The organism is Euzebya rosea, from assembly GCF_003073135.1.
Taxonomy (GTDB): Bacteria; Actinomycetota; Nitriliruptoria; order Euzebyales; family Euzebyaceae; genus Euzebya; species Euzebya rosea.
Window position 1 is genome coordinate 1 of sequence record NZ_PGDQ01000018.1, and the last position, 115,343, is coordinate 115,343.

A 115,343-nucleotide genomic window follows, 5' to 3' on the forward strand; every position below is an offset into this window, starting at 1 on the left:
GCACGGGAAGCCTCCTGATGAACTTGCTGCTTTGGACAGCTGCAAGCCTCAGGGGGCTTCACCCATTCACCGTCGAACCTCCACCAGACCCCCCTTCACGACGAAGACCCGACAACACCCACATCGCGTGGTTGGACCACGACGGGCTCATCAACGCCGTCAACGCACTGGTCAGCCACGGTGTCTCCCTCCCCCAGGAGGGCCTGACCCGCACGGCCCTGCATGACGACACGACATGGGCGACCTGACCCTCACCCGGCTCCGCTGGCGTCAGTTGACCGCGGCCACACCCACCCCGACGTAGATGACCGCCCCACAAGTCAACAACGTGAGTAGACCGGCAGACGCCCTCGCAACCAATGCCCTTCGTGAGACTTCGCCAGCATCGGCGGAAGCCAACGCCCGTTGGCGGTCCTCCTCCGGCAGCAACGGATCCCGACGGATCCGTTCACGACGGCGTTCCAAGGCGTCCAACCCGTCGTCGATCCGCGACCAAGCCCCTATGAACATCGCTACCTCCACGGTCACGAGCACGATGACGACCACAGCGATCGCCCCGTCCGGGAACACCGTGGTGTTGCGCACGATCAACGACGCCGCCGCAACCACAGCACCAATGACCGCCCCTGCGCCCTTCAACGCCGAGCTGACCTCAGCGTCCACGGCCCGACGCGCATCCGTGAGCGCCGCCAGCGCCGTCTCATGGGAGGCGGCCGCCGCCGCAGCAACTGCGGCGGCGTTCTCCTGGGCCAACGCGATGCGATAGCGCTCGGCCAACTCACGCACCCCGTCGGCCGCCGGCAGTGACATCGACCCGGGCGAGCCGACGGTGACCTGCGTGAGAACGAAACGGAGCGCCTCCAAGCGGTTCGGGTCATCGGTGGCGATGACCCAGTCGGCCAACCTGCGGCCACCCGACACCGCCGCGTCGATGCCAAGCCGGATCGACGGGTCGGCATCACGACGCAAGGCCAGCAGCACGACGTCCCCATCGCGGCGCCGCGCCGCAGACACGTCCTGCCACCCCGCCGCATCGTCGATCATCCCCGCCAGTTCCCACAACCAGCCCTGCGGATCGCCGTCGTGACGTCGTACATCGGCCACGGCCACAGACTCTGACCCGCATGCCACAGACCCAACCGCTTTCACGTCCTCCAACACCTGCGCCGGTCGAGACACAACCGCGTCAATCAGCGCGTCACGGGTCCGAGCCCACCCCCGCCGCCTGACCGCAACCTCGATCTCAACCACCCGATCTGACACGACCCCGACAAGCTCTCGTCGAGACGCCGAACTCTCGGCCTCAGTCCTGTCCGACGCGACCGACAGCAACGCCAAGACAGCGTCCAGGTCATCGGCATCTGGTTCCCCGTCATCGATCTGCAACCGGCGAGGCAGACCGTCCAACGCCACGCTCACAACGAGACCGACCGCCTGCGCGTCCGCGACGTCATCGCTGTCGAACCCGTCGACCATCCACCGGACGACCGTTTCGCCCCACCCGTCGGTGAGCATCACCCCGTTGCGCGAAGCGATCTGCTCCAGAAGATCCAGCCCGTCAGGAACACCACTCACCGGGGCTTCTTCAATGGCAGTTCCGACTCGGTCAGGACAACATCATCGGGATAGCTGAGCACGATCCGGCCGTCCTCACGTACCAACTCCACACCCGGACCGGCCTCCACACGGATCCAAGGGTCCTTGCACTGCAACACCGTCCGGAACGGTTCGGGCTGCACGGTCGTGACCGGCCGGCGTGGGTTGCCGCGGTGCCGGGTCAACGTGCGCTCATCGACCTCCGGGACCTCCTCGCGAACCCGTTCGAACAGATCAACCGACTGGTCACCGGTCGACACCTCATGCAACACCTCCCGAACCCGTGGGCCAGAGACGCCGGCGTCACGCAGCGCAGCACCCAACGCGGGAATGTTCCCCTCAGTCTTCGGGACGGTCAGGTCCACTGCGTCAAGGAGGTAGATCGCAGCCATCCCACGCCCCGCACCTTCGTCGAACACACCCGAGTCCGCCTCACCCAACGGCTCGGGCGCGATGACGAACTTTGCGACCTTGTCCTTGGGCGGGGGGAGCAGCCGGTCGACCTCAGTCAACGACCACGTGCTTCCCGTCGCATTGGCGAACTGAAGCCGCTTGTCCATGTCGAGATCAACCTTGACGAGACCGTGGACCGGGCTGCCGTCCTCAAGCGTCCCGTAGAAGCCAAACAGAATGCCGAGGTTAGCCTTCTTCGAACCCATGGCTGCAACTACACGGGCCGCCGCGTCCGCCGTCGCCGCCTCACATGTCGACGGTGAGGCCAGCCGAGCAAAGAAGGGTGCCGCCGGGTAGGACGCACCGACGGCCGTCGACTTGCCGCGGTAGATCTCTGTGAGATACGGCGTCAGTACTCGGTCCGTGGCATGGACCGGTTCTACATGGCCGTGGACAGCGTATTTAGGTACGGGATCGCCCTCCGCGACAACCGGCGCACCATCCATGTCCCCATGAATGATCGCCATTGCGAAGCCCCCGCTGACCTGGCCGAATCCCATGATCGCGACCCTACCGTCCACCCGTGACACCTCCACACCTATGACGACCATGTTCGTGGGCTCGCAGGACCGCTGTGGCGCGTATGCCCGATGCAGGCCACGACCAACGACCACGGTCGATGCCACCATGACTGAGCCTTCTGACCCTCACAGCGATCTGCGGCCATTTGAGGACATTTCCGCAGGTCAGAGCCACTGTCAAGACAGACCCTCCACTGCCACGCGCTGCCAGACAGGCGTCGAAACACTGCCACGATCCCAAACGTTGACAGGGTTTGCCAGGGCGATGCCAAGTGTGGCATAGGCGGTCTGCTCGCCCGGGATCTCGTTCTTGTCGGCGATGGGGGTGTCGCGGAAGAACCCGACGAGGAGGTCGCGGATGTGATGGTCGACCATCGCGTCGACGTTCTCGACCAGCTCGACGCGGCCGCCGACATCTCCGGCATAGCCGGCAGCAGCGAGCACACGCTGGCAGAAGCCGTGGATGGTGGTGATCGATGCGGCGTCCAAGGACCGGACGGCGGCTTCTAGCCGGGCCGCGCGTTCCTGCAGCTCGGCGGCGGGCCCGGACGAAAGGTGGACGAGCAGCGGGTCCTTGGTCTCCGCGATGCCGCCCGCGCGGAGATGCCGGCCAACACCTTGGCGAGGCCGTCAACTCGAGCAGGGTCCATGGACTGCACTGGGTCATCGATAACGACGAAGCGGAACGGGCTCTCGGGCTGTGTGGCGCGTGGGATGAAGATGGCCAGCGCGAGGGCGTGAAGCTCGCCCTGGCTCATCACGCCGAGGGCGTTGGCGTCGGTGCCGTCCACGGCGACATCCAGCTCGACCCTGCGCTGTGTCCCGGTGCCGGCCAGCTCGATGTCTCGAACCTCGACGTTGGATGCCAGGCGAAGCTGATCCCACAGCTGGGCGGTCTGCCCCTTCACCGGTTCGAACCGTCCGGCCTTGATGGCGACCTGGCAGTCCTTGAGCCACTTCTCCGCCTTCTTCAGCTCCTTGGCGGCAGCAGTCGCCGTGGCAGCGGATCGGGCGTCGGCGATCCAGGCGAGGGCCTTGGCCGCGACAGGGCGCCACTCGGCGTGTCGCCTGGCCAGCTCGGCCTTCGCGGCTTCGGCGACGGCGGATTGTTCTGCGGCGAGGGCGGCATGCTCCTCACGAAGGTGGGCGGCAAGCTCGCTCGGATCCTCGGGGGCATCGACCCAGCTCCCCCACCGCTGTCCCAGCTGGTCGGTGTCGACGCCAGTATTGGAGCTCGGCGCGAGGTCAGCGGGAGGCGTGACGAGCAGCCGACGTGCGGCGCCGATTGCCTGCTTCAGCTGCGTCGTGGCGTTGTTGGCTTCCGCGGCCAAGCTGCTGAGACGGTCGATCTCCGCCTCCGTCGCGTTGCGCCATGCCTCGTCCAGCTGACCTGTCTTGCACACGGGACACGGTTCAGTCTCGCCGCTGTGCACAACGAGCGCTTGCCGGAGCAGGTCCGCGAGCCGGCCAGCCGACTCCGCGTCGCTGCCCTCGTGCTCGGCCGCCGCCAGCACGGCGGTCTCCAAGTCATCCGCTGCCTTCTCGACCTCCTCGCTGCCGATCGGGCGCAGGGACGCCAACCGCCGAAGCGCGGAGATGTCGGTCTGCTGGTCGTCCTCGTCGCCGAGCAGCAGCAGCTCGGCGGCGTCCAGGTCCGGCTTGCGACGGTCGAGAGCATCCAGAACCGTCCGAGCAGCTTCCTCTGGGCTGGCCTCGAGCGATTGCTTGACGCCACCCCAGGCGGACTTCAGGTCCTTGCCGGGCTGTTCTCGTTCCTTGCGGGCAGCGGCCAACGCGGTGATCGCCGCATCTAGGTCGCCCACGCCGAGGATGCCGGACAGCGCATCATGGAGCGCTGAGGGACGCCCTGCAGCATGGTGCCCAGCTCGTGGTAGCTGAGGATCGGCCGGTGCCGGCTGATGGCATCGCTCCAGCCAAGGACGTCCAACGGCTCCGGGTCGTTCCCCGCACGTCGGGCGGTCGTGTCGCCGGTGGTGAGATCCTCTGGATCCGACCACTGCCTCACCAGCCGGGTCGGCGTGGTGGCGGACTCTTCCAGGATCTCCAGATGCAGCGACGGCGTGCCCGCGTGGAGGTTGCGCCACCCCTCCGTCCAGGACTTCGACTGCGCGCTGTCCCAGCGGCTGGACGTCCCCGTGAGCACGACCTCGACGGCCTCGGCGAACGAGGACTTCCCCGAGCCGTTGCGGCCGACCACGACAGTCAGGCCGGGGCCCGGGTTCAAAGGCAGCGTTCGACGCGGGCCTATCCCTCGGAAGCCCTCGACGGTGATCTCCGACAGGTAGGCACCGACCGGGTCGGGCAGGTCGGCATGCTCAGGGATCGACCGGGAGACCATTGCGCCTCCCAGGACCTCGGCGAGCTGACCCTCGCAGGCCGCCATGACATAGCTGGCCAGCACCGGCGGAAGATCCGCGACGTCCAGGCGCTCATACACGTCTGCGAGCAGGCTCTCATCCATGCGGTTCGGTCCATTCGCCATCAAGGTGACCGTAAACCGGATCGTGATCGGCCGTGCGCTTGCGGAGCTCGTCGTCGAACGGCGTCCGAAGCGCCGCGTCGTACCGGAAGGTGACCCCGCGGACGCCGAAGAACCGCAGCCATGTCCAAAGCGCACGCTCGACGGTGGCGGTCGTCCACGCAGGGACGAGGTCCAGCCGCGGTTCCGTCGTTCCGCCAGCCCGATGCAGCTGGTCCAGATCCCCTGGTGGGGGCAGGGTGCGCGGTCTGGCAACCAGCTCGACTGGCTCATCGGCACCGTGCACGCGCCACACGGTCCGGTCCGGCGTCGCCGCGATCATCCATGGATTCACCGACGAGATGGCGAGGCCGTCCACCTCATGCCACGGCATCAGGTCCGGTTCACGGTCGCCCAGCACCGTCCAGAGCCAACCCATGCCGAGTTCCGCGGTCAGCGTTGGCATCGCTGCGACATCCACGCAGGAGATGTGAACAACTCCCGGTCCGCCATCACCGTCGTCGAGTGTCACGCCATCCTCGCCCCAACGAAGATGTCCTCGGCGTCTCACCGCATCGGCGACCGCCGTGACCCGTTCCCACCGCTCTGGTGGACAGGCCAACCGCATCGCCAAGCGATCCGCCCGCCCCATCAGCCATCACACTCCCATACCGACCCGCCGACACCCGTCCACCGGATGCTCGATCACGCTACGCGATCCGTGTGACATCGCGACCTCACGTCAGGAGTGCGCCCAGCGCCGGCGACACACGGGCACGGCGCTCGTAGGCCGGCGGCCCAAGGTGGCGATCCCTCGAGAGCACGGCTCAGGGCGTGAGCCTTCGGAGCAGCTGCCCGGCGTCGGCAGTGGTCTCGAGTACCGACACGACGTCTCCGGCGGCGTAGACGCGTTGTCGAGAGGCGGTGCGCTCGGTCCACACGTCGACGGGCAGCTCGCCGCGAGGAGCCGCAACTCCCACGTCGGACAGCAGCTTCTTCACCCGGACCTCGGACCACAACCACTGATCTCCTGCTGCGGGAGTCCGGACCCCCGTCAGGAGGACGGGTTCCCCTGTTGGCACGGGTGGGGCTGACCGAAGCAATCCGTGCGCGTGAGCGGCGGCCAGGACGTCGGCCACCGGGTGGATCCGTTCGCGTCCGTCCAACAGCGGAGCGGCGACCCGAAGGAATTCCATGGCGACGCGGCGGTTGATCCAGAAGGGCTGATCGCAGATGTGGTTCGTCGAGGTGGCGAGCACCGACTGCCCCGCCAGGGCCACAGGCAGCACCAGACGGTGCACGCGTGGGACCGCCGGAAGGGGTTGTGGACGCTTGTCCGCGTCGCGTGACCCGAGCGGCGTGCTGAGCAGTCGCACCACGCGCTCGGCGAGCGTCCGAGCCTCCTCGTCCGCGGGGTCGTGCTCACGCATCAAGGCGTCGGTGAGGCGAGCGATGCGCATGACGTGGCACCGGTTGTCCGCGGTTGCGCGCACCGCGGCCGGTGGGCTCGTGCCGCACACCCAGAGGAGGGTTCCGTCTGGGCCGATGGCGTCTCGGGCGGACATCTGCAGCCTGAGCTGGCGGACCAATCCGGCGGCCGGGTACCCAGGGCGCTTCAGCTCCATCCCGATGCGGCCTTGCCAGCGCCTGCCGTCTTCCTGGGTTGACTTGAGCGGTGTGAGCGCCTGGTGGCCGACAAGACCGTTGATCGCGTCTGCGATCGTGGTGGGCCGCAGCCTGCGGAGGAGTGCGACGAGCGCAAGGTGAGCCTGCCGTTCGATGCTGACTCCCGTGTCCCGTGCGTGCCACACCGGGGCCTCCACCTCGACGTGATGGCGAGTGGTCGGCTCGATGAGGACGTCGGTGGACCATGGCCGGCCGTTGTGGCCGGGTTCGTGGACGATGGTGAGTGGCGAGGACGTTGTGGGAGCGGCCATATGGACCTCCAAGGGATGTGTGGGGCGCCGATGGGACGACGCCCCGTCCGGTTGACTACCGGTACTTGCGCATGGCGATCCGGTCACGAGGCCGCGGCCGGTGGGGCAGCAGCTCGAGCGCCGGGGGGCGTATCGGTGCTGACCGCGACGCCCGAGTTCGCACGAGGGCGAGCAGTCGGTGGCGGGCGACGCCTGGGTGGAATGGGCCGCAGCTCTGGGGCCGATGCGTCTGGGTCTGGGCGGTGGGGCCGGTCATCGACGTACCGCCAGTGAGGAGGCGAGGACGGATACGACCAGTGCGACACCGAGGATCTGTTCGTTCGATGCGGTGACGCCGGTCAGCTTGGCGGCGACCCAGAGCACGATGGCCCAGAAGCCGACGCCAAGGAGGAAGGCGATGAGGACGATCGCCAGGAGGATGGCGATGTCGGCCTTCATCGAGGAACGAGGCGCAAGCCGTGGTCGGCGGAAGCGCCGTGACTGCTTTCGAGGGGTCATTGGAGACGGTCAACTCCTAGTCGTTATTAACGACATTTTGGGGATCGGAACGTCGGGGCTGCCCCGACGCCTCAGCACCGTATGAACCGTCGCCGACACGCCGTCCCCGGGGCCGGACTCGATCGAGTGTCTTCGCCGGGCTTGGAGGTGCCCGTAGGGCGGCGCTCTACGCGGAGTTCAGGATGCGCAGGTCTCCATCAACGCTCTCTGCGGCCAACTCGGCGACAGCAAGAAGCTGCACGAACGCCTGGCCTCTACCCGAGTTGACGGCGTCGATGAGCTGTTGTTTGGAGAGCCCGGGCTGCACGATCCCGATGGTTGGCACGAGCTGCGGGCGAGTCTGGGGCCAGCTGCCATCGGACGGATCCAGGCGCTGGCGGAGGAGCAGCTCGTCGCCGTGGATGATCGTTGCGTGAGGCGATTCGTGGCCGTCCAACCGGCGGAGCAGGGACTCCCATAGCCCAGGCGAACGGAAGTGCCAGCGTGATCTGGCGGCCTGGGACACGACGACCTGCAGGTCGGCGATCCTGAGCCCTGGAGAGGCTGCGCCGCTGGGTTTGGAGTGCCAGAGTCCGAGCCGCACCACGCCGTTCGCGTCCTCCTCGATCAGCAGGTGGTCGGCGATCTCCCCGCTGCCGTCGTTGCAGATGAGCCACCTGTGGATCCCAAGCATCGGCTGCGCGTCGGCCCATCGTTCGAACGCCGTGTGAACGCAGACCTCGGTCGATCTCTTTGGCAGGGACGCCGCAGTCTCCGTTGTGATCCTGGTGCCCGACCAGTCGTGAACGATCAGCTGCTCCGGATCGAAGGGTCGAGGGACATCCGGCGGCGGGTACAGGGTGTGGCCGACGACGGTCGTGCCGTCCACGAAGTAGGCGGTAGGTGGGAAGTTCGTCAGGAGGTCCGAGAACAAACCCGTCTGATGCCCATGCCGCACGTCGAGGTCATCACCGGTCACGGTGCCGTCGAGATGCATCTGCCCCGTCCAGATCGGCGGCTCGGGGCTGTCGGCGACGATCGCATCGATGGGCAACACGTCGTTCGTGTCAGCCACTTGCTGGAGGTCCCGAGGCACGAGTAGCACGTCCTCGATGGGGATCCCGACGCCCGATTCGAGGATCCACCCTTGCCCGAGGAGGCTCGGATCGACCTCGGCAGATATGACCGAGCTCTGTGGCCACGCTGTCAGCGTTCGGCCGCGCTCGACGGTCGGTAGGAGCGGCACCAATGCGGGGGCAACGTCGCGGAGTCCCTCGACCACGCTGGATACCCACTCGTCGTAGGCAGCGAGCGGCACGTACCGCGTCACCCAGATCTTGGCCTTCTCGAGTGCGGCGCCTCCGCTCGCCGATCGCCCGCCGTAGTCGTACTGGAGGTTGACGTGGCCGAGTGCAGCACCCGACACGTCAACCCGCCGGAGTCCTTGTTCGACACCGGATCCCAGGAAGTTCCTGTACGCGGTCCCGGCCTGACCGGCCAACCCCGTCGTCCGCACACCGACGGCGGAGACGGAGTGTCGTGGGAGCCGATCGAGGTAGGCATTCAAGCGTTGGTGGTCGACGAGCCGGCTGCCCTCCGGCATCTCCAGGAGCGCAACAAGGCCTCTCTGAGCCAGCCCCACGTTGGAGTTCAGCAGGAGGAGTGCAGGGTGGTCGCCCGAAGCCGGACGGTAGGCCAAGAGGTGGAGCTCGAAGCGCCGGGATGCCATCTCGGTGTCCGTGGACCACCGTGGCTGGTCCCGGTGTTCGGTGACGAGGACGAACAGTCGTGCCGTCTGATGGACTCCTTGGTAGACCACCAGTCCGCCGGCGAAAGGTTCACCGACAGACAGGCCCTGAGCGTGCTGCCCGTCGCCGACGAACCAGGGGGCCCATCCCTCATCGGCGATCTGAAACGCGATCAGGCGCATCAGTGGCGTCAGCGCGGCGGCGTTGACGGTGCCGGATCCCTCCGCGGCCACGCCTTGGATGAAGGCTCTGTTGCGCTGCTCCTGCTCCACATGGTCGTCGATGACCTGAGGCAAGACGGTGGCCCAATCCGCGTCCTCATGGTCGTAGAGCGCCCGCAGGGCTCCCTGAAGGTGCGGGTAGACGTCATGGTCCCGCACCGTCACCACGCTCGACGGCGAGAAATGCTCAGGGCTTGTTCGGGCCAGTCGGCCGATCATCTGGACCGTCGGTTCAAAGGACCGGTGCTTGTCGTGGTAGCCGACGATCCTCAAGCTCGGGAGGTCGTAGCCCTCGCCGAGCATCCCGTCGACGAACACGACACGCACGGCGCCGCTCGCCAGACCATCGAGCACGGTCTGTCTCTTGGCTGCGCCCATTCGGCTGTGGAGGAGCTCGCCATCAAGTCCCCGATCTGCATACAGCTTTCGGAGTTCACGGAGGCGTTCGATCCCCCTGCCACGGATCATCACGGTGGACGCGTGGTGGTTCGGGTCACCGGCAAGATCGACCACCTTGTCCGCAATCGCTGCGTCGGTGCGCACCGGATCAAAGGGCTGGGGTGCGTCCAGCAGGTGCGGAACGATCGGGTTGAACGAACCGTCCGCGAGCGCCTGCCTGAGGGGGTAGCGGTAGATCATGTCTCCCGGAACGGCCTTGCGGTCCCGCCGGGTGGGTGTGGCCGTCAGGAGGAGCGCTCGCTTCCAATGGAAGTGCTCGAGGACCGCGCGCCAGGTCTGGGCTGGCGCGTGATGGGCCTCATCGACCACGATCAGATCGAACAGATCGGGCGGCGGCGGCTCCCGGTCGACGTAGTGGCTCGGGCTGATGCTGTTGGGCAGGGCCACCACCACGTCATGGCGTCGGATGTCGTCCCAGTCCTCGGCCAGCCCCTTCATCGCCAGCACATCGGGGTTCGAGTCCTCGTGCAGCGCTCCGACCATGCGGAGGACGCGCTGGTCGGAGAACTGCGCTGCGATCTGGCCGCGGAGGGCTGCCGATGGGACCAAGACGAGCACGCGCGTCGGTGGAGCCTCCATCAGGTAGGGAGCCGCGATGGCGATGGCGGTCTTGCCCGTCCCCGTGGGCAGGCTGACCAGCGACGGCACGTCGTCGGTCCGCGACCAATGCGCGATGAGCGCCGCGATCGCACCCTTCTGCGGGCGCCGCCATCTGACACCCGGCGCCAGGAGGCTAGGGGTGTCGCAGCTGGCGTAGTGGTCGGACATCGCCCACCCGATGGTGCACCGCCCCGACCCCCCGACCCATGAGGCACGTCGTCCGGCAGAAGGTGCACCGACCCCGCCGGAAGCCCAGACCTCGGCGTGTTAGGCGGCCTCGGTGGACGCCCGTGCCTCGCGCTCCTCGATCCACTCCTTGATCCCCGCCGCGCGGTAGCGCACGGACCCGTTGGGGCCGCACCCCACCCTGAAGTGCGCGGGCGCTTCGCCCCGGTATCGCATCTTGCGAAGGGTCTCCCGCTCCACGCCCAGGTAGGCGGCGAGTTCGGGTTCGGTCAAGACCTCACCCCCACTGGCGTTATCGATCATCGCGGTTGGACTCCTGAGGACGGGGACGTCGTCAACCGACACTGTACACCATGATTCCTAGTAATTCTACCGGAATTGACCACACGTCAGATACGTAGTGCTACGATAGCTAGCATTCCGTCCGAGGTGGAGGTGTGGTCGTATGGTAAGGCCGGAGAGGCTCAAGGCCGAGCGGCGCCGCAAGGGGTGGACGCTGAAGGAGGCGGCCGCCAACGCTGGGGTGGCGTTGGACACGTGGGCCGGCGCGGAGCGGGGCCGCAAGTCTCCGCAGCGCGACAGTGCCGAACGGATGGCTGAAGCGCTGGGGATCGACGTCGAGGACCTGGACAGGCCCGCGATCTCCATCGCACCAGCGCCATGGTTGAACGATCGCCTCGCCACGAATCTGGACGTCGCGGCACCCCACGCCCCGAACATGACCGAGGACGTGGCAAGGGACGTGCTGGAGCACCCCTGGCGGTGGTGCTTGGTGTCTGCGGATGGCGAGCAGCACCCGACCTGGGACGTCGGGCCTGAGGACGACCGCTGGTGGCACGAACTCATGCTGCTTGCCCGCCAACTGTCTCCGGATCGACGAGAAGCCGCATTGGCCATGCTTCGAGGACTCACCGATGGCTAGCGTCTACAAGGACAAGTCCCGCAACAAGTGGCGCGCTCGATACGACGGACCGGACGGCAAGCGCCGCAGCAAGGACTTCCACCGCAAGGCGGTCGCTGAGAAGTGGCTCGCCAATCAACTGGCGGACATGGAGCGCGGCGACTGGATCGACCCGCAAGGTGGCCGCGTCACCTTCACCGAGTGGGCGGATGCGTGGCTCGCGGGCCTCCCCATCAAGGCCCAGACCAGAGAGAGCTACAGGCAGGCCGTCGAGGATGCGAAGGCCTCCTTCGGCGGACGCCGTCTCACGGGCCTCCGACGATCGATGATCGTGGCCTGGGTCGGCGACATGTCCCAGCGCCTCGGGCCGAGCACAACCACCAGCCGGTACCGGATCGTCGCGATGTGCCTGAAGGCTGCGGTCAGTGATCGCCTGATCCGACAGACCCCCTGCGAGAACGTGCCGCTTCCCCGGTCCACGAAGGGAAAGGTTGTCCCGCCCACCGACGAGGAGGTCTTGGCGGTGGCCGAGAGCATCTCGCCCCGGTTCCGGGCGGCCGTCCTGTTGATGGCGGGAACCGGCGCCCGTCAGGGCGAGGCGATGGGACTGACCGTCGACCGGGCCGGACTGGCACCCGCGATCGATCCGGTCATCACGATCGATCGTCAACTGCTGACACCATCGCGTCGTGGCCACCTCCCCTACATCGGGCCCGTCAAGCGCGAGTCCAGCGTCCGGACCGTTCCCCTACCCAATTCGGTACGTGAGGCCCTGGCAGCCCACCTCGCGGAGTTCGGCCCGCTGAACCTTGAGATCGAGATCGCCGACGACTCCGGCCGCCGCAGGACAGAGACCGTGGACCTGGTCTTCGGTTCGCGAACGGGTGGACCGGTCACGCGGTCCTCCATCGGCGATGCCGTGCGTCGGGCCGCGGAACGTGCCGGAGCGAAGGGCGTGACACCGCACATGCTGCGTCACTACTACGCGAGCACCCTCATCGCGGCCGGAGAGGACGTGGTAACCGTCCAGAACCGCCTCGGCCACAAGAACGCAAGCGAGACCCTCGACACGTACTCCCACCTGTTCCCGAACAAGGGCGGCGACAGGACCCGACGCGCGATCGACCACGCCCTCGGGGGTGCCTTGCGCGGGCGACAGGATCCGGACGCCAAAGCGACCGGCTAACTGTAGTTCCTGCGCGCACCCACAAACGGTTGACGTCCTCGGCGGAGGGCGAGGACTTGGGGTGAGGCGCCGGCGTTCACCGACCGTCTCAGCCCAGGCCAGCAACGGCCGCAGCGCCGTCCTTCTCGAACGCACGGGCGTCGTGCGGCAGGCCGACGCGCATGTAGAAGCGCGCGAACGCCTGAGCGAAGTGCTCCTTGTACGGCGATACAAGACGCGCTCGCGGTTCAGTCTCCTGGACGTGACGATCGAGGGTGCTTCTGCTCACGACGTGGAGTTCGCGGAAGTCCACGACCGACCACTGGACGGCCGGTTCGTCCTGCTGGTGGAGCAGCGACAATGGTGGGACATCGCCGCGCACGAGGCTTCGGCGGAACGAGCCGCCTTTGACGGCCGTGTTGCCGGCCCCGTACTGGGCTGCCGCGAAGTCCTCCCACGCGAGGACTCGGGCGACCAGGATGTTCTCGACCTTGCTGTTCTCGAGGTCGCAGGTCTGCGTGACGATGATTGCGTCCAGGTGCTCAACGCGTGTGCGGATCTGGGCCTGGTCGCCGTCGATGGTCAGGGACTCCACGGTCACGACGGGCAGGGAGCGTTGCAGGTCGCCCTGTTCGTGGTCCGCCCCCGTTGCGGTAACCCACCAGTCAGACAACGCTCGTGCCTGTCGACCAGTCCTCCAGCACGCCCGCGTCGTCGAGGACCCGGGCCGGCGCGGGTGAGACCTGGACGGTCTGCACCGTCACTCGACTGGACGCAGGTGGGACACGAACGAAAGGGACCGGGTCGGGAAGTTCCCACCCGCCAGCAGGTTCGCCGTCATCATCTCCGGTGATGGCCCTGACAGCCTCTTCGACGTCGAACCGTCGGTGACCGCCGGGTGTGGTGTCGAACGGCAGCTTGTTGGCCCGCGCGTACTTGCGGACCGTCGCGGGCTTGACGTGCAACGCCGCTGCGACTTGTTCGGTTGTGGAGGTGCGGGCCATTCGAACTCCGTTACGGTTTAATCGTTTATGACGTTTGTGACGGTTCTACCGTACCCGGTTTCAGTTTGTGCGCAAGGCGTCGTGCGAGTGACGGGCGTCAGCGGGGAGATGTCGCATGGGATGTTTCCGGCCATCCGACGTTTCGTGTCAACAACGTGGCGGGGCACGACCGCTAGCCCGCCAGCAGCCGATGCACGGCTTCGTCGGGCCAGGTCGCTGACGGGCTGCCCGCTCGGACCGGGGTCTGGGCCAGCTCCACGCTGAACCGCACTGCGGTGTCGCCGGTGATCGGGCCGGCGTCGTGACGCCACCAGTCCAGCATCTTCACGTACTCGTTCATGACGCCGACGACGCTGCGGTCGTTGGTCGGCTCGACCCGCGCATCGGTCGGGTCCACCCGATGCCGATCGACCGCGTCTGCGGGAACGCCGAGCTCGAGCAGCACGCGCTCCATCTGCTCGGCGAACCGCACGATCACTGTGCTGGCTGGTGCGAGGTCGACGAGGACGGGCAGGTAGGTCTCCCTGTGGACGAAGATCGCCAGATGCGGTCGCCACAGGCGCACGTTGGCGAACCACTCTCCCAATGCGCCCAACGCCTCGCCTCCGGCAGGCGACCTGTCGGGGACGCGCTTGCGGAACGCTGCGGTCCCACGGATGACCAGCGTCACAGCGACGAACCTTCAACTCCGGGGACAGTGGCGCGGTCGAGCTCGACCGTACTGGAGAGGACGACGTTCGGCTCACGAGACATGTGGGACCACGCGCCCTGGCCGGACCAGCACCGCCGCATGGTCAGCAACCGCCTCGTCCGGATCGATCGTGGCCTCACACCTCAACTGTGCCAGCTCCCAGTGGACTGAGTAGCCCTGTGTCAAGCCACGGCGGCTGCGAGCTGTTGGTGGCCACCGTGGAGGGCGGGGTTGTAGGCGGTGTGGTTCTGCCACATGCGCCAGATGACGCGGATCCAGGCGCGGGCGAGGATGCGCACGGCGTGGGGGTGTCTGCAGCCTCTGTCGCGGGCGCGGCGGTAGATGTGAGCAGCCCAGGGTGAGGCGTTGCGGCTGTCGTCGGCGAAGTTGATGACCGCGTCGCGGAGCTTCTTGTCACAGGCGTCGCGGAAGGTGACGGCGTGGAGCTTGCCGGATCGGCGGGTGGAGGGGGCGCAGTCGGCGAGGGCAGCCAGCGCGTCGTCGGTAGGGAACCGGCCGCGGGCGTCACCGATCTCTGCGAGGAGGGTGGCAGCTCGGACCATGCCGCCCTTGGGGAGGCTGGTGAAGATGTGCGCGTCGGGGTGCAGCTCGAGCGCTTCTCGGATGTCCCGCTCGAGGCTGGTGATCTGGCGGTTCAGCGACTCGATGCCCTCGACAAGCGCGAGGGTGATGGTGGCGCGTGCGTCGGCTTCGGCACCGCCGATGCCTCGGGGGGCAGCGGCCAGGTGGGCGCAGAACTGGGCGGCGGTCTTGTTGCCGCAGTAGCTGTTGGCCTTCAGCCAGGTGGCCATCCGGCGTTCAGAGAGCCAGTCGACGCGGGTCTGGGTGGGGAAGCGGCGGAGGAACGCGATCGCGATGGCCGAGTCGAGGCGGCTGAACAGCTTCACCGCGCCGGGCAGGACCAGCTGGAGGTTGGCCAGCAGCTGGTTGGTCAGCGCCACCCGGGCCTCGACGAGGTCCTTGCGTGCCCGGGTCAACGCCCGCAGCGCCCGGGTGGCGTCGCTGTCGCGCTGCAGCGGCACCAACCGGCGGGTGTCGGTGCGGAGCGTGTCGGCCAAGACGAAGGCGTCCAGGGCGTCGTCCTTGTTGCCCGCGTTGCCGTAGCGGCCCCGTAGGTTCTTCAGCTGCCGCGGATGGATCACGACCACCTCGAGGTCGGCGTCGAGCAGCGCCTCGACGACCGGCCCGTCAGGCCGTTCGATCGCGACCCTGCGCACACCCAAGGTGCGGAACCGGTCCACCATCCGGTCAAGCCCGACGCTGGAGTGATCGATAGAGGCGTCTGCGACGAGGTCGCCGGTGTGGTCGACGATGGCGAGGTGGTGGGCTTCGGTGGCCCAGTCGATCGCCCCGGTGGGTGCCGGGACGGTGCGGATGTCATGCTGCATGTCGGAGCCTTTCACTGGTACCAGCAGTGCAAGTGCTCCCGGTTCGGGACGCGAGCCGGAGGCTGACTGATCGGCGCTCGCAGCGCACAGCCCTGTCGCCGGTCCTTGCGTCCCGGACCACACCGACCCCGCAGAACTCAGTCTGACCCTCCACGGGTGAGGCAGCGTGGCGGTGATCGGGATGGACCAGGAACACAACCGGCATCATCCACCGGTCACCGATCAGGATGACCAGTCAGACAGCTTGGTGTTCCAGGCCACGTAGGACTGCAAGGTCGGCCCCGCGCGACCCGCATCGGAGATTCCTGACCCATATCTGACCCAAGGAGGCAGGAATGGGTGCGGCTGACCCGCGTTTCCGCAGGTCAGCCGCTTGCCAGAGGGGAGTCAGCCTATAAGCCGGATTCTGTCGGGGACGACCATCTGTCTGGGGCCGACGTCTCCGTCGACCTCGATGCGGCCTACCCGGTGCTCGGCGGGCCGCCTCATCGCACCTGCTTGGCCTTGCTCCGGACGGGGTATGCCTGGCCGCCGACGTTGCCGCCGACGCCGGTGCGCTCTTACCGCACCCTTTCACCCTTACCCGCACCACGGATCCTCTCGGACCTGCGGCCGCTGGCGGTCTGCTCTCTGCTGCACTTTCCACGCATCGCTGCGCCCGGGGGTTACCCGGCGTCCTGCCCTGTGGAGTCCGGACTTTCCTCGACGGGTTGCCCCGCCGCGGCCGTCCGGCCGACTCCCTCCTGACCGCCCCGCATCGTACGCGCCGCTGCACCAATCGGCCGTGCGGTCGACACGGCCACCCGTCGCTGGAGCACACTCGGTCGCCGGTGCGACTGATCGAGGACTATGGCCCCGCGCCGCTGGACGACCCGGCGGTGTACCCCGGCACGTGGCCCTCCGGCCCGGTGATGGTGTCGGCCGACGCGGTGGTGCCGGTCCCCCCGTCGATCAGCACGACCGACCGCATCGCCGTGCTGGCGATCGGGTCCAACGCCAACCCCGCGCAGATCCGCCGCAAGGGCATCGCCGGCGAGGTGCTCCTGCTCCCCACGACCCTGCAGAACCACCTGGTCGTGCACGCGGGACACATCACCACCTACGGGGCGGTACCGGCCACGGTCGTGCGATGGCCGCAGGCGAGCTGCCGGGTCTTCGTGGCATGGCTCACCGAGCGGCAGGTCGCCGACACGACCATCAGCGAGCACGGCAACTACGACCTGGTCGACCTGCCCACCGACGACGGGATCATCCCCGGGTACCGGGCCAGGTCCGGCGTGCTGACCGATCGCACCGGGTGGCCCATCCGGCTGGCCGCGATCGAGGCCCGTGGGCCGGGCCTGCCCACGGAGATGACGCAGGCACAGGCGCTGGCAGCGCATCCGGGACCGGTCCGCTGAGTTCGGCCGGAACGCGACCGGGCACCCGGGCGGTTCCTCATCCGCGGGTCGGGAACTCCACCGTGGGGGCCATCTCCGGCATGTCGGCGTGGTCGTCGGGGGAGCTGGCTGCCAACCGCCGGCTGTAGACGCCGACCAGCGGCACCGCGGACATGCCGTGGGCCACGATGCTGGCCAGCACCGTCCACAGCGCGACCGACACGATCCGGTCGCGGCCGGCCACCTCCACGCGCTCCACGACGAGGAGGGCGAACAGGACCGTCGCCAGCCCGCGGGGGCCGAACCAGCCGAGGAACGCCACGGTGTCCCGTCGGAGGCCCGCACCCGCCAGCGACAGGGCGATCGGCACCATCCGGACGACCGTCAGGCTGAGGACCACGTACAGGGCGGTGGACAGGTCGAGTGCCTGCAGCTGCTGCGGGACCAGCGCCGCGCCGAGCAGGGCGAAGACGAGGAGGGTCAGCAGCGTGCCCTCCTCCTCGGCCAGCTCCTGCACGCCGGCGCAGTGTTGCTGCGCGAGGGTCCCGAACGCCATCCCACCCACGAAGGCGGCGATGAAGCCGTTGCCACCGATCCCCTCGGCCCCGACCACACAGAGCACGGCGACCGCGAGCGCGGACAGCTGCTGGAAGCTGCCGGTCATCCATCCGCGCTGGCTGGCCCGGTCGATCATCCACGCCCCGAGGCTGCCGACGACCACGCCGACACCGACACCTCCGCCGACCTGGGCGCCGACGAACCCGGCGGCGCTGCCCACCGACGACACGCCCTCCTCCGCGCCGGCCAACCCGAGGAAGATCGTCACGAACGGCAGGACGATGCCGTCGTTCAGGCCGCTCTCCACGTTCAGGGTCTGACGGACCCGGGTGGGCAGCCGCTCGTCGGTCACGACCGCTTGGCCGAGGGCGGCGTCGGTCGGGGCCAGGACGGCCGCCAGGACCGCGGCCTCGAACAGGCTGAGGTCCGGGAGCAGCAGCGCCGCGGCGCCGGCGCCGAGGAGGATGACGAGCGGCAGGCTGCCGAGCATCCGCGCCGGCAGCGCCGCGTCGGCGCGCAACCGGCCGAGGTTGATGCGCGCCGCATCGCTGAACAGGACCAGCCCGAGCGTGGCCTCGGTCAGGATCGACACGACCTCGCCGTCGAGGTCGACCTCGATCAGCCCGGACCCCGTGGCGCCGAGCAGCAGTCCGGCCGCGGTGAACACCATCGGGGCGGTGAGGATGCTGCGTTCGATCGGCCGGCTGACCACGCCGAAGAGCAGCACCAGCAGCGCGAGGACGACGACTCCGGTTTCCATGACTCCCTTCCGCCTCGGCCGATCCCTGTACCCCCACCTCCCCTGCAGAATCCTTACAGAACGATGTCGGTTGTGTCCGCCGGGGGTCAAAGGTCCGCGGGGACAGTGGACACCGTTCATGGACGACGGATACTCGACGGCGTGACCACCGCAACGCTGGAGATCTACCGCACCGAGTCGGGGGCGGTCTACGAGGTCGTGGGCCACCGGGTCCGACGCACGAGCGCCACCGATGACGGGCCGATCGGCGACTGGCAGGACTACGTCGCGATCAACCGCCTGCCCGCCGCGCTGATGCGCCCCGGAAGCCAAGGCGAGGTGCTGGAGATCCTGCTGGTGGGCGGACGCCGGATCTACACCTCTCGACTGGTCGTCCCGACCGACTGACCACGCTCGTCCCGCCTACTCGCCGGGGGGTGGCAGGTCGGGTTCGTCCCAGTCCCATTCGGTGCCCTCGCGCGTGTCGCGCACTCGCACCCCGTCGGCGTCCATGTGCACCCGGATGTGGTCGGCAACCTCGAACGCCTTGCGGCTCCGGGCGTCGTCGCGGACATGCAGGAGCGTCTCGATGTGCGGCCGGACCAGCTCCCGGTGGTCGTGCATGGCCTCGCCGGCGAGCCGTCCCAGGCGGGTCAGCATGCCGCGAAGGGTCCGGACCGCCCGGTCGTGCTCGTCGGACTCCTGGGTGTCGGCGGCCCAGGCCCTGATGAGCTCCTCGAGGTCGAGGGCCGCCCGGGTCGCCCCGTCGGCGTCGTGCTCGTCCAGGGCGGTGTCGAACGCCCGGTCCAGCGCGGCGACCTGCTCGTCCATCGGTGTCGGGCCGGCTTCGACGCCGTCGACGCCGGGCGCGGGCAGGTCGTCCGGGGTGACGGTGCCGCTGGCGCTGCCGGAGCCCACCTGGTCCAGGGCGACCGTGTCGCCTGACATCCAGCTGGCCACCGGCTGCCCGTCGCGGCGCACGTGCACGCCGCCTCGACCCTCGACCCGCATCGTCCCCGCGTCGAGGTCGAGGATGGCCGCGGTGTGCTCGTCGATGCCGAGCACCCACTCGTCATCCTCCAGGTCGGCCTCCAGCAGCTCCAGCCGGCGCTGCCCGAGGTAGCAGTAGCGGGTGTCGTGGGTGCCGCCCTCGGCGTTGTCGAAGTGCGGGACGACCACGCAGCGCCAGCCGAGGACCTGCTCGACGACCCCGAGGCCGGGAGCCCACGACGGGACGACCCCCGCCTTGTAGATCTCGTAGACGGGGATGGTCCGGGTGCCGGTGGTGACGGCTGCGGCGCTGGCGAACACGACCGTGCCGCCGCCGTCGACGATCGCCGCGAAGGCGTCGGCGAACCCCGCCGTCGACCACTGGCCGATGGCGTAGGTGGGGCTGCCCGGTCCAGAGAACAGCCAGTCGGCCCGGCGCACCGTGTCGAGCGTCGACTCGACCGCGAGGGCGTCGGTCCGGTCGAGGCGACCGGCGCGGACCACCTTCACGTCACGGCCCACGTGGTGGGCGAAGTAGTGCTTGGCCTTGTCGCTGATCTCCGCGGCGTTCTCCTGGAAGCCGTACGGCGTGTCGAGCAGGACCGCGTCGACGCCACCGCCGCGTCGTTCGGCGGTGGTGGCGAAGATCTTCTGATGGGTGGTGACCATCGTCGGGGTGGTCTCCCCCGACCCCATCAGGACCAGCGTTCCGGATGTCATGCCCCAGAGACTGACCGGACTGGGTTCAGCTGACAACCACGATGCTGCCGCACTGCTGGCAGTAGGCCAGGCTGTCGGCGGCGGCTTCCTTGATGTCCTCCAGCTCGATCGCCGTCAGCTCCATGTAGCAGCCCTTGCAGGTCTTGCCCTCGAGCTTGGCGACGACGCGGCCCTTCCGCTTCGCGCGGAGCCCGTCGTAGACGGCGAGGACCTCGTCGTCGATGCCGCTGGCCTCCTCGGCACGCCGCGCCTCGAGCTTCTCGATCTCGGCGTCGATGTCGGTGGCTGCGTGGTCACGTCGGTTCTCGAGGTCGGCGATCTGCGCCTTGAGCTCACCACGCCGTGCGGTCAGCTCGTCGACCAGCGAGCTGCTCTCCTCAAGCTGCTCCATGATCTCCAGCAGCGAGTCCTCCAGGTCGGACTTGCGGTGCTGCAGGGAGCGGATCTCCTCGCGGAGTGCGCCGAGCTCCTTCTCGCTGGTGATCCGGCCCGAGTAGACGTTGGCCTCCGAGGACTTGCGGCGGGCGTCGACGGTCTCGATCTCGCGCTCGTGGCGGCTTGACTGGGCGGTCAGGTTGTCCTGCGTCTTCGTGGCCTCGACCAGCTCGTCGACGACCTTCACCAGGGTCTCCTCGTGCTGCTCGAGGACCTTCTGCTCCTCCAGGTTGGCGCGCTTGTGGCGCAGCAGGCGGATCTCCTCGTCGGTGTCGGCGAGGAGGAGCAGGTCGTGCTGCTGCTGGGGGGTGGCCTTCATGTGGTGCGGTTCCAGTCGGTCCAGGGGTCGGTGGCGCGCGTCGAGCGGTGCACGGGTGCCGTCAGCCCCATGGTCGCAGCCTGCGCACGCAGGTGGGTGGCAACGTCGTCCATCGCCGGGTTCTCGGTGGCGAAGTGGCCGGCGTCGATCAACGACAACCCCATGGTCAGGGCGTCGAGCGTCGGGTGGTGCTTGAGGTCCCCGGTGACGAACAGGTCGACGGTGGGGCGGCCGTCGGCACCGATGAGCGACCCGATGAGGCTGTCGCCGGCGCCGCCGCAGATGGCGACGTCCGTCACCTCGCGGTCGGGGTCGTCGTCGACGGCGGCGAGCCGCAGGTGCCGAGAGGGAAGTCCGTGGGCCAGCGCGGAGGCGATCTCGGCGAGCGAACGTGGTTCGGGCAACCGGCCGACCAGCCCGAGGCCGCGGGACGCCGTGGATGGACCCACGTCCAGCAGGGGCACGACGTCGACGGCGACCTCCTCGTAGGGATGGGCCTGTCGCAGCGCCGCGAGCACGTGGGGGACCCGGTCGCGAGGTGCCTCCATCTCGACGCGGTCCTCGCTGACGTGTTCGGTCTCGCCCGGCGTGCCGATGTGGGGGGTGGCGGCCTCACCGGGCCTGAACCGGCCCGAACCGGTCGTGGTGAACGCACAGCCGGTGTAGTCACCGATGTTCCCCGCCCCCGCGGCGGCCATCGCGTCGATGACGACGTCGGTGTGTGCTGCGGGGACGAACGTGATCACCTTCGCCCGTCCCGAGGTCGGCAGGGGCTGCAGCGGGCGGCGATCGACGAGGCCCAGGACCTCCGCCGCAGGGTGGGACGTGCCGTCGGCGGCCTTGTCGACGTTGGTGTGGGCGGCCAGGATCGCGCAGCCCTGTCGCGCCGCACGAAGGGCCAGCCGTCCTGATGCGGTCTCGGGCGTCAGGCGCCGAAGCGGGGAGAACAGCAGCGGGTGGTGGACGACCAGCAGGTCCGCGCCGAGCTCGTTGGCCTCGTCGAGCACCGCCTCGGTGACGTCGAGGGCCACGAGGACGCCGGTGACCGTGTCGCGGGTCGGGTCGCCGACGTGCAGGCCGACCTGGTCCCATCCCTCGGCGTCGGCGGGCGGGTACAGGGCCGAGAGTCCGCGCATCCATGCGCCCAACGGGTCCCCGGCGGTGCTGGCTGATCGGTCTGGCATGTCCGCGGGATCCTAGTGGACAACACCCGCTGGCGCTCCGCAGGACCGGCCTGCCCGTCGGATCCGGCGCGCTCGCCTACGCTGCCCGCAGGTGCTGTTCCCGACGATCGACTTCGCGGTCTTCTTCGTCGTCGTGCTGACCGGATCATGGCTCTTGATGCCCCGGCGCGGCGAGTGGAAGTCCTTCGTGCTGGTCGCGTCGTATGTCTTCTACGGCTGGTGGAACCCGCGCTTCTGCCTGCTGCTGGCGGGGGTGACGCTGGTCAACCACTTCGGGGCGACGGCGGTGTCCCGCCTGTCGGTCGGGCGGGCACGGTCGCTGGTGCTGGCCCTGACGGTGATCGCCGACCTCGGCGTGCTCGGGTTCTTCAAGTACTACGGCTTCTTCGTGACGTCGGTCACCAACTCGCTGGCCTCCATCGGCGTGACGGTCGCCCCTCCCCTGCTGCAGATCGTGCTGCCCGTCGGGGTGTCGTTCTTCACCTTCCAGGCCATCAGCTACGTGGTGGACGTGCACCGTGGCGACACCGACGCCGTGCCGCTGCTGGACTTCGCGATGTACCTGTCGTTCTTCCCGCAGCTGGTGGCCGGGCCGATCGTGCGTGCCAGCGAGCTGCTGCCGCAGATGCGCCAGCGGCAGGATCCGCGGTCGGTCGACGCCGCCCGTGCGTTCGGGCTGATCACGGCCGGGATGTTCAAGAAGGTCGTCGTCGCCAACCTGCTGGCCACCGAGCTGGTCGACCGGGTGTTCGCCAACCCCGAACGCTTCAACGCCCTGGAGGTGGGGCTGGCGATCTACGGCTACGCGGTGCAGATCTACGCCGACTTCTCCGGCTACACCGACATCGCCATCGGGGTGGCCCTGCTGATGGGCTTCCGGTTCCCCGACAACTTCGACCGGCCCTACATCGCGGTGACCCTGCAGGACTTCTGGCGGCGCTGGCACATGACGTTGTCCCGCTGGCTGCGCGACTACCTCTACATCCCGCTGGGGGGATCACGGGGGACCGAGCGGCGGACGAAGGTCAACCTGATGCTGACGATGCTGCTGGGCGGCCTGTGGCACGGGGCCGCCTGGAACTTCGTCATCTGGGGTGGCATCCACGGTGTGTGGCAGGCCGTGGAACGACAGGGCGTGCTCGTGGGCGGCCGGGACCCGCAGGGGTTCCGCACGCGCCTGCTGCGCGGCCTGATCACCTTCCACGTGGTGTGCCTGGCCTGGGTGTTCTTCCGGGCCGAGACGTTCACCGCGGCGGGAACCATCCTCGGGCGGCTGGTGACCGGCTGGACCACCCCGGCGGCGTTGGACCCGTCGGTGCCCTTCTGGTGGCTGCCGCTCGTGATCGCCGGCGCCCTGGCCGTGCAGTTCCTGCCCGAGGGCACAGGGGCCCGCCTGCAGGCCGTGTTCTCCCGCGTGCCGGCGGTCGCCCAGGGGGTCGCGCTTGCCGGCGCGCTGCTGGTGATCGAGACGCTCGGCCCGGTCGGCGTCGCCCCGTTCATCTACTTCCAGTTCTGAGCGGTCACGATCCGTTCCACCGGTACACCTCGGCGTACGCGTCGGGGTCGGCGTGGGGGTGGTGGCTGGCGATCTCGTCGAAGACCACGTCGCCATCGTCGGTCACGTCGAGGCCGATCGAGCAGTTGGACGCTCCGGGCTCGACTTCTCCCAGGTCCGCGCGCTCCATCTCACCCGTCGTGAGGGAGTAGCGGTACACCCCACATCCCGTCGCCCGATGGTTGACCAGGTCCTCGCTGCCTCGGAAGGCCACCCATGCCCCGTTGTCGGACATCCGGGGGTCACCGAACGACTGCTGATCCGTGACGGGCGAACCGTCCAGCCGTCGGCTGAGCAGGATCGTCGTCCCTTCCTGGCGGTCACGCAGGTACATCGCGTTCTCGCGGACCACCTCTCCCGGAATCAAGTCGGTGGAGTGGCTGGAGAAGGCCACCCATCGGCCGTCCCCGCTGATGCCGCGGATGTCCTCGCCGTTGGTGGCCGTCGTGTTGCCGGTGGTGCCATCTGGAGTGACGCTCACGACCTCCAGCGTCCCCGCGAGGGTGTCGAAGACGTAGGTGTCGTGGCCGGTGTTGTCGTCCTCGGGGAGGAGCGGCAGGTCATGGGTGAACGCCACCCACCTTCCGTCGGCCGAGATGGCGGGCGTGTCGCCGCCGTTGTTGCCCGGGACGGGACTGCCGTCGGCGTCGGCGACCCACGCGACCGTCCCGGTCGACAGGTCATGGACGAACATGAAGGAGTCGCGGACGTCACCGACCCAGCCGAAGCCCTCGTAGGTGACGACATCGCCGTCGTGGCTGATGTCCAGCCCCCGGGGACCGACCGGGTTTCCCCGCGTGTCCACGGCCGCCAGAACGGTGGTCCCGGCGTCGAGATCGCGGACGTAGCCGAACGGGCCGGACCCGCTGGCCGTGGGCTCGGACGTGGCCAACCCGCCGTCCCTCGACACGAACGCGACGTGTCTGCCGCCACCGGCAACGACCGGACCGTCGTGGAACTCGGTGGTGGCCGCGTCGCCCGGTGTCCCGTCCGGGGCGACGTCGACCAGCTGTGGCACACCATCCACGACCGCCCAGGTGTGCACGGGCCCCGACGGCACGGAGGGCAGGATCCCACCGTCGCTGACGAATGCGACCACTGATCCGTCGGCGCTGACGGAAGGCGAGTTCCCCCCGACGCCGTTCCCATCGGGATCGGTGGAGAGGAGCTCGATCCTGGCCGGGCCGGCGATCACGAAGCCCAACGAGTCCTCCCGAGTCGGTTCCCCCGGGGGTGTCCATCGCAGGTCGAAGGTGCACGGTCCCTCCGGGGTCCCGATCGTGGGCGAGAGGGTCACCCTCGATCCGTGAAGCGGCTGGACCGAGCTCGTCGCCTCTCCCATGCACGTGCCGGACACCCGCAACGAGGAGGGCTGGGCGCCGGGAATCGTCACGACGATGGGCTGCCCGGCGGCGACCTCGGAGCCGGCTGGGGGGTCGGCCAACAGGCCGGTGCTGGGCGGCAGGCCCAGCGCAAGGCGTGCCTCCTCGCACAACGACGGGACGGTGACGCAGGTCAGCCTGACCCCGGTCCCCTCCTGCGCCCACCGGGCGCCGTTGCTGCTGAGGAAGTCGATGGTCTCCTGCGGCAGGCTGTCGGTCGACGCCAGCACGATCGGGGCGTCGAACAGCGCCGAGTGTGCGGCGGCGGCGTACCCGCCGGCCCATGCGGTCTGCTCCTGGCCCTGCACGAGGATCACCTGCGCGGCGTCGTCGGCAGTGGCCGACCCCCGCTTGTCGGCGATGGCGACAGCGGTGGCCGCCCGGCTGGGACCGGCCAGCCGCTCCACGGTCATGCCCATCCCGACGAGCTCGTCCTCCACGGCCTGGCCGATGGCTGCGGTCCCACCGATGATCTCCACGCGGGTCGCACCGGAGGTGGCCAGGTAGTCGCGGGTCGGGGCGGTCAGGCGGTCGGTCTCGGTCAGCAGGACCGGCCAGCCCGAGTCCGCTGACATGCCGGCCGCGGCCAGGGTGTCGGCGAACGCCTGCGTCGGGTCGGTGGCCCCGGGCGCCGCGAAGGCCCTCGCCAGGATGATCGTGTCGGCGTCGGGGGCGTCCTGCGCGGCGATGGCGATGGCCGTCTCGAAGCGGGACCCGCCGGCGCGGCGTTCGGTGGCCAGGCCCATGGCGGCCAGCTCCGCCTCCACCTCGGGGGCGATCGCCGCGGTGCCGCCGAGCAGGATCGCCCGCTCCGGGGCCAGCCGATCGATCTCGGCCCGCAGGTCGTCGGGGACCGCCCCCTGGCCGGGGACGAGCAGCAGCGGCTTGTCGGCCTGCAGGACCCCGGAGGCCAACGAGTCGGCGAACTCGTCGTTGCGGCCCACGACGATGGTCCGGACGGCTGGCAGCGGCGTTGCCTGGCTCAGCGCGATGGCGATCTCGACGTTCGGTGGCGTCTCCTCGGTCTTGACGATGGCCAGCGTGTCCGCTGGGAAGCTCGCCTGACCCACCACGGGCGGTGCGCCCGCGAGCATCGCCCCGAGCAGCACCACCACAGAACCCACGACACGACCGCGCACGTGACCCTCCCTGGAACGGGCCGACGCGCCGACGCGCCGACTGCCTGCGCAGCCTAGTCCCGGATCAGCTCCCGCCGCGGGGCGAACGTGTCTTGTCACCCATCAGAACCCGAGGTCTCGGCTGATCAGCAGCTTCATGATCTCGTTGGAGCCGGCCCAGATGCGGGTGACGCGGGCGTCGGCCCACGCGCGGGCGGCGCGGTACTCGGCCATGAACCCGTAGCCGCCGTGCAGCTGGACGCAGGCGTCGAGGATCTCGTTCTGCACGTCGGCGGTCCACCACTTGGCCTTCGCCGCGTCGACCGACGTCAGCTGGCCCTCGGCGTGGGCGGCGATGCACTGGTCGACGAACGCCTGGGTCACCTCGGCCCTGGTGACCAGCTCGGCCAGCAGGAAGGCGTTGTGCTGGAACCGCCCGATCGGCTGGCCGAAGGCCTCGCGCTCCTTGGCGTAGGCGATGGTCTCCTCGAGGATCCAGCGGGCGTGGGACAGGTTCTGCACCGCCGCCCCGACCCGTTCCTGCGGCAGCCGCTCCATCATGTGCACGAAGCCGCGACCCTCCTCCCCGATCAGGTTGTCCACGGGGACCCGGCAGTCGCTGAACGACAGCTCGGCGGTGTCGGCCTCGTGCTGGCCGACCTTCTCCAGCATCCGGCCGGGCGCGAAGCCGGGGGTGTCCTTGGGGACCACGATCAGGCTGATCCCACGCGAGGACGAGGCGTCGGGGTCGGTGCGGCAGGCCACGATCACGAGGTCGGCGGTCCGCCCGTTGGTGATGAAGGTCTTCGACCCGTTGATGACCCACTCGTCGCCGTCGCGGACCGCGGTGGTCCGCAGCGCCGCGAGGTCGCTGCCGCCGCCGGGTTCGGTCATGGCGATGGCGGTGACCAGCTCGCCGGTGCAGAACCCCGGCAGCCAGCGGGCCTTCTGCTCCTCCGTGGTCAGCTCGACCAGGTACGGCGCGCAGATGTCGAAGTGGATCGACAGCATGGACGCGCAGGCGATGGAGGCCCGGGCCAGCTCCTCGCTGAGCACGGCGGCGAAGCGCCAGTCGTCGGCCCCTCCCCCGCCGAACCGTTCGGGGACCTCCAGGCCGAGGAGCCCCTGCTTGCCGGCCTCCAGCCACACGTCCCGCGCCAGCGCATGGTCGGCGGCGAACTCCTCCATCCGGTCCATGACGTGGCGGTCGACGAACGTCCGTGCCACGTCACGGAAGGCGTCGTGGTCCTCGGTGTAGACGGTGCGGCGCAGCATGGCGTCAGCCTAGGCCCGCGCGATCCGCGACGCCCATCGCCCTTTTCACGAGTGCACGAGCGGCGTACGGTTGACCCAGGAGCACACAACCGAAGAGGTGGTCGCCATGCCCAGGTATCTCGTCGTCGCGAACCTGACGCTGGGGGGTGAGCACCTGCTGGATGTCCTGCGCGAACGTGCGGAGGATCCCGAGGCACGGTTCCACGTCCTCGTGCCCACGTCCGCCGCACCTGACGGCTTCCACGTGCACGACGAGGAGGAGGCCACCATCGACGCCCACCGGCGGCTGAAGGAGTCCATGCGACGCTTCGGCGAGCTCGGCGTCAAGGAGGTCACCGGTGAGCTCGGGAGCTCCCGCCCCAACGACGCCATCGGCGACGTGATCCGGGCCAACAGCCACGACACGTTCGACGAGATCATCCTGTCGACGTTGCCGGCCGGCCCGTCGAAGTGGATCGCGATGGACCTGCCGCATCGCGTCGAACGTGCCCACGGCATCCCGCTGACCCACGTCGAGGCACCCAAGAGCTGATCGGCCAGCGGGCAGGAGAACGACCCGCCGACGGCGAACTCCCCGGACGACCCCCGTCGTCCCGAGGAGCTTGCCCTGATGTCGTCGTCCATCCGTCCTGCCGTCGCCGGCCTCGTGACCGTCGTGCTGGCGCTCGCCCTGGCCCTGGCCGGGTTGCAGCCCACGCCCGCGGCGGCTGCCGTCGCGGAGCCGGTGTGGACGCAGACCACGATCGAGACCCCCGACGGCATCACGCTGCTGACCGACGTGCTGCACCCGGCGGACATGCCGGCCGAGGCCGGTCCGCGGCCCGTCCTGCTGATCGTCAGCCCGTACCTGGGTGACGAGGGCGGCACCGACTGGTCCAAGCGGTTCACCGACTTCTACTACGGCACCTACGACGGCCAGGGGCTGTTCGCCAACGGCTGGTCGGTGGTGCAGGTCCACACCCGCGGCACGTCCGGCTCGACCGGCTGCCTGGACATCCTGGGCCTCGGCGAGCAGACCGACATCGTCACCGCGGTCGAGTGGGTCGACGACCAGCCGTGGGCCGACGGCATCGCGATGTACGGCAAGTCCTACGACGCCAACACCGGCGCCGCCGCGCTCGCCAACCGCCCGCGGGGCCTGGACGCCGTCATCGCCCAGGCGATCGGACCCGACCGGTACCGCGCCACCCACAACGACCGGGTCCGCCTGCTGCAGTCCCTCGCCTACCCCGCGACGTACCGGGTGAGCGGCGAGGCGAACATGTCGACCTCCAGCGACCCCGAGTACGCCCTCAACGCGCTGACCCACACCGCCTACTGCTCGCCGGACGAGGTCAACCACTTCCGCGACGACGAGACCATCCCGTTCTGGACGATCCGCGACTTCCCCGAGCGGGCGAAGGGCGCCACGATCCCGACGTTCATCACCGCTGGGTACCTCGACAACGCCACCAACATCGGCGGCGGGGCACTGGACCTGTTCAACGCGCTGGAGGGCCCCAAGCACCTGTGGATCGGGTGGTGGGACCACGTCCGCGGCAACGACACCATCGGCACCTGCGACCAGTACACCGAGGACTGCACGTTCGCGATGGGCCGCGACTCCTGGTTCGCCGAGACCACCGCGTTCCTGGAGCGCCACGTCAAGGGCACGCCGCTGGCCGAGCTGCCGGACTACCCCGACTACGCCGTGGCCGCCCAGACCTCCGACGGCACCTGGCGCAGCGAGGACAGCCTGCCGGCCGCCGACACGATCCGGACCGACATGGCCCTGCGCGGCGGCGTGTACGTCGACAACGGCACCGGCCGCGGCTCCAACGACTCCGGCCTGGGCGCCGGCGGTCTCGTGTCCACCGGGTCGCTGACCGATGGCGTCTGGACCTTCGGCCAGCCGGTCACCACCCGGACGCAGCTGGCCGGCATCCCCGTCGCCACGATGCTGATCGACCCGACGCTGCCCCGCGCCAACGTCGTGGTGAACCTCTACGACGTCGACGGCGCCGGCCGAGCCACGATGATCACCCGCGGCGCCGGCATGGTCGACACCGAGGGCGAGGAGGTCATCCGCATGTGGCCGACCGACTGGGTCCTCGAGCCCGGCCACCGGCTGGCTGTCCGGGTCTCCGACGCCAACACCGAGAACTACATCCACGTCCCCACCAACGCCGAGGTGCAGGTCGTCAGCGGCCGTGTCGAGCTGCCGATGCTGCCGGGCGCCAGGGTCAGCGACCTCGCAGGCGAGCCGGCACCCCGGCTGCTGTCCTACCAGCAGCGCGCCCCCTTCGACGTCTCGTCCCAGCTGGTGGCCCAGACGCTCTCGTCGTTCCTGCGCTGACCGGTCGGCTGGGGCCGTCCGGGCCGTCGGGCGCGGGCGGCCCGTCGCCGCTGCTTGGCGGTCGGCGGACAGGGCCGTACGGTCGGGGCCAACATGGCAGCCGGGACCACCGCCCAGCCCGGCCGGCAACGCCGGTCGCTCCCACGGCTGCCCCGCAGCTACGCGCGCGAGGTCGGTGACCCTGCGCGTCGGACGATGGCGGCCGGCCGTGCGCTGCTGGTCATCATCATCGCCCTCCTCCTCGGTGGGCTGCTGAACGTGACGGCGCTGACGGAGGCCGCCGACCGGCAGCCCCCGAGCCTCAAGCGCGACATCTCCCAGGTGCTGGTCTGGCCGTTCGAGCAGATCAGCGGCCTGCTGGGGCTGGACCAGCCCCGCCAGCTGCTGGCCGAGCGGCTGGGCCGCGACGCCGACGCGGGCACGGGCGGCGGCACCGGGACCTCCATCGCGGCCGCCGGTGCGCAGGCCGAGGCCCAGGCCGGGGACGCCCTGGGTGCGGCCGCCGCGCTGGCCGGTCGCGAGGCGATCGACACGGCGCTGGGGAACGCCGTCGCCATCCCCGAGGCCGGCGAGTCCCTGGAGGACCAGCCGACCCTGAGCGGCCGACTGGAGGGCCCGTTCACCGAGGCCGAGCCGCTGGTCGTCGGCGTGATCGGCGACTCGCTGACCGAGCAGATCGGTCCCACGCTGATCCAGCGGCTGGGACGGCCGGGGGTGCCCGGCGAGGCGTTCCACGACTTCACCTACTCCTCCGGCCTGTCCCGTCCGGACTTCTACGACTGGCCGGCCCGTGCGGCGCAGCTGATGGCGGAGGAGGACCCCGACATCTGGGTCGTCATGGTGGGCGCCAACGACGGCCAGGACGTGATCGACGACGACGGCCAGTTCCGGCAGCTCGGCACCGACGAGTGGGAAGCGATCTACCGGTCGCGCATCGGCGGGCTGATGGACCAGCTGACCGTCGACGGCCGGGCGGTCATCTGGATCGGCCAGCCGGTGATGCGCGACACCGAGTTCGACGAGCGCATGGAGTACCTGTCCGGCCTGTACCAGTCCGAGGCCGCCGAGCGGGCCTACGTGTCCTTCGTCGACGCGCGGCGGGTCTTCGCGGCGGAGGACGGGCGGTACGCCGACTACCTGCCGGCCGGTGACGGATCGCTCAGCCAGATGCGCCTGGGAGACGGCATCCACCTGACCCGCTCCGGCGCCGAGCGCCTGGTCAGCCAGATCCTGCCGTTGCTGCCGATCGAGACCGGCGGCTGACCAGCTGTCACCGGGCGGCGGGGGTCACGCGCCGAGGATGTGGCCGACCGCGAGCGCGAACCCGGGGGCCTTCCACGTGACGATGCCGGCGACCAGGGCCAGGCCGGCGAGCCTGAGGGTGCGCCTGGTCCCCTCCTGCAGCGGGATCACGCCGCGACGACGCAGGACGACCCCGAGTCCGCTGGCCGTCAGCAGCTCGGTCAGGAGCAGCAGGTCCGGCAGGACCAGCATCGCCAGCGGGACGTACGGCAGCCACGCCCGGACGGGTCGCATCGCCGGCAGGGGGACGGCCTGCGACAACCGCGCGTGCACGACGGCCAGGACGGCGCCCGAGATGACCGCGATGGCGACGAACAGGGCCACGGCGACCCCGGCATGTCCGACGGTCGCGAACACCGGGTTGTCGGGACGCAACGGGTCGACCAGCGGCCCGACGACGACGAGGACCGCAGCGCCGACCAGCGCGCCGCCCCGCCAGCCGTCGGGCAGCAGCCGACGGAGGAGGGCATGAACCAGGGCGAGCAGCAACCCGGCCACCAGCCCGCCGAACACGACGACGACCAGCGTGCCCTCGACGGTGATGGTCCCCATCTCGGTGCCGGTCTCGATGGGGCGACCGCTTCCGTCGGGCCCGGCCAGCACGGCCAGCGCCCGCATCACCAGCCGGGCCGCCGGGCCGATCAGGAGCAGCCCGACCAGCGCCCCGGCCAGGACCATCAGCGCCGCCTCGCGGAAGATCCGTCGGGCGATGGGGACGCCTGCCCGGAGCCGGCGGGCAGGCATGGGGGCGGCGTACCATCCAGCCCGGTACTCCACCGCGCGCCAGCGGACCCCCGCCGCCAGCGCCAGGAGGACGATGGCGCCGCATCCGCTCATCAGCACCATGGGTCGAGCATGCGCTCCTGCCCGCTCGGGGACAAGGACGCGCTCGGCTCCTCGGTGGGTCGGAGTCGGCCTACCGGGGCACGGAGTAGACGGTGGTGTACTCCTCGGTCACCGGCTGGCCACCGGGCGCGGTCAGGATGCGCTGGTTGGTGATCCGGAACGATCCGCCGCAGCCGCAGGGGCCCATGATCGTCTGCACGTCCCAGTAGGGCGTCGACCAGAACGTCACCGTGACCGACGTCTCGTTGCTGTCGGTGTCGATAAGGATGTCGTAGGGCGTGTCGTTGCGGATCTCGAGGTTGACGTTGGGGTAGTTGATCGTCGCCTCGCGCCCCGGGGGGTAGCGGGGGAAGTAGAAGCTGTGCGCCTTGAAGTCGACCAGCTCGACCCCGGCGAACCACGCGGCGTTGAAGAAGGTCGTCGCGAACTGGCTGACGCCGCCACCGATGTCGCTGACCAGCTCGCCGTCGAGGATCGCGCCGCCGACGGTGAACCCGTTGTCGACGGTGCGCCGGCCGACGAAGTGGTTGACCTCGAAGGACTCGCCAGCGGGCACGATGACGCCGTCGACGATCTCGGCGATTCGACGGATGTTCTGCACCCGCGACTGGCCGGCGGTGTAGTAGCTGGTGAAGGTCGAGACGGGTTCGACGATCCCCATGTCGGCAAGGCTGACCTCGGCGTCGGTGTCGCCGACGATCTCGACCTCGCCGCCGCCGGCGAGGGCGGCGTCGATGACCTGGGCGAGGGTGGCCTGCCGGTCGGGTTCGAAGCCGGGTTCGACCTCGTCGAGGACGAGGTCACCGGTGATGTCCGACAAGTCGGTCGGGTCCTCGTCGCGGGTCGGGGTCGGCGAACGGTTCTCGACGTGGGCGGTCACGTCGGGGGCCACGCGCGCCAGGTCCATCAGCGCGACGAGCCGGCCGGGGGTGCTGTCGGGGTCGGGCACGAGGCGCAGCCGTTCGCCCTCGGGGGCGTCGGCGTCGACCGCGACGTCGACGAGCTGGCGCAGCTCGCTGCGGCTGAGGGTGATGGACTGGGGACCGCGGCGTTCCTCGGCCGCGGCCTCGTCCTCGTCGGCCTCGGGGTCGGCGGGCAGGATGACCTCGCCCGTCACGACGACCTCGGCGGACTCCAGCCGGGCCACGACCTCGTCGACGGCGTCGATGTCGGCCTGGGTCACCGGCGGCGGCACGGCCGAGCCCGACACGGGGACCTCGAGGGTCTCGGGCCACGCCGCGGGGTCGGCGGTGTCGATGGTGTCCAGCGCCGCATCGAGTGCCTGCCGGACGTCCTCGCTGGTCACGTCGAGCCCATCGACGCCCGGGGTGGTGTCGATGCCGGAGGGGCGGACGTCGAGGTCGGCGTTGACCGGTTCGGTGCTCACCCCGGCGGCGACCTCGGTGAGGACCTCGCCGTCGTAGGGCTCCAGCTGCAGGGGTGCGGCCAGGGGGCCGGAGGGCAGCCGGCGCAGCCACGCGGAGATCGACGGGAGGCCCTGCTCGATGGGGCTGATCGTCCCGCGCACGTCGATGGTCAACCCGAGGTCACCGCCGGTTCGCACCAGCTCGGTTCCCGCCTCGGTGGAGAACCTGACGGGGAGGGTGGTCAGGGAGCCAGCGGCCTGCTGCAGCGCGGACGGGGCGTCGTCGACGGACGCCACCGACGTCCCGGCAAGGGTGGTCCCCCCGGGAAGGTTGATGGCCATCAGCACCCCAGCAACCGCGAGAACCGCTGTCGAGCCGACCAGTCCGAGCAGCCAGCCCCAACGCCTGCCGCCACCCTCCACCGTCATGGTGTCGTGCCAGTCGGCGCGGGACCTGCCCGTGCCACCGGCCTTGGCTGCCGTGCTGGAAGCTTGTCTGTCGATGTCCGGCGTCTCGGTCGAGGGTGTTCCCCCTGCCTCGTCGCTGGCGTGGGTGTCTGTCGTCACGTCACGCACGCGACCACGTTACCGCGTGATCGGGCCACAGCCGAACCACCACCCCCGCCGGTGACGTCCTCGGCGCGGGGCTGCACGATCGCCTGTCGGGACGCCGGCGGACGAGTCGCTGCCCGGCCTCACGGACCTGGAGGGCACGGGGGGAACCATCCAGCGGGGCCGGGCAGCACCGAGAGTGTAGAACGTGGCTCCGGTTCCGCCACAACCCGTCCGGTGGGTGCGACGAACTGGCCGATTGGCACAGAAGTGGCCGTCGGAGGCTGGGTGATCCTGTCCCCCATGAGCGACATCCCTCCTCCCTTGCGCAGCGCCGACCGCCGGTGGTCGCCGGCCGCGGATGGCCGTGGCGAACCGGCGTCGGACAGGGTCCGGGTGCGCCGCGACACCAACAAGCGTGGCCGGTACGACACCGAGTCGGTGCACGCCATCCTGGACGCCACGCCGTTCTGCCACATTGCCTACGTGCACGACGGCCACCCGATCGTCATCCCGAGCCTGCAGGCGCGGATCGACGACCACGTCTACGTGCACGCCTCGTCGGGCAGCCGACTGGGACTCAGCGCCGACACCCCCTGGCCCATCTCGTTGTCGGTCACGCTGATCGACGGGCTGGTCATGGCCCGGTCGGGCTTCCACCACTCCATCAACTACCGCAGCGTCGTCGTGGTCGGGGACGCGGTCCTGGTCACCGACCGGGAGGAGATGCTGGCCGCGCTGGACACGACGGTCGACCACGTGGCGCCCGGGCGCGCGGCCGAGCTGCGCCGGCCGACCGAGCGGGAGCTCTCGGCGACGGTGGTCGCGCGGCTGCCCCTGGCCGAGGCGTCGGTGAAGACCCGCAGCGGACCCCCCAACGACGAACCGGAGGACATGGACCTGCCGGTGTGGGCCGGGGTGGTGCCGATGTCCACCACGTTCGGCCCGCCGCTGCCCTCCCCCGACCTGGCTGACGGCATCCCGGTCTCGCCGTCGATACGCCGGCTGACCGGGTGAGCGCCGTCTAGCCTCGGCTGCATGCAACCCGAGACGCTGGCCGACCTGGCCAACCTCAGACGGGCCCGTGACTTCATGGACCGGGAGTACGACCGGCCGCTCGACGTGGCGGCGATCGCCCGGCGGGCGCTGATGTCGCCCGCCCACTTCTCCCGACGGTTCCGTGCGGTGTACGGCGAGACGCCCTACGCCTACCTGATGACCCGTCGGATCGAACGGGCCATGACGTTGCTGCGGGAGGGCATGTCGGTGACCGACGCCTGCATGGCCGTCGGCTGCTCGTCCCTGGGGTCGTTCAGCGCCCGTTTCACCGAGGTGGTGGGGATGCCACCCAGCGAGTACCGCTCCCTCGACCACGCGGCCGAGCGGGCCATGCCGTCCTGCGTGGCGAAGACCACCACGAGGCCGCCGCGGTCGGGCGGACGGAGGTCGAGCAGGATCGGAGAAGCGTCGGGCGTGCAGCCTCTCTAGGTTCCGCGTCATGAGCATCGCACTGCGCTACAGCCACCTGACCGTGACCGACCCCGAGGCCGCGCTGGCCTTCTACCGCGACGGGCTGGGCCTGGAGGTCCACAACGACGTCAGCTCCAACGGCCACCGCTGGATCACCCTCGGATCACCCGACCAGCCCGGTACCGAGGTCGTCCTGTCCGATCCCCACGGCGGACGGTCGGAAGCCGACGGCGACACCATCGCCGAGCTCGTCACCAAGGGGGTGCTCGGCATGGTGGTCTTCCGGACCGACGACCTCGACAAGGTGTTCGAGACCGTGGAGGCCACCGGCGCGGAGGTCCTGCAGGAGCCGGCCGACCAGCCGTGGGGACCCCGCGACTGCGCGTTCCGCGACCCCGCCGGCAACATGGTCCGCATCGAGCAGACGCCGTCGCCCGAACAGGCCTGACCCGTCGTGGGCACGATCCGTCCCCAGCGGGCGGGCGATCAGCCGGTGGCCACGGGAACGGCGAGGGTGACCCGACCGGTCGTGCCGTCGACCCGGACCCGCTGCCCCTCCACCAGCACCGAGGTCGCGTTGCGTGTGCCGACGACCGCCGGCAGGCCGTGCTCCCTCGCGGCGATCGAGACGTGCGACAGCACCCCTCCCCCGTCGGCGACGATCGCGCGCACCAGGGGGAAGAGGGGCACCCAGGCGGGGTTGGTGGTCTGGCAGACCAGCACGTCGCCCTCCTGCAGCCGATCCAGCCGGGTGTGGTCGGTGACGATGCGCACGGTGCCCTCCGCCGTGCCCGGGCTGCCCCCCACCCCGGCGACCAGCACGCCGGCGGACTGGGGGGCGGCGGGCAGGGCGTCGGTGGACTGCGTGTCGCCGGGGTACTCCAGCCCCACCGCCCAGAGGACCGCCTCGTTGACCCGTCGCAGGGCCGGCGGCAGGGCCGAGACGTCCGGTGGGGCGCCCTGTCGGCCGAGCACGAGCGGTCCGGGATGGGCTCGCACCCACGCCGCCTCTCCGCGCCGACGCACGACGAGGTCGAGGACCTCCGACGCCGACCGGTCGCCCCGAAGTGCCCCGACCAGCTCGTCCCGGTACAGGTAGGCGCCGTCGGCCACGGTGGGGAGCAGGCCCCGGGCGACCAGCCGCCCGGACACCTCGACCAGCCACCGGCGGAGCAGCCCGAGCGGGACGTCCCCGGCGAGCACCACCGTGTCCTCGCGCCAGGGAGAGCGGCGTCGGGCCGTGGCCAGCGCCCGGTCGAACGCCGCGCGGTCGGCAGCGGGCACCCGCTCCCGGACGGCGGCGGCTGCACGGACCGGCGCGTCGACGTCGGGCGCCGTGGGTTCCGCGAGCAGCAGGCGGGTCACCAGCAGGGGCCGTTCGGCGAGGACCGGCATGCCGGCGTCGTAGTCCAGCGCACGCCAGGCGTGATCCCGCAGCCATCCGCGGAGGGCCTGCGCCAGCTCGGCGTCCACCGCCTCGAGCGCCTCGACGGGGGTGGTCGGCGACGCCCCGAGGGCCTCCCTCGCGCCGGCCGTCCCGATGATCCGTCGGCGCAGCACCCGCATGTCCTCCTCGCTGGCCGACGTCGCGGGGGACGCACCGGCGAGCAGCGCAGTCGTGTCGGCGGGACCCCAACCGGGCACGTCCTCGAGCACCCGGTGCAGGTCGTGGATGGCCAGCATGTACGGGACGATGACCCGGAAGTGGAGGCGCCCACCGTCCTCGACGAGGTCGCCGAAGGCGTCGCCCCACGCGACGAGCTCATCGTCGTCGAACGCCGTCAGGTCGTCCGACAGGCGGTCGCGCATCAGGTCGATCCAGTCCTCGCGTTGCGCCACCCACTCCCTGATCCAGGCGTCGGCTCGTCCGGCCAGCAGCTGTCGTGCCGCGACGGCACGCCGACGCAACGCCGGGACGACCCTCGCCAGCGCCCCGAGGACGATCGCGGGCGGCGGCGCCCCTCCACCCGGCGCACCGAGGGCCGGCACGACCCGGCCGTAGCTCTCACCGCCGACCAGCACCTCCTCCAGTCCGTCGATCAGCAACCCGGCGTCGGCGAACACCTCTGGGACCGCCTCGGATGCCCGCTGCAGGGCCTCGAACCCGAAGGGCGTCAGCAGGTCGGAGTAGTGGGCCACGTCCTTCTCCCAGCCGTCACCGTCGGGCATGGTCGGGCGGACCGGGACGACCGTGACGGGTCGCGCCTGGAGGACGTGGACGGTGCCGTCGACGATTGCCCACTCGAGGTCCTGCGGACCGCCCAGCAACGTCTCGACCTCCGCGACGACAGCGGCGACCGCCCTGGCGGCGTCGGCCCCGAGCGTCCCGGTGTCGCCGTCGACCCGGTCCCCCCGGACGCGCATGTCCCACCCGACGACCTCGCCGCTCACGACGGGGGCACCGACACCCTCCACGGCGTTGATCCGCACCACGTCGCGGTCTCCGGTGGCGGGATCCAGGCCGAACGCGACCCCGGCGTGGTCGGGGGCCAGCATGGGCTGGACGAGGATCGCCAGCCCGGCCTCGCTGGAGGCGCCCCGCTCCGCCGCGGCCCGGTGGCACGCCTCGATCGCCTCGAGGACGGCGGCGGGGCCCTCGACGTCGAGCACGGTCACGCTCTGCCCGGCTGCCGCCGCGGTCGCGAGGTCCTCCCACCCGGCGCTGGAGCGAACGGCCAGCGGCCCCAGGTGGTGCGCCGTGACGGTGTCGGCGAACGCCGCCCACCGTGCCCTCGGGCATCCGACGGGCAGGACCCACCCGTCGGGCACCGCGAAGCCGGCCATCCGCAGGCGGCACAGCACCGCTGCCTTGCTGCCGGCCCGCTCGGGGGCCAGCGCGTCACCGTCGTCCAGGGTCAACCAACCGGTCACGGCGAGGCTCCTTCGGTGTCGGGCGGATCTCCCCCTCGGGCGGCATCCAGCAGCGCGGTGACGGCCCATCGGGTTGCCTCGACCGTGTCGTCGATCGACAGGCCGTAGTCGCGGGTCATCGAGTACCAGGTGCGCTGGCTGAACAGGTGGCGGACGAGCGTGCCGACCACCTCCTGCTGTGCCGGGGCGAGCTCGGGCAACGCACCGGCGACGAGCTCGACCATCCTGGCCGTTCGCCGACGATGCTCCTCGGCGGCAGGGGGCACGAGCGCGCTGACCTGGATCCAGGCCTCGGACAGCCCGCCAAGCTCCTCGAAGATGCGGAAGTTGGTGGCCGCTGCCTCCACGACCTGCTCGACGGAGTCGACGTCACCGATCAGGACGCCCTGGCGTTCGACCATGACCTCGCTGAAGTGGTCGTTCAGCCCGTCGAGCAGGTCCTCGCGGCTGGGGAAGTGGTTGTAGACGGTGCGCAACGACACGCCCGCCCGTTCTGCGACCTCCTGGACGGAGAAGTCGAGGTGCCGGGTCTCGGCGATCAGGTCGGCCAGCGCCTCGAGGATCGCTCGGCGGGCGAGGGCCTTCTGGCGAGTACGAAGGTCGGTCATTGCAGTCACCATAAAGTTGTTGCACGAATCATGCAAGCAGGTGTATGACGGATGTTGCACAGTTCGTGCAACGACTGCATGGAGGGATCACCAGATGAGCGCGCACGTCACCCACCCACCCCCCGACCTGCTCGAGGTCGAACCCACCCGCGACCGCATCGTCGATCGCCACAGCGGCATGTCAGTGGTGCGCTGGACCGCTGCGTCGCTGGTCGGCGCCTGCGTCGCCTTCGCCCTCGGGGCGGCCGTCCTGGTCTCCACCGGGGTGGACCTGGACGGCGCGGTCCAGGCCGGCACGGTCACCGAGGCCCTGCCCGCCATGGCCGATGCCGCACCCGCCCTGACCGTGACCTTCGTCGCCTGGATGGTCGGCGCGACGTTGTTCGCCCTTGCCGGCGCCGGCCTCGGCCGCCTCCACGGCGACCGACCCGCGGGTGTCGCGGCTGCCGGGCTGATGACGCTCGGGGCAGCCCTCGCGGTGCCGGCGTTCCTGGCCATGCTCGCGCTCGTGCACGTCGTCGCCGCGACACCCGACCCGTCAACGGCCCTGGTGGGCACCGTCGGCTGGCTCGCGTCGACCACCGACTGGGTCGCCACCATCCTCATCATCGGCCTGCCACCCCTGCTGGTGGCGCGCGCGGGACGCGACACCTGGGCTCCGGGATGGCTGGTGGGGCTCGCGACCGCCGCAGCGGTCACCTCCGGGCTCACCGCGGTGTCGCTGCTGACCGGGAGCGGGCTGACCACGTGGGGCTTCGCCCTCGTCCCGGTCGGCATGGCCGCCCAGATCTCCACGGGAGTCCTGCTGTGGCAGCGGGGCTGACCGCCACCGACGTCGGCGTGCGCGCCGGCCACCGGCCGTCCCCCGACCGCGGCGTGATCGGTGGCCTCCTGGCCGTCGCATCGCTCGCCGTGGTCCTGATGGTCCTGATCGGCGAGGTCATCCCGCCGGTCGTCGCCTTCGTCGCGGTGTTCGTCGCCCTGGCCGCGACCATCGGTCGCAGCGACGCGACCTGGCTGCGATGGACGGCCGCCACGGCCACGTTGCTGCTGCTCGTGGCCAACGCCCCGTTCGCGGTGTCGGACCTGTCCCACCCGGAGTCCCCCGGCGGCTTCGTCCCCACGCTGCTGCTGGTCATGGCGGCGGTGGCCACCACGGTCCTTGCGGTCGGCGCGGGCCTGCGTCGGCGCCTGCCCGTCGGCCGGGTGTGGGGCGGCACGATCGCCGTGATGGTCATCGGCGTGGCGCTGTCGCTCATCAGCGCGAGCGGGGTGGCCGAGGAGGCCCCCCTTCCCGGTGACGTCGCGGTGGAGGCCGCCGGCCTCGCCTACCCGGCGCGAGTCGAGGTCCCGCCCGGCGGCGCCCTCGCGATCACCAACGCCGATCCGATCCACCACACGTTCGTCCTCGAGGAGACCGGCGAGGTCGTCGAACTGCCCGCGGGGGCGACGAGGCGGCTGGAGGTCGACCTGCCGCCCGGTGAGTACCGCTACCTGTGCGACGTACCCGGGCACGAGGTCATGCGAGGCACGGTGGTCGTCAGCTGAACCTTCTCCAGGTCCAACACGGAAAGCTGCGAGGATGGCGGCGCCGGCACGATCGTGTCCGGCGCCCCACTCCCGATCGGTCGTCCGATGTTGGTCCGCTACGGCTACGAGATCGGGATCTCCTGCGAGGCGCCGACCCCGCTGATCTGCCTGCTGTCGGTGCACCCCGACCTCATGCGCGACCTGCGGGCCCCGGAGTCGTTCTTCACGACGCCGGACGTCGCCACCTCCACCCACCTGGACCTGCACGGCAACCGCGCCCGACGCCTCGTCGCGCCAGCCGGGACGTTCTCGATGTGGGGGGACGCCACGGTCTCCGTCGACGGCCTGTTCGACATGGCCTACCCCGCCGCGAACGAGGTCCCCGTTCCGGAGCTGCCGTCGGAGACGCTCGTCTACCTGCTCGGTAGCCGGTACTGCGAGACCGACCTGCTCAGCCAGACGGCATGGGACCTGTTCGGCCACCTCGCGCCGGGCTGGTCGCGGGTGCAGGCCATCTGCGACTTCGTGCACAACCACATCCGGTTCGACTACAGCGAGGCCCGCGTGACCCGGACGGCCAAGGAGACGTACGAGGAGGGAGTGGGCGTGTGCCGCGACTTCGCCCACCTCGCAGTCGCGTTCTGCCGAGCCCTCAACATCCCCACCCGGTACGTCAACGGCCACATCAGCGACATCGGCCTGCCGCCGGTGCTCGACCCGATGGACTTCAGCGCGTGGATCGAGGTGTACCTCGACCAGGGGTGGTGCACGTTCGACCCGCGCAACAACAGCCCACGGATCGGGCGGATCGTGGTGTCGCGCGGCCGTGACGCGGCGGACGTGGCCCTGATCTCCAGCTTCGGGCCGCACGAGCTGACCGGCTTCCGCGTGTGGACCTACGAGGTCGACGCCGCCTGAGGGTCGCCGACGAGCTGCGCCACTCGGTGGTCCAGGTGCTGTCGCGTCGGTCCCGGCGCCACCAGCTCGCGGGCCCGGTGCAGGGCGTCGAGCGCGCCGTCGCGGTCGCCCAGCCGCGCCCGCAGCTCGCCACGGGCGACGTGGAAGGGGTGGTAGCCATCCAGCCCGGCGATGGACTCGACAGCCGCCAGCGCATCACCCGGTCCGACGGCCTCGGCCAGGGCGACGGCACGGTTCAGCGCCACCACCGGGTTGGGATCGAGCACCAGCAGGTGGTCGTACAGGGCCACGACCTGCGCCCAGTCGGTGTCCTCAACGGATGGGGCGTCGGCGTGCACCGCGCTGATCGCGGCCTGCACCTGGTAGGGGCCCGGCTGGCTGCGTCGCAGGCAGGCGCGGACCAGCTGCTGGCCCTCGGCGATCAGGCGGCGGGACCAGCGCGACCGGTCCTGGTCGCGGAGGAGGACCAGCCGGCCGTCGTCGTCGACGCGCGCCGCGTGGCGGGCGTCGGTCAGCAGGAGGAGGGCGAGCAGGCCCACGACCTCGGGCTCGTCGGGCATCAGGTGCTGCAGGAGCCGCGCGAGGCGCACGGCCTCGCGACGCAACGACGGCAGGGCGGGGTCCTCCGGTGCGTGGGAGCCGGCGTTGTGGATGAGGTAGACGACCCCGAGCACCGCGTCGAGCCGGTCGGGCAGGTCGGCCTCGGCCGGCATCGCGAACGGGATGGTGGCTGCGGCGATCTTGCGCTTGGCGCGGACCAGCCGCTGGGCCATCGTCGGTTCGCTGACCAGCAGCGCCGCCGCGACCTCCGCCGTCGTCAGGCCACCCACCAGGCGAAGGGTCAGGGCGACCCGCGCATCGGGGGACAGGGACGGGTGACAGGTCATGAAGATCAGGCGGAGGCGCTCGTCCATGACCACCTCCTCTCCTCCCCCATCGGGGTGTCGCTCGTCAGCGCACACACCGTCGAGCTCGTCGTGCCGTGCTGGCTCGGCACGTCCGACGCCGGTGTCCGGGCCGCCGATCAGCCCCGCGGGATGCGCCTGCGCGATCAGCTCGGCGCCGCGTCGGTCACGACGCAGGATGTCGATGGCGCAGCGTCGTGCGGTGGTGGTGATCCATCCGCCGGGATTCGCCGGCAGCCCGTCGACCGGCCAGCGTGCCAGGGCCCTGGCGAACGCCTCCTGAACGGCATCCTCGGCCAGGTCGATGTCGCCGAACGCCGCGACCAGCGCAGCCAGCGAGCGTCCGGCTTCGTGTCGGAAGGTCCGGCCGATCCGTGCGACGTCGGGACTGGTCACTGCGAGCCGTGAGGCTCCTCGGCGAAGCCGGCGAACGGGCGCACCTCGATGGGCATGCCGACGGTGGCGCTGGTGCGGTCGGCCCACCCGAGGGCGTCGTCGAGGTCGTCTGCGGTGATCACGTAGAAGCCGCCGAGGTGTTCCTTGGTCTCGATGTAGGGCCCGTCGCTGACGACCCTCCTGCCGTCTCTATGGTGCACGACCGATGCAGACTCGGGACCGTGCATGCGGGCGGAGAACAGCCATGCGCCCTTGTCGAGCATGTCTGTCTCCAAGGCCTCCAGCGCGGTCATGTGCATCGCCATGTCCTCGTCGGTCATGGCGGGGCGCTCCTGGGTGGGGTCCATGTGGACGCTGAGCATGTAGTGGGGCATCGCTTCTCCTCGCGGGTCCGGCGGCGGGGTCGTTCCCGCCGCCCACCATCACCACGTACAGGATCCGCCACATCGACAGCCGGCGGCGGGACACCACGGAGAAAAGTTCAGTCGTGCAGCGCTGGCCGTACGGTGTACGGTTCCCGCATCACCGTTCGTACTAAGTAAGGACAGAGGGATGAGGGTCTGCATCATCGGGGCGTCCGGCAAGCTGGGCCGGTACATGATCGAGCACGCGCTGGAGCGCGGGTACGAGGTCGTCGGCGTCTGCCGGCCCGAGAGCGTCGACAAGCTGGCCGATGTGGCGGACCGCATCACGATCCTGCCGGGGCGGACCGACGACCGGGACGTGGTCGCCCGTGCGGTCACGGGCTGCGACGGCGTGCTGGTGGTGCTGGTGCCGTTCGGGGTGAAGGGGTACTCCACCGGGACCGCCCAGGCGGTGCTGGACCTCGCCGAACCCGATGCCCGGCTGGTGTTCTCGTGCGGCTGGCACATCACCAAGGACGGCAGGGACCACTACTCGCGGATGTTCAGGCTGATGGTGAGGGTCACCGGGGCCATCGGCCGGCTGATCCGCTTCGTCGACATCGATGACCAGGTGGAGGCGTGCCGGCGGATCTTCGCCAGCGACCGTCGCTGGACGGTGGTGCGGGGCAGCGACCTGGAGGAGGGCCCCAGCGAGGGGCTGCCCGTCTGGTCGCCGCACGTCGGCGATCCGGTCCTGGCCAGCAACCGGACCCGCCGGACGGACTTCGCGCTGTTCATGATCGAGGCGTTGACCGACGACACGCTGATCGGCGAGGCCCCCGCGATCGTCAGCCGGGCGAGCGAGTCCGCGATGGCCCATCCGGGTTCGCGCTGACCAGGTCGAGGATCCCCACGGACGGCCGGCTGAACAGCCGCAGGCGAGGGGCACCGGCCCGTTCGACGCCCACACCGGAGGACACGTAGAGCAGGTTGCCGCCGACATCGTGCAGGCCGCCGCGCGCGACGTGGCGCGGGACGTCGGTGAAGGTGACCGGTGGCCCGAACCCGGGGATGACGACCTGCCCGCCGTGGGTGTGCCCGGCGACGGTGAGGTCGACGGCGGAGCCCGGCGGCAGGTCGAGCACGGCGTCGGGCCGATGGGCCAGGAGGATCACGAGGTCGTCGTCGGGCGCCGAGGCCAGCTCGGCACGCATGGCCGCGGCGTCGGAGGTGTCCCAGCGGATCCGGTTGCCGCCGATCCGGACCCGCTGACCGTCGACGTCGACGACCACGACCTCGTCGTCGAGGCGCTGCAGGCCGGTCCCGTCGAGCAGCCACTCGAGGCGGTCGTAGCGGTCGACGTCGCCCTCGACCACGAAGGCACCGTGGGGAGCCCGGACCTCCCGGAGGAGGTCGCGGATCGCCGGTCCCTCGCGAGCGAACGCCTCGTCGTCGCCCTGGAACAGGTCGCCGGCGACGAGGACGATGTCGGGGTCGGCGTCGAGGACGGCCCGGACGGCATCTCGTTCGTGCGGGCCGGCCGCGTCGGTCTGGATGTCGGCCAGCACGCCGATCCTGACGGGGCGGTCGCCTGCCGTGGCGACGGGCACGTCGAGCTGATCGACGCGCAGCCAGAACGGCTCGACGTGGGTGCCGTAGGTGCCCAGGACGATCGCGGCGGCAGCCAGGCCGACGGCGGTCCGGGCCGATCGCGTGGCTCCCGCCCTCCGGTTGACCAGCCCCGTGACGAGCACCGCGGTCGGGCCCACCCCGAACAGGACCCGGCTGCCCAGCGCGGCGAGCCCGAAGAACCCCCCGACCCCCGTGACGGCCACCTCCACGAGGAGCACCGCCACCGCCGCCCCGACGGCCACGGCGGCGTCGCCGACGTTCAGCCGCCGAGCGTCGACCCCACGACGCCGACGACGCCACGTCGCCACCCCGGCCCCGACGAGGACCGCGGCGACGGACAGGAAGAACGAGGCGTCGATTTCCGGATCACACCACACGCGCACAGCAAGGGGTCAACTCCCCCACCCAACGGGCCGAACGCCTCAATCAGGTCGCCACACAACCCGAGCCGAGCCCTGACCTGCGTGGCCCGAACGCCCCGAGCGGAGCGGACGACGGCCCCTGACCTGCGTGGCCCGAACGCCCCGAGCGGAGCCCTTGGCCTGCGTGGCCCGAACGCCCCGAGCGGAGCGGGAAACACCTGGGCTTGCCCACGCGAGCACAGCGAGTGAGCCGCCAGGCGAAGGAGCTCACCGCCGAAGGCGGCTCGCGTGGGCGCTGAGGGGCTCGAACCCCCGACCTCCTCGGTGTAAACGAGGCGCTCTCGCCATCTGAGCTAAGCGCCCGAGAGCGTGCCGTCCGTGGACGGCGCGGAGCAACATGGTACGGGCTCGATGCGTGTTGTCTGCCTCGACCCCGGCAGCGGGCCCGAACGGTGAGGCCGTCGACCCCGACCGCGACGACAGGCCCGGCCGTCGGGGCGTCGGCAGGGTGTCACCGGTCCTGCGGCCGACGGCCTACGATGCGGGGCATGAGCGACACCGATCCGCAGCAGCCCCAGCCGCCCCAGCAGCCCCGCGTCAACATCAAGGTCGACGACGACGAGCGGTTCGGCACCTACGCCAACTTCCTCGTGGTCAGCCACTCGGCCCACGAGTTCACCCTCGACTTCTGCCAGATCATGCCTGGCGGCGAGCCGGGCAAGGTGCAGGCGGAAGTGGTCTCGCGTGTCAAGATCGCCCCGACGATGGTGGGCAAGGTCATCCGGGCGCTGAACACCAACATGACCGGCTACGAGGACAAGTTCGGCATGGTCGCCGAGATCGGCTGACCGTCACGCCTGCGACCGCCCCGGCGACCCGATTCGCCATCCACAGTCCCCCGAACGAGGAGCAACACCGATGACCGCCCCTGCGGCGCGTTCCGCCGACGACTGGATCCTGCTCGGACTCGAGCGCGGCCCAGCCGACGAGCTGCTGGCCAGGAGTCCCGAGCTGCTGGAGGCGGCCGGCCACGACGGCCGGCCCCGCATCCGCTGGTACGTCTCCACCGACGAGGCGATCGTGCTCGGCCGCGGCCAGCGCGACGCCAAGCCCGTCGCCGGCCACGGCCAGCTGCAACGCCACTCCGGCGGCGGGGCGGTCCTGATGGACCCTGAGCTGCTGTCCTGCGACGTGATCCTGCCCGCCGGCCACCCGTGGCTCGACCACGCCGACCTCGGCGCGGTGTTCGCCCCCATCGGCGAGGCCTGGATGGCCGCGCTTGCCGACCTCGGCGTGCACGACCTGGCCGTCCACACCGGTGCGGCCACCGCCAGCCGCCTGGGGCCCGAGCACCTGCGTCCCCTTGCGGAGGTCTGCTACGCCTCCCTCGGCAAGGGTGAGGTGACCGCCAGCGGTCGCAAGCTGATCGGCCTTTCGCAGCGTCGCCGCCAGTCCGGCGCGCTGATCCAGTGCGGGATCCACCGCACGTGGGAGCCCGGTCCGCTGATCGAGGCGCTCGACGTGGAGGTGGCCCGCGAGGCCATCGAGGCGGCAGCCGTCGGCATCGACGACCTGCTGACCCCGCCGGTCAGCGACGCGTCGATCGTCCGGGCCGTCCAGGGCCGGCTGCTGGCCGCCGATCGATGAGCACCGGCAGGCTGATCGTCGCGTCCAATCGCGGCCCGGTGTCGTGGTCGCAGGACGACGACGGGTCGTGGACGCCCTCCCGCGGTGCTGGCGGGCTGATCGTCGCCCTCGGCGGAGCCCTCCAGGAACGTCCGGGCACCTGGGTGTCGGTGGCGCTGGAGGACGGCGACCGTGAGATGTCGGCCGCCCATGACGGGCAGGCCTTCACCGCCGACACCGGCCAGGGACGGTTCACCCTTCGGCTGGTCGACGTGGGCGAGGTCTACGACGACTACTACAACAAGGTCGCCAACCGGCTGCTGTGGTTCACCCTCCACCAGCTGTGGGCCGAGCCCTACTACCCGCTCGGCGAGGGCTGGACGGACGCGTGGGCGGCCTACCAGGACGTCAACCGGCAGGTGGCCGAGGCGGTCGTGGCCGAGGCCGGGGACGACCCCTCACCGGAGATCCACCTGCAGGACTACCACCTGCTGACCGCGGCACCGCACATCCGTGCGGCGATCCCGGGGGCGCGGATCCTCCACTACATCCACACGCCGTGGGTGCACCCCACGTACTTCCGCAGGCTGCCCGATCCGATGATCACGGCGATCCTGGACGGGATGGTGGCCTGCGACGTCGTGGGGCTGTCCGCGACGGAGTGGACCGACACCCTGCGGTCCTGCCTGATGCGACTGGGCAGCTGCACGGCGGTGGAGCCGACGCCGGACGGGACGTGGATCGCGACGCCGCGTGGTCGGCTGCTGCTGAAGGACTTCACCCTCGGCATCGACGCCGAGAGCCTGGCCGCGGTCGCGGCTTCCGACGACGCGATCGCGGAGCGGGAGGCGCTGGCCGAGCAGGTCGGCGACCGGCAGCTGATCGTGCGGGCCGACCGCACCGACCTGTCCAAGAACATCCTCCGTGGCCTGGTCGCCTACGACCTGCTGCTGCAGCGTCGCCCCGACCTCGTCGACCGGGTGCACTTCCGTGCTCTGCTGAACCCCTCCCGCCAGGGTGTGCCCGAGTACCGCGAGTACCTGCAGCGATGCATCGACCTCGGGGAGGCGATCCGCGAGCGCCACGGCCAGGGGGTCCTGGAGGTCGACGTCGACAACAGCTTCCCGCGGGTCGTGGCGTGCATGCAGTCCTACGACGTGCTGCTGACCAACCCGGTGATCGACGGGACGAACCTCGTGGCGAAGGAGGGGCCGGCCCTGAACGAACGCGACGGCGTCCTGGTGCTGTCCCGAAACGCCGGGGCAGCCGACACGATGACCGACGCCGTGTTCGTCAACCCGTTCGACGTGGAGCAGACCGTCGACGCGCTCGAGCAGGCGCTGGAGATGCCGGCCGACGAACGCGCTCGCCGTGCCGCCGCCCTGAAGGACGCGGCGTCGTCGGGAACCCCGGCCGACTGGTTGGCCGCGCAGCGTCGCGCCCTGGACCTCGCGACCACCTGAGGACCCCGGGCGGGTCAGGCCCGGCGGGACGCCAGGTCGGCCAGCCAGGCGGCGAAGCCCTCGGTGCCGTCGACGACGAGGTCGGCGGCGGCGCGGACCCGGGGATCGGTCTCCTCGCCGTGGTCGACCGCGACGGCCAGGCCACCGCGGGACCGCACCTCGGCGAAGGCCGGCAGGTCACCGAGGTCGTCCCCGGCGAAGCAGACGTCGTCGAACCCGTCGGCGAGCAGCCCGACGGCGGTGCCCTTGTCGGCCTCGACGGGAGGGCGCAGCTCGACGACCATCTTGCCGTCCTCCACCGCCAGCTCGCCCGCGACCCGACGGGCGGTGGCGTCGAGGGCCGCCGCGGCACCTTCCCGATCCGCCGCCCGGCGCCAGTGGACGGCGAAGGCCCGCCCCTTGTCCTCCAGCTCCGCCCCCTCCCAGCGAGCGACCTCCTCCCCCATCGCGGCCTTGGCCCCTGCCAGCGCGTCCAGGTAGGGGGCGACGCGCGGGTCGGGTTCGACCGACCCGTCGACGACCCGCTCGAGCCCGTAGAGGCCGACCAGCTCGGCGCCGTCGACGCCGACGCGTTCGGCCAGGAACCCTGCGGGTCGTCCGGACACGATCGCCAGCCGGCCGACGCGGCCGACCAGCGAGGTCAGCACCGCCCGGGTCGACGACGGCATGGCCGACGTCGCCGGGTCCGACACGATCGGGGCGAGGGTGCCGTCGAAGTCCAGCACGAGGCAGGCACGGTCGAGGGGGCCCGGGGGCCATGGCGTCGCCACGGGTCGATCAGTCCTTTCGTGCGGCCAGCCGCTGCAGCAGCGGTATGGCCGCGATCTTGTCGTCGGTGAGCTCGTCCCACCGGATGCCGGCCGGGCGGGGACGGCGGCCGGTGACCTCGATCACCCGCGTCGGGGTGACGATCAGGTCCAGCGGCGCGTCGTGGTCGGTGACGGGGATCCGGCCGACGTCGAGGACCTGGCAGTCGTGCACGGTGGTCGCCACGATCGTGTCGTCGGTGATCATCCCGGCCTCCTGGGCGATCGCGAACTCGAGGTCGGCGAAGCCGCCGCCCTTGCCGAGCCGGCCGCCGGCCTCGTCGACGGCCACGCAGCCGGTGATGACCAGGTCCACCGGCTCGAGCGCCTCGACGGCGACGGGGATGCCGTGGACCGACGAGCCCTTGATGGAGGAGGCCTTGCGCGGCGTGACGGGGATGGCGTCGGGCCGCAACGCCACGAACGGATGCTCCTCGGCCAGCCGGGGCACGGCCATGAAGACGGTCTTGCCGTCCTCCAGCGCCCGCTGCCTGACGGGCCACTGGGGGCTGTCGGGGTTGGACTTCACCGTCACCGCGTCCGCCCACGCGGCGGTCCCCCGCAGCGCCTCGGCGGCGGCTTCGGCCCCCACGAAGTTGGGGATGCGGTGGAACGCCCCGGGGAAACGTGCGGCCTCGGCGTCGACGACGGCCTGCCACGCCTCCTCGCGAAGCTCGGCCTTCGCCGCCAGGACCTCGGGGTCCCCGCCGGCGTCGTGGGCGTGGTCCCTGGGCATCCGCGCCTGACCGGATCCCCGTCCGGGGCCTGCCATCAGTGGATGCGCGGCTGGTGGGGCAACGTGGCGATGACGGCGGCCTCCACCTCCGCGAGGTGGGACAGGCGGCCGGTGACGTCCTCGGTCGGGCACTCGGCCAGCGCCAGCTCGACGAAGACGCGGTAGTGGCCCGCCTCGGACCGGGCCAGCTCGTCGTAGAAGGCCGCCAGCCGCGGGTCGCCGGCGTCCTCCAGCGCCAGGGACAACAGGTTCAGCCGCTCCCACGACCGGGCCTCGATCAGCGCGGCGACCAGCAGCTTGTCGCACAGCTCGGCCTCGCCCGCCCCACCACGGCGTTCGGCGAGCAGGGCCTTGGCGAACCGGTCGGGCCGGTCGGCCATCAACGTCCAGCCCCGGGCCCGCATGTGGGTCAGGACCTGGTCGAGGTGGCGGATCTCCTCGCGGGCCAGCTTGGCCATCCGGTAGACGATGTCGTCGCGGTCGGGGTAGCGGTTCAGCATCGACAGCGCCGACAGCGCTGCCTTCTTCTCCGCGTGGGCGTGGTCGCTCATGGTCGAGCGCAGGTCGGCCAGGGCCACCTCCTCCCAGCCCGGCGGGGTGGCGATGCGCAGGGCGTCGACCCGCTCGTCGGGGATCAGGGGGTCGCGAACGGTCAGCACGCGGTCCTCGGAGCCGGTCACGGGGTCTCCTCCACGGGGCCGCCGTCGGTCCCCTCCGACCGGTCCCCTGCCGACCGGTCCCCTTCCGACCAGTCAACGCCCATGCGGCCGCCGTCGCGACCGTTCTCCGCCGCAACGATCTCCGCAACGATCGACAGGGCGATCTCCTCGGGGGTGCGACTGCCGATGTCCAGGCCGACCGGCGCACGGAGGCGGCCGATGTGGGCCTCGGGGGTGCCGGCGTCGCGCAACCGTCGCACCGCACCGGGGGCGTGGCGGCGCGACCCGAGCATGCCGACGAACCCGGCCTCGCTGGCCAGCGCCACCCGCAGGACCTCGTCGACGTACGGGGCGTCGTGGTCGCTGAGCAGGACCGCGTCGTTGGGGCCGGGAGGAGCGACGAGCAGGAAGCGTCCGGGGTCGTCGGCCTTGACCTCCACGGCGGGCGGCACGTCGGTGGTCCCCCCGGGGGTCACCACGGTGACGCGGCGGCCGATGAGGTCGGCCTGGCGGGCGACGGCGCAGCCCACGGGGTTGGCCCCGAAGACCAGCACGGCGGCCTCGGGTTCGTGGACCTCGGCGAACACCTCGATGCTGCGTTCCTCCTCGTCGTGGCCGCCGAACGCCACGCGGCGGCGGATCGGGCCGCCGACCCGGAGGGCCTCCGCGGCGAGCTCCACGCCGGCGGTGTCGAACTCCGAGCAGCCCAACGATCCGGCGACGGACCCGTCGGCGTCGGCGACCATCTTGGCGCCGGTGTGGGACGAGGCGTCCTCGCTGACGGAGAGGACCGTCAGCAGGACGACCCGGCGGCCACGGCCCCGGGCGTTGGCGAGTGCGTCGTAGACGTTCACGAGGTCGACTCCTGTTCGGCGGCCAGATGCACCTCGGCAGCGTGCCGCAGGTCGGTCACGGACTCGGTGACGAAGTCCGAGAGGCGGTCGATGTCGAAGAGGGTGTCCCGGTCGCCGAGCAGCCCGAAGTGCATCCGGCCGTCGTAGGAGGACACCGCCAGCGACAGCGCCGAGTCCCCGGCGAGGGGGATGAAGGGGTAGGACTCCTCGAGCAGGTGGCCGGCCAGGAACCTGGGGGTCTGCGGGCCCGGGGCGTTGGACAGCGCGATGTTGTACCGCTGCTCGCCGGAGACCACCCGGGCGGCCAGGGCATGCATCGCGGGTGGCGCGTAGCCGGCGACCCTGACCAGCTGGTCGGCGGCGACGGCCTGCCGGGACTCCTTCAGGCCGGCCAGCTCGCCCATGATGCGGTACAGCCGTGCGACGGGGTCCATCTCCATCACGGGCAGCGGCGCGAGGACGCCGACGACCCCGTCGCCGACGGTGAACGCCTCGCCCAGCCCGGGCTGGTGGGTGGCGCCCTCGTGCACCCGGACGGGGACCATGATCTTGAGGTCCAGGTCCTTGGTCTCGTGCCCGCGCCAGCGCAGCAGCCGGCCCACGGCGTCGCCCACGACGGTGACGACGATGTCGTTGATCGACCCGCCGAACGCCCGTCGGACGATGCGCAGGTCATCGAGCTGGCAGGTCGCCGTGGCGAACCGGCGGTGCGGGGACAGGCGACGGTTGAGCGGCGACGTCGGTGCACCCTGCACGAGGCGGCTGACCAGCCCGAAGGCGGACTCGGCCACCGCGCCGGCACGGGGCAGGCCCACCCGGGGGTCCAGCGACTCGACCGCCGCCAGCCCCACCTGGCGGACACGGGCGAGCCGCGACCCCATGGCGTCGGCCAGCACCGCCGAACGGGGCGGCGGGCGATCGGGGTGCCACGCCCGGTTGAAGCGGCCCACCTCGGGTTGCAGCTCGTTGCGGCTGTCGTCGAGCAGGACGCTGAACGGGTCACCCGCCTCGCCGTTGGCCATGGCGAGGTGGACCTTGCGGAACATGCCGACGCGGTCGCCCTCGAGCCCGTCGATGACGTAGATCTCCCACAGCGGCCGGTCGCGGTCCAGCGGGCGGCTCATCAGCCGGGACAGGAACTCGCCCAGCTGGTGGGTGTCGCCGGGCGCCGGCAGTGCCGCGTGGCGCACGTGGTAGGTCAGGTCGAAGTCGGGGTCGTCCACCCACAGCGGTCGGCCGGCGATGGTCGGCAGGGTCCGGACACGTCGGCGGGCGTTGGGGACCTGCTCGATCCGATCGCGGAGCACCCGGACGACATCGGCGTACCGAAGGCCGGGCTCGAAGATGCCCAGACCGCCCACGTGCATGTGGTGGTTGGGTGACTCCAGCTCCAGGAAGGAGGAGTCGAGGACGCTGAGCCGATCGACAGCCATACCCGACAGCGTAGGAGGACGAGGGCCCTGTCCCCCAACGCACCGGACGGGTTGTGCGCCGATGACGACCGAGTGCGGCAGCATCGAGGACCAGATGCGCCCATTCCCCACCTCACGGCTCGCCGTTGTTGCCCTGCTGGTCCCCTTCGTCGTGATCGGCGGGCTGGTCCCCGCACCCGCGGCGGACGTCGACCCGACCCCGACGACCGACGCCGGGACGGCCGTCGCGTCGGGGTCGACCGCGCCCGAGGGTGGCCCGGTGGACGACGGGTGGCTGCCGGGCCCCGACGGGGCTGCCTTCGCGACCTTCGAGGGAGAGCCCGCGCCCGGGGGCGGTCCGGTCTGGCCGGGGGTGCGGCTGGATGCCCGCCGGACGACCCTGGCCGACGGCAAGAACGTCGACGTCCAGATCCTCCACCTCGATCCCGGTGCCGACGTCAGCGTCCGACCGACCCTCGCGGGCGGTTCGGTCCGGGGCACCGCGACGGTGGCCGCGCAGAGCGGAGACCCGCTGGCCGGCGCGGTGGCCGCCACCAACGGCGGGTTCTGGCTGCGCGAGCCCTATGGCGAGCCCAACGGCTTCTTCGCGATCGACGGCCGTCTGGTCAGCGATGCCGAGAGCCAGGGCGTCGGGCCCCGCGGCACCGTCGGCTGGACCGCCGACGGTCGGGTCGTCATCGACCGGATCGACACCACGCAGACGCTGATCCTGGCCGACGGCGCCAACCTGGACGTGCAGGGCATCAACCGGGGGCATCGCGAGTACGACGAGCTGTTCGCCGACGGCATCGACTCGTTGCTGGCCTACACCCCCGACTACGGCGGTCCGGTCGTGGTGACCGAACCCCGGCAGCCACCGCCGCCGGAGCCGACCCCTGCGCCGACCGACCCCGACCAGCCGGCACCCCCTCCCCTTCCGGGTGCCGAGCCCCAGCAGCCGCCGGTGGACCTCGCCGTCCTGCGGATCGCCGCGGGGGCATGGCCGGCCGCCGGCGGGATCGGTGGCACGGTCATCGGCATCTCGCGCGACACCGCCGGGGCGTTCGAGCCCAGCGGCGGTGAGGTCATCGTCGTGGCCACCGGCGCCGACGCCGGGGCGCTGGACCGGGTCGAGGTCGGCGACCAGGTGGGGCTTGTCACCACCTCGACGGCGCTGGACCCGGCACGCGACCAGGCGTGGGCCCAGGTCCTCCACGGGCTGGCCGGCGGGCCGATGATCGTCAAGGACAGCCGACCGACCGACCCCGGGGACTGGGTGTCGGAGGGCTTCGAGCCGCAGATCCACTCCGACGTCCGTGCCCCTCGGACCGCCATCGGGGTGACCGCCGACGGACGGCTGCTGATGGTGACGGCCGACGGGCGCCGACCGGGCATCACCCACGGCTTCACCATCGGTGAGCTGGCGGAGTACATGATCTCCCTGGGCGCCGTGGAGGCGCTCAGCCTGGACGGCGGTGGATCCTCCCAGATGGTCGTCGACGGGGTCCTGCGCAACACGCCGTGCTGCGACAGCGCCATCCGGACCGTCGCCACGTCCCTCCAGGTCGTGCACGCCCACACCTTCACCGCCACCTCCCGGTTGCAGGGCGCAGGTCGCATCGACACGGCGGTCGCGATCGCCCGGGCGGCCCACCCGACCGGGTCCTCGACCGCGCTGCTGGCAGTCTCCTCCAGCTTCCCCGACGCCCTTGCCGGCGGACCGCTCGCGGCGGCGCTCGGTGGTCCGCTGCTGCTGACCGGGACGTCGTCGGTGCCGGCCCAGACCGTCCAGGCGCTGCGTGACCTCGGCGTCTCGTCGGTGCGCCTGCTCGGCGGCGAGGCGGTCATCGCGCCGGAGGTGGTCACCCAGCTGGAGGCCGCCGGATTCACCGTCAGCCGGCTGGCGGGCGACAGCCGATTCGACACCGCCGCGGTGATGGCCCGTGCGGTGCAGTCCGCCCGCGGCGGCGACGGTCCCAGGCGGGCGTTCCTCGTCCCTGCCTTCACCTTCCCCGATGCGCTGATCGCGGCCGGACCCGGCGGGCTGCTCGGCATGCCGGTCCTGCTGACCCAACCCGAGGAGCTGCACCCGGCGGCGGCCGCCGTGGTCCGCGGGGTCGACGAGGTGGTGGTCGTCGACAGCGACGGGCAGCTGGCACCCGCCGTGATCGACCAGCTGCGCGGCCTCGGGGTCACGGTGTCGCGGCTCGGCGGCAACGGTCGGTACGCCACGTCGGGGGCGGTCAACGACTGGCTGGCCCAGCAGGTGTCGCTGTCGGCGGAGGTGATCGTGGCCCGCGGCGACGACTTCCCCGATGCCCTGGCCGGAGGTCCGCTGGCGGCGTCGCGTCAGGGGCGGCTGATGCTGGTCCCGTCGATGACGCTGGACACCGACCCCGCGACGGCCGCGTGGTTCGCCGCCAACGCCGGCGGCATCGACGTGATGCGGATCCTGGGCGGCCCGGCCGCGGTGTCCAGCCACGTCCAGTGGCAGCTCGACCGGCTCGCCGCCGGCTGAGGAGGACGTCCGCCACGGCGTGCCGGAAGGGGGCGGCCGACCGTGTGGCCGACCGAGCGGCCAACCGCGTAGCCGACCAGGTGGCCGACCGCGTGGCCGACCAAGGTCTCGGGACGATTGGCGTCCGGCCACGATTGTGATGATGGGAGCACCCGTGCACCCCTCGCTACAACTGTCGCCGGAAGCCGATCACGTGGGGTCGCGGTGACGGTGGCCAACGACCCGGTACCGCGGTGACCCGGTGGTCAGCGGGTGCCGCCGTTGCCGTTGCCGGCCATGACCTCGACCTTGACGGCGATCCGGGCCAGCCGTTGCAGCTGGGTCAGCTCGCTGTCGAGGAAGCGCGGGCCCTCGGTCCGGCCGACCAGCAGGGCGGTGTTGCGCTGCGACAGCGGGGCGGCGACGACCTCGAGGTCGTGCTGCTCGCGCCACGCAGCCGGCATCCATGGCGCCCGGTTCAGCCGCCGCAGGTCCTCGATCGGCAGCCACGGCGTCTCGAGCTCGTCGATCCCGGGGACGTCCCCCGAGGCGTGCAGCACCTGCGGGCCGGTGATGCTGGCCGCGACGACCATCGCCCACGAGACCCACAGCGCATCGATCAGGCCGTTGACGAGCAGGGGCACCGCGCCCGACCCGGCAGCCACCATCTCCGTTGCCAGGCCCAGCGGGGCGGTCGGGTCACGGAAGGTGTCGGTCTCGCGGATGGCCTCCACGACCACCGACGGGACCTCCTCCACCGCACGTCGCAGGATGTCGGCCGGCACGTCGGACTGCACCGTCACGTCGTCGATGGCCATGCCGTCGGCGATGCCGACCACGTCCAGGGAGACGATGTTGGCGCCGGCGCGGCCGATGGCGCTCGCCACGGCGCTCAGCGCACCTCGTCGATCGGGGAGGGAGAGACGCAGGGCGAATCGCATGGGTCCATACCGTACTGATCCCGACGATCCTTCGGTTGGGTCCGTGACGTCGGGTGCTCTAGGTTCTGCGCAACGCGAGGTAGCGAGCCACAGGAGATGCGATGACCGACCAGTCCACCGAGTCGACCCCCACCGAGGTCGACCTGCTGATCATCGGGGCGGGTCCTGCCGGACTCTACGGCGCCTACTACGCCGGGTTCCGTGGGTTCTCCGTGGCCATCATGGACTCCCTGATCGAGCCGGGCGGGCAGGTCAGCGCGATGTACCCGGAGAAGGACATCCTCGACGTGGCGGGCTTCCCGCGCGTCAAGGGGCAGACGCTGGTCGACAACCTCGTCGAGCAGGCCAACCAGTTCGACCCGACGTACTACCTGGGCCACCGTGCCGAGGACATGGACCTGCAGGACGACTACGTCGACGTCACCTCCCACAAGGGCGTGAAGCTGCGCTGCAAGGCCGTCGTGATCACCGGTGGCATCGGCACGTTCACGCCGCGGCCGCTGCCGGACTCCGACAACTGGGAGGGACGCGGCCTGCAGTACTTCGTCCCCAAGCTCGACGTGATGCAGGACAAGGACGTCCTGATCGTGGGTGGCGGCGACAGCGCGTTCGACTGGGCGCTCAACCTGCGCGACATCGCCCGCTCCATCACCCTCATCCACCGTCGTGACCGGTTCCGTGCCCACGAGACCACCGTCGACGACGTGATGGCCGACGAACGCATCGACGTCCACACCTTCCACGAGGTGGCGCGGATCAACGGCAACGAGCGCATCGAGTCGGTGGACATCTTCGACAACCGCACCGACGAGAAGCGGACCATCAAGTGCCAGGCCGTCGTGGCGGCGCTCGGCTTCACCGCCGACCTCGGCCCGCTAAAGCGCTGGGGCCTGGAGCAGGACAAGCGGCAGGTCGTGGTGGACACCTCGATGCACACCAACCTCAACCGGGTGTTCGCCGCCGGGGACATCACGACCTACGACGGCAAGGTCAAGCTGATCAGCGTCGGCTTCGGCGAGGCCGCGACCGCCGTCAACAACGCCGCCCCCTACATCGACCCCGACAAGGGTGTCTTCCCGGGCCACTCCTCCGACAAGAGCAAGGACCAGTAGCCCGTCCGGACGGGTCTCGTGTGGTGCAGTCCAACGGGTTCGTGACAGGCCTGTGGACGGGGAAGGCCTCAAGTTCGCCGTGTCGTTACCGTTCATACGAGTAACGGCAACCACACCGAGGAGGCGACATGGTCAGGGCACCCCGCGTACCGCAGGGCAGCCTGACCGCACTGGCCGTGGGCGCCGTCGTCGCCGTCCCGAGCACCTTCGGGCTGCTGATCAGCCGGCAGGTCCGCCGCATCCGCGCACACGCGATGCTCCCCCGGCCCGACTACACCGTCGACATCACCGTGCAGCCGCCCTGGGTCCAGGGCGACCCGCTGCGGGTGACGTTCCTGGGCGACTCCCTCGTCGAGGGCGTCGGCGCTCCCCGGGCCAGCCAGTCGTTGCCGGCCCAAGCCGCCTACCGGCTGGCCGCCCACCTGGGTCGGCCGATCCGGATGCGCAGCTACGGCATCGCCTCGAGCAAGGTCGAGGACGTCATCCGTGACCAGGTCCCCCAGCTGGACCACGACACCGACCTGGTCATCGTGCTGATCGGGGCCAACGACGCCACCGGCGGGACCCCACCGTGGGAGTTCGCCCGTCGCATCGAGGCCCTGACCGTGCTGGCCCACGAGCGGACCGGCGGTGCCCCCGTGGTCTTCACCGGCCTGCCCCCCGTCGGCTCGGCCCCGCTGCTGACGATGCCGCTGCGCGAGCTCGCCTCGGCGATGGGCGACACGCTGCACACCATCCAGCGTCGGCTGGCCCAGCGGCTGCCCCAGGCCCGCTACATCGACATCCGGTGCGAGGTCGGCGACACCCTCCGTCGACGCGGCAAGGAGCTCTTCGCCGCCGACAACTACCACCCCAACCCCGCGGGTTACGCCCTGCTGGGCGAAGCGGTGGCCCGGTCGCTCACCGCGATGCTGCACGACGAGCGGCCGGTCCACGCCGCGACGTTCACCCAGGCCGAGCTGGACGCCATCCACCGGTCGGCATGGGAGGAGCTGGCCGCGCTGCCGGGCATCACGGCCGAGGACGTACCCCCGGCCCCGTCCGTGGCCGCAGCAGCCTAGGCGCCTCGGCCGGCCCCCCTACCGCGGGGGCGGAACGTGGGGCACGGCACCCGGGGGCGGCGTCGGCGGCTCTGGGCGTGTCGTCGGGGGCGGCGGGACGTCCCGCAACGCCGTGGCGCGGACGATCGCGTCCTCCAGCGCCTCCCGTCCCTGCTCTGCGGCGACCGCTGCGTCCTCCAGCCGGTGGGCGACCATCGACAGGTCGTGCAGCAGCTGCTCTGCGCGCTTGGCGGAGTCGCCCATCTGGGCGGCGACCTGCTGGGCCAGCGACGCGGCGACGTCCTGTTCCTCACGCAGGTTGCGGTTGGCCGCCGAGACCAGCTGGGCGGCGTCGCGGACGGTCTGCTCCATCCGCTCGACCTGCTCCTCCCGCTTCTGCAGCAGCTGGGTGCGCTCGCTGAGCGACCGCTCCACGGTCTCGGCGGTCTGGGCCAGCTTCTCGTGATGCCCGACTGATCGGTTGAGCTGCGCCGCCAGCGGGGTCACGGCGGCCTCGACGTGGTCGGTGAGGGTGGCCTGCAGCTGCCCGATGAGGTCCTTCAGCTCGGCACGGGCAGATGAGGACTCGGCCTCGACGCGGCTGGCGGTGGCGTCGGCAGCGTCCTGCAGGGTGACCATCTCGGCGGTGATCCCGCTGACGGCCTCCTCGACGGTGCGGGCTGCCCACGTGACGGCGGTGCTCAGCTGGTCGGTGTCGCGGGAGATCGCCGTCGTCGCCGTGCGGACGGCCTCGTCGACGGCGTCGGCCAGCTGGGCGGCGATGCGGTCCTGCTGCTCGACGCTGCGCTGGGTGGCGGCGTCGGCCTCGGCGGCCAGGCGTTCGGTGATGTCGTGCAGCCGGTCGGCGCTGCGGGCGGCCTGCGTACCGGCGTTGGCCGCGGCAGCTGCGGCGGACTCGATGCGCTCGCCCGTCTGGCCCAGCTCGCGGGTCCGGTCCTCGATCTGGGCGGCCAGCCGCTCGCCGGCGTCGGCGACGCGGGCCACATGGGCGGCGGCGTCGTCGGCGGCCCGCTGGCCGATCGTGGCGGCCCGGTCGCCCATGTCGGTGATGGCGGTGGCCGAGGCGGTCAGCAGCCGCTGGACGGCGGTCTCGGCCCCGTCGGTGACGCGGGTCGCGTGGGTGGTGACGGCGGCGGTCAGCCGCTCCTCCACGTGGTCGGCCGTCGCGGTCAGCCGGGTGGTGGACTCGCCGGTGCTGGTCTGCAGCCGCTGGACGAGCTCGCCGGCGTCGGCGATGACCCGTGACAGGGCCGCCTCGCCGGTGCGTTCGATCCGGGTGGCGGCGCCGCTGGTGGCCTGCTCGAGGCGGTCGGCGGCACCGGTCAGGCGGTCGTTGAGGTCGGCGGTCGCGACGCCGACGCTGCGGACCCCGTCCTCCACGCCGGTGCCGATCTGGTCGACCGCGGCCTGGACGGCCTCGGTCAGCCGGGCCAGCTGGCGGTCGGCGGTGTCGTTGAGCCGCTGCTCGGCGTTGGTGACCGCCGTCTCCGCGCGGCTGCCGATGGCGTCGACGACGCGTTCGACGACGGTGCTGGCCTCGCCGATGCGCTTGGCCGCCTCGACCCCGGCGCTGCTGACCCCCTCGACGGTCTGCCGGCCGGTGGCTGCGAGCTCCGACTGCGCCCGTTCCATCGCGGCATGCAGGTCCGTGGCCGCCCGGCCCGAGGCGTCCTCGTGGCGGCTCGTCACCGTGTCGATGCGGGTGACGGCGGAGCGGACCGCGTCGGTGATGGCCTGGACCTGCGCACCCGCGCCGCTGTTCATCGCCTCGACGGCGGCGTTGGCGGACACGTCGAAGCGGGTCAGCCCGTCGGCCAGCTCGCCGACGAGGCGATCGGTGGACTCGGTGATCGCGGCGACGCTCTTGGTCCCAGACTGCGCGATCCGGTTGGCGATGCTGCCGCCGGACTGGTCGGCCGCGGTCGTCGCGGCCTCCATGCGCTCCACGGCGGACCGCACGGCCAGGCTAAGGCGTTCGCTGGTCCGCTCGACCTCGCGGGTCATGGCGTCGCTGACGCCCTGCGCGGACGCCACGATCGCCTCGCCGGCGTCGGCGGCGGCACGGGCGGCCGCGTCCTTCAGCGACGCGGTGGCGACGTCGACCTGGCTGCCGGTCTCGGCCAGCGCATCGCGGAGCTGTCCGGTCGCGGCCGTCGACGCCTGCTCGGTGGCGCTGGTGGCCTGCTCCAGGCGCTGGACCGCTTCGACGATGGCGATGTCGAGGCGTTCGGTGGACGCTCCCACCTCGTCCGCCAGGCGTTCGGTCAACCCGTTCGCCTGCGCAGCGATGGTGTCGGCGGCCTCGCGGGCCGCCTGGGCGGTCACGCGGGCCAGCTCGTCGCGGGCGTTGGACAGGCTGCGGGCCGAGGACTCGGCTGCGGTGCTGACCAACCCCTCGATGCGGGCGGCCACCTCGGCGTTGTCTCGGGCGGCCACCTCGATGGCGCGGCTGGCGTCGGCCGCCGCGTCGTGCAGGGTGGAGGTCGACTCCTGCAGGGTGCTGACGGCCTCGGCGACGCTCCCCTGGATGCCGGCCGACGAGTCGTCGGTCGCGGTCCGGTAGACCTCGGCGGCGACCTCCAGGCGGTCGACGAGGTTCGCAGCTGCCTCGGCCAGCCGGTCGGCCACCTCGGTGGTCCGCGTGTGCAGCGTGCCGAGGTCCTCGGAGGCGAGGACCTGCAGCTGCTCGGCCACGCCGGCGACGGACATGTCGAGCTGGTCGGCGATGCCGCGGACGAGGGCGGTGGTGTCGGCGACCTGCTGGGCCAGGCGCTCCTCGACCTGCCGGACGACGTCGTCGCCGGTGTCCCTGACCGCCCCGGCGTGGGTGGCTGCCGCGGTCTGGACCGCGACCTCCAGCCGCTCCACGGCGGCACGGGTCGCGTCGTCGAGCCGCTGGACGGACCCGACGCCGGCAGCGCTGACCCGTTCGGCGGCGTCCTCGGCCTCGGTCAGCAGCGACTCGGTGACCGTCAGCAGCTGCTGGGTGGCGTCACGGTTGGCGTCCACGCCCTGCAGGATGGCGAGGACGGCTTCGCGGATGGGATCGTCGGAAGAGGAGGAGTCGGCCATCGTGGGGATCAGAGGTCTCCGCTGAAGGTGTCGCAGGCGTTCACGTCGCCGGTCTCGAAGCCGGTGTTGAACCAGCTGATCCGCTGCTCGGAGGATCCGTGGGTCCACGTCTCGGGGTTCACCGGTGCGCCGGCGCTCGACTGGATGGCGTCGTCGCCGACCGCGGCGGCGGCGCCGAGGCCCTCCTCGAGGTCACCGGGTGACAGCGCGTCGCGTCCGTAGGCGGAGTGGGCCCACACGCCGGACAGGCAGTCGGCCTGCAGCTCGAGCCGGATGGACAGGTCGTTGGCCTCCGCCTGTGAGGCGCCCTGCTGCTGGCTGCGGACCTGGTCGGAGATGCCGAGCACGTTCTGGACGTGGTGGGCGATCTCGTGGGCGATCACGTAGGCCTGCGCGAAGTCGCCGGGGGCGCCGAAGCGGGTGGCCAGGTCCTCGAAGAACGACAGGTCGATGTAGACCTTCTGGTCCGCCGGGCAGTAGAAGGGCCCGATGGCCGCCTGGCCGTAGCCGCACCCGGCGGTGTCGGTGCCGCGGGTGTAGAGGACGAGGGTGGAGCGGTCGTAGGTGCGGCCGGCATCGGCGAAGCTGGCCTCCCAGAAGTTCTGGACGTCGTCGAGCACGAAGGACACGAACTCGTCCTGCTCGCTGACGGTGTCGGGTGCCTGCGCCTGGACGTTCTCCTGCGGTGGTGCGGCCGGGGCGGCCACGTCGAGCTGCTCGAGGATCGCGCCGAGGTCGCCGCCGCCCCCACCGGTGAGCAGGCTGAAGATCAGGACGACGACGCCGATCAGCCCGCCACCACCGGCGATCGTGCCGGTCGAGACACGCTGTCCACGCCTGTCCTCGATATCGGACGACATCCCTCGCCCGCGTTGCCATCGCATGTTCGTCCACTCCCGGTTCGTTGACCTCGACACTGTAGTGGGCTGTCCCCGTATCGTGGCATCGGTGCGCCTCGACCCACACCCTGTCCGCCCCACCCGCCGACGCCTGCTGCAGCTGTTCGCTGCCGGCGTTGGCGTGAGCGTGTTCGGGACGCGTCCGGTCATGGCGGCCCAGCCGACGATCCGTCCCCGGTCGGCGTGGGGTGCCGACCTGCCGCCGCAGGGGCCGCTGGAGGCCGAGGCACCCGGGGACGTCCGCTTCCTGCTGGTGCACCACACGGCCTCCGGCAACCGCTACGACCCGGGTGACGTGGCGGGGATGATCCGGTCGTTCCACCGCACCCACACCGGTCCGGACAAGAGGTGGCCCGACGTGGCCTACAACTTCTTCGTCGATCGGTTCGGGACGATCTGGGAGGGGCGAGAGGGGTCGCTCGACCTGCCGATCAAGGGGTCGGCGACGGGCGGCAGCCAGGGGTTCGCCCAGCTGTGCTGCTTCATCGGCAACCACGAGGAGGAGCCCCCGACCGCCGAGGCGGAGGAGGCGATGATCGGCCTGCTGGCGTGGCTGGCCGGCCGGTACGGCATCGACCCGCAGGGCCGCACGGAGTTCGTGTCGCGGGGCTCCAACCGCCATCCGGCCGGGACCACGGTCGTGACCCCCACGATCGCTCCGCACCGTGAGATGAGCCAGACGGTCTGTCCGGGCCGCTTCGGGATCGAGCTCGTCAGCCGGCTGCCGGTCCTGGTGGCCGCGCGTGCTGCGGGGATCGGCCAGCAGCCAGCGCCGGTGGCGACCGTCGCACCGACGCCGCTGGCCGCGCCGTCGACCAGCGTCCCACCCACCGAGGAGGCCGTGGCCGAGAGTGCCCCGGTGGCCGTGCCCCCGACTGCGACCCCCGACGCGGCGGCGTTGTCCCTGCCTGCCGTACCGGCCGCTGCGCTGCACGGCAAGGCGGTGCTGGGTGCTGACGTGAAGGTGTACGGGGCGGCGGGTGCGGGCCAGCTGCGGCTGACCGCGGCCGGCCTGCTGGCTGCCGTCAGCACAGCCACGGCGGTGGTCATCCGTCGCCGTGGGCTGCGCTGACGGGTACCCGCTCATCCGCGCGGCGGCGCTTGGATCACGCGGCGTCCTCGGGGCCGCGACGCCGGCGCAGGACCAGGGTGATGCACCCGCCCATCATCCCGATGCCTGCGGTCATCATGGCCAGCGGCCACGCGATGGCGACCGGCACCCACTCGAGGATCGCCTGGGGGACGAAGACCAGCCCGGCGAACCCGGCCCAGACCCAGTGACGGGTCGTCGTCAGGGTGATGGCGGCGCCCACGAGGACGACAGCGGTCAGCAGGCCGAGCAGCGGACCGGCGGTGCTGGCGTCGGCGACGACGGCCTGCGCTGCTGAGCAGGCCGCCAGGGCCCCGAGCGACAGGGGGGCCAGCTCCCGCAGACGAGGCACGGCGATGCCAGCGGTGACCCAGACGATCCCGACGGTCCAGATGGCGGTGGCCCGTGCGGCGTCGCCGCCGCCGGCAAGGCCCACACCACCGAAGACGGCGACCAACCCACCGAGGAAGGCCAGGGCGCCGAAGAACCCGCGGTCGGTGCGTCGCCACAGGGCGGTGGCCGCGGCCGCCGCGGTCCCGCCGGCGGCCAGCAGGCCCGCGTCCGCCCCGAGCCCGGCGACCCGATCGAGCAGGATGTAGGAGGTCAGGGTCCCGGTCACCCCGGCCATCAGCCACAGGGTGGTCGAGAGGCGGGCGGCGATGCGGTCCGCTGCCCCGACGAACCCGGCGGCGGTCGACAGCGCGACGGTCGCCAGGGCGAGGAGGAGGGTCTGGGCGCCGCCGCCGAGGTCGGTCCACACGTCGCCGAGCTCGTAGAGCACCGCGAGGGTGGTCAGGATCCCGCCGCCGTAGCCGAGGGCCTCCGCCGCCGGGCTCAGCACGGACGGCTCCCGTGGTGTCGGGGCCGGCCCGGGGTGGGGGCCGTTGAGCGGGTACCCACCACCACCGGCGCGATCGGGGCCTGCGTCGCCCATGGCCGAGGGAGGCCCCGATCGTGCCGGTTGGGACCAGGCGGGATGACCGGACGGGCCGGGGCCCGGCGGGTAGGGGGACGGGCCCGGTCGAGCGGTCGTGGGGCCCTGCGGGGGTCCGGGAGGGGTGGGGGCGGTGGGGCGAGGTGTCGTCATGCACTCACCGTGGCCGGACGACCGTCCGACCGGATCGGGGTGGTCCCCCGTGTTCACCCCTGACCCACCCGGACCGGTCTCGGGGTCGACCCCCGGTCGGTTGGTCGCGGTCGACCCCTGTCCTGCGGCGTCCGCCTGCCGGTCAGCCGCCGGCCGCCCGCCGCTTGGTGTGTCGCGTGGGGGCGGCCGACAGCGGGTCCTCGGGCCACGGGTGCTTGGCGTAGCGGCCCCGCAGCTCGGCCCGGACCTCCGGGTAGCCCCGCTCCCAGAACCCGGCCAGGTCGTCGGTGACCTGCACGGGCCGCTGCGCCGGGGACAGCAGGTGCAGCAGCACCGGCTCGCCGGCGATCCGGGGGCCGTCAGTGGCGCCGAACATCTCCTGCAGCTTCACCGCCAGGACCGGTTGCTCGCCGCTGTAGTCGACGCGGATGCGCGAGCCGCTGGGAACCTCCAGGTGCGTCGGGGCGACGTCGTCGAGGCGGCCGTGCAGCTGGTAGGGCACCCGCGACATCAGCGCCGTGTGCAGGTCGACCCGCGCCAGGTCGCTGCGTCGCCGGGCCCTGGTCAGGAACGGCGCCAGCCACTCCTCCAGCTCGGCCAGCAACGTGTCGTCGTCCACGGCTGGCCACCCGTCGGCCGCGGCCCCGTGGTGGAGGTGGCGCAGCCGGTCACGGAGGTCAATCGCCGATCGGTTCCACCCGAGCGCCCGCAGCTCGGTGGCCCGGACCCCCTCCAGCAACGCGGTCAGCAACCGGTCGGGGTCGGGGTCGGCGAGCGGGCTCTCGGACATGACGAGGGCACCGAGCCGTCGTTGCCGCCGGGCCACGACGTCGCCGCCCTCCCACGCCACGTGGTCCACGACCCGCACCATCGGCTCGACCGCCCCCTCGTCGAGGCCGGCCGCCAGGTACACCCGCGCCTGGGTCGTCCCGCGGTCGACGTGGGCGATGGCCAGCAGCGCCTCACCGGCCAGCGGGTCGCGTTCGGGCAGCGTGGCGCCCCGCCCACCGGCCATCGTGAACACCCCCCGCTGCCCCCGGGATCGGGCGATCCGGTCGGGATAGGCCAGCGCCACCAGCGGCCCCACGTCGGTCAGCGGCGCCCCCGTCCCGCCACCGAGCCGGCGATGCAACCGGTCGGCGTCACGGCGCACCCGTTTCATCGTCGGGGCCCGGACGGCACCCACCCGGTCACCCCGCAGGGCCCGGACCCGGCGTTCGAGGTCGGCGTCACCGTCCAGCATCACGTCGCGTTCGCCGAGCAGGGCGGCCAGCTCGGCGGCCAACCGCTGCTGCGACGGCTGTGCCCGCAGCGCCATGTGGGCCAGCCGGGGATGCACGGGCAGGTCGGCCATCGCCCGGCCGTGGTCGGTCAGCCGCCGGTCCTCGCCAAGGGCGTCCAGGCCGAGCAGCAGCTCGCGGGCGGCGTCCCAGGTGGCGGCCGGCGGCTGGTCCAGCAACGACAGCTCCGCCACGTCGGTGCCCCACGCCGCGATTTCCAGCGCGGTCGGCGCCAGGTCCTCCTCGGCGATCGACGGCGGGGCATGACCGGCCAGCGCCTCGTGCTCGGGCCACAGCCGCACGCAGACGCCCGCGCCCTCGCGAGCGGCACGACCCCGTCGTTGGTCGGCGCTCGCCCGGCTGACCCGGACGGTGTGCAGGCGGGACATGCCCGAGGTCGGGTCGAACCGGGGCCGCCGTGCCCAGCCGGCGTCGACGACCACGCGCACGCCGGGCACCGTCAGCGACGACTCGGCGATGTCGGTGGACAGGACCACCCGTCGACGGCCGGCCACGGGCTGCAGCGCGCGGCGTTGCGCTGCGGCGGGCAGCGCGCCGTAGAGCTGCAGGACCTCGGCGTCGATCCCCGCGAGCGCCCCGGCGGCTCGCCTGATCTCCCGCTGGCCGGGGAGGAAGACCAACAGGTCGCCCTCGGTGACCGGCAGGGTCCGCCGGACGGCGGCCGCGGTCGCCTCGCCGATGTCGGCGTCGACGGGCACCGCTTCGTGGCGGGTCTCGACGTCGTACACCCGGCCCCGGCTGGTCACGACCGGCGCGTCGCCGAGCAGCGCGGCGACCCTCGACCCCTCCAGCGTCGCCGACATCACCAGCAGGCGCAGGTCGTCGCGGATGGCCCGACGGCACTCGAGGGAGAAGGCCAGGGCGAGGTCGGCCTCGATGGATCGTTCGTGGAACTCGTCGAGGACGACCGCGCCGATCCCCTCGGCGGTCGGGTCGCGCTGCAGCCGCCTGACCAGGACGCCTTCCGTGACGACCTCGACGACGGTGTCGGCGGAGGTGCGACGGTCCTCGCGGGTGGTGACGCCGACGGTGCGTCCGACGGGTTCGCCGAGCAGGTCGGCCATGCGTTCGGCGGCGGCGCGTGCCGCGATCCGGCGGGGTTCGAGCACCACGATCCGGCCCGTCAGCCACCCGGCGTCACGCATGGCCAGCGGGACGAGCGTCGTCTTGCCCGCCCCGGGTGGCGCCTCGAGGACGGCGACACCAGCCCGGCCGAGCGCGTCGACGACATCGCCGAGCACTTCCTGCACCGGCAGGGCAGGCAGGTCGGGTCGGGCGGTTGGACGCGCTGGTGACACAGGACGGTCGATCATGGCAGTCCGCTCGCAGCCCCGCCGCGCCCCACCGCCTACGCTCCGGGTGATGTTCTCACGCAAAGGGCAATCCGGCACCCGTGGCGGCGCCGAACAAGAGGTGATGCCCGATCCCAAGCGCCACCTGTCGTCGGTACCCGACGACCGCGTCGCAGAAACCCGTGATCCCGACGTGCTGCTCACCCGAGTCGCACGGGGCGATCGCGCGGCCTACGAGGCCCTCTACGACCAGGTGGTGCCCCAGGTCTACGGTGTCATCCGCCGGGTCCTCCGTGACCCCTCGCAGAGCGAGGAGGTCGCGCAGGACGTGATGGTGGAGGTGTGGAGAACCGCGACACGGTTCGATACCGACCGCGGGAGCGCCAAGTCGTGGATCCTCACGATGGCGCATCGGCGGGCGGTCGACCGGGTCCGCAGCGTGCAGTCCTCCCGGGACAGGGAGGAACGGGTGTCGCGGGAGAACCGTGAACGCCCGTTCGACAGCGTTGCCGACGCGGTGGAGACCAGGTTCGAGACACAGCAGGTCCGCGAGGCCCTGAAGACCCTGACCGACGTGCAACGAGAAGCGATAGAAATGGCGTACTACGGCGGCAACACCTATCGAGAGGTGGCCGCCCTGCTGGACACCCCGTTGGGGACCGTGAAGACCCGGATGCGAGATGGCCTGATCCGGCTGCGAGACGCGATGGAGGTGGAGACACGATGAGCAAGGACCTGCATGCCCTGACCGGCGCGTACGTCATGGACGCCCTGGACGACGACGAGCGCGATGCCTTCGAGGCCTACATGGCCACGTCTCCCGCCACGCAGGCCGAGGTCGCCTCCCTCCTCGAGGTCGGCGCGATGCTCGGCGGTGCCGCCGCGGAGACCCCGCCCGAGGGCCTGCGTCGAGCCGTCATGGCGGAGATCGACAACGTCCGCCAGGAACGTCCGGTCGTCACCGCCATCGACGATGCCCCCTCGGTCCGTCCGGCGGCGGTCCCGAGCACCAAGTCGTGGGTCACCCGCCTGTCGATGGTCGCCGCGGCTGCCGCGGTCGCCGTGTCGGTCGGCCTGGGCGTCCTCGTCTCGGACCTCTCCGACCGGCTGGATGCGCTGGAGACCACCAACACCGAGGTCGCCACGCTCGTCGCCGCGACCGACGCCGCCCGCTTCGACGCCGGCCTGCCCGACGGCGGGGTCGTGACCGCGGTGATCTCCGACGACCACAGCGCCGCCGTGACCGTCGCCGAGGGCCTGCCGGTCCTCGACGAGCAGCTGATGTACGTCCTGTGGGCCATCATCGACGGCACCCCCATCGCCGTCGGCGAGCTGCACAACGGCGTCCCCCTGACCACCCAGCACGCCGGCCTCGACGCCCTCGGCCTGACCGTCGAACCCCGCAACGCCCCCCTCGACGTGCCGACCGGCACGGTCCAGGTGCAGCTGGGCGCGTGAGAATCGAGCGCAGCGAGGATCGGAGCGCGCCCACCCGGGGGTCCGGGGGCGGAGCCCCTGGGTGAGCAGGGCGCGTGAAGATCGCGGCGGCCCGGCGGCACGCCCAGGGCGCCGCGAAATGTGCAGCTTGGCCAACCCGTTGACGAAGCTGCACAACAGCGGCGCGGACTGGTGCACTTCGGTGCCCATGTGGGCGGAAGTGCACAATTCGAGTGGGGGGAGGGGCGGCCGGGTGAGCGGCCGCAGGAGGGGTGGAAGGCGGGTCGGCTTGCGTGACCCCGGCCGTCCCCCGAGCATGGCCGACCACATGGGACGAACACCGCTTGCTGACGTCGTCGGGCCGGGCTGGGACGTGGCGCTGGAACCGGTCGCCGACGACATCGCCGCGATGGGCGACTTCCTCCGGGGCGAGCTGGCGGCCGGCCGGTCCTTCCTCCCCGCCCCCGACCGGGTGTTCGCGGCCTTCGCCGTCCCCTTCGAGGAGGTCAAGGTGCTGGTCCTCGGCCAGGACCCCTATCCCACGCCGGGGCACGCCGTCGGGCTGTCGTTCAGCGTCGCGCCGGGCGTCCGCCCCCTCCCCCGCTCGTTGCAGAACATCTTCACCGAGCTGTCGGAGGACCTCGGCGTGCCCACGCCTGCCGACGGCGACCTGTCCCCGTGGGTCGACCAGGGCGTCATGTTGCTCAACCGATGCCTGAGCGTGGCCCCGCGCGACCCGGGTTCGCACCGTGGCAAGGGCTGGGAGGCCATCACCGAGCAGGCCGTCCGAGCGCTGGCGATGCGCAGCGCCCCGCTGGTGGCGATCCTGTGGGGCCGCGACGCCCGCTCCACCAAGGAATGGCTGCTGGACGCCCCCGCCATCGAGTCCGCCCACCCCTCCCCCATGTCAGCGGCCCGCGGGTTCTTCGGCTCACGGCCGTTCAGCCGCACCAACGCCGCGCTGGAGGCACAGGGGGCCGAGCCGGTCGACTGGTCGCTGTCGTGATCAGCAGGGCGATCGGGTGACCGCCGGGCGACTGGTCGACCTGGTCGCGGCCTCCGACGCGCTGGCCGAGGAGTCCGGGCGCAACGAGAAGGTGCGCATCATCGTCGAGGCGCTGCTGGCCGCCGGGGACCGGGCCGACCTGGCCGCACGGTACCTGGCCGGGGACCCTCCGCAGGATCGCCTGGAGGTCGGCTGGGCCGCGATCCGGGACGCCGACACCCCGCCCGCCGACACCCCCTCCCTCGCCCTCGACGACGTCGACGCGGCGCTGGAGGTGCTGGCGACCGCCGGCGGGCCGGGGTCACGCGGTGCCCGGATGGCCGCCCTGACCGACCTGCTCGCCCGTGCGACCGCCGCCGAGCAATCGTTCCTGCGCCACCTGGTCATGGGTGAGATGCGGCACGGGGCGTCGGCCGGCATGGTCGCCAAGGCCGTCGCGAAGGCGGCGGACGTGCCCGAAACCGTCGTCCGGCGGGCCCTCATGCTCTCCGCCGACCTCGGCGAGGTGACCACCCTCGCGCTGACCGGCGGCCGTCCGGCGCTGGAGGCCGTCGGCCTGGTGGTCGGGCGTGGGGTGCAGCCGATGCTGGCCTCCACCGCCGAGTCCGTGACCGAGGTGGTGGAGGAGCTCGGCACCGCGGTGGTGGAGTGGAAGCTCGACGGCGCCCGGATCCAGGTCCATGTCGACGGCGACGACGTGGTGGTGTTCACCCGCAACCTCAACGACATCACCGGCCGGTCCACCGACGTGGTGGCCGCCGCCCGGGCCCTGCCGGTCCGGCAGGCGATCCTCGACGGGGAGGTGCTGGCCATGGGCGCCGACGGCCTGCCGTGGGCCTTCCAGGACACCATGAGCGCCTTCAGCCGGGACGAGGGCGAACGGCCAGCGCTGAGCCCGTTCTTCTTCGACCTGCTGCACGTCGACGGCGAGGACCTGATCGACCAGCCGCTGTCGGTCCGGCGCGAGCGCCTGACCGCGCTGGTCCCTGACCACCAGCGCATCCCGTCGGTCGTCGTCGACGATGCCGCCGCGGGCGAAGCGGTCGCCGTCGAGTCGCTGGACCGCGGCCACGAGGGGGTGATGGTCAAGGCGCTCGACGCGCCCTACGCCGCCGGTCGCCGCGGCAAGCAGTGGCGCAAGGTCAAGCCGGTCAGGACCCTCGACCTGGTCGTGCTGGCCGTGGAGTGGGGGTCGGGCCGACGGCAGGGCTGGCTGTCCAACATCCACCTCGGCGCCCGTGTCGAGGGTCCCGACGGCGACCCCGAGTTCGTCATGCTCGGCAAGACGTTCAAGGGCATGACCGACGCCATGCTCGAGTGGCAGACGGCCCGGTTCCTCGAGCTGGAGACCCACCGGGACCAGCGGGCCGTGTACGTCCGGCCCGAGCAGGTCGTCGAGATCGCCCTCGACGGGGTGCAGACCTCCCGCCGTTACCCGGGTGGTGTGGCGCTGCGGTTCGCGCGCGTCATCGGGTACCGCGACGACAAGTCGCCGGCCGAGGTCGACACGCTCGACACGGTCCGGGCGCTCGGGGGGCTGCCACCGCGCTGACGCCCCGGGTGGGCACGAGAGCCGTCAGATGACCATGCCGGGCGCGCCGTCGTCGGTGACGACGGGGTGACCCATGGCGCTCCACTCCTGCATGCCGCCCTCGATGTTGCGGACGTCGAAGCCGGCGTTGTTCATGTAGACCGTCACCTCGGCCGACCGCCGTCCGGACCGGCAGATCGCCACGATCGGCACGTCGGTGGGCAGGTCCCGCATCACCTGGGGGATGGTGGACATCGGCACGTGGCGGGCCTCGGGTGCATGTCCTGCCTGCCACTCGTCCATCTCGCGGACGTCCAGCAGGAGTGCACCCTTCTCCATCAGGTCGACGGCCTCGTCGGGGTTGACCTCGGGGAGGCGGGCGTTCATCACGGTCCTTCGATCGGGCATCCCACGGACCTCGTGGGCGATCAGGAAGGCTAGCGCGCGGACTCGGCAGGACGCGTACCCGGTGGAGGTGCATCCAGGGTGCAGTGCGTGCGTTCGTGGGGCGCGGGGCCGGGGCCACGACGTGGCGTTCGCAGCGTCGACGGCAACCCGAGGAAGGCGATGGCAGCCGAGGCCAGCGCCAGCCCGGCCGTCAGCAGCATGGCGCGCGAGAAGCCGGCCGCGAACAGGGCGGGGTCGTCGAAGGCATCCGGTCCGAGACCGGCAGCCGGCGGCAGGACCGCGACCGCCAGCAGTCCGGCGGTCCGGGCCACGGCGTTGTTGATGCCCGACGCCACGCCCGCCTTCGCGGAGTCGGCAGCGGCCAGCACCGTCGCGGTGACCGGTGCGACCAGCAGGACCAGCCCCGCACCGAAGACCAGCATGGCCGGCAGCACGTCACGGAGGTACGTCGACCCCTCCCCCAGAAGGCTGTAGCCGACCATGCCCGCCGCCAGCAGCAGCGGCCCGATGGTCAGCGGGACCCGGGGACCGATCCGGCTGGCCAGCCGTCCGGATCGCGCCGACAGCAGCAGCATCAGGGACGTGATCGGCAGGGTCGCCGCGCCGGCCTGCACCCCGCTGAACCCCAGGACCTCGCGGAGGAAGACCACGAGGAGGAAGAACACCCCGCCGAGCGCGGCGTACACGACGAACGTGATGCCGTTGGCGACCGAGAAGGTCCGGTTGGCGAACATGCCGAGCGGCACCAACGGCGCGGCGACCCGCCGCTCGACGACCACGAAGCCGGCGAGGACGACTGCACCGGCCACCGCGGTGCCGACCGAGAGCCCGGAGGCGCCCTCCCCGAGCTGGATCAGCCCGAACGTCAGGGCGCCGAGCCCAGCCGCGGCGGTGATCGTGCCGAGCCAGTCCAGCCGGCTGCCGACGGCGGACGGGTCCCTGCTCTCGGGCAGGTGGCGGATCGTCAGCACGACGGCGAGGGCGCAGACGGGCACGTTGAGGAGGAACAACGACCGCCAGCCCCCGACGTCGAGGAGCAGGCCGCCGAGCAGCGGGCCGACGGCGGCGGCGATCCCCCCGAGCCCCGACCACGCCCCGATGGCGGCCGACCGGTCCTCCTCCACGAATGAGGCCTCCAGGATGGCGAGGCTGCCGGGGGTCAGGAGTGCCCCGCCGATGCCCATCAGCACCCGGGCGGCCAGCAGCATCCCGACGGTCGGTGCCGCCGCAGCGGCCACGCTCGCCACCCCGAAGACGACGGTGCCGATCACGTAGACCCGCCGTCGCCCGAACGTGTCACCGAGCGCCCCGCCGATGAGGATCAGCGAGGCCAGCGCCAGCATGTAGCTGTTGAGGATCCACTGGACGCCGAGCGTGCCGGTGTCGAGGCCCTCGGCGATGTCGGGCAGCGCCACGTTGACGACGGTGCCGGCGACCATCGCCACGGCCGACCCGGCCACCGTCGCCGTCACGGCCCAGCGGCCGGCGGCGGTCCCCATGCGCAACGGCTCGTCGTCGGTCACGCCGGGAGCCTAACCGTCGCGCCGCCCGAGGCGCAGGGTGGTGTCGGCCCTGTGGATCAGGCGGCCGGGACCCCGTCGACGGACAGGCGGTCGATCAGCGCGGCCAGCAGGGTGACCCGCGGGACGATGGAGGCCGCGTCCAGCCACTCCGCGGGGGTGTGGTCGTCACCGCCGACCGGGGCCAGCCCGTCCAGCACCGGGATGCCGGCCGTGGCGACGATGTTGGCGTCACCCATGCCGCCGGTCGAGACGTGCCGCATGCCCTCGATGCCGAGCTCGGCGCCCAGGGCGCACGCCAGGTCACCCAGGGCCGTCACCGCGGGGGTGGCCTCCATCGGGGGCGAGGACGCTTCCAGGCGCGTGGCCACCCGGACCCCGTCGACATGCGGTGCCGACACCACCCGCTCGGCCTCGGCCAGCAGGGCGTCGTACTCCTCACGCGTCCAGGCGCGGAGGTCGATCCACATGGTGGCCTCGGCCGGGACGATGTTGGAGCGGCTGCCCGCGTGGGCCACCCCGACGTTGACGGTGGTTCCTCGCTCGAGGTCGTTGAGGGCCTGCAGCTCCACGATGGCGTGCGCCATGTGCAGGGCGGCGTTGATGCCCTTGTGGGGTTCGACCCCGGAGTGGGCCCCTCGGCCGGTCAGCTGGGCACGCAGGTTCGCACCGCCCTTGCGGGCGCTGACCAACGACCCGTCCTCACGGCCGGCCTCCAGGCACAGCGCGACGTCGGCCTCGGCGGCGAGGCGGGTGGTCACCGGGGCGGAGTAGGGCGAACCCAGCTCCTCGTCGGGGGTGAACACGACCATCAGGTCGGCGTCGCTGCCCACCTCGTCCAGCGCTTGCACGGCGATCAGCGCCGCGACGATGCCGCACTTGTCGTCGGCGACACCGGCGCCCCTGACGTGCCCGTCGACGATGGCGAAGGGGCGCTCGGCGGCGGTCCCACGGTCGTACACGGTGTCCATGTGGGCGTTGAGGAGGATGGTCGGTCCCGTGCCGGCGCGACGGCCGACGAGGACGTGCAGCGCACCGACCGGCACGTGCTCAACGACGAAGCGCTCGGCGATGAGGATGCCCTCGAGCACGTCGGTGATCCGGCGGACCCCCTCGTGATCCAACGACCCGGAGTCGATGGCGACGAGGTCGCGCAGCAGGTCGAGGTAGGCCTGTTCCCGTCGTGCCACCGCTGCCCTGATCGCGTCGAGTCGGGTGTCGGTCGGCCGGGCGGTCATCTCGAGGGTCCTTCGTCCTGGGGCCGAGTCGTCCGGCCGCGAAGGACTCAGGGTCGGTCGGCCGACCGCTTCCCGCAACCCCGCGAGTATCGTGGCGGCGTGTCGGGTCCCGGGCGAGCGCTGGCGGCGGCGGTGGTGGTCCTGCTGGTGGCGGGCACCGGCTGGCTGCTCGTGCGCGACGACCCCGACGGCACGCACGACCTGCCCGGCTCGACGGCCGTGGTCCCGCTGCAGGACCCGCCGGAGGTGGACCCGGGGGCGCGTGCCGTGTCCCGCCCGGGCCCCCCGGCGGGACGGCCTGCCCGGACGTCGACCTCGCCCGGCGAGAACCGGCACACCCCACCGCTCGTTCGGGTCGGATCGGACTGGGTCAGCGGCATCGTGATGGACGCGCCGGTGCTGATGGGCGACAACGCCCTGCCGTGGCGCTACCACCTGCACGACGACGTGGTCGCCCGGTTCGACGAGGCCGCGGTGCACGAGGGGGTTCGTGCCTGGGACGGCCACGCCGGCACCCGCTGGGCGTCGTGGTTCGAGGGGTACGTGACCGACGGCCGGGTGGTGGCCGACGGCCGCTCCACGGTCTTCCTCGAGCAGTCCTGCGAGGGCCTCACGAACGCCAACGCCTACCTGTTCACCGACGGCGGACTCGGCCTGCGTCGCTACGGGGCGCTCGGGACGCAGATCCTCGAAGCCGACATCGGTGTCTGCCCGCGGGTGGAGTCGCGGGACGACCTGGTCCGTGCGATCCGCCACGAGATGGGCCACGTCGTGGGCCTGGCCCACCTCTGCAACGCCGCGGACGACTGCTGGCGGGACGGCATGGGCAGCGACGACCTGCGCTGCCGGGTCATGTTCTGGCAGGCGTGGGCGTGCCAGACGGCGCTCGGCGACGGCGACCTCGCGGGGTTGCGCGCCATCTACCCGACGGTGCGTCCGCTGTTCGGTGCCGACCGGCTGGAGACCGTGGCGAGGACGTCGTTCGCGATGTCCCCCGACGACAGCAGGGACGTGGCTGTGGTGGTCGACGGCGCCGACCCCGCGGTCGCCGCCGCCTCCGCCGCGATGGCCGCCCGCGCCGACGCGGCGTGGCTGGCGGCCGAACCCGACGCCGACGCCTGCCTGGCCGGCCCCGCCCGGGCCGAGGTCAACCGGGTCCTGCGCCGCCGCGGCACGTTGGTGCTGGTCGGCAGCTGGCCAGCCAGCTGTCGCCGGATGGCCCACGACTGGGAGCTCGCCGTCCGCATGGTGGACGGGGATCCGATCACCGCTTCGGTCCGCCTTGCCGAGCTCGGGGGGCCGGCCTCCTCGTTCGGCGCGGTCATCAGCGCTGCCGATGCCGACGCGTCCACCCTGGTGGTTGCGGCCGCCCTCGCCGGGACGAGCGGGCTGCCGTTGCTGCTGCTGGACGGGACCGGCGTGCCCGCCGAGGTGATCAGCCTGCTCGAGGCCGACGGCGCGACGAGGGTGACCGTCGTCGGCACGGGCGAGGCGGTCGCCGACGGTTCCCTGGCGACGGTGGCGTCCCGCGGCATCGAGGTCGAACGCATCGACGCAGCCGACGCGACCTCGCTGTCGCTGGCCGCCGCGGATCGCACGGCCACCGGGTCAGCAGGCCCCGTCGTCGTCGCGCCGACCGACACGGTCCTCGACGGCCTGGCCGGCGCCGCTGCAGCCGGGCTGCTGGGCGCGCCGCTGCTGCTGGTCGGCCCGACCGCCGACCCGGCGGTCGCGGCGTTCCTCGAGGTCCACGGGTTCGACGAGGGGTGGGCGGTGGGCGGACCGACCCTCCTCCCCCCGGACCTGCTGGGCCACTACGGGACCCTGGTCGGCTGAGCTCCGGGTCGGCGGACGCGACACGGGCCGCCGGACGGTCGACGTCACCGGCCGTTGGCGCTGAAGTGCATCCAGTCGATCAGGCTGTTCCACCGGCCGCCCCACCCCCACCCGAGCGCGTCGAAGGCCTCGACCGCGACGTGGCCCTCGGCCAGCATGCCCGGCCGGACGTGGTCACGGTCGAGGTAGGCGCCGGCCAGCTCGGGGAGGATCCGCTCGCCCCGCTGGTAGGGGTTGACGAACGGGTTGATGTCGACCGCCAGCCCGTAGGCGTGCTGTGACCACGACGACGAGCCGCGGACGGGGCGGCAGACGAACGCCGTGGTGTCGTTGCCGTCCCCCGTCGGGGGTCCCTCCAGCTCGGCGGCCGAGACGATGCGCATCTCCTCGATCGGGTAGCGGATGGCGTGCAGCTGCCGGAAGACGTCGACGAGCTCCTCGGCCCAGCTGGCGTTGACGATCAGCTCGCCGGTGTGGTGGCGGTCGTCGAAGCCCCAGAAGGACACGGTGACGTAGCGCAGCTCGTCCAGCCCGACCGGGCACTCCTCGGTCCAGGTCGACCGTGCGACCACGTCCGCGGGCACCTCCTGCACGCTCGCGACGAAGTCGTCGTCAGGCGGCGGGGGCAGCAGGTCGATGGTGGGGATGCGTCGGTCGACCAGCTCCGCGGGGGTGTCCTGCGGCAGCGCCCACCCGTCCGGTCCGATCTCGAGTGGCCGGGTGTGCAGCCACTCGGGCCGGTGCACGCCGTCGGGAAGCGGACTGGCCGACGGTGCGGGCACGGCGGCGACGGCCGACGACGGGGACGGGGACGGCACCGGGGTGGGGACAACCGGCTCCGGTGCGGTCGGGATGGGCGGCACGGGCACGGTCGTCACCGACGGGGTGTCCCCGGCCAGCCCGTCGATGGGGTCCGACGCGCGCGAGGACGTGCAGGCAACGGCCACGAGCAGCAGCGTCCCCAGCAGCGCGGCACGGGCGCCGTGGGACGTCGAACGGGAGATACGCACCCGATCGACGGTACCGAGTGGCCGGCGAAATGGCGGCCGACTCGCCGGTATCGTCACTGAACGATGAGCCGTTTCTCCCTCGGCACCCGGCCTTCCGTGCCGGATCCACGGACCACCGCCGCCGTTCCCCCCATCGCCGCCTCCGTCACCGACCGCCCGTCCTCGTCGGCCGCTGCCGAACCGACCGTGCTGTCGGCGTGGCGCACCTCCCCCGCGCGACTGGCCCGGCTCGTCGTGGGCCTGTGGATCTTCGGCACGGGCGACGCCCTGATCGTGCGGTCGGACCTGGGCAACTCGCCGTGGACGGTCTTCGCCGAGGGCGTCAGCATCCACACACCGCTGTCGATCGGCGTGGCGAGCATCCTCATCGGCTTCGTCCTGCTGCTGATCTGGATCCCGCTGCGAACCCGGCTCGGGTTGGGCACGTTGCTCAACATCGTCGTGATCGGGATCGCGATCGACGCGACCTTGCTCCTGGTCCCCGAGGTCGCCCCCGTCGCCGGCCGCATCGGCCTGCTGCTGACGGGCCTTGCCCTGATCGGCCTGGGCAGCGGGCTGTACCTGGGCACCGCGCACGGTCCCGGGCCGCGCGACGGCCTGATGACCGGCCTGCACGCCCGCACCGGCCTGCCGGTCGGCGTGGTGCGTGGGGGCATCGAGCTGACCGCGCTGACCGTCGGCTGGTTCCTCGGCGGCACCTTCGGCGTGGGCACCGTCGCCTTCGCCCTCCTGATCGGCCCGGCCGTCCAGGTGGGCATCGCGCTGGACCGGCGGGTCCGCGAGCAGGGCCTGCGTCGACCCGAGCGGATCAGCGCCCCGTCGTGCTGACGTGCTGGTAGTCGCGGCTGTTCGTCCAGCGACCACCCCAGCCCCACCCGAGCGCGTCGAAGGCCGAGACGATCGGTCCACCCTCGACGAGCATGCCCGGGCGCACGTCGGTCCGGTCCAGCCACGCCTCTCCCGCCGGCGGTTCGACCTGCTGGCCGCGCACCCACGGGTTCCTCACCGGGTTGATGTCGATCGCCGTGCCCCAGGAGTGGGTTGACCAGGTCGACGTCCCGGACACCGTCCGGCAGTTGAACGCCGAGGTGTTGTCCGCGGCCATCGAGGCGTCGTCGTCACCGCCGTACTCCCGGACGGGCCTGACGCGGGTGAGGGGGAACCGGACGTCGAACGCCAGCGCCATGACCCCCAGGACGTCGGGCCCGACGTCCCGGTGCACGACCAGCTGACCGTCATCGACGACGTTGCCGTCGGCTCCCCAGTGGGCCATGTCGATGGCGACCAGGTCCTCCAGCGGCACCGGACAGCCCTCGTGCCAGCTGACGCCGGTCATGGCGGTGCGCTCCGCGTCGGTGAGCGGCCGGACGACCCCGACGAATCCGGGAGTGGGCTGGTCGGCCACCGCGGCTGCGGCCTGCCGGTCCACGAAGTTGCCCACGACCGCGGTGCCGCCGGCCACGACGACCGACATGGCTGGGCCATCGCGCAGGGCCGCGTCGACGCCGCCGGGCAGCTCGTCGTGGGGGGTCAGCAGCAGGCCGGCGGCACGGCGGGCCGTCCACGGGACCATGGCCAGCGCGTCGGCGAACCCGCCAGCGCTGGCCAGCACCACCTCGTCGGTGGCCGACCGCTGTGCCGCCAGGGCGGTGTCGACCCGCGTCGGGCCAGCCACACGTCGTACCTCGACGTCGAGGGTCCGGACGTCGTCGGCCACCTGCTCCGAGAGCGCAGCGGTGCCACCGACGAGCACGACCGTCGCCGGATCGTGGCGTCTGATCGCTGCGTCCGCCGCGGATGCCAGCGCGTCCGGCGCGGTCAGCAGCAGTCCGGCGGGTGCCAGGTTGGCCGCAGCGAGCGCATCGGCGAAGCTGGCTGCGCTCACCAGCACCACGGGCTGCCCGGGGCCGGGCGGGACGAGGTCGAGTGCGGCAGCCGCCAGCGCCGCCGGGTCGCCGGCGACCAGGCGCTGCACCGTCGTCGCCTCGGGCACGGCCACGTCGCCGACCGCAACCACGTCCTCGATCCCGAGCTGCTCGACCACCGCCAGCGTCTCGACGGGGACGGAGGGACCGGACACGAGGACGGGGACGTCCAGCCGGGCAGCCAGATGGGCCCCGACCAGCGCATCGGTCCAGACGGCGCCGTCGACGAGCACTGCCCGGTCAGTCGCCACCCACCCGTCGAGGGCGGCCATCGCGGCCGTCTCTGCCCGGTTGGCTCCCGCGAACCGCTGGACGAGCTCGTCGGGCCGATCGGCATCACCACTGGGCTGTACCGCGGCGGTCGCGCTGCCGCCGCCGAGGAGGCCGACCAGCAGCAGCCCGACCAGCAGGCGCGACACCGGCGGAGCCGTCGGCGGCATCAGGCCTCCGCCCCGGCCACCGCGTCGACCCGGTCGGGCACGGCGATGCGGTCGAGGTCAACCGCCGCGATCACGTCGTCGTGGTGTCGTCCGGCCTCGAGGCCGAACCCCGCGGTGTCGGGGTACCGCTGGGAGAAGTGGGTGACCACGAGCCGGCGCACGCCCGCGGCGGCGGCCAGCCGACCGGCCTGGTCGGCGGTCATGTGGCCGTACCGGGCGGCCAGCTCCTCATCGCCCAGGCGGAACGTGGCCTCCACCACGCCGAGGTCGACGTCGGCCAGCAGCTCGGCGGCGGCGTCGCACACCCGCGTGTCCATCACGAAGGCCATCGACTGGCCGATCACCTGCTCGCTGACGTCGTCGAGGTGGACGACCCGACCGTCGACGTGCACGCGACCCTCTGCCTGGAGCCGGCCGACGATGGGTCCCGACAACCCCGTACGTTCCAGCAGGGCAGGGACGAAGCGTGTGGTCGTGGGTTCCTGCACGCGATAGCCGATCGCCGGGACGCGATGGTCCAGCGGGGTGGCCACGAGGCTGCGACCGTCGCCCAGGCCCAGCACGGCCCCGTCGGTGGGGACCGCCACACGCAGGATGTCGGGACCGCCGTCGTACAACCCGACCCCGAGCAGCCGGTCGATGTACGGCCCGGCGGCCTCGGGGTGGACGAGCACGACGGGGTCGCGACGTTGCTCGAGGACCATCCGCTGCATCACGCCGGGCAGGCCCAGGCAGTGGTCGCCGTGCTCGTGGGTGATCAGGACGTGGCTGATCATCGATGTCCGCACGTCGGCCAGCAGCATCTGGCGCTGAGTGCCCTCACCCGGGTCGAACAACAGCCCGAGGTCGTCCCAGCGCAGCAGGTACCCGTTGTGGTTGCGGTCGCGGGTGGGTGCCTGGCTGGCCGTCCCGAGGACGACGAGTTCGCGGGTCATCCGCACAACCGTAGACGCACTGCGCCTGCGCCCGACCGACCGTCGTTCCTTACGAAGCGCCTCCGGTCGCGGCCCGGGTACCCGTCGAGGACGACGTGGCCTCTAGCCTGTGCTCGATGTCCGACACCAGCGTGCCCGGGTTCGACGACCTCGCCGAGATCGGTCGGGGTGGGTTCGGCGTGGTCTACCGAGCTCCGCAGCAGGGGTTCGGACGCGACGTCGCCATCAAGGTCCTGACGGGCGCGTCCAGCCGGCTCGACGATCGGGCGCGCCGTCGCTTCGAGCGCGAGACGGCCACGACCGGCCAGCTGTCCAGCCATCCACACATCGTCACGCTGCACCAGGCGGGCTTCACCGACGACAACCGGCCGTACCTCGTGATGGCCTTCCACGAACGAGGGTCCCTCGGCGACCGCCTGGAGCGGTCCGGACCCCTGCCGTGGCAGGACGTGGCCGACATCGGGGTCAGCCTCGCGGGGGCGCTGGCCACCGCCCACGCGGCGGGGATCGTCCACCGCGACGTCAAGCCCGACAACGTCCTGCTCGACGACTTCGGGTCACCGGTGCTGACCGACTTCGGCATCGCCTCGGTGACCGGCCCGGACACCGCCACGCTGACCAGCACCGGGCAGATGACGATGACGGTTGCCTTCTCGCCGCCTGAGGTGCTGGACGGGGCGCGTCCCGACGAACGAACCGACGTCTTCGCCCTCGGGGCCACCCTCTTCGCGCTGCTGACCGGCCACCCGCCGTTCGTGCGCCCGGGGGACGAGTCGGTGGCACAGGTCATCGCGCGCATGGTTCGCGAGGACCCGCCGGACCTGGCTGCCGAAGGCATCCCCCAGCCCCTCGCCGAGGCGATCGACCGGGCCCTCGCGAAGGACCCGACCCAGCGGACACCCAACGCGATCGCGTTCGGCCAGCAGCTGCAGGACGCCCAGCGCGCCACCGGGCTGCCGCCCACCCGGATGACCCTGCCCGAGGCGATCGACGCCGGACGGGCCGCCGAGCGCACCCTGGCGCTGCCCGGCGTGGTCCTGGGCACCCCGCTGCACACCGACGAACCCGTCGCGGATGTGACGGGCGCGGAGCAGGCGGACGCCGCCGCCCGACCGACGGCCCCGCTGGGGTCGGCGCCGGCGCTGACGCCAACAACGCCACTGGACCACGGGGGCTCGTCCGGGGGCCAGCGAACCCCAACGCAGTCGTGGCCGACCCACCCCGCAGCCAGTGGCCAGGCGACCCACTACCCCCAGGCCACGCCGGTCCACAGCCCCCCGCCGTCGCAGCCCGGACGCGGCCGGTCCACGACGGGGGCAGTCCTGATCGGCCTGCTGGTCGGCCTCGTCGTCCTGGCCGGCGGCGCGTTCGCCTGGCTGCAGCTGGGCGGCGACGACACCGAGGTCGCCGTGGCCGACCCGACGACCCCCACGGCCACGCCGGCGGTCGGCGCATCGGCGGCCGACCCCGATCCCACCATCGAGCCCGTGGCCACGCCGACGCCGACCATCCCGCCGGCACCTGCCCCACCGGGGGCGACGACCGAACCGACGTCCGACCCGACGGCCGCACCCACCATCCCACCGGCGCCACCGGCACCGCCCGCCCCCGATGTGATCCTGCTGGCCGACCACCCGCAGGGCCCGGCCGTCGCCTCGACGCTCCAGCAGTGGCACGACGGCATCAACGTCGGCGACTACGCGCTGGCCTTCGACGCCTACACGGTGGGCCTGCAGCAGCAGGTCGGGTTCACGCAGTTCAGCGATGGCAACCAGACCAGCACGATCCTCTCTCCGGTGGTCGAGGTCGTCACGGCGACCGGCGGCGGGCTGGACACGACGATCTCGTTCCGCTCGTTGCAGGCCGCGGAGTGGGGACCGGACGGGCAGACCTGCTCGGACTGGCGGCTCCGCTGGCGGATGGTCGAGGTCGACGGTCGCTGGTTGGTCGATGACGTCGATGCACTGGACGGCAGCCCGTATGGCTGCTGAACCGGGCGACGCCGTCCGACGTGAGGCGCTGCACCGTGTCCTGCGGCGCATCGAAGGCGAGCTGGGCCCGCTGGGCGGCGACATCAGGCCCATCGACGGCACGGCACCCGGGGTGCGCATGGTGGCCCATGTCGCCGGGGTCGGTCCGGTGTTCGTCAAGGCCGGAGACGGGTCCCCCGAGGCCGGCGAGGCCGTTGGCGCCGAGGTCGCGTTGCTGATGACGCTGGAGCATCGGTCGTTGCCGACGGTGCTGGCGGGCGATCCCACCGACGAGATCCCCTGGATGGTCCAGGCCCGCCTGTCCGACGCGGGCTGGACACCCCCGTGGCCCAAGCGGATGAAGCCCGTGTGGGCGGCGGTGGCGGCGCTGTCGGCGTTGCCGCCCCCACCCTGGTTGCCCGAGGTCGCCGACATCGACCCCTGGCAGGGCCTGATCACCACCGAGGACACCCGCGGCCACCACGACGCCCTGCAGGAGGCCGCCAGCCGCGTGTCGATCGCGGGGCACTCGCTGGTGCACGGCGACCTCGGCAGCGGCAACGTGCATGCCGAGGGTCGACGGGTCACGGTCGTGGACTGGTCCGACGCGTTCGTCGGCAACGCCGACGTCGACAGGCTGTCGATCGCCGTCGACCTGGCCCACACCGACGGACGACGGGAGGTCCCACCCGTCGACGACGTCGGGGGCTGGCTCGCCAAGACGGCTGGTCTGCTGCTCGCGGCGGCGGCGAGGCCCGCATGGCCGGGCCCCGGGGGTGCGACGGTCCGTGCCACGCAGGCTTCCCTCGCCCGGACCGCGCTGGACTGGGCGATCGACGAGCTCTGAGCGTTCGGGGGCGGCCGGACCCGAACCGACGGCCATCCGCGCGACGATCGGTGACGAACTGGTGGGGACATGCACCTCCTGACCCCACGCCGTTCCGCCGTCCTCTCCGGGTTGCTCGCCACCGTCGCGGCCCTTGCCGCCGGTGAGCTGGCAGCCGGGCTCGTCCCGGGCTGGACCTCGCCCGTCGAGGCGGTGGGCCTGTCGGTGATCGACCTCGTCCCGGGGCCGGTCGAGCGCTGGGCCATCGAGAACCTGGGCAGCAACGACAAACCGGCCCTCATCGGCGGCACCCTCGCGCTGGTCCTGCTCCTCGGGTGCGTGCTGGGTGCCGTCGCACGCACCCGGTTCCGCGTTGCCGCTGCCGGTGTCGTCGCGCTCGGCCTTGTCGGGGTGGCCGCAACCGCCTTCCAGACCACCGCCGTGGACGGGGTGCCCAGCGTGGTCACCGCCGTGGTCGGCGTCGCCGTCCTGGCGCTCCTGACCCGGCGCGCCGCAGCGGCAACCCCGGCGACGACGGCGTCTGCCGGTACCCCAGCCGACGACCGGATGACCGACGACACGGCACCCGACGGCACGGCTGCGGACCGCGTCGCCCCGGCCGTCGACCGATCCGCCGGCATGCGCGCCGGCGCTGCCGACCGGCGGGCGTTCCTCGGCCTGGCGGGTGGCATCGCCCTGGCCTCGGCCGCCGCTGCCGTCGGGGGCCGCACCCTCGCCGGCCGCCAGGGGCAGGCCGTCGAAGCCGCCCGTGCGTCCATCGCGAGCGAGATCGCCGGCGCCACCGGCGCCAGCCCCGACGCCGTCGGCAGCGCCACCGAACGGGCGCTCGGCCAGGTCGACAGCCCGCTGCCGCCGCTGCCCGACGGGGTCGACTTCGGCATCGACGGCCTCGCGCCCTTCGTCACCCCCGAGGAGGAGTTCTACCGGGTCGACGCCGCCCTCGTCGTCCCCCGCGTGGACCCCGACGGATGGTCCCTGCGGATCCACGGCATGGTCGACCGCGAGGTCGAGTACGGCTACGAGGAGCTGCTGCGCCGTCCCGACCTGATGGAGGCCGACATCACCCTCACCTGCGTGTCCAACGAGGTCGGCGGTGACCTGGTGTCCAGCGCCCGGTGGACCGGCGTGCCGCTGGCCAACCTGCTGGCAGAGGCGGGGGTGCAGTCGGGCGCCGACCAGGTCGTGGGCCGCTCGGTCGACGACTGGACCGGCGGGTTCCCCGTCGACGTGGCGACCGACGGACGCAACGCCATCGTGGCGCTGCTGATGAACGGCCAGCCCCTCCCGGCCGACCGTGGCTTCCCCGCCCGGCTCGTCGTGCCCGGCCTGTACGGCTACGTCTCGGCGACCAAGTGGCTGACCGAGATCGAGCTGACCACGTTCGACGACTTCGACATGTACTGGGTCCAGCGTGGCTGGGACGAACGGGCCCCGATCAAGACGCAGTCCCGTATCGACGTGCCCGCCCCGCTGGAGCGTGTCGCACCCGGCGAGGTCGTCGTCGCCGGTGTCGCCTGGGACCAGACCGTCGGCATCCAGAAGGTGGAGATCCGCGTCGACGACGGCGAGTGGAACGAGGCGGACCTGGCCGTGGAGGCCAACGCCGACACGTGGCGGCAGTGGCGCTGGGCCTGGCCCGACGCGACCCCCGGCTCGCATCGCCTGACGGTCCGCGCCACGAACGCCAACGGTGAGGTGCAGACCGAGGAGCGTCAGCCGCCGTTCCCCAACGGCGCGTCCGGCTGGATGACGTTGCTGGTCACCGTGGCCGAGGGGGCCTGACCCGACGGGGCGCCACGGCGGCCGGGCCGCGGACTTGTGCACCGGCGTCCGGGCGCCGACCATTCCCCTCTCCCCCGCGGCAGTCCCCGCGAGGCGCCCCCGACCCCCGAGCGCACATGTCCCCCACCCCCCACCCGCGTCTGCGACTGATCCTCCTGGTGGGGATGGTGCTCCTGGCGGCGTGCTCGTCGCCTGCCGAGACACCGCTGCAGCCCGCGGGAACCGCGGTGGTGGACAGCACGACGGTCTGCACCACCGAGGGGGTGGAGTCCGCCATCGCGCTGGCCGACGAGGACGGCAGCCGCGAGGCCATGGCGGAGGTACCCGTCATCACGGCAGCGATGGCCAACCCCGTCCTGTCCCGGGCCGTGGCCGCCGCCGCGACCGCCAAGCTGACCGACACGCTGGAGAACGCCGAGGCCGTGACGGTCTTCGCGCCGACCGACTGCGCGTTCGAGATGCTGGACCCCGAGCTGCGCGACGCCGCCCTGGCCGACCCCGCTGGCCTGCTGACCCAGATCCTCGGCGCCCACATCGTTCCGGGCGAACGGCTGGGATCCGCCGAGCTGACCGGCGGTGAGCTGACGACATTCACGGGGCGCACCATCCCCTACACCCGCGAGGGGGACCGGATCGTGCTGGCCGGCCAGGCCACGGTGCAGGTGGCTGACATCCAGACGGCCAACGCCACGATCCACCTGGTGGACCACGTCATCGTGCCCGACGGCGTCCAGGGCCCAGTGCAGGTCGAGGCCGTGGAGACCGGACCGCCGGACTCGACCACGGCCTGCGACACCGCGGCCCTGACCGCGGCGATCAACGCCGGGCCGGTCGACGGCACCATCGTGGGGATGGCCGACGACCCCGTGGCAGTGGCCGCGTCCAGCAACCCGGTGCTGACCACCCTGGTCGAGGCGATCGTGGGCGCCGACCTGGTCGACTCCCTCAACAGCGCCGACGCGCTGACGGTGTTCGCCCCAACCGACTGCGCGTTCGCCATGCTCGACCCCTCGACCCTTCAGGCGGCGATGGCCGACCCCGACGGCCTGCTGGCACGGATCCTGCAGTTCCACGTCGTGCCCGGCCGGCTGACGTTCGACCAGCTCGACGGCGGAGAGCTGCCCACGGCGGCGGGGCCACGGCTGCCCTACACCGTCGAGGACAACGTCGTCACCCTCAACGGACAGGCACGGATCGTCGTGCCGAACATCCAGACCGCCAACGCGACGGTCCACCTCATCGACCGCGTCCTGCTGCCTGCCGGCTGACCGGCGCCGCTGCGCAAGCCGGCCGTCGGGCGGACCGACGAGCGGCTACAGTTGGCTGTTCCCCCAGTGGAGACTCCTCGCTGACCTTCGGCCACATCTGGCTGTCTCGATCCTGTCGCCTCCGCGCTCTCGAGCCGAGGAGCCAGCGTGTCCACGTCCACACCCCTGCCCAGACCCACCGCCGTCGTCTACTGCGACCACCGTTTCGGTGACATCGACGGCAAGACCGCCAACGGCCTCGTCCGCCACAGCGAGACCTACGAGGTGCTGAGCGTCATCGACAGCCAGCAGGCCGGCGCCGACACCGGCACGGTGCTGGACGGCATCCCCAACGGCATCCCCGTCGTCGCCTCGTTGCAGGCGGCGCTGGACCAGGCGCAGGCTCGGACGGGGACACGTCCCGACGCGATGATCATCGGAGTCGCCCCCTCCAGCGGCCTGCTCGACGTCGCGAGCCGCACGGTGCTGCTGGCGGCCGTCGCCGCCGGGCTCGACCTGGTCAACGGCCTGCACGAGTTCCTCAACGACGACCCCGAGTTCGCGGGCGCCGCCATCGCCAACGAGGTTGAGATCCGTGACATTCGCCGGCCGCGGGCGACCAAGGACCTGCGGATGTTCACCGGCCGGATCAGGGAGGTCACCTGTCCGGTGATCGCGGTCCTCGGCACCGACGGGGCGATCGGCAAGCGGACCACGGCGACGATCCTGGTCGACGCCCTCCGCGCCGCAGGCATCAACGCGGTGATGGTCAGCACCGGTCAGACGGGCCTGATCCAGGGCGCCCGCTTCGGGATCGCGCTGGACGCCATCCCGGCTCAGTTCGGGATCGGGGAGATGGAGGGTGTCGTGCTGGACGCCTTCTCCTCCGCCGCCCCGGACGTGATCGTCGTCGAGGGGCAGGGGGCGCTGAGCCACCCGGCCTACATCAGCTCCACGATCGTCCTGCGTGGCAGCCGTCCGGACGGGGTGATCCTGCAGCACGCCCCGGGCCGCACGGTCCTCAGCGACTTCCCCGACGTCGACATGCCGACGCCGGCCAGCGAGATCGCGTTGATCCACGCGTTCGCCGACACCAGCGTGATCGGGGTGACCATCAATCACGAACACCTGTCGGAGGACGAGGTCAGCGCCGCGATCAGTGACCTCGAACACCAGCTCTCGGTGCCGGTCACCGATGCCCTGACGCGTCCGGTGGCAGACCTGGTCGCCATGGTCGTCACCGCCTTCCCGACCCTCCGACCACGGGTGCCAGCCGGGACCGGGTGAGGGCCCCGCGGCTGGAGATCGACCTGGCCCACATCGAGGACAACACCGCATCGCTGGCCGGTCGCCTCCAGGGTCGCGGCATCGGGGTGACTGCGGTGACGAAGGCCGTGCGAGGGAACCTGCCGATCGTGACGGCGATGCTGGCCGGCGGCGCACAGGGGGTCGGGGACTCCCGGATCGCCACGCTGGCGACGATGCGGATGGCCGGCGTGACCGCCCCCGCGACCCAGCTGCGCACCCCGATGATCAGCGAAGCCGCGCAGGTCGTGGCGTGGGCCGATCAGAGCTGCAACACCGAACCGGTGGTCCTGGCGTGTCTGTCGGAGGCGGCCGGACGTGCAGGACGACATCACGGGGTGATCCTCATGGTCGAGCTCGGCGACCTCCGGGAGGGGGTCATGCCCGAGGACCTGCCAGCGGTCCTCGGGCGGGTGATGTCGTTGCCGCACCTCGACGTGCGTGGCCTCGGCGCGAACCTCGCCTGCCGCAACGGGGTGGTTCCCGACGAGGTGAACATGGCGGTGCTCGACCGGCTGGTCGGCGACTGCGAGACCACCCTCGGACGGCCCCTGGCCGTCGTGTCCGGTGGCAACTCCGCCAACCTCTCCTGGGCCCTCCGGGCGCCTGATGTGGGACGGGTCAACGACCTGCGGCTCGGCGAGGCGCTCCTGCTCGGACGTGACCCGCTGGACCGGACCGCCATCGCCGGACTCCACCAGGACGCGTTCGTGCTGGTCGCCGAAGTCATCGAGTCGGGCACGAAGCCGTCGGCGCCGTGGGGACGACTGGGGGAGACGGCCAACGGTCCCGGCACGGCGCCGCTGGACCGAGGGCCGATCGCCCAGTCGATCCTCGCGATCGGTCGACAGGACATCGATCCGGAGGGGTTGGTCCCGCCCGACGGCGTGGCCATCATCGGCTGCAGCAGCGACCACCTGCTGGTGCAAACCGCCCGTCCCCTGGCAGTGGGACGCCAGCTGTCGTTCGGGCTCGGCTACGGCGCGCTGGTCCGAGCGATGACCTCGCCGTTCGTGGCCAGGTGCTTCGTCCGCCGATCCCTCCTCCGAGCGCAGTAGAAGAAATCCGGGGGCCGACCAATCCTCCCCCGGGCCGTGTCCGAACCAGTGGTGTCAGGCGCCGCCAGCGCAACGCCCTTCCCGGCTGCGCACCGCCTGCCGCCAGATCCCCGAACGGGCCGGCTCCTGCTGCGCCCTCACCCGATGAAAGGCAACGCAACATGCGTTCGATGCTCAAGCTCCGCACGCTGCTCCTGGTCATGGTCCTTGCCGTGGTCGCCGCAGCCTGTGCAGCAGACGACTCCGCCGACGAGACCGCCACCGGCGCATCCGAGACGGCCACCGAAGCGGCCATGGACGAGGAGATGACCGAGGAGGCCACCGCGGCCGACTCCTCCACGATCTGTGACGCCGACGGCCTGGTCGCCGCGGTCGAGAGTGGCCCCGAGGACGGGACGCTCGCCGGCATGGCCGACGACCCGGTCGGTACCGCCGCCTCCTCCAACCCGGTCCTGACCACCCTGGTCACCGCCGTCTCCGAGGCCGGCCTGGTGGACACCCTCAACTCCGCCGAGGCCCTCACGGTCTTCGCCCCCACCGACTGCGCCTTCGCCAACTTCGACCAGGCCACCCTCGAGGCCGCCCTGGCCGACCCGACCGGCCTGCTGACCACCGTCCTCGGCTTCCACGTCATCGCCGGCGAGCAGATCGCCTCCGCCGACCTGTCCGGTGAGTACGAGACCTTCACCGGCGAGACCATCACCATCGATGGCACCTCCGTCGCTGGCCAGGCCGAGATCGTCGTCCCCGACATCCAGACCGCCAACGCCACCGTGCACCTCATCGACACCGTCCTGGTGCCGCCGAGCGTCTCCGGCGCTGCTGGTGACGAGGCCATGACCGACGACGCCATGACCGACGAGGCCATGACCGAGGAGACCACCGACGCCGCTGCTGCGGACTCGACCACCGTCTGCGACACCGACGCCATCGTCGCCGCCGTCCAGGGCGGCCAGTCCGAGGGCACCCTCGAGGGCATGGCCGACGACCCCGTCGCCACCGCCGCATCCAACAACCCGGTCCTGACCACCCTGGTCACCGCCGTCGGTGCCGCTGGCCTGGGCGACACCCTCAACTCCGCCGAGGCCCTCACGGTCTTCGCCCCCACCGACTGCGCCTTCGCCGCGCTGGACGCCGACACCCTGCAGGCAGCGCTGGACGACCCGTCCGGTCTGCTGACCCAGGTCCTGGGCCTGCACGTCATCGTCGGCGAGCGCATCGCCTCCGCCGACCTGTCCGGTGAGTACGAGACCTTCACCGGCGAGACCATCACCATCGATGGCACGACCGTCGCTGGCCAGGCCGAGATCGTCGTCCCTGACATCCAGACCGCCAACGCCACCGTGCACCTGATCGACTCCGTGCTGCTGCCCAGCAGCTAGTCACCAGTCCTTCCAGGGAAACCGGGCCGGTCGTCCTCGTGGACGACCGGCCCTCCTGCGTTCCCGCCCGTGGTGTGGGCTGCCCTTCTCTCATCGAGAGGGCGATCCATCCGGACAGGCGCTGCGCATCGACTCCTCCACCCCCGTCGTGATCGTGTCGGTCCCGCCGACGAGGACGACCGCCGCACAGCGGGTGGCGGTTGCGGTGGCCGCCGGCAGGACGTCGTCGCCGACGAGGACCAGCGGCGCATCGCGGTCGGCCGCCAGTCCGGCAGCAGCCAGCCCGCGGGCCCAGCCGTCGGTGTCCCAGCCGTTGATCACGGTCGCGGCGGCGAACGGACTCGACAGGCCCCAGAGCCGCTCCCCCACCGCAACGGCCGTCGAGGTCCGGTCCGACCCCTCGACGCGTGTGGCACCGGGCAACCGGTCGTAGGCGTCGGACAGCGCTGCGGTGCCGCCCAGCAGGACGGGCGCCGCATCGTGCGCGGTCAGCCAGTCCACGACGGCTGGGTGCGGGTCGGCCGTGTGGCTCAGCAACACCGGCGTGGCGGTCCTGGCCCCGTGCGCCCCGCCGCTGACGGCGTCGGCCCAGGCGGCGGTGGGGTTGTCGGCGGGGCCGTCGGCGCGGGCAAGCATGACGCGGTCGGAGGTGCTGCCGCGGGCCCGCACCTCGTCGGCGACGGCGATGGCCGTCTCGACCCGCGTCGCACCCGCGAGCCTGACCGGCACGAAGCCGAGCGCGACGACCGCGGCCTCGACGTCCTCCGACAGGGCCCCGACGCCACCCAGGAGGTGGACGGTCGCGCCGGCCGGCAGGACCCGTCGCAGCTCCTCGCCCGTCTCCGTCGACAGGGTCGTGCCGTCGGTCAGCAGCAACGGCCCGTCGCCGCTCAGGGACGCGCCGGCCAGCGCGTCGGGGAAGGCATCGTCGCGGACGAGGACGGCATGGCGTGCGAGGCGGCGGTCACCGGCGGCCCGGCTCGTGTCGGCGTCGTCGGCGGCCCGGGTGGCGTCGGCGTCGTCGAAGCGGATCCGGGAGATGCGGGTCGCGGCCGCACCCGGGGACGGGTCGTCGAGCCGCTCGACGGTGCCCGTCGCGGTCGGTTCGGCGGGTGGCGCCGTCGGCGACTCGACGGGCTCCTCGGTGGGCTCGTCGGTGGGCTCCTCGACCGGGGTGGGTGCGGGGGGTGTCCCGCCGCCAGCGGGCGGGGGTGCCGGGGGCGGGGGTGCCGGGGGCGGTGGCGCGGGTGCCGGAGGGGGCGGGTCCGTGGTGGGCGGCGCCGAGGAGCCGGTCACCGTCCATCTGCACGACGCGGTCGTGGTCGACCCGACGCGGTCGCGTGCCTCGACCACGAGCTCGTGCGGCCCCGGCTCGTCGGTGGGCAGCACGCGCTCGCCGGACGGATCATCGTCCAGCCCGGATCCGACGTCGCTGGCCGTCACCATCACCGTGACGACGTCACCTGCCTCCACGTCGGTCGTGGGGCAGCCGACCACCTCCACCTGCGGCGCGGTTGCATCGACCGTCGCATCGGGGTCGGTGGTCGGCGAGGTGTTGCCCGCCCGGTCGGTGACCTGCACCGCCGCCACCGGACCGTGGGTGTCGAGGAGGACGTCCTGCGGGACGACGCCGCTGCCGGCGGACCCGTCGGGCGCGAGGCGGTCGGTGGCCTCCACGTGCATGGTCGTGCCCGCCGGGTACCAGGTGGTGCCGTCGACGGGGACGCCGGCGTGGTCGAAGTCGATCCGCGGGGCCAGCGGGGCGGTCCGGTCGATGACCACCGGGCTGGCCACCGGTGACAGCGCGGTCGCGCCCGTCGCCGCCAGCGTGCCGCGGACCCGCAGGGCCAGGCGTCCCTCGGGGAGGGCGGACAGGTCAGCGGTGGGTTCGGTCAGCCCCGTCGCGACGGGGGTCCAGGTGCTGCCGCCGACCGGCGCACGTTCGAGGTCGAACCGGTCGCCACCGCCCGGCTGCCACGTCACGATGTCGCTGGTCCCTCCGACGAACGACGGACCGGGGATGCCGGGTGCAGTGATGCGGCTGCCGTCGCAGCCGGCGATGCGGACGGACTCGGCCACGTCGAGCCGCCCGCCGGTCACCCAGGCACCGGCCTGATCCGCGACGGGTGCCACGCCGTCGAGGACGGCGCTGCGGATACCGGCCGGGTCGACCCCGCAGCCGGCGAGCAGCGCACCGGCGGCGGCGACGAGCGGGGCGGCCATCGACGTGCCGTTCAGCACCGTCGTCCCCCCACCGCGGGCGGTCGATCGGATGAGGGTGCCCGGGGCGCCGAGGTCGACGCTGACCGCACCGCGGTTGCTGAACGTCGACACGTCGTCGTGGCGGTCGGTCGCGCCGACGCAGATGACGTTGGCGGCGGCGTAGCCGCACGGATAGCTCGGGGTCGTGTCGTTGTCGACCGCCTCGTTCCCCGCGGCAGCCACCACGAGGATGCCGGCCGCCTCGGCGTCGGTGATGGCGCGGGCGAGGGCGGCGGAGTAGCCGTTGCCGCTCCACGAGGCGTTGATGACCCGCAGGTCCACCCCCGCCTCGACCAAGTCGATGGCGAGGGTGATCCCGGCCACCGCATCCGACGTCAGGCCGTTGCCGGCGGCGTCGAGGAAGCGAAGGTCGAGCAACCTCGCGTGCGGCGCAAGCCCTGCCGTGCCGACGGCATTGCCGACGGCGGCCGCCACGATCCCGGCCACGTGGGTGCCGTGGCCCTGCCCGTCGCCGTTGGCGGCCGGGGCGGCGCAGCCGTCGTCGATCCAGTCGTAGCCGACGCTGCCATCGGGACAGCCAGCCAGCTGCCCGGTCGAGCGCCACATCCGGTCGACGAGGTCGGGGTGGGACGCATCGACGCCGCTGTCGGAGATGGCGACGACCACGTCGTTGCCCAGCGGGCCGCTGCTGCCCTCGGGCACGAGCACGCCGGTGGTCAGCAGGTCCCAGGCCTCCAGCGCATCGACGTCGACCCCCGGGGTGCCGCCGTCCTGGCCGGTGTTGTGCAGCCCCCACTGGTCACCGAACCGCGGATCGTCGGGTGCGGGCACCGCAGCCAGCCGAACTGGCCAGTCGGGTTCGACCAGGGCGATGCCCTCCACCCCGGTCAGGTCGTCGATCGCGCGGGCCGGGTCGTCGACCTCGACCGCGAGGGTGTCCCGCGCGATGACGTCGATCTCCCCGTCGGCGTTGGCCACGACCTCGTCGACGCCGTCCATCGACCCGTCGAGGACCACGATCACGCCCTCGACCCCCTCCCCGGCCATCCCGTCCTCTGCACTTGCGGCGGCCGGCGCCACGAGGGCGGTGAGGAGGACCCAGGCCAGGGCGATGGAGGTGCGCGACACGAACCCATCATCGGCCACGCGCTCGGGCAGCGAAGTGATCTCTCCGAACGTCACGGATACCTCGCCGACAGTAGTTGGCTGGGCGTACCCCAGCGAAGGTGTGTGCCACCGGCACCGCATGGAAGACTGCGCTCGTCCTTCGTCCCCGACCCCGGTTCCCACATGTCCCTCACCTCCCCCTCCCCCGACAACCAGTCCGCGCCGGTGGACCTGATGGCGCGCAACGCCGACGCGCCGCCGCTGGACCCGACGCTGGTCGCCCCGCCGCGGCTGCGACTTGCGGTCCTGACCTGCATGGACACCCGCATCGTGCCCAACCAGGCGCTGGGGTTGGCCGCCGGCGACGCCCACGTCATCCGCAACGGCGGGGCGCGCGCCACCGACGACGCCGTGCGGTCGCTCGTGCTGTCCACTCGCCTGCTCGGTGTGCGACAGGTCGCGGTGATCCACCACACCGAGTGCGGCAACGCCGGGACCGACGAGGAGCTCCAGGACAAGCTGCGCGAGACCGGGATGGTCGACGTGCCCGAGGTCCTTCATGCCAACGGCCCGACATCGCTGGCCGACGACGTGGCGCGGCTCCGCACGCCGGGTCTCCTGGCCGACGGGACCACGGTCGAGGGCTACACCTACGACGTGAGGACCGGCCGGCTGATACCGCTCGAGGACGAGGGGTGAAGCAGGGGCTGACGGTCGCCAACCACGGCGAGAACGCCGACATCGGCTGGCTGGCCGACCTGGCCGTCGCGGCCGAGGAGTCCGGTTGGGACGGCGTGTTCGTCTGGGACCACATCGGTCGGACCGGCCAGCCCCCCATGGTCGACCCCTGGATCGCGCTGGCCACGATCGCCACGGTGACCGAACGGGTCCGGATCGGGCCGATGGTGACCCCCCTGGCCCGTCGCCGCCCGTGGAAGGTCGCTCGCGAGGTCGCCACCCTGGACCACCTGTCCGCAGGGCGGATGGTGCTGGGGGTTGGCCTCGGCGTGCACCCCGTGGAGTTCGACGCGCTCGGCGAGGAGGCGGACCCACGCACCCGCGCCGGCATGCTCGAGGAGTCCCTCGAGCTGCTGCGGGCGTTCTGGACCGGCGAGCCGGTGTCGTTCGAGGGACAGCACTACACCGTCGACGGGGTGGAGCAGCAGCCCACGCCGATGCAGGACCACGTCCCGATCTGGGTCGCCGGCGTGTGGCCCAACCGCAAGCCGATGCAGCGGGCCGCGCGGTTCGACGGGGCCTTCCCGATCACCGACGGGGGCATGACGCCGCAGGACTTCCGCGACGTCGCGGCCTTCGTCGCCGAGCACCGCGTGGACGACTCGCCTTTCGACATGGTCCACGAGGGCACGTCGGCGGCCGGAGAGGACCTGTCTGCCCACGCCGAGGCCGGGGTCACCTGGTGGCTGGAACGCTGCCGGCCGGAGCAGCGGACCCCGCAGGAGACATGGGACCGGGTCCTCGCCGGCCCCTGGCGGGGCTGAGGGCCGCGGGTCGGGCCAGCCGCGTCAGGGGCAGTCGTCGTAGCCGCTGCCCGGGTTCGGCTGGTTGGGGATGGAGGGGTCCACGACCTCGACGTGGGTGTGCGGCCACGACGGTTCGGCCGTCCACTCGTCGACCTGTGAAGCGAACGGCAGGACGTGGGCGTGGGCGGCGAGCGGGGTGACGCCCGCCTCGACCCGGTCGCCGACGGCGACGTGCAGCCCGACGACGTGCAGCACCTTGACCTCCCAGGAGGGCTGGGCGTCGGGGGCGATCACCGCGTACTCGTCGGTCAGGTCGCAGTAGAGGGTGTAGGAGCCGGCCCGGATGACCGTCCCGGTGACCGGTGACCGGATCTCTCCCGTCGGGTCGACGACGACGTCGGCGGCGCTGCGCTCGCCGCTCAGGCGGTCGCGGGACTCCAGCACCAGCGGTGCCGCGGCGGTCTCCAGGACGTCGAGGTCACGCGCGCCCTCGTGGTTGGACTGGTGCAGCCCGATCCGCTCCACGACGTCGGCTGGGTGGTGCAGGACGATGCCGGCCACCGACGCGAACGGGGAGAATCCGGTGACGAAGGCCTCGCGGGGCTGGGGGTCGGTCGCCGGCGCGAAGGTGCCCGGCTGCTCCTCGGGCTGGACGGGTGGAGTCGGGGGCTGAGTCGTCGTGCGGGGTGTCGGGGTGGCGGTCGGGGCAGACGCTGCCGGTGGAGTCGCCGCAGGCACCGGCGTGGGGCCGGCTGCGCTCGTCACCCCACCCCCGGTCGGCGCGATCGGGGCCTGCGTCGCGTCCTGACGATGATCGGCACGATCGTGGGTCCCGGCGAGGGCCACAACCGGTGCGGAGGGGGTGCGGGCCGCCGTCACCGCCGACCCGGTCACGAGCAGGCCGGCGACGGCCACGGCCAGCACCGTGCGGACGCGGTGGTCAGTCCCGCCACGCCACCGTCCGCTGCCTGCCCGCGCCACCGGCCGATCGCCCATCGCCTCGACGGTAGCACCGGGCCGACCTGCACGGTCCGACCGGTTCGACCCGTTCGACCCGCTACACCGCGCACCGTGCGATGCAGGGCTCGGCGCGGACGGGCCGTGCCGTGGTCCTCACCGTCCGATGACGACCGTTGACCCGCGCGCAGGGCGGGCGGAGACTCGGCCGACAGCCCACCACCTGACCAGAGGGGTCCCCGTGAAGGCCAGCGACCTGTTCCTGAAGTGCCTCGAGGCGGAAGGTGTGCGCTACATCTTCGGCGTGCCCGGCGAGGAGAACGCCGACGTGATGATCTCGTTGCTCGACAGCGACATCGAGTTCGTCATCTGCCGCCACGAGCAGGGCGCCGCGTTCATGGCCGACCTCTACGGCCGCATGACCGGCGAACCGGGTGTCTGCCTGGGCACCCTGGGGCCGGGTGCGACCAACCTGATGACCGGTGTGGCGAACGCCGACATGGACAACTCCCCCCTCGTCGTCATCACCGGGCAGGGGGCGACCACCCGGCTGCACAAGGACTCCCACCAGGCGATGGACGTCGTGCGGATGTTCGAGCCCGTCACCAAGTGGAGCCAGACCATCTGGGACGCCGAGAACATCACCGAGGTCACCCGGAAGGCGTTCAAGATCGCCCGGGCAGAGCATCCCGGCGCCACCCACATCGAGCTGCCCGAGGACGTCGCCAAGATCGACATCGACGACGAGCCGATCATCCCCGGCATGAAGGTCCGGCGACCTGCCGCAGAGGAGAAGGCGGTCGCCCGGGCGATGGAGGTCCTCGCCGAGGCCGAACGTCCGATCATCCTCGCGGGGCACGGCTGCGTGCGCACACGGGTGTCCACCCAGCTCAACCGGATGGTCGACGAGACGGGCATGTACGCCACGACGACGTTCATGGGGAAGGGTGCGATCTCCGACCGGCATCCCCAGTCGTTGTTCGCCGCTGGCCTCGGCGCCCGCGACCACGTCATCGACGCCTTCGAGGATGCCGACTGCGTCATCGCCATCGGCTACGACTTCACCGAGTGGCACCCCGAGAAGTGGAACGTCGGCCCCCAGAAGCACATCATCCACATCGACTTCCACCCCTCGGAGGTCGACGCGCACTACCGGCCGGAGGTCGAGGTCGTGGGCGACCTGGCCAACGCCCTGTGGCAGATGAACGAGGCCCTCACCGACGACCACCGCGACATGGGCTGGGATCGGCTCGAGCGGATGCGGCGGACCCTGGAGTTCGAGATCCTCGAGGAGTTCTCCCTCGACGGTGGGTTCCCCGTCAAGCCGCAGCGGGCCCTGCACGACATCCGGGCCGAGCTCGCCGACGACGACATCCTCATCTCCGACGTGGGGGCCCACAAGATGTGGACGGCGCGCCACTACCCCACCTACGAACCCAACACCTGCATCATCTCCAACGGGTTCTGCTCGATGGGCATCGCCCTGCCGGGGGCCATCGGCGCCAAGCTGGTGCACCCCGACAAGCGGGTCGTCGGGCTGATGGGCGACGGCGGCTTCATGATGAACATCCAGGAGCTCGACACGGCATACCAGTACGAGGTCGCGCCCACCTACGTCGTCTGGGACGACAGCTCCTACGGGCTGATCGCCTGGAAGCAGGAGGCCCACTTCGGCCGGACCAGCCACACCACCATGCGCCACAACGACCTCGTGGCCGTGGCGAAGGGCTTCGGCGCCCACGCCGTCCGCATCGAGTCCGCCGACGAGCTCCGGCCGGCGCTCAAGGAGGCGTTCGCGATCACCGACCGGCCGTCGGTGATCGTCGTGCCGATCGACTACAGCGAGAACATGAAGCTGACCAAGCGGCTCGGACAGCTGCTGCCCCACTGACGTCCCGACAGCGCAACGGGCCCGGCGCGATGTGCGCCGGGCCCGTCGTCGTCGGAGGGTGCCGCTACGCGGGGCAGCCCTCCCCGTTCAGGGTTGCGACGAAGTTCGCCACGACCGATGGGCTGACTGCGGCGTCTCCGCCGTAGACGTAGCCCTGCTCGAGCGTGTCGACGTTGGCGCAGATGTAGTCCTGCACCACCGATGCGAGCTCGGTGCTGGGTGTCAGGGTCACCGGACCACCCTTGAGCGCCGAGTGCACGCCACCGGCCAGGGCATCGGCGAAGTCGTCACCGCGGGCCAGCCCGATCCGGGTGGGTCCGTCGAAGAACTCCTCGGCCACCATGACCGCGGTGGCCTCACGGCCGGACCCCACGATCGGGGTGGCGTCGGGGAACGCCGTCGCAGCAGGTCCACCGATGGCGTAGGTGGGCGTGTCGGGCCGGTCGGCCAGGTAGGCGGTGACGCCCGGGTGGGCGACGCCGTCGGGCGTGATCAGGACGAGACCGTCGACCTCGCCGGCTGCGGCGCCCGCCGACAGGGCGTCGGGGAACCGCTCACCGGAGGCGATCAGGATCGCCTCGGGGTCGCCGATCTCCTCGGCCACGGCAAGGCCCGTCTCGAACCTGGTCGGGCCGGCCAGCCGGACGACCTCGTAGCCCGCTGCCGTCAGGGCCAGCTCGACGTCCTCGGACTGGGCGGCTGTGCCACCCATGAGGTACACGGTGCCACCGTCGGGCAGCACCCGGTCGATCTCGGTCATGGTCGCGGGATGCATCGACTCCTGCTGGGTCAGCAGCAGGGGGCCGTTGCGGCGGACCGCCAGCGGGGTGGCCGTCAGGGCGTCGAAGGGAACGTCGGCCCGGGTCAGCACGACCGCGTCGGCGCTGTCGTCCTCCGGGAAGGCGTCCATCGACACCGCGATGGCGGTCTCGATGCGGGTCTCCCCGGCGAGGACGACCCCCTCGATGGGACCAGGCGGTTCCTCACCCGAGGCGACCAGCGTGGCCGTCGGGCTCGTGCCCACGTCATAGGCATCGCCGTCGATGACGGTCACCTCGACCGTGGCGCCGTCGGTGGCGTCCTCGGCGAAGTCGACCGGGACCGACACGATGTCGGTTCCCGCGGGGATGGTGGTGGTGCCGGAGAGGGCCGTGTAGTCCTCACCCGGGATCGCGGTGCCACCGACGCTGTAGGCGACGGTGAGGGCGCCGAGGGACGACCCGCCCGTGTGGGTGAACACGAACGTGTCGTCCGCAGCGGCGACGCTGACGGCCGGGACACCACCCGGTGTCCCACCGCCGCCACCGCCGCCGGTGGAGCGGCCCGCGATGGTGACGGTGGCCGACGACGGGTCGCCGACCTCGTAGCCCGCGCCGGGCAGCAGGTCCATGACGACCGTCCTGGATCCGGTGGGTGTCGCGATCACGTCGACGTCGACGGTGGCAGTTGTTTCGCCCGTCTCGAACGTCACCGAGCCGGAGAGTGTGCTGTAGTCGGTCCCGGGGACGCCGGAACCGGACACGTCGTAGTCCACGGTCATGTCGAAGGCCGGGTCGTCACGCGTGATCGTGAACTCGCCGGGTGTCGTCGTCGTGGCGGGGGTCTGGGTCGCCTCGACCGTCACCGTCGTCGCGGGCGGGGTTCCGACGGTCACCGTGTCGCCGGTGATCGCGTTCGCGTCGCCCGGGTTGTCGGTGACGTGATCGACGATGTTGGTCAGGTTGGTGTCCGCAACACCGTCGTCGACGGTGACCTGGTAGGTGATCGAGATCGGATCGGCGCTCGGGCCGGCGTAGTCGTAGCAGACGATCGTGCCCGCGGTCAGGCCGGTCGCCGGTTCGTTGTTGTACAGGGCGTCACCGGCGGTACCGGCGGCGTTCTCCCAGCCTGCAGTGACCGGGTTGGTCAGGCTGTTGAGGTCGTCGAAGGCGACAACGATCTCCGGCCCCACCGGGCTTGCGGACCTCGAGACCCAGGCCTGCATCGTCACCGCGTCGGTGTAGTCGCCTGTTGGCGCGCCGAACGGCACGAGGTTGCGGTAGTCGATGATGGACACGTCACCCGGACCGGAGCCGGTCGCGGCAAGGGACACACCGGCGGTGTTGTCACCCTCGTACCGGATCTCGTAGTCATCCCAGAGCAGGGCGAGCACGTTGTTGGGGAAGGCCGGGTTCGGCACCGCCTGCGGGACCCAGGGAGACCCGCCGTAGTTGGTACCCGAGTCGAAGATCAGGAAGCCGTCGTCGGTGAACGACACCCCTGCGTACTCGTCACCGAGGTACTGGAACGGGGAGCCGGACGCTCCTGTCGTGAAGACGACCGTGTCCCCCGAGATACCGGCGTTGGCGGGGATCGACAGGTCCCTGAGGTCCAGGTAACCACCGGGGATCTGGGTGTCGCACGAGGGGTCGGTGCCGTTGGTGGTGATGGTGTAGCTGCCGGCCACGCCGAATCGGGTCGGCACGGTCGGGGTCCAGCGGATCTGGCCGTTGGCGTAGGACACGTCATCGAAGGACATGTCCGGGCCGGACAGGGAGTTCGGCACGTACGTCATGCCGTCGGGGATGGTGTCGACCAGCGTGTAGGCCAGGTCCTCCGGGGTGGTGTTGGCCTCCACCTGGAGCGTGTAGGTGACGACGTCACCAGGGCTGGCGGTGTCGACGTCGGCGGTCTTGCTCACGTCGTCGGCAGCCCGTTCGATCGTGACGGGGATCGACCCGATGTTCGTCGGCGTCTCCGGGGAGGTCCCCAGATCGACGATGCCGAACCAGCGGTCCCCCTCCTCCGCGTGGGGGAGGTCCCAGAACACGCGGATGTCGAAGGGCTCGATCGCCGGGTGGGTCGCCGGACCCTCCACGTGGGCGTTGCCGAGGTCCGTCTGGGGGACGACCGCGGTTCCGACAGTGGCCAGGCCCGGGTCACCGTCCCAGTGCTGGACCAGGACCCACCAGCTGCCGGCCTCGGGGGCGTCGATGGTCACCGACTCGAGGGCCGTACCGCTGGCCGACAACGCAACTTCCTCGCTGGGGTCGACGTCGTTCTCACCGTCGGCGTCGAACCCGACGAACAGGTCGAGGTCCTGCGGGACGGACTCGAAGATCTCGGCGATCAGGCGACGAGAACCTTCGGGGACATCGACCCAGACGACCTGGACCGTCCCGTCGTTGATGTTGTCGTAGGGGTCGCCGTTGGTGGGGTCGGGACTGAGGTCCATCTCGGTGAGGTCAGCCTCCACGAGACCGGACACCGAGGAGGTGAAGTCGGTGATCTCGAGGCCCTGCAGGTCCTCGACCGGCCACGAGCCGTGGTCACGGCGGGTCTCGATGGCGATCTCGTCGGGCAGCACACCGGTGGAGGGCACCACGGCGAGCGGCATCGTCACCGCGGGGACGGAGGCGTCACTGGGGACCAGCGTGATCCGGCCGAAGAGGGTCGACCCCTCGGTGGCGGCGGTCACGTCGGCCGACACGGCGATGTCCATCGTGTCGCCGGGCGACACCGTTGCCGGGGTGAGGGTCACGTCCAGCACGAGGCCGTCATCGCTGACGATCGACGGCGTCCAGGTGACGTCGGCTGGCACGTCGGCACCGGTCGGGACCGACGCGGTGCGAGCCCACTCGCAGATCAGCAGGCACTGGGAGTTGGCGAAGGAGGGGATGTTGATGGCCTTCGGATCGCCACCCTCGGCGGGGTTGGCGGCCTCGTAGTCGGCGATGCTCTCGTCGAACAGCAGACCGGCGTCGACCGCACGGTCGACCTGGGCCCGTCCGGCGCCCTGCTCGTAGGGGTTGGCGAGGTTGCCTTCGTGGGTCACGACCGTCGGGGTGGCGGTCGTCATGAGGGCGGACTGCACCTCGGCGGGGGTCCAGTCGGGCCGGACCTGGCGGATGAGCGCGGATGCGCCGGCCACGTGCGGGCTGGACATCGAGGTGCCCGAGATGAAGCCGTGGACGACGTCGTTGTAGTTGACCGGGCTCTCCGACGCGCCGTCACCGAGCGCGGCCAGGATGTCCACGCCCGGGGCGGTCACGTCGGGGACGATGACGTCGACGGCCTGGTTGGGACCACGGGAGGAGAAGCTCGCGAGCACGTCGCCGTACTCGTCGCCGACCTCGAAGTTCGTGCCCGAGATCGCGGCCTGGTGGTCGGTTGCGCCGTTGTCCAGCCACGCCTTCAGGGCCTGGCCGTCGGTCCACGAGATGAACACACCGGGGATGACGTACTCGTCGCCCAGGAGGGACGTGTCGTTCAGCTCGTCGTTGACCAGCACGAAGCCGTCGGCGCCGGCGTCGGCTGCAGCCTGGCTCTTGGACACACGGCCGGACACGCCGCGGTCACAGATGACGATCAGGCCGCTCAGGTCGGTCCCGGCTGGCCAACCGCCCTCGATGCAGAGCCCGTTGTCGTAGTCCTCGGCGTGCACGATCGGTCGCGAGCCGATGCCCGCCGCTGTGGCCTTGCCGGCGATGTCGGGCAGGTTCCCGTTCGCGCTGGTCAGCCCGGTCAGGGTGCTGGCGTTGTACCGGTTGTGGGTCGACGCACCGACGGAGGTGATCCACGGGGCGTCAGCCGGCGAACCCGTCGTGGTCAGCAGCGGGCCGGCGTTGCCGTTGGAGGTCACGACGCTGATGCCGGCGGCACGGGCGTTGAGGTAGCCGACGCTGTCGAAGTCGTCCCACAGCGCCGAGGGCGACGCGGAACCGATGGAGTAGTTGATGACGTCGACCCCGTCGGCGATGGCCTGGTCGATCGACGCGGTCAGCCCGCTGAGGCTGCAGCAGCCGGTGTAGGAGATGATGTTGGCGTGCGGCGCGACACCGGAGATGGTGACCGGCGGGGTGGTCAGGCCGGAGGGGGTGTCGACGCTGATGTCGTGCAGGACGTTGCCGCCCGAGGTGGAGGCGGTGTGGGAGCCGTGGCCGTCGTAGTCGAGGGCGTTGCCCGCGGCCCCCGGGTCGAGGAAGCCCCAGGCACCGATCAGCTTGTCGTTGCAGGGGAAGTCGGGGTCGTACTGCTCGGTGTTGGCCGGGTCGCAGACACCGTAGAACTGCCCGCGGGGGTTGGTGTGGTCGTACCCGTCGCCGCCGACGTCGGCGAAGGAGGGGTTGTTCGGGCTGATGCCGGTGTCGATCGTGCCGATGACGATGCCCTCACCGCAATAGCCGACGCAGGGTTCGGTCCCGGCGGGCGGGTTCTCGCCCCACACGTCGTCGGCGCCGAACCACGTGGGCCCCTGGTCGGTCTGAAGGATCCGCTCCTCGTCGAGCGAGATGCGGGCGACCTCGGGGTCGAGGGCCACGCGACGGGCCTCGGCAGGGGTCAGGATCGCGGCGAGGCCGTTCACGGCGTACTGGTAGGTGAAGGGCACCTCCACCTCGCGGTCGGTCGCGCGGTCCATGCGGTTGGCGAAGTCGACCTGCACCTCCTCGAGGTGGGCCTCGTAGGCGCGGACGGCCTGGCTCTCGGTGTCCAGCTGGCTCTCGCCGTTGGTCGAGGTGGCGGCCAGGCCGTCCTTCCCGCCCCGGTAGCTGGGGACGGCCGGGTCCTGCAGCTCGATCAGGTACACGCGCGGTTCGTCACCGCGACCGAGGTCTGCGTCGCTGGCCGGACGCGCCATGGAGTCGACGGCATCGACGGTCGCCGGGCGCAGGTCGGTACGGTCGAGCGCCCTCGACGATCCGCCTGCTGCACTCGCGGGCGGGGCCAGCAGCCCCGCAAACGCGATCGCGACGATCAGGGAGGCGACCCCAATCCAACGTGGAACGGACACGGAACGGGTCATTTTCAGCTCTCCCCTTGGCACGAAAAACGGCGACTGCCACCCGGAGGTGATCCGGGGCCCCGAGCCGCGGCGGGCAGATCGGAGCGGGGTGAACCTATACCGAACGGGCGATGACTGCGAGTCATTTCACGACACGCGTCGAACGAGCCGTCAACGGCCCGCCAAGCAGCCCACGACGCCGGCGTGCAGCACGCTCGCCCGTGACCCGACGGACCTATCGGATCGGCTGGACCTCACCGATCTCGGCCCGGTGCCGGCCACCGTCGCTGGGCAGCGGCGGGACGATCCAGATCGTCACCCATCCCACACCCTCGGCGCCCTCGAGGGTCACCTCCACGTCACCGCCGCCGTCGGCCGTGCCGACGAGGGTCGTGTCCTCCAGCGACGACGGCCGGTCGGCGGACACCCGGACCTCGGCGGTGATGCCGGGCGTGACCCCGAAGAGCCGGACCGCGGACAGGTCGGTGGGTTCGGCGAGCTGCAGGGTGACGCCGACGCCGGACTTGAGGTTGCCGAAGGACGCGGAGTTGTACCCCTCGGTCCGCCAGGTGGTGGCGGGGTCACCGTCGAGCAGCAGGGGCGCGTCCTCGTCGTACTCGCCGCCGTCGCCCTGCGGGTCGAAGCCCGTGGCGCTCGCGACGGCGACGGGAGTCTCCCCGCTCGAACCCGCGTCGGCATCGCCGACGCCGTCGTCGGAGGTGTCCTGGCCGCCCGCCAGGCCGATGGCCAGCAGCGCCGCGACCGCGACCAGCACGGCAGCTGCCACGACCGCGATCATGGACCGTCCACCGCGACGAGGCCTGCTGGGCCGCTCGGCGAACGCGGACTGGCTGCCCCCGACACCGTCAGCGGGTGGCTGTGCGGGAGTGCTCGACATCGCAGGCAGCGCTGCCGTCGACTGGTGGGCAGCGCTCGGCCGGGTGTCGTGAAGGGCCGGCGCGGGCTGGTCGAGGGAGGTCCGCAGCGCGTCGGCCATGGCCTCGGCGGTGGGGAACCGTCCCGCGGGCTCCGGTGCCATCGACCGGGCGATCACGGCGTCGAGGCCCGGGGGCACGGACGGATCGCGGTCCGACGGACGGATCTGCACGCCGATGCGGGCACCCGCGATCTGGACGGGGGTGGCACCGTCGAACGCGCGCTGGCCCGTCAGGCACTCGAACAGCACACACCCCAGGGCGTACTGGTCCGCGCGGCCGTCCAGCGCCTCTCCCGTCGCCTGCTCGGGCGCCAGGTAGGCGGCGGTGCCGATGATCATTCCGGTGGAGGTCAGGTCCCGGTCACCGTGCTCGACCTTGGCCACCCCGAAGTCGGTCAGCTTGGGCGTGCCGTCGCGGCCGTCCAGCAGGATGTTGCCGGGCTTGACGTCGCGATGGACGAGGCCCGCCGCATGGGCGTGCGACAGCGCGTCGAGCACCGCGGCGCCCAGGTCCACGACCTCCTCGGGGGTCAACCGTCCACGCCGGTCCAGCGCGTCGGCCAACGACTCGCCCTGCACCAGCTCCATGACGTGGAAGGCGGTACCGTCGGGTTCGAGCCCGGCGTCGAGCACGCTCACGATGCCGTGGTGCGTCAGCTTGGCGGTCATCCGCCCCTCGCGACGGAACCGTTCTGCCGCGTCGGAGTGGCCACGCCAGTCCGGGAGGAGCAGCTTGACGGCGACCAGCCGGTCGAGCTGGCGGTCCAGGCCCGTCCACACCTCCGCGGTGGCACCGACACCCAGGCGCTCACGCAGCTCGTACCGGTCGGCGATGACCAGGCCTGCGGTCACGGGCTGGTGGACGTGCGGCGCACGCGGCGCTTGGCGAACGGCCTCCTCGGTGAGCGCGCGCGCAGGATCGATCAGCGTCGGCTGTCGCTGGTCGTCGCTGTCGGGCTCGGGGCTCGTCATGTTCGGGGCTCGTCGGGGTCACGGGGTGGACTCGCGTGCATGGGGGCAGTCGCCGGGGCCGCGGCCACGGACTGCCTCCGGCCCACACTGCCCCAACGCGAGAGGCCACGAACCATATCGACCGACCGACGATGCCGGGGAGCAGCCCGCGCGGACGCTTCGATGACATCACGCGGCAGCCGTTCCCTCGCCCCTCCCCCGCTGGTAGAACCACACCATGACCAAGGTGACGCTGAGGGCAGGGTCGACCGGCGAGTTCCGCGAGGTGCGGTCGCCCTGGAGCGGCGAGGTGATCGCCGAGGTCGAGCAGGCCGATGCGGCCCTCGTGGACCGCGTGCTGGCACGGCAGACGGCCCTCTTCGCGGACCGTCCCGGCTGGCTGCCCCACCACGAACGAGCGGCGATCCTGCGACGGGCGGCGCGGCTGGCGGAGTCCCGGCTGGAGGACCTCGCCCTCCAGGTCGCCCGCGAGGGCGGCAAGCCGCTGACCGACGCCAGGGCAGAGGTGGCCCGCGGGGTGAACGGCCTCGAGCTCGCCGCGGAGGAGGGCACACGCATCGCCGGGCACGAGGTCCCGATGCGGGGGACGGCGGCCGCCGCGGGACGGCTGGCGTTCACCACCCGCGAACCGCGCGGGCTCGTGGCGGCGGTCAGCGCCTTCAACCACCCCTTCAACCTGGTCGTCCACCAGGTCGCACCGGCGGTTGCCGCCGGATGCCCCGTGGCGATCAAGCCCGCCAGCGCCACTCCCCTGTCCTGCCATGCGCTGGTCGACCTGCTGCTGGAGGCCGGGCTGCCCGAGGACTGGGCGGTCGTCCTGCCGATGCCGGGCCGGGTGGCCGAGTCACTGGTCACCGACCCCCGCATCGCCTTCTTCAGCTTCATCGGCTCGGGCGAGGTCGGCTGGGGCCTTCGCCGCAAGGTCGCCGACGGGGTGCGGTGTGCGATGGAGCACGGCGGGGCGGCACCGCTGATCGTCGACGAGGGGGCCGACCTCGAGGCGCTGGTGCCGAAGATCGTCAAGGGCGGGTACTACCACGCCGGCCAGGTCTGCGTGTCGGTCCAGCGGGTCTTCGCCCTGCGATCGATCGTCGACGAGCTGGTGGACCGGGTCAGGGCCGAGGTCGCCGGGCTCGTGACCGGCGACCCCACCGATCCCGACACGCAGGTCGGCCCGCTGATCGAGCAGGGCGAGGCGGACCGGGTCCACGAGTGGGTGCAGGAGGCGGTGTCGGCAGGTGCCCGGTTGGTCGAGGGTGGCCAGCCGATGGACCACCAGTGCCATGCGCCGACGCTGCTGGTCGACGCGCCCGCAGACACGAAGGTGCGAACGATGGAGGTGTTCGGTCCCGTGATGAACATCGCCGGCGTGGACACCCTCGACGAGGCGATCGCCGCCGCCAACGACGTGCCGTTCAGCTTCCAGGCGTCGATCTGCACCGCTGACGTGACCCGGGCGATGTACGCCGCCAGCCGCATCGACGCCAACGCCGTGATGATCAACGACCACACGGCCTTCCGCGTCGACTGGATGCCCTTCGGCGGCCGCAGGGTCTCGGGCCTGGGGCTCGGCGGTATCCCCCACACGCTGCATGAGATGACGGCCGAGAAGCTCATCGTCCTGCCCGCCCCCTGAGGCGTCAGCAGCCGTCTGCCTGCGTCAGCAGCCGTCTGCCTGCGTCAGCAGCTGCCGCTGCCGGGGTTGCCGACGTTCTCGATGGAGGGGTCGATGACCTCGACGTGGGTGTGGGGCCACGAGGGTTCGGCGGTCAGGTCGTCGACCTGTGACCGGAACGGGAAGCTGGTGGCGTGGTCCGCCAGCTGGGTCGAGCCGGCCAGCACCCGCGAGCCGACCTCGACGTGCAGGCCGCTGATGTGCAGCAGCTTCACCTCCCACTCGGGAGCGGCGTCGGGTGAGATGACCACGAAGCTGTCGTCGTGGGTGCAGTACAGCCGGTAGCCGCCCGCACGCACGACCGTGCCGGTCACCGGCGCGAGGATGGGTTCGTCGGGCGGGACGACGACGTCCGCGGCTGACCTGGGCCCGCTCAGGCGACCGCGTGAGGGCATCTCCGTCCACGGCACCGCGCTGTCCAGCGGTTGCTGCTCGCGGGCACCCTCGTGGTTGGACTGGTGCAGTCCGACGTGCTCGACCACCGCGGCCGGGTGGAGGACGCGCAACCGCGGCGTCTCGGCGAACGGCAACCCGTTGGTCATCCATACGGTCCGGCCGTCGGCGGCGACCGCCTGGTTCGGCTGGGTCGGGGGTGCCGACCAGCCGCGGTCCCACCCGGCCGACGCCGGCTGGGCCACCATCACCAAGGCGAGGAGGGCCACCGCCATCAGGACCGGGCCTGCCACGACTGCCTGACGTGCGTTCATGGGCGGAGCCTACGACGCGCCGGGACGGTACCGATGGCGCGTCGACGGGCAGGATGGTCGTCGTGTCGACCGTTTCGCTGCCCCGTCCCGTTCGCCTGGGCGCATGGTCGGCGGTCGTGGGACCGGTCGTCTACGTCGGCACCTGGGCGCTTGCCGGGGCGCTGCGCGACGGCTACTCCCCGACCCGGGACGCCATCAGCGAGCTCGGCGAGCTGGGCGCATCGACGGCGCCAGCCATGACCGCCGCGTTCGTGCTCTTCGGCCTGAGCGCACTGCCGTTCGCCCGGGTGGCCGACCGGCTGCCGGGTGCTGGCCGCGCGCTGCAGGTCGCCATCGTCGTGACCGGCCTTGCCACGGCCGGCGCCGGGGTGTTCCCCTGCTCCGCCGGGTGTCCCGGGCCCGGGTCGTCGTTCACCGACAACGGCCACGCGATCGTTGCCACGGTGGGCTACATCGCGCTGATGGCCTGTCCGCTGCTCAGCGGCCGCGCAGCGATCCGCGCGGGGGCTCGCTGGTTCGGCTGGGCCTCGGTGGTCCTCGGGACGATCGGCGTGATCGGCATGACCGCATGGGTGCTCGGGCTCGCAGGGGACGCCTACGGCGGCCTGCTCCAGCGTGGCTTCAACACCGTGGCCGACGTCTGGTGGGTGTCGGCCGGGGTGGTGCTGCTGGCCGGACCGGTCCCTGACCGATCGACCCTCGCCGGGAATGCCTCACCCGCTAGACTGGTTGAAGGCTCAACAACATTGTCGACCCCCTCGGAACAGCCATGACCATCCACATCCTTGCCCTGTCCGGCAGCCTTCGTGCAGCCTCGACCAACACGGCGGTCCTGCGCACCGCGATCGAGCTGGCGCCCGACGACGTCGAAATGTCCATCCACGACCTGCGTGACCTGCCGTTCTACGACGGTGACCTCGAGGAGGCCGGGGCCCCCGAGTCCGTCGAGGCACTGCGCACGGCGCTGGAACGGGCCGACGCGCTGCTCATCGCGACGCCCGAGTACAACTGGTCGGTCCCGGCCGTGCTGAAGAACGCGATCGACTGGGCGTCGCGCGGGCCCGACTCGCCGCTGGAACAGCTCCCCACCGCGGTGATCAGCGCTGCCGGCGGCAGCGGTGGCCGGCGGGTGCAGGCCCACCTGCGAGAGGTGTTCGCCCACAACGACGTCGACCTGCTCGACGAACAGGTCATGATCCCCCGCGCGCGCGTCCACATCGAGGACGGGCGCCTGGTCGGCGAGCCACACCGCACCGAGGTCCGGTCGCTGGTCGCGGCCCTGGCCGAGCACGCCGAGTCGATGGCGTCCCGCTCGGCCGCCTGAGCCGCCCCGCGCGGGCCCGTCGTCAGCAGGGCTGGGCGTCGGCCAGCGGTTCGTGGTCGTGCAGCTGGTAGCCCTCGCCGGCCGGGATCAACGTGTCCTCGTACAGCCACAGGAGGCACCCCGCGACGTCGGCTCCCGGCAGGAACCCCTCGGTCTCGTACTCGATGCTGACGAACAACCGTCCGTCGTCGGCGCGTTCGACCTCCTCGATCGCGAGGTAGGGGATGCCCAGGCGCGCCCACTCCTCGGCAAGGTCGTCGACCGTCGTGTCGCTTCGGAACGCTGGCGTGTAGAGGTCGTGCAGGGCGGTGTAGTCCTCGGTGTTGATCGCGGCGGCCCATTCGCCGTAGAGGGCTTGCAGCGTCGGCCCCTCGGGGTCCTCGACGACGAGCACCACGTCGTCGGCGGTGACGATGAGCGGGACCTCGATGACCAGCGCCGCCTGGACCTCCGAGCTGTCCTCGTCGACGTCCTCACCGTCGGCCGCCTCCGATGCAGGGGGCGGGGGCGGCGGATCGTCCGGCAGCCACCACCACAGGGCGGCTGCGCTGACCAGCATGCCGAGCACCACCCCGCCACCCACCAGCGCGGCACGTGCGCGACGACGGCCACGGCGCCGGGGGCCCGTCGGCTCGTCGGCTTCCGCCTGGGCTGGCGGCGTCACGTCGTCCGGATCGGCCGCCAGCGCCGCGGGCGACGCGGGGACGGCCGGGGCGTCCGGAACGGCGGGGGCACCCGGGAAGGACGTCACGATCGTCGGTGCGGACCGGTCGGGTCCGAGCTCGGCCCGCAGGGTCGGGGCCACGGGGTCAGCGGGGAACGGTGCCGTCGAGGGGGGCAGGCCCAGCGCCTCCTGCGCCCGGCGGAGCGCCTGGGCCATCTCGACGGCGTCCCGGTAGCGGGCCTCGGGCTGCTTCTCCAGCGCCGTGTCGAGGATGTCCACGACGACCGACGGGATCCCCTCCTCCCGCAGGTCGGGGTGCGCCTCCTCCACGGTGCGGCTGAGGGCGGGCAACAACCCGGCGTCGTCGGCCCGGCGGAAGGGGGACCGACCGGCCAGCAGCGTGTACAGGGTGCAGCCCAGGGAGAAGATGTCGCTCGCGACCGACGGCTGTCCGCCGCTGATGATCTCCGGCGCCGTGAACCCGGCCGACAGCGCCTGGCCGCTGACGGAGGCCTCGTGGTCGACCAGCCGGGCCACCCCGAAGTCGGTGAGCAGCGGTTCGCCGTAGTCGCTGAGCAGGACGTTGCCCGGCTTGAGGTCACGGTGGAGGATGCCCCGGGCATGGGCGGTGGCGACGGCCGAGGCCAGCTTGACGCCCAGGTCGAGGACGCGCTCGACGGGCATCGGCCCCTCCCCCGCATCGCGGCGTCGGACCAGGTCGCCCTGCAGCGAGCCGGACTCCAGCAGCTCCATCACCAGGTAGGGCAGCCCGTCAGCGGTGTGGCCGGCATCGAGGATCGTCACGATGTGCGGGTGGCCCCGCAGCGCCCCCATGGCCTGGCTCTCCCGTTCGAACCGCAGCAGCGTGTCGGCGTCGGTGTCGGCGACGTTGATGACCTTGATGGCCACCCGCCCAGCGACCGCACCCTGTTCGGCCGCCCACACCGACGCGAAGCCACCCCGGCCGACCAGGCCCGTCACGGTGTACCCCTCGATCACGGGGGCCCCGGCCAACGGCGCGATGTCGGGAGAGTCGTCCGGTCCGGCCACGGGCCGAGCGTACCGGCCCGGACCCCCGCGGAGGGGACGGCTCGACGGGTCCGTCGGCAACGCCTCACCGGCGACGCCCGACCGACAACTGTCGCATGAACCACCGTCGGTTCGGGCATGGTCGCAGCCATGTCTGCCGATGTCGCCGCCCGCCTGTACGACCTGCTCATCGACGACGACGCCACGGGGAGCGACGACGTCGAACCCGAGGTCGCCGAAGCCGCGCCCGGCAACACCCTCCGGATCGTGTCGGCCCTCACCCTGCAGAAGATCGGGGACCGGATCGCCGATCCGAAGTCCGTGCTGGCGTGGCTGCTCGCGACCGTCGGCGCGCCCGCTGGCCTGACCGGCCTGCTGGTCCCGATCCGCGAGTCGGGGTCGTTGTTGCCGCAGGCGGCGATGCTGCCGAGGATCCGCACCGTCCACCGACGGTCCCGTGTGTGGGTCGCCGGCGCGGTGGGACAGGCGCTCGCCGTCGCCGCGATCGCCGCCACGGCCGTCGCCCTGCGCGGGGTCGCCGCCGGGGTGGCCGTCCTGGCCGCCCTCGCGGCGTTCGCCGTCAGCCGGGCCATGTCGTCGATCGCCTACAAGGACGTGCTGGGCCGGACCATCCCCAAGGGCCAGCGCGGGCAGGTGTCGGGGCTGGCCTCGGTGACCTCCGGGGTGGTGACGATCGCCCTCGGCCTGGGCCTGCGCCTGGTCGGCCAGGACTCCGGCGCGGTGGTGCTCGCCGGGCTGCTGGCGGCCGGCGCGGCGATGTGGGCCATCGCCGCGGTGGTGTTCGCGACCGTCCGGGAACCCACCGAGGTGGAGGCATCGGCCGCCGACGACCGGGAGGACGTGTCGACCCTGGCCACCCTGCGCCACGACGCCCCGTTCCGGCGCTTCGTCACCGCCAGGGCGCTGCTGCTGGTCTCGGCGTTGTCCCCGCCGTTCGTGGTGGCCCTGTCCAACGACGAGGGTGATGCGGCGCTGGCACAGCTCGGCCTGTTCGTCGTCGCACAGGGGCTGGCCTCGATGCTCGGCGGTCGGATGTGGGGACGCTTCGCCGACCGCTCGAGCCGCCGGACGATGATGGCGGCGGCGGGGGCGGCCTCCGCGGTCGTCGTCGCCTTCCTGGTCGTCGGCACGGGGGTCGACGCCGCATGGCTCTTCCCCGCGGCCTACTTCCTGCTGGCGCTGGCCCACGAGGGCGCCCGCCTGGGCCGCAAGACCTACGTGACCGACATGGCGGAGGGCGACCAACGAACCACCTACGTCGCGGCGTCCAACACGGCGATGGGTGTCGTGCTGCTCGGTGCCGGGGCGATCAGCAGCGGGCTCGCGCTGGCCGGTCCGCGCCTGGCGCTGGGGTTCCTCGCCGCGGCCGGGCTGGCCGGTGTCGTGGTCGGCCGGTCGCTGCCGGAGGTCTCGGGGCCCTCTCCCGACTGAGGACCCGGGCCGGGCCGGACGTCGTGGACAGCGGTCGGAACCATCCGGGCATCGTGTACCTCCAACACGGGTACTGGGGGCCAGAGGGGTCTCCGCAAACCCATCGAGGAGTGTTCACCGTGTTCGCCCGCCGTCTGCCGCTCGCCGGCCTGTTCGTCGTCCTGTTGTTGTTGACCGCCGCCTGCGCAGACAGCGCAGGGTCGGCCGTTGGTTCCGGGTCGACCGCTGATCCCGATGCCACCGCCGAACCCGCCGACCCTGGCACCAACGCCGACGACACCGTCTCGTCACCGCCGAACGGGATCTGCGACCCGGAGGTGACCGAGGGCTGCGACGACGCCCCGGTCGATCCCGACGCCGGCGACTGTCCGCCCGAGGGCTGCACTGCCTGGCAGGAAACCGCGATCGTCGACACCGAGGGCACCCCTCGGGCCCGTGGGTTCGAGTCCTTCGAGGCCGTCGACGACACCCTCGTGGTGCGCTGGTGGTCGGGCGTCGAACCCTGCACGGCGCTGGCCGACGTGAAGGTGGAGGAGACCGACACGACCGTCACGGTGACGGTGTTCGAGGCCAGCATCCATCCCGACGAGGCCGACGTGGCCTGCATCGAGATCGCGCAGGCCAAGCAGCACACCATCACCCTCGCCGCCCCCGTGGGTGACCGCGAGGTCATCGACGGCGGCGCCGGACAGTAGCCCTCACCCACCGGGTCGACGGGAGGTGGACGTGTCTTCCCCTGGACACCTCCCGTCGACCGTCCGGGTCGAACCGTCCGGGTCGAACCGTCCCGTCGACCCCCCGGTCGAGCAGGGCCCGGTCAGTCCCGGGAGCCGCCCGCCCGGTCCATGCGACCGGCGACCGCACGGAACACCGGCGGGGCGACGTGGCGCAGCGTCACGAGCGGGGCGTACCAGCGGGGCACGGTCTTCTCGCTCTTGCCCGAGCGGATGACCTCCTCCACGGCCTCGGCGACCATCTCGGGTTGGCCCACAAAGCGGCCGATGGGGCTGCGCTTGACCTGGGTCTGCGGGAAGCCCTCGGTCTCGATGAAGCCCGGGTTCAGCGAGCAGACCGAGATGCCGCGCGACGCCCAGGCGTAGGACAACGACTCGCTGAGGCCGACGACACCGAACTTGCTGGCCGCGTAGGCCGCCGGGCCGATGCCGACCTTGCCGGCCACCGAGGCGATGTTGACCACGCGGGCCGGCGCGCTGCCCTCCAGCAGGTCGGCGAAGGCCAGCATGCAGCGGATGACCCCCTGCAGGTTGATGTCGATGGTGCGCAGGGCGTCGTCGAGGTCGTCGCGGGACCGCAGCGCCCCACCGCCGACGCCGGCGTTGTTGACCAGGACGTGGCAGGCGCCGTACTCATCGGCGACCCACGTGACGAGGGCGTCGACGGAGGCGGTGTCGGCCACGTCTGCGGCCCGGGGGACGATCCCGGCGTGCGCGGCCGCGAGGGCCTCGAGGCGATCCTCTCGACGGGCGACCGCGACGACGGTCATGCCGAGGCCCGCGAGGCGGATGGCGGTTGCCTCGCCCAGGCCGGAGGAGGCGCCGGTGACGACGGCGATCTTGCCGGTGAAGTCGTAGCTCATGCCCCCACGCTACGCAGGGGCAGGGGGCGGGGGCGAACCCGGATGTTCGTGGTCAGGCGGTGGCGAGGGCGCGGGCGACCGCCGGCCAGGCATCCACGACCGCGGGGACCATCGGCCGCCATCCCGTCGCCTCGACGAAACGCGCGTTGGACACCCGCTGGGACCGCGCCACGAACGCCATGACCGGCAGCAGCGCCGCTGCCCTGGGCACCATCCGGACCCGGCGACCGACGACGGCCTCGAGCGCCGCGAGGTGTGCCGCACGGGTGGCCGGACGGTCCTCGCAGACGTTGTAGGTGCCGGCTGGCGCGTCGAGGGCGGCCACGACGCCCGTCGCCGCGTCGCCCACGTCGACCATGGTCTGGTAGGCGCCGGGTCGACCGACCAGGGGCGCCCGTCCCTTCGCGGCGCCGTCCAGCAACGCCTGCGTCATCGGCGACTCGGGCTGGACGAACTGGCCGAACCGAAGGACGACGCCCACCCCTCCCCCGGCGGTGAACCGTGCCGTGCTGGCTTCGGCATCGACCATGGCGGCGTTGAGCGACAGCGGTTCGAGGGGGGCGTCCTCGATGATCCACGCATCGCCGTGGTCGGCGTGGGCGAAGCAGATCGACTCCTGCACGTAGCGGCCGGCTCCGCTGGACAGCGCCGCGTCGACGAGGATGCGCGAACCGTCCCGACGCAGCCGTTCGTTCTCGGCCCAGCCCTTCTTCGTGGCGGCCGAGGCGTCGGTTGGGATGCGGGTGGCGAGGTTCATCACCACGTCGTGGCCGGCGACGGCCGAGGTGACCGCGTCGGCGTCGAACAGGTCGATCCGTGCGGGGGTGGCGCCGAGGCCCTCGAGCACCGCTGCGCTGCGATCGCTGCGGGCGATGCCCGTCACGTCGTGACCGGCCGCAACCAGCCTCGTGGTGGCCAGGCGGCCCACCCCTCCGGTAGCTCCTGCGACGAACACCTTCATGTCCCTGTCCTCTCCTCCGGGTGCCGCCGTGCGCGGCGTCGGTCGTGTCACCACCTCCGACGGATGAGGTCGCGGCCGTGTGACCGATCGCCGGGAAATCGTTCGCGCACGGGATCGTCCGGGAGTAGCGTGCGCCGTCGTGGGAGGTCACGGCCGGTGACGGTCTTCCGACTGGCAGTCGCCGCGCTGGTGATGGGGCTGGTGATCGCCGTGTTCGCGTGGCTGGCCGTTCCCACCGTGCAGGTGGCCGCGCTGCCGTTCTTCTGCGGCACCGATGCCCGCATCGTGCGGGTCACGACCCGGACGACCGCCGTCGACATCGACGGGGCACCCGTGTCGACGTCCAGCGACCTCGGCGGGATGTGGTGCATCGGCGGGCCACGGGAACGGACCCGCCCCAACCAGGCGCTGGTCGTCCTGGTGCTGGGCGCGGAGGCGGGCGTCGTCCTGCTGGGCGGGATGCTGGTACGTGGTCGTTTGCGTCGACCGGTACCCGAGCCACCGCTGGGCGCCGGGCCACCGCTCACCGACGGGACGCCGGCATGAGCCGGCGACGGTCCGTCGTCGTGGCGCTGATCGGCGCGCTGCTGCTGCTCGGGGGGTGTGGCGTCGAGACGGTGACCGACGAGCGGTTCGCCGCCAGGCCGGACCTGTACGGCGGCTACTTCTCCTTCACCGAGGCCGGCATCAGCGAGGTCCGTGATCTCGTCGGCGGTGACACCGTGCCGGTTCGGTTCCTGAGCCTGCTCGACAACAGCGAGGCGCAGGTGCAGGCGGTCCCCGCTGGGGATCCCGGCGAGCTGGACCTCTGGGTCATCGATGACGGGCGGGTGACCCGGCGCCCGGTGGTCGATCCCAACGTCGGGTCGACGTTCCCGA

Annotated in this window: 96 protein-coding genes, 1 tRNA gene and 1 other RNA gene (1 of these 98 running past the window's edge); 45 read left to right on the forward strand and 53 right to left on the reverse strand. The window is 71.8% G+C overall.

The features are described 5' to 3' along the window. Positions 1-270: 270 nt before the first annotated feature. The 10 genes from CUC05_RS20395 to CUC05_RS20435 form a co-directional block, all read right to left on the reverse strand. The gene (locus tag CUC05_RS20395; protein WP_108667984.1) at positions 271-1,575 is read right to left on the reverse strand and encodes a hypothetical protein; all 1,305 of its coding nucleotides are present in this window, start codon (positions 1,573-1,575) and stop codon (positions 271-273) included. Next, entirely contained in the window at positions 1,572-2,549 is a 978-nt protein-coding gene (locus CUC05_RS20400) for a hypothetical protein (protein ID WP_157965820.1), read from the reverse strand. Before CUC05_RS20400 ends, CUC05_RS20395 begins: the two co-directional genes overlap by 4 nt. A gap of 198 nt (positions 2,550-2,747) precedes the next feature. After that, on the reverse strand, positions 2,748-3,059 hold the full coding sequence (locus CUC05_RS20405) for a hypothetical protein (RefSeq protein ID WP_108667986.1): 312 nt from the start codon (positions 3,057-3,059) through the stop codon (positions 2,748-2,750). 17 nt (positions 3,060-3,076) lie between these two features. Then, positions 3,077-4,393, reverse strand: coding sequence for an ATP-binding protein (locus CUC05_RS20410; RefSeq protein WP_108667987.1), 1,317 nt, complete (start codon positions 4,391-4,393; stop codon positions 3,077-3,079). Further along, entirely contained in the window at positions 4,381-5,052 is a 672-nt protein-coding gene (locus CUC05_RS20415) for an AAA family ATPase (protein WP_157965821.1), read from the reverse strand. The genes CUC05_RS20410 and CUC05_RS20415 overlap by 13 nt, the downstream gene beginning before the upstream one ends. After that, positions 5,045-5,581: a hypothetical protein gene (locus CUC05_RS24940; protein ID WP_157965822.1), complete on the reverse strand. Its 537-nt coding sequence runs from the start codon at positions 5,579-5,581 to the stop codon at positions 5,045-5,047. The genes CUC05_RS20415 and CUC05_RS24940 overlap by 8 nt, the downstream gene beginning before the upstream one ends. 295 nt (positions 5,582-5,876) lie before the next feature. After that, positions 5,877-6,872, reverse strand: a complete 996-nt coding sequence (locus CUC05_RS20420) for a hypothetical protein (protein ID WP_157965823.1) — start codon at positions 6,870-6,872, stop codon at positions 5,877-5,879. 366 nt (positions 6,873-7,238) lie between these two features. Beyond that, on the reverse strand, positions 7,239-7,424 hold the full coding sequence (locus CUC05_RS20425; protein WP_108667990.1) for a hypothetical protein: 186 nt from the start codon (positions 7,422-7,424) through the stop codon (positions 7,239-7,241). A 226-nt stretch (positions 7,425-7,650) separates the two neighbouring features. Next, on the reverse strand, positions 7,651-10,659 hold the full coding sequence (locus CUC05_RS20430) for a DEAD/DEAH box helicase (protein WP_108667991.1): 3,009 nt from the start codon (positions 10,657-10,659) through the stop codon (positions 7,651-7,653). Between the two features lie 99 nt (positions 10,660-10,758). Further along, positions 10,759-10,950, reverse strand: coding sequence for a helix-turn-helix transcriptional regulator (locus CUC05_RS20435; RefSeq protein ID WP_157965824.1), 192 nt, complete (start codon positions 10,948-10,950; stop codon positions 10,759-10,761). A 172-nt stretch (positions 10,951-11,122) separates the two neighbouring features. On the opposite strand from CUC05_RS20435, the gene CUC05_RS20440 reads away from it, so the two are divergent. Both CUC05_RS20440 and CUC05_RS20445 read left to right on the forward strand, forming a co-directional pair. After that, the gene (locus CUC05_RS20440; protein WP_108668072.1) at positions 11,123-11,599 is read left to right on the forward strand and encodes a helix-turn-helix domain-containing protein; all 477 of its coding nucleotides are present in this window, start codon (positions 11,123-11,125) and stop codon (positions 11,597-11,599) included. After that, positions 11,592-12,764, forward strand: a complete 1,173-nt coding sequence (locus CUC05_RS20445; RefSeq protein ID WP_157965825.1) for a tyrosine-type recombinase/integrase — start codon at positions 11,592-11,594, stop codon at positions 12,762-12,764. The genes CUC05_RS20440 and CUC05_RS20445 overlap by 8 nt, the downstream gene beginning before the upstream one ends. Positions 12,765-12,852: 88 nt before the next feature. Here CUC05_RS20445 and CUC05_RS20450 read toward each other — a convergent pair whose 3' ends face one another. The 5 genes from CUC05_RS20450 to rnpB form a co-directional block, all read right to left on the reverse strand. Then, entirely contained in the window at positions 12,853-13,344 is a 492-nt protein-coding gene (locus CUC05_RS20450; RefSeq protein WP_157965826.1) for a hypothetical protein, read from the reverse strand. Positions 13,345-13,408: 64 nt separating this feature from the next. Continuing rightward, positions 13,409-13,747 carry a helix-turn-helix domain-containing protein gene (locus CUC05_RS20455; protein ID WP_108667995.1) on the reverse strand — a complete coding sequence of 113 codons (339 nt, stop codon included), beginning with the start codon at positions 13,745-13,747 and terminating at the stop codon, positions 13,409-13,411. Between the two features lie 172 nt (positions 13,748-13,919). After that, positions 13,920-14,417: a DUF6933 domain-containing protein gene (locus tag CUC05_RS20460; RefSeq protein ID WP_108667996.1), complete on the reverse strand. Its 498-nt coding sequence runs from the start codon at positions 14,415-14,417 to the stop codon at positions 13,920-13,922. 203 nt (positions 14,418-14,620) lie between these two features. Beyond that, positions 14,621-15,847, reverse strand: coding sequence for an IS110 family RNA-guided transposase (locus CUC05_RS20465; protein WP_108667997.1), 1,227 nt, complete (start codon positions 15,845-15,847; stop codon positions 14,621-14,623). Between the two features lie 379 nt (positions 15,848-16,226). After that, an RNA gene (gene rnpB / locus CUC05_RS20470) (RNase P RNA component class A) lies at positions 16,227-16,587 on the reverse strand. 90 nt (positions 16,588-16,677) lie between these two features. Between rnpB and CUC05_RS20475 the strand changes: the two genes are divergently transcribed. After that, positions 16,678-17,247, forward strand: a complete 570-nt coding sequence (locus CUC05_RS20475; RefSeq protein WP_108667998.1) for a hypothetical protein — start codon at positions 16,678-16,680, stop codon at positions 17,245-17,247. Positions 17,248-17,284: 37 nt separating this feature from the next. Here CUC05_RS20475 and CUC05_RS20480 read toward each other — a convergent pair whose 3' ends face one another. After that, the gene (locus tag CUC05_RS20480; RefSeq protein ID WP_108667999.1) at positions 17,285-18,544 is read right to left on the reverse strand and encodes a cation:proton antiporter domain-containing protein; all 1,260 of its coding nucleotides are present in this window, start codon (positions 18,542-18,544) and stop codon (positions 17,285-17,287) included. A 141-nt stretch (positions 18,545-18,685) separates the two neighbouring features. Between CUC05_RS20480 and CUC05_RS20485 the strand changes: the two genes are divergently transcribed. Beyond that, on the forward strand, positions 18,686-18,931 hold the full coding sequence (locus tag CUC05_RS20485; protein ID WP_108668000.1) for a hypothetical protein: 246 nt from the start codon (positions 18,686-18,688) through the stop codon (positions 18,929-18,931). Between the two features lie 15 nt (positions 18,932-18,946). Here CUC05_RS20485 and CUC05_RS20490 read toward each other — a convergent pair whose 3' ends face one another. Genes CUC05_RS20490 through CUC05_RS20500 form a run of 3 tightly spaced genes read right to left on the reverse strand, consistent with a single transcriptional unit; the run spans position 18,947 to position 22,171 of the window. Further along, positions 18,947-20,233, reverse strand: coding sequence for a hypothetical protein (locus tag CUC05_RS20490; RefSeq protein ID WP_108668001.1), 1,287 nt, complete (start codon positions 20,231-20,233; stop codon positions 18,947-18,949). Positions 20,234-20,258: 25 nt separating this feature from the next. Then, complete coding sequence (locus tag CUC05_RS20495) at positions 20,259-20,987, reverse strand: zinc ribbon domain-containing protein (RefSeq protein ID WP_108668002.1); 729 nt, start codon at positions 20,985-20,987, stop codon at positions 20,259-20,261. Further along, positions 20,984-22,171 (reverse strand): Nif3-like dinuclear metal center hexameric protein, encoded by a 1,188-nt coding sequence (locus CUC05_RS20500; RefSeq protein WP_108668003.1) that lies wholly within the window; start codon positions 22,169-22,171, stop codon positions 20,984-20,986. Before CUC05_RS20500 ends, CUC05_RS20495 begins: the two co-directional genes overlap by 4 nt. A 91-nt stretch (positions 22,172-22,262) precedes the next feature. On the opposite strand from CUC05_RS20500, the gene CUC05_RS20505 reads away from it, so the two are divergent. Continuing rightward, entirely contained in the window at positions 22,263-23,687 is a 1,425-nt protein-coding gene (locus tag CUC05_RS20505) for an MBOAT family O-acyltransferase (RefSeq protein ID WP_108668004.1), read from the forward strand. Between the two features lie 4 nt (positions 23,688-23,691). Here CUC05_RS20505 and CUC05_RS20510 read toward each other — a convergent pair whose 3' ends face one another. Together CUC05_RS20510 and CUC05_RS20515 are read right to left on the reverse strand one after the other, a co-directional pair. Further along, the gene (locus CUC05_RS20510; protein WP_157965827.1) at positions 23,692-26,232 is read right to left on the reverse strand and encodes a cell wall-binding repeat-containing protein; all 2,541 of its coding nucleotides are present in this window, start codon (positions 26,230-26,232) and stop codon (positions 23,692-23,694) included. Positions 26,233-26,349: 117 nt separating this feature from the next. Further along, positions 26,350-27,498, reverse strand: coding sequence for an acyl-CoA dehydrogenase family protein (locus CUC05_RS20515; RefSeq protein WP_108668073.1), 1,149 nt, complete (start codon positions 27,496-27,498; stop codon positions 26,350-26,352). Between the two features lie 109 nt (positions 27,499-27,607). Here CUC05_RS20515 and CUC05_RS20520 point away from each other — a divergent pair, with 109 nt between their 5' ends. From CUC05_RS20520 to CUC05_RS20530, 3 genes are all read left to right on the forward strand, one after another. Next, positions 27,608-28,033: a hypothetical protein gene (locus CUC05_RS20520; protein ID WP_157965828.1), complete on the forward strand. Its 426-nt coding sequence runs from the start codon at positions 27,608-27,610 to the stop codon at positions 28,031-28,033. A gap of 78 nt (positions 28,034-28,111) precedes the next feature. Beyond that, positions 28,112-29,836 (forward strand): CocE/NonD family hydrolase, encoded by a 1,725-nt coding sequence (locus tag CUC05_RS20525; RefSeq protein ID WP_108668007.1) that lies wholly within the window; start codon positions 28,112-28,114, stop codon positions 29,834-29,836. A gap of 93 nt (positions 29,837-29,929) precedes the next feature. Beyond that, positions 29,930-31,099 carry an SGNH/GDSL hydrolase family protein gene (locus CUC05_RS20530; protein WP_108668008.1) on the forward strand — a complete coding sequence of 390 codons (1,170 nt, stop codon included), beginning with the start codon at positions 29,930-29,932 and terminating at the stop codon, positions 31,097-31,099. Between the two features lie 24 nt (positions 31,100-31,123). Here the strand turns inward: CUC05_RS20530 and CUC05_RS20535 are convergent, their stop codons facing one another. Both CUC05_RS20535 and CUC05_RS20540 read right to left on the reverse strand, forming a co-directional pair. Continuing rightward, entirely contained in the window at positions 31,124-31,984 is an 861-nt protein-coding gene (locus tag CUC05_RS20535) for a hypothetical protein (protein ID WP_108668009.1), read from the reverse strand. A gap of 70 nt (positions 31,985-32,054) precedes the next feature. Then, positions 32,055-33,917 (reverse strand): VanW family protein, encoded by a 1,863-nt coding sequence (locus CUC05_RS20540; RefSeq protein ID WP_157965829.1) that lies wholly within the window; start codon positions 33,915-33,917, stop codon positions 32,055-32,057. Positions 33,918-34,205: 288 nt separating this feature from the next. Between CUC05_RS20540 and CUC05_RS20545 the strand changes: the two genes are divergently transcribed. Genes CUC05_RS20545 through CUC05_RS20555 form a run of 3 tightly spaced genes read left to right on the forward strand, consistent with a single transcriptional unit; the run spans position 34,206 to position 35,820 of the window. After that, on the forward strand, positions 34,206-34,919 hold the full coding sequence (locus CUC05_RS20545) for a pyridoxamine 5'-phosphate oxidase family protein (RefSeq protein WP_108668074.1): 714 nt from the start codon (positions 34,206-34,208) through the stop codon (positions 34,917-34,919). Between the two features lie 21 nt (positions 34,920-34,940). Further along, a complete protein-coding gene (locus CUC05_RS20550; RefSeq protein ID WP_108668011.1) occupies positions 34,941-35,390 on the forward strand; it encodes a helix-turn-helix transcriptional regulator in 450 nt (149 codons plus the stop codon). A gap of 10 nt (positions 35,391-35,400) precedes the next feature. Continuing rightward, the gene (locus CUC05_RS20555; RefSeq protein ID WP_108668012.1) at positions 35,401-35,820 is read left to right on the forward strand and encodes a VOC family protein; all 420 of its coding nucleotides are present in this window, start codon (positions 35,401-35,403) and stop codon (positions 35,818-35,820) included. Between the two features lie 38 nt (positions 35,821-35,858). Here the strand turns inward: CUC05_RS20555 and CUC05_RS20560 are convergent, their stop codons facing one another. Then, positions 35,859-38,243 (reverse strand): PEP/pyruvate-binding domain-containing protein, encoded by a 2,385-nt coding sequence (locus tag CUC05_RS20560; RefSeq protein ID WP_170128075.1) that lies wholly within the window; start codon positions 38,241-38,243, stop codon positions 35,859-35,861. After that, a complete protein-coding gene (locus CUC05_RS20565) occupies positions 38,240-38,851 on the reverse strand; it encodes a TetR/AcrR family transcriptional regulator (protein WP_157965830.1) in 612 nt (203 codons plus the stop codon). Before CUC05_RS20565 ends, CUC05_RS20560 begins: the two co-directional genes overlap by 4 nt. 94 nt (positions 38,852-38,945) lie before the next feature. Here CUC05_RS20565 and CUC05_RS24945 point away from each other — a divergent pair, with 94 nt between their 5' ends. The 3 genes from CUC05_RS24945 (at position 38,946) to CUC05_RS20575 (ending at position 41,299) form a co-directional block, all read left to right on the forward strand. Next, positions 38,946-39,674: a hypothetical protein gene (locus CUC05_RS24945; RefSeq protein ID WP_157965831.1), complete on the forward strand. Its 729-nt coding sequence runs from the start codon at positions 38,946-38,948 to the stop codon at positions 39,672-39,674. Then, positions 39,659-40,399, forward strand: coding sequence for a cupredoxin domain-containing protein (locus CUC05_RS20570; protein ID WP_157965832.1), 741 nt, complete (start codon positions 39,659-39,661; stop codon positions 40,397-40,399). The genes CUC05_RS24945 and CUC05_RS20570 overlap by 16 nt, the downstream gene beginning before the upstream one ends. Positions 40,400-40,486: 87 nt before the next feature. After that, positions 40,487-41,299 (forward strand): transglutaminase-like domain-containing protein, encoded by an 813-nt coding sequence (locus tag CUC05_RS20575; RefSeq protein WP_108668016.1) that lies wholly within the window; start codon positions 40,487-40,489, stop codon positions 41,297-41,299. Here the strand turns inward: CUC05_RS20575 and CUC05_RS20580 are convergent. Further along, a complete protein-coding gene (locus CUC05_RS20580) occupies positions 41,278-42,600 on the reverse strand; it encodes an RNA polymerase sigma factor (protein WP_108668017.1) in 1,323 nt (440 codons plus the stop codon). The two genes, CUC05_RS20575 and CUC05_RS20580, sit on opposite strands and share 22 nt — an antisense overlap. Next, positions 42,597-42,974, reverse strand: coding sequence for a YciI family protein (locus CUC05_RS20585; RefSeq protein WP_108668018.1), 378 nt, complete (start codon positions 42,972-42,974; stop codon positions 42,597-42,599). The genes CUC05_RS20580 and CUC05_RS20585 overlap by 4 nt, the downstream gene beginning before the upstream one ends. Before the next feature lie 178 nt (positions 42,975-43,152). On the opposite strand from CUC05_RS20585, the gene CUC05_RS20590 reads away from it, so the two are divergent. Then, positions 43,153-43,839 carry an NAD(P)-dependent oxidoreductase gene (locus CUC05_RS20590; protein WP_108668019.1) on the forward strand — a complete coding sequence of 229 codons (687 nt, stop codon included), beginning with the start codon at positions 43,153-43,155 and terminating at the stop codon, positions 43,837-43,839. On the opposite strand, the gene CUC05_RS20595 is transcribed toward CUC05_RS20590, so the two are convergent. Next, positions 43,793-44,959 (reverse strand): metallophosphoesterase, encoded by a 1,167-nt coding sequence (locus tag CUC05_RS20595; RefSeq protein ID WP_108668020.1) that lies wholly within the window; start codon positions 44,957-44,959, stop codon positions 43,793-43,795. The two genes, CUC05_RS20590 and CUC05_RS20595, sit on opposite strands and share 47 nt — an antisense overlap. A gap of 268 nt (positions 44,960-45,227) precedes the next feature. Then, positions 45,228-45,301 (reverse strand) — tRNA-Val (locus CUC05_RS20600). 185 nt (positions 45,302-45,486) lie between these two features. Here CUC05_RS20600 and CUC05_RS20605 point away from each other — a divergent pair. The 3 genes from CUC05_RS20605 (at position 45,487) to CUC05_RS20615 (ending at position 48,027) form a co-directional block, all read left to right on the forward strand. Further along, a complete protein-coding gene (locus CUC05_RS20605; protein WP_157965833.1) occupies positions 45,487-45,786 on the forward strand; it encodes a DUF3467 domain-containing protein in 300 nt (99 codons plus the stop codon). A 70-nt stretch (positions 45,787-45,856) separates the two neighbouring features. Beyond that, positions 45,857-46,585 carry a lipoyl protein ligase domain-containing protein gene (locus CUC05_RS20610; RefSeq protein WP_108668022.1) on the forward strand — a complete coding sequence of 243 codons (729 nt, stop codon included), beginning with the start codon at positions 45,857-45,859 and terminating at the stop codon, positions 46,583-46,585. Beyond that, positions 46,582-48,027, forward strand: a complete 1,446-nt coding sequence (locus CUC05_RS20615) for an alpha,alpha-trehalose-phosphate synthase (UDP-forming) (protein WP_108668023.1) — start codon at positions 46,582-46,584, stop codon at positions 48,025-48,027. The genes CUC05_RS20610 and CUC05_RS20615 overlap by 4 nt, the downstream gene beginning before the upstream one ends. A gap of 14 nt (positions 48,028-48,041) precedes the next feature. Here CUC05_RS20615 and otsB read toward each other — a convergent pair whose 3' ends face one another. From otsB to CUC05_RS20640, 5 genes are read right to left on the reverse strand one after another with little or no spacing between them, the layout of a single operon-like run. Continuing rightward, positions 48,042-48,797 carry a trehalose-phosphatase gene (gene otsB, locus CUC05_RS20620; protein ID WP_108668024.1) on the reverse strand — a complete coding sequence of 252 codons (756 nt, stop codon included), beginning with the start codon at positions 48,795-48,797 and terminating at the stop codon, positions 48,042-48,044. A 7-nt stretch (positions 48,798-48,804) separates the two neighbouring features. Next, entirely contained in the window at positions 48,805-49,569 is a 765-nt protein-coding gene (locus CUC05_RS20625) for a 5-formyltetrahydrofolate cyclo-ligase (protein WP_108668025.1), read from the reverse strand. Positions 49,570-49,604: 35 nt separating this feature from the next. Further along, positions 49,605-50,249, reverse strand: coding sequence for a MiaE family protein (locus tag CUC05_RS20630; protein ID WP_205712462.1), 645 nt, complete (start codon positions 50,247-50,249; stop codon positions 49,605-49,607). Continuing rightward, entirely contained in the window at positions 50,246-51,082 is an 837-nt protein-coding gene (locus CUC05_RS20635; RefSeq protein WP_108668026.1) for an XdhC family protein, read from the reverse strand. Before CUC05_RS20635 ends, CUC05_RS20630 begins: the two co-directional genes overlap by 4 nt. Continuing rightward, the gene (locus CUC05_RS20640) at positions 51,079-52,515 is read right to left on the reverse strand and encodes a wax ester/triacylglycerol synthase family O-acyltransferase (protein WP_157965834.1); all 1,437 of its coding nucleotides are present in this window, start codon (positions 52,513-52,515) and stop codon (positions 51,079-51,081) included. Before CUC05_RS20640 ends, CUC05_RS20635 begins: the two co-directional genes overlap by 4 nt. 94 nt (positions 52,516-52,609) lie before the next feature. Between CUC05_RS20640 and CUC05_RS20645 the strand changes: the two genes are divergently transcribed. Further along, positions 52,610-55,012, forward strand: a complete 2,403-nt coding sequence (locus CUC05_RS20645; protein WP_157965835.1) for a cell wall-binding repeat-containing protein — start codon at positions 52,610-52,612, stop codon at positions 55,010-55,012. A gap of 245 nt (positions 55,013-55,257) precedes the next feature. On the opposite strand, the gene CUC05_RS20650 is transcribed toward CUC05_RS20645, so the two are convergent. Continuing rightward, a complete protein-coding gene (locus CUC05_RS20650; RefSeq protein WP_108668029.1) occupies positions 55,258-55,932 on the reverse strand; it encodes an ACT domain-containing protein in 675 nt (224 codons plus the stop codon). 101 nt (positions 55,933-56,033) lie between these two features. On the opposite strand from CUC05_RS20650, the gene CUC05_RS20655 reads away from it, so the two are divergent. Together CUC05_RS20655 and CUC05_RS20660 are read left to right on the forward strand one after the other, a co-directional pair. Continuing rightward, entirely contained in the window at positions 56,034-57,044 is a 1,011-nt protein-coding gene (locus tag CUC05_RS20655) for an NAD(P)/FAD-dependent oxidoreductase (RefSeq protein WP_108668030.1), read from the forward strand. A 128-nt stretch (positions 57,045-57,172) separates the two neighbouring features. After that, the gene (locus CUC05_RS20660; protein ID WP_108668031.1) at positions 57,173-58,105 is read left to right on the forward strand and encodes an SGNH/GDSL hydrolase family protein; all 933 of its coding nucleotides are present in this window, start codon (positions 57,173-57,175) and stop codon (positions 58,103-58,105) included. 18 nt (positions 58,106-58,123) lie between these two features. Here the strand turns inward: CUC05_RS20660 and CUC05_RS20665 are convergent, their stop codons facing one another. Further along, positions 58,124-61,177: a hypothetical protein gene (locus CUC05_RS20665; protein WP_108668032.1), complete on the reverse strand. Its 3,054-nt coding sequence runs from the start codon at positions 61,175-61,177 to the stop codon at positions 58,124-58,126. Between the two features lie 8 nt (positions 61,178-61,185). After that, a complete protein-coding gene (gene ypfJ / locus CUC05_RS20670; RefSeq protein WP_108668033.1) occupies positions 61,186-62,061 on the reverse strand; it encodes a KPN_02809 family neutral zinc metallopeptidase in 876 nt (291 codons plus the stop codon). 64 nt (positions 62,062-62,125) lie between these two features. Here ypfJ and CUC05_RS20675 point away from each other — a divergent pair, with 64 nt between their 5' ends. Further along, positions 62,126-63,148, forward strand: coding sequence for an N-acetylmuramoyl-L-alanine amidase (locus CUC05_RS20675; protein WP_157965836.1), 1,023 nt, complete (start codon positions 62,126-62,128; stop codon positions 63,146-63,148). A 34-nt stretch (positions 63,149-63,182) separates the two neighbouring features. Here CUC05_RS20675 and CUC05_RS20680 read toward each other — a convergent pair whose 3' ends face one another. Both CUC05_RS20680 and hrpB read right to left on the reverse strand, forming a co-directional pair. Further along, positions 63,183-64,007: a hypothetical protein gene (locus CUC05_RS20680; protein ID WP_157965837.1), complete on the reverse strand. Its 825-nt coding sequence runs from the start codon at positions 64,005-64,007 to the stop codon at positions 63,183-63,185. Between the two features lie 388 nt (positions 64,008-64,395). After that, a complete protein-coding gene (gene hrpB, locus CUC05_RS20685; RefSeq protein ID WP_108668036.1) occupies positions 64,396-66,867 on the reverse strand; it encodes an ATP-dependent helicase HrpB in 2,472 nt (823 codons plus the stop codon). A 49-nt stretch (positions 66,868-66,916) separates the two neighbouring features. Here hrpB and sigK point away from each other — a divergent pair, with 49 nt between their 5' ends. The 4 genes from sigK to CUC05_RS20705 all read left to right on the forward strand — a co-directional run bounded on the left by sigK (position 66,917) and on the right by CUC05_RS20705 (position 70,841). After that, complete coding sequence (sigK, locus tag CUC05_RS20690) at positions 66,917-67,573, forward strand: ECF RNA polymerase sigma factor SigK (protein ID WP_240606300.1); 657 nt, start codon at positions 66,917-66,919, stop codon at positions 67,571-67,573. Continuing rightward, the gene (locus CUC05_RS20695; RefSeq protein WP_108668038.1) at positions 67,570-68,304 is read left to right on the forward strand and encodes an anti-sigma factor; all 735 of its coding nucleotides are present in this window, start codon (positions 67,570-67,572) and stop codon (positions 68,302-68,304) included. Before sigK ends, CUC05_RS20695 begins: the two co-directional genes overlap by 4 nt. A gap of 307 nt (positions 68,305-68,611) precedes the next feature. After that, positions 68,612-69,289: a uracil-DNA glycosylase gene (locus CUC05_RS20700; protein WP_108668076.1), complete on the forward strand. Its 678-nt coding sequence runs from the start codon at positions 68,612-68,614 to the stop codon at positions 69,287-69,289. A 16-nt stretch (positions 69,290-69,305) separates the two neighbouring features. Next, the gene (locus tag CUC05_RS20705) at positions 69,306-70,841 is read left to right on the forward strand and encodes an ATP-dependent DNA ligase (protein WP_205712464.1); all 1,536 of its coding nucleotides are present in this window, start codon (positions 69,306-69,308) and stop codon (positions 70,839-70,841) included. 24 nt (positions 70,842-70,865) lie between these two features. On the opposite strand, the gene CUC05_RS20710 is transcribed toward CUC05_RS20705, so the two are convergent. From CUC05_RS20710 to CUC05_RS20720, 3 genes are read right to left on the reverse strand one after another with little or no spacing between them, the layout of a single operon-like run. Beyond that, on the reverse strand, positions 70,866-71,207 hold the full coding sequence (locus CUC05_RS20710) for a rhodanese-like domain-containing protein (RefSeq protein ID WP_108668039.1): 342 nt from the start codon (positions 71,205-71,207) through the stop codon (positions 70,866-70,868). Positions 71,208-71,257: 50 nt separating this feature from the next. Further along, the gene (locus tag CUC05_RS20715; RefSeq protein WP_205712465.1) at positions 71,258-72,751 is read right to left on the reverse strand and encodes an MFS transporter; all 1,494 of its coding nucleotides are present in this window, start codon (positions 72,749-72,751) and stop codon (positions 71,258-71,260) included. 56 nt (positions 72,752-72,807) lie between these two features. Then, the gene (locus tag CUC05_RS20720; protein ID WP_108668040.1) at positions 72,808-73,986 is read right to left on the reverse strand and encodes a M20 family metallopeptidase; all 1,179 of its coding nucleotides are present in this window, start codon (positions 73,984-73,986) and stop codon (positions 72,808-72,810) included. A 99-nt stretch (positions 73,987-74,085) separates the two neighbouring features. Here CUC05_RS20720 and CUC05_RS20725 point away from each other — a divergent pair, with 99 nt between their 5' ends. Next, positions 74,086-75,822: a hypothetical protein gene (locus tag CUC05_RS20725; RefSeq protein ID WP_108668041.1), complete on the forward strand. Its 1,737-nt coding sequence runs from the start codon at positions 74,086-74,088 to the stop codon at positions 75,820-75,822. 44 nt (positions 75,823-75,866) lie between these two features. Here the strand turns inward: CUC05_RS20725 and CUC05_RS20730 are convergent, their stop codons facing one another. Continuing rightward, positions 75,867-76,832 (reverse strand): M15 family metallopeptidase, encoded by a 966-nt coding sequence (locus CUC05_RS20730; protein ID WP_205712466.1) that lies wholly within the window; start codon positions 76,830-76,832, stop codon positions 75,867-75,869. Between the two features lie 63 nt (positions 76,833-76,895). Here CUC05_RS20730 and yczE point away from each other — a divergent pair, with 63 nt between their 5' ends. After that, positions 76,896-77,660: a membrane protein YczE gene (gene yczE, locus CUC05_RS20735; RefSeq protein ID WP_205712467.1), complete on the forward strand. Its 765-nt coding sequence runs from the start codon at positions 76,896-76,898 to the stop codon at positions 77,658-77,660. Here the strand turns inward: yczE and CUC05_RS20740 are convergent. Beyond that, on the reverse strand, positions 77,641-79,197 hold the full coding sequence (locus CUC05_RS20740) for a cell wall-binding repeat-containing protein (protein WP_108668042.1): 1,557 nt from the start codon (positions 79,195-79,197) through the stop codon (positions 77,641-77,643). The genes yczE and CUC05_RS20740 overlap by 20 nt on opposite strands. Continuing rightward, on the reverse strand, positions 79,197-80,132 hold the full coding sequence (locus CUC05_RS20745; RefSeq protein ID WP_108668043.1) for an MBL fold metallo-hydrolase: 936 nt from the start codon (positions 80,130-80,132) through the stop codon (positions 79,197-79,199). Before CUC05_RS20745 ends, CUC05_RS20740 begins: the two co-directional genes overlap by 1 nt. A 116-nt stretch (positions 80,133-80,248) precedes the next feature. Between CUC05_RS20745 and CUC05_RS20750 the strand changes: the two genes are divergently transcribed. The 7 genes from CUC05_RS20750 (at position 80,249) to CUC05_RS20780 (ending at position 89,723) form a co-directional block, all read left to right on the forward strand. Further along, positions 80,249-82,123 (forward strand): serine/threonine protein kinase, encoded by a 1,875-nt coding sequence (locus tag CUC05_RS20750; RefSeq protein ID WP_108668044.1) that lies wholly within the window; start codon positions 80,249-80,251, stop codon positions 82,121-82,123. After that, the gene (locus CUC05_RS20755) at positions 82,113-82,949 is read left to right on the forward strand and encodes a BUD32 family EKC/KEOPS complex subunit (protein ID WP_108668045.1); all 837 of its coding nucleotides are present in this window, start codon (positions 82,113-82,115) and stop codon (positions 82,947-82,949) included. Before CUC05_RS20750 ends, CUC05_RS20755 begins: the two co-directional genes overlap by 11 nt. Before the next feature lie 69 nt (positions 82,950-83,018). Beyond that, a complete protein-coding gene (locus tag CUC05_RS20760) occupies positions 83,019-84,731 on the forward strand; it encodes a molybdopterin-dependent oxidoreductase (protein WP_108668046.1) in 1,713 nt (570 codons plus the stop codon). A 116-nt stretch (positions 84,732-84,847) separates the two neighbouring features. Beyond that, positions 84,848-85,999, forward strand: a complete 1,152-nt coding sequence (locus CUC05_RS20765) for a fasciclin domain-containing protein (RefSeq protein WP_108668047.1) — start codon at positions 84,848-84,850, stop codon at positions 85,997-85,999. Between the two features lie 147 nt (positions 86,000-86,146). Beyond that, a complete protein-coding gene (locus CUC05_RS20770; protein WP_108668048.1) occupies positions 86,147-87,265 on the forward strand; it encodes an N-acetyltransferase DgcN family protein in 1,119 nt (372 codons plus the stop codon). Beyond that, entirely contained in the window at positions 87,262-88,341 is a 1,080-nt protein-coding gene (locus CUC05_RS20775) for an alanine/ornithine racemase family PLP-dependent enzyme (protein WP_108668049.1), read from the forward strand. The genes CUC05_RS20770 and CUC05_RS20775 overlap by 4 nt, the downstream gene beginning before the upstream one ends. Before the next feature lie 170 nt (positions 88,342-88,511). Next, on the forward strand, positions 88,512-89,723 hold the full coding sequence (locus CUC05_RS20780) for a fasciclin domain-containing protein (RefSeq protein ID WP_170128076.1): 1,212 nt from the start codon (positions 88,512-88,514) through the stop codon (positions 89,721-89,723). A gap of 90 nt (positions 89,724-89,813) precedes the next feature. Here CUC05_RS20780 and CUC05_RS25975 read toward each other — a convergent pair whose 3' ends face one another. After that, entirely contained in the window at positions 89,814-93,128 is a 3,315-nt protein-coding gene (locus tag CUC05_RS25975) for a S8 family serine peptidase (protein WP_108668051.1), read from the reverse strand. A gap of 108 nt (positions 93,129-93,236) precedes the next feature. Here CUC05_RS25975 and CUC05_RS20790 point away from each other — a divergent pair, with 108 nt between their 5' ends. Both CUC05_RS20790 and CUC05_RS20795 read left to right on the forward strand, forming a co-directional pair. After that, positions 93,237-93,752, forward strand: coding sequence for a beta-class carbonic anhydrase (locus tag CUC05_RS20790; protein ID WP_108668052.1), 516 nt, complete (start codon positions 93,237-93,239; stop codon positions 93,750-93,752). Next, positions 93,749-94,555 (forward strand): LLM class flavin-dependent oxidoreductase, encoded by an 807-nt coding sequence (locus CUC05_RS20795; protein ID WP_157965838.1) that lies wholly within the window; start codon positions 93,749-93,751, stop codon positions 94,553-94,555. The genes CUC05_RS20790 and CUC05_RS20795 overlap by 4 nt, the downstream gene beginning before the upstream one ends. Positions 94,556-94,579: 24 nt before the next feature. Here CUC05_RS20795 and CUC05_RS20800 read toward each other — a convergent pair whose 3' ends face one another. Then, positions 94,580-95,533, reverse strand: a complete 954-nt coding sequence (locus CUC05_RS20800) for a hypothetical protein (protein ID WP_108668054.1) — start codon at positions 95,531-95,533, stop codon at positions 94,580-94,582. Positions 95,534-95,735: 202 nt separating this feature from the next. Between CUC05_RS20800 and CUC05_RS20805 the strand changes: the two genes are divergently transcribed. After that, a complete protein-coding gene (locus tag CUC05_RS20805; RefSeq protein WP_108668055.1) occupies positions 95,736-97,385 on the forward strand; it encodes an acetolactate synthase large subunit in 1,650 nt (549 codons plus the stop codon). 64 nt (positions 97,386-97,449) lie between these two features. On the opposite strand, the gene CUC05_RS25980 is transcribed toward CUC05_RS20805, so the two are convergent. Both CUC05_RS25980 and CUC05_RS20815 read right to left on the reverse strand, forming a co-directional pair. Next, positions 97,450-103,155: a S8 family serine peptidase gene (locus tag CUC05_RS25980; RefSeq protein ID WP_170128077.1), complete on the reverse strand. Its 5,706-nt coding sequence runs from the start codon at positions 103,153-103,155 to the stop codon at positions 97,450-97,452. Positions 103,156-103,381: 226 nt separating this feature from the next. Next, positions 103,382-105,055, reverse strand: coding sequence for a protein kinase domain-containing protein (locus CUC05_RS20815; protein ID WP_108668057.1), 1,674 nt, complete (start codon positions 105,053-105,055; stop codon positions 103,382-103,384). A 217-nt stretch (positions 105,056-105,272) separates the two neighbouring features. Between CUC05_RS20815 and CUC05_RS20820 the strand changes: the two genes are divergently transcribed. Then, positions 105,273-106,691 carry an aldehyde dehydrogenase family protein gene (locus tag CUC05_RS20820; protein ID WP_108668058.1) on the forward strand — a complete coding sequence of 473 codons (1,419 nt, stop codon included), beginning with the start codon at positions 105,273-105,275 and terminating at the stop codon, positions 106,689-106,691. Between the two features lie 44 nt (positions 106,692-106,735). Here CUC05_RS20820 and CUC05_RS20825 read toward each other — a convergent pair whose 3' ends face one another. Further along, positions 106,736-107,437, reverse strand: a complete 702-nt coding sequence (locus tag CUC05_RS20825) for a hypothetical protein (protein ID WP_108668059.1) — start codon at positions 107,435-107,437, stop codon at positions 106,736-106,738. A 62-nt stretch (positions 107,438-107,499) separates the two neighbouring features. Between CUC05_RS20825 and CUC05_RS20830 the strand changes: the two genes are divergently transcribed. Together CUC05_RS20830 and CUC05_RS20835 are read left to right on the forward strand one after the other, a co-directional pair. Next, positions 107,500-108,210 carry a DUF998 domain-containing protein gene (locus tag CUC05_RS20830; protein WP_157965839.1) on the forward strand — a complete coding sequence of 237 codons (711 nt, stop codon included), beginning with the start codon at positions 107,500-107,502 and terminating at the stop codon, positions 108,208-108,210. Continuing rightward, positions 108,207-108,761 carry an NADPH-dependent FMN reductase gene (locus tag CUC05_RS20835; RefSeq protein ID WP_108668061.1) on the forward strand — a complete coding sequence of 185 codons (555 nt, stop codon included), beginning with the start codon at positions 108,207-108,209 and terminating at the stop codon, positions 108,759-108,761. Before CUC05_RS20830 ends, CUC05_RS20835 begins: the two co-directional genes overlap by 4 nt. A gap of 22 nt (positions 108,762-108,783) precedes the next feature. On the opposite strand, the gene CUC05_RS20840 is transcribed toward CUC05_RS20835, so the two are convergent. Further along, a complete protein-coding gene (locus CUC05_RS20840) occupies positions 108,784-110,475 on the reverse strand; it encodes a serine/threonine-protein kinase (RefSeq protein WP_157965840.1) in 1,692 nt (563 codons plus the stop codon). Positions 110,476-110,604: 129 nt separating this feature from the next. Between CUC05_RS20840 and CUC05_RS24950 the strand changes: the two genes are divergently transcribed. Beyond that, positions 110,605-111,906: an MFS transporter gene (locus CUC05_RS24950; protein WP_157965841.1), complete on the forward strand. Its 1,302-nt coding sequence runs from the start codon at positions 110,605-110,607 to the stop codon at positions 111,904-111,906. A 119-nt stretch (positions 111,907-112,025) separates the two neighbouring features. Continuing rightward, positions 112,026-112,601 carry a hypothetical protein gene (locus tag CUC05_RS20850; protein ID WP_157965842.1) on the forward strand — a complete coding sequence of 192 codons (576 nt, stop codon included), beginning with the start codon at positions 112,026-112,028 and terminating at the stop codon, positions 112,599-112,601. A 122-nt stretch (positions 112,602-112,723) separates the two neighbouring features. On the opposite strand, the gene CUC05_RS20855 is transcribed toward CUC05_RS20850, so the two are convergent. Together CUC05_RS20855 and CUC05_RS20860 are read right to left on the reverse strand one after the other, a co-directional pair. Then, positions 112,724-113,503: an SDR family NAD(P)-dependent oxidoreductase gene (locus CUC05_RS20855; RefSeq protein ID WP_108668065.1), complete on the reverse strand. Its 780-nt coding sequence runs from the start codon at positions 113,501-113,503 to the stop codon at positions 112,724-112,726. Positions 113,504-113,555: 52 nt separating this feature from the next. Continuing rightward, positions 113,556-114,464, reverse strand: a complete 909-nt coding sequence (locus CUC05_RS20860; protein WP_108668066.1) for an NAD-dependent epimerase/dehydratase family protein — start codon at positions 114,462-114,464, stop codon at positions 113,556-113,558. 156 nt (positions 114,465-114,620) lie between these two features. Between CUC05_RS20860 and CUC05_RS20865 the strand changes: the two genes are divergently transcribed. Both CUC05_RS20865 and CUC05_RS20870 read left to right on the forward strand, forming a co-directional pair. Continuing rightward, complete coding sequence (locus tag CUC05_RS20865; RefSeq protein ID WP_108668067.1) at positions 114,621-115,010, forward strand: hypothetical protein; 390 nt, start codon at positions 114,621-114,623, stop codon at positions 115,008-115,010. Next, positions 115,007-115,343, forward strand: partial view of a hypothetical protein gene (locus CUC05_RS20870; RefSeq protein ID WP_108668068.1) — the 5' portion only. The gene runs 191 nt beyond the window's last position; the window shows 337 of its 528 coding nt (coding positions 1-337); the start codon lies at positions 115,007-115,009; its stop codon lies beyond the right edge, outside the window. The genes CUC05_RS20865 and CUC05_RS20870 overlap by 4 nt, the downstream gene beginning before the upstream one ends.

Bases quoted from the DNA above. Each gene is read 5' to 3' on its own strand.
- CUC05_RS20400 (WP_157965820.1), bottom strand. From the start codon at position 2,549: ATGGGATTCGGCCAGGTCAGCGGGGGCTTCGCAATGGCGATCATTCAT.
- CUC05_RS20415 (WP_157965821.1), bottom strand. From the start codon at position 5,052: ATGGATGAGAGCCTGCTCGCAGACGTGTATGAGCGCCTGGACGTCGCG.
- CUC05_RS20425 (WP_108667990.1), bottom strand. From the start codon at position 7,424: ATGAAGGCCGACATCGCCATCCTCCTGGCGATCGTCCTCATCGCCTTC.
- CUC05_RS20430 (WP_108667991.1), bottom strand. From the start codon at position 10,659: ATGTCCGACCACTACGCCAGCTGCGACACCCCTAGCCTCCTGGCGCCG.
- CUC05_RS20440 (WP_108668072.1), top strand. From the start codon at position 11,123: ATGGTAAGGCCGGAGAGGCTCAAGGCCGAGCGGCGCCGCAAGGGGTGG.
- CUC05_RS20445 (WP_157965825.1), top strand. From the start codon at position 11,592: ATGGCTAGCGTCTACAAGGACAAGTCCCGCAACAAGTGGCGCGCTCGA.
- CUC05_RS20455 (WP_108667995.1), bottom strand. From the start codon at position 13,747: ATGGCCCGCACCTCCACAACCGAACAAGTCGCAGCGGCGTTGCACGTC.
- CUC05_RS20465 (WP_108667997.1), bottom strand. From the start codon at position 15,847: ATGCAGCATGACATCCGCACCGTCCCGGCACCCACCGGGGCGATCGAC.
- CUC05_RS20480 (WP_108667999.1), bottom strand. From the start codon at position 18,544: ATGGAAACCGGAGTCGTCGTCCTCGCGCTGCTGGTGCTGCTCTTCGGC.
- CUC05_RS20490 (WP_108668001.1), bottom strand. From the start codon at position 20,233: ATGACATCCGGAACGCTGGTCCTGATGGGGTCGGGGGAGACCACCCCG.
- CUC05_RS20495 (WP_108668002.1), bottom strand. From the start codon at position 20,987: ATGAAGGCCACCCCCCAGCAGCAGCACGACCTGCTCCTCCTCGCCGAC.
- CUC05_RS20500 (WP_108668003.1), bottom strand. From the start codon at position 22,171: ATGCCAGACCGATCAGCCAGCACCGCCGGGGACCCGTTGGGCGCATGG.
- CUC05_RS20520 (WP_157965828.1), top strand. From the start codon at position 27,608: ATGCCCAGGTATCTCGTCGTCGCGAACCTGACGCTGGGGGGTGAGCAC.
- CUC05_RS20525 (WP_108668007.1), top strand. From the start codon at position 28,112: ATGTCGTCGTCCATCCGTCCTGCCGTCGCCGGCCTCGTGACCGTCGTG.
- CUC05_RS20530 (WP_108668008.1), top strand. From the start codon at position 29,930: ATGGCAGCCGGGACCACCGCCCAGCCCGGCCGGCAACGCCGGTCGCTC.
- CUC05_RS20535 (WP_108668009.1), bottom strand. From the start codon at position 31,984: ATGGTGCTGATGAGCGGATGCGGCGCCATCGTCCTCCTGGCGCTGGCG.
- CUC05_RS20545 (WP_108668074.1), top strand. From the start codon at position 34,206: ATGAGCGACATCCCTCCTCCCTTGCGCAGCGCCGACCGCCGGTGGTCG.
- CUC05_RS20550 (WP_108668011.1), top strand. From the start codon at position 34,941: ATGCAACCCGAGACGCTGGCCGACCTGGCCAACCTCAGACGGGCCCGT.
- CUC05_RS20555 (WP_108668012.1), top strand. From the start codon at position 35,401: ATGAGCATCGCACTGCGCTACAGCCACCTGACCGTGACCGACCCCGAG.
- CUC05_RS20565 (WP_157965830.1), bottom strand. From the start codon at position 38,851: ATGACCGACCTTCGTACTCGCCAGAAGGCCCTCGCCCGCCGAGCGATC.
- CUC05_RS24945 (WP_157965831.1), top strand. From the start codon at position 38,946: ATGAGCGCGCACGTCACCCACCCACCCCCCGACCTGCTCGAGGTCGAA.
- CUC05_RS20575 (WP_108668016.1), top strand. From the start codon at position 40,487: ATGTTGGTCCGCTACGGCTACGAGATCGGGATCTCCTGCGAGGCGCCG.
- CUC05_RS20585 (WP_108668018.1), bottom strand. From the start codon at position 42,974: ATGCCCCACTACATGCTCAGCGTCCACATGGACCCCACCCAGGAGCGC.
- CUC05_RS20590 (WP_108668019.1), top strand. From the start codon at position 43,153: ATGAGGGTCTGCATCATCGGGGCGTCCGGCAAGCTGGGCCGGTACATG.
- CUC05_RS20605 (WP_157965833.1), top strand. From the start codon at position 45,487: ATGAGCGACACCGATCCGCAGCAGCCCCAGCCGCCCCAGCAGCCCCGC.
- CUC05_RS20610 (WP_108668022.1), top strand. From the start codon at position 45,857: ATGACCGCCCCTGCGGCGCGTTCCGCCGACGACTGGATCCTGCTCGGA.
- CUC05_RS20615 (WP_108668023.1), top strand. From the start codon at position 46,582: ATGAGCACCGGCAGGCTGATCGTCGCGTCCAATCGCGGCCCGGTGTCG.
- CUC05_RS20625 (WP_108668025.1), bottom strand. From the start codon at position 49,569: ATGCCCAGGGACCACGCCCACGACGCCGGCGGGGACCCCGAGGTCCTG.
- CUC05_RS20640 (WP_157965834.1), bottom strand. From the start codon at position 52,515: ATGGCTGTCGATCGGCTCAGCGTCCTCGACTCCTCCTTCCTGGAGCTG.
- CUC05_RS20645 (WP_157965835.1), top strand. From the start codon at position 52,610: ATGCGCCCATTCCCCACCTCACGGCTCGCCGTTGTTGCCCTGCTGGTC.
- CUC05_RS20650 (WP_108668029.1), bottom strand. From the start codon at position 55,932: ATGCGATTCGCCCTGCGTCTCTCCCTCCCCGATCGACGAGGTGCGCTG.
- CUC05_RS20655 (WP_108668030.1), top strand. From the start codon at position 56,034: ATGACCGACCAGTCCACCGAGTCGACCCCCACCGAGGTCGACCTGCTG.
- CUC05_RS20660 (WP_108668031.1), top strand. From the start codon at position 57,173: ATGGTCAGGGCACCCCGCGTACCGCAGGGCAGCCTGACCGCACTGGCC.
- CUC05_RS20665 (WP_108668032.1), bottom strand. From the start codon at position 61,177: ATGGCCGACTCCTCCTCTTCCGACGATCCCATCCGCGAAGCCGTCCTC.
- ypfJ (WP_108668033.1), bottom strand. From the start codon at position 62,061: ATGCGATGGCAACGCGGGCGAGGGATGTCGTCCGATATCGAGGACAGG.
- hrpB (WP_108668036.1), bottom strand. From the start codon at position 66,867: ATGATCGACCGTCCTGTGTCACCAGCGCGTCCAACCGCCCGACCCGAC.
- sigK (WP_240606300.1), top strand. From the start codon at position 66,917: ATGTTCTCACGCAAAGGGCAATCCGGCACCCGTGGCGGCGCCGAACAA.
- CUC05_RS20695 (WP_108668038.1), top strand. From the start codon at position 67,570: ATGAGCAAGGACCTGCATGCCCTGACCGGCGCGTACGTCATGGACGCC.
- CUC05_RS20700 (WP_108668076.1), top strand. From the start codon at position 68,612: ATGGGACGAACACCGCTTGCTGACGTCGTCGGGCCGGGCTGGGACGTG.
- CUC05_RS20710 (WP_108668039.1), bottom strand. From the start codon at position 71,207: ATGAACGCCCGCCTCCCCGAGGTCAACCCCGACGAGGCCGTCGACCTG.
- CUC05_RS20720 (WP_108668040.1), bottom strand. From the start codon at position 73,986: ATGACCGCCCGGCCGACCGACACCCGACTCGACGCGATCAGGGCAGCG.
- yczE (WP_205712467.1), top strand. From the start codon at position 76,896: ATGAGCCGTTTCTCCCTCGGCACCCGGCCTTCCGTGCCGGATCCACGG.
- CUC05_RS20740 (WP_108668042.1), bottom strand. From the start codon at position 79,197: ATGCCGCCGACGGCTCCGCCGGTGTCGCGCCTGCTGGTCGGGCTGCTG.
- CUC05_RS20745 (WP_108668043.1), bottom strand. From the start codon at position 80,132: ATGACCCGCGAACTCGTCGTCCTCGGGACGGCCAGCCAGGCACCCACC.
- CUC05_RS20750 (WP_108668044.1), top strand. From the start codon at position 80,249: ATGTCCGACACCAGCGTGCCCGGGTTCGACGACCTCGCCGAGATCGGT.
- CUC05_RS20755 (WP_108668045.1), top strand. From the start codon at position 82,113: ATGGCTGCTGAACCGGGCGACGCCGTCCGACGTGAGGCGCTGCACCGT.
- CUC05_RS20760 (WP_108668046.1), top strand. From the start codon at position 83,019: ATGCACCTCCTGACCCCACGCCGTTCCGCCGTCCTCTCCGGGTTGCTC.
- CUC05_RS20765 (WP_108668047.1), top strand. From the start codon at position 84,848: ATGTCCCCCACCCCCCACCCGCGTCTGCGACTGATCCTCCTGGTGGGG.
- CUC05_RS20780 (WP_170128076.1), top strand. From the start codon at position 88,512: ATGCTCAAGCTCCGCACGCTGCTCCTGGTCATGGTCCTTGCCGTGGTC.
- CUC05_RS20790 (WP_108668052.1), top strand. From the start codon at position 93,237: ATGTCCCTCACCTCCCCCTCCCCCGACAACCAGTCCGCGCCGGTGGAC.
- CUC05_RS20800 (WP_108668054.1), bottom strand. From the start codon at position 95,533: ATGGGCGATCGGCCGGTGGCGCGGGCAGGCAGCGGACGGTGGCGTGGC.
- CUC05_RS20815 (WP_108668057.1), bottom strand. From the start codon at position 105,055: ATGACGAGCCCCGAGCCCGACAGCGACGACCAGCGACAGCCGACGCTG.
- CUC05_RS20820 (WP_108668058.1), top strand. From the start codon at position 105,273: ATGACCAAGGTGACGCTGAGGGCAGGGTCGACCGGCGAGTTCCGCGAG.
- CUC05_RS20825 (WP_108668059.1), bottom strand. From the start codon at position 107,437: ATGAACGCACGTCAGGCAGTCGTGGCAGGCCCGGTCCTGATGGCGGTG.
- CUC05_RS20835 (WP_108668061.1), top strand. From the start codon at position 108,207: ATGACCATCCACATCCTTGCCCTGTCCGGCAGCCTTCGTGCAGCCTCG.
- CUC05_RS24950 (WP_157965841.1), top strand. From the start codon at position 110,605: ATGTCTGCCGATGTCGCCGCCCGCCTGTACGACCTGCTCATCGACGAC.
- CUC05_RS20855 (WP_108668065.1), bottom strand. From the start codon at position 113,503: ATGAGCTACGACTTCACCGGCAAGATCGCCGTCGTCACCGGCGCCTCC.
- CUC05_RS20860 (WP_108668066.1), bottom strand. From the start codon at position 114,464: ATGAAGGTGTTCGTCGCAGGAGCTACCGGAGGGGTGGGCCGCCTGGCC.